We start from the raw sequence: 115,343 nt of genomic DNA, 5'->3' as shown, positions 1-115,343 counted from the left end.
CCGACGACTTGCGCGTCCAGTGCTCGTAGGGCTGCTCCGTGAAGTACGTGCACGGCAGGATCAGCCGCCGATCGTCCCAGATGTGCACCACCACGTAGGCGAGGGTGATGTCCTCGATGCGCCCCCACTCTTCCTCGACCACCACCACGTCGCCGACATGGATGCGGTTGGTGAAGGCGACCTGGATCCCGGCGAACACGTTCCCGAGCGCGCTCTGGGCGGCGAGCGCCGCCACGATCGACACCAGCCCGGCGGACGCCAGCAGGCTGGCGCCCACGGTCCGTGCGCCGTCGAACGTCATGAGGATGCCGGCGACGGCGAGAACGCTCAGGACCCCCACGGTGATCCGCCGCAGCATCATCACCTGGGTCCGGAGCTTGCGCACCTCCCGCCAGTCGTGGACGTCCCTGCGGATCCGCGCGTAGGCGCGCTGCTCGACGATGAAGGCGAAGTTGCCCACGAGCCACGCGCTCGTGGCGATGACGGCCGGCACCACGAGGTTCTGCACGACGGGGAACCACTCGGATCCCGCGTGCCCGGACATGTTCAGCGCGATCCAGGCGGCCACGACCAGAAGGGTGGCGCGCACGGGGTTGCGGAGCCGCTGGGCGATCATGCGCGCGATCGCGCGGCGCCTGCCGACACGGCGCACCAACCAGGCGACGAGTCCCGTCACGAGATAGGCGGCGACGGCTGCTCCCGCCATCCACGCGATGGTCTCGAGCAGGCCCGACGCGTCCTCCACGACCTCTTCCACTGCCATGGCCCTACTGTGACGCGCAGGGGGCATTCCACGCAAAGCTCGTGGCGCCTCGGCCGCCGGGAGAAGTCCGGGCGACCGGGGTGGCCGGGGTCTACCGAGCGTGCAGCCAGCCGTGCAGGCGCCCGGTCACCCACGGGAGCACCCAGTACGCCATGACGGGGGTGAGGACCAGGGTGGAGACGAGCACCCGGAGCACGAGCGGGAGGTCGCCCCAGCCCGGGACGAACTGCGTGGACAGCCAGGTGAAGAGCAGGTTCACCGGGAAGAACCCGAGCCAGATGCTCGTGGCCTGCTTCCAGCGGGGCGGCGCGGGGACGGCGTCGTCGGCCCGGACCGGGTCGTCGAACCAGCCCTCGATGCCGGTCCGGCGCTCGATCTGGCGCTCCTCCACGATCCCGGCGCCGCGCGCGAGCCACGCGCCGCGCTCCTCGGACTGCTCCCAGGCGTCGAGCCGCGTCGCGTCCGCGAACCGGTAGAGCATGAACCAGTCGCTCGCCCCCTCGGCAGCCCGCACCCACCCCGAGCCGAGGAACCCGTCCCACCGGTTGGCGAGGTTCACGCCGTCCTGCACCCAGCGCGTCACCTCGGGCACGTGCTCAGGGCTCACGACGCGGTGGATGGACACGGTCACCGGGACGGTCGGGGCGGAAGTCATGTCCAGCAGTCAACGACGACGCCGGCCCTCCCGTCCTGCGAAACCCGCCACCGGGAGGTCGCGTCTCACGATACGGACACCTGTGTCCGGCGTCACCGGGTCCGGACGCGCCGATCCGGAGCCGGAATCGCCGGCGCCGGAGCGATCGAGGCGTCACCTGTGTCCCGACCTTCACGCGACGGCCACCGGACGCCTACTGACTTTGTGACCAACATCGCGCCGAAACGTCGTTGCCGTACCGCGACGACCCCCCACCATGGAAAGGTCGCCGACGCCGGAGCGAGCCCCGAGCCCGCCGATGCGAGCCAGCGGCCGCAGGAGAATCCGGCGCGGGTCCGAGATCCGCTCGGCCCCCGCGAGCCCGCACGGCGGCATGCCATGGCCCCTCGTCCCCGGACGAGTGCGCTCACTGGCCCCACACAAAACACCAGCGCGCACGGATTCGCCCCCTGAGGGGTGCCCCCCTCACGAGTCCGTGGCTCCCCAGCGCCCGCGCCGGTGCACGAACGGAAAGCCGCGTGACGCACCCCCACATCGCTGTCGCACACCCTGTCGCCCGCTGCACCGCCTTCGCCGCGGTCGTCGCGATCGGCGCGCTGAGCATGAGTGCTCCCGCCGTCGCGTCCCCGGTGAGCACCACCCATGACGGCCTCACCGCGGCCGTCGCGACCCCGTCCACCGAGCTCCCCGGCACCGCGTCGGCCGTCCTCGACGCCGCCGACACGGACACCACCCTCGACGCCGGCACCAGGAAGGCTCTCGCCACCGCCACCCACACCCTCGTGGAGGCCCAGCACCTCGCGACGTCGAGCGACCTGAAGACCTGGAAGGCGAAGCGCATCGAAGCCGCCGCCGCCCAGGTCCGCGAGCTCGTCGTCGCGGCCACCACGGCCTCGTCCGAGGAGGATCCGGTCGCCGCCGCAGCAGCGGCGGCCCTCGCCGAGCGCACCACGCGTGCGTCCCGCTCCGAGGAGCGGTCGCCCCTGCCCGGCGAGGAGGGCGAGCAGTCCGGGAGAGCGACGACGCCGGACGGCGAGGTCTCGGAGGAACAGCTCGACGAGGCCACCGAGGCGCTCTCGGACCTGCTGGAGAAGCCGTCGGAGGACGCCGTCTCCGAGGTGGCCCCAGGGCCCACGAAGAAGGAGCTCGCCGCCAAGGCAGCGAAGGTGGCCGCGGCCCGGGCGGCGAAGGCCGCCGCGGCCGAGGCCGCGGAGCGGCGGGCGAACGCCCAGCTCGCCGCCCGAGCGAAGCGGCACGGGAACGGCATGATCCCGGCGAACCTGCTGTGCGACCTGTCCTTCGCGCCCGGCGATACGCTGCGGTGCGACGCCGCGGCCGCCGCCGAGAAGCTGAACTCCGCGTTCCGGTCGGCGTTCGGGCGCAACCTCACCGTGAACGACTCCTACCGGTCGTACGCGGACCAGGTGGCGGTCGCGGCAGCCAAGGGCGGCCTGGCGGCCCCTCCCGGGACGTCGAACCACGGGCTGGGCCAGGCACTCGACCTGGGCGGCGGCATCTCGACCTTCGGCACGGCCGAGTACCGGTGGATGGCCGCCACCGCGGGGAAGCACGGCTGGACGCACCCGGCCTGGGCGGAACCTGGCGGCTCCAAGCCCGAGGCCTGGCACTGGGAGTACGGCACGAGAGACTGACCGGCCTCGCCCGCTACGCCCAGCCGAGCTGGTGGAGGCGCTCGTCGTCGATGCCGAAGTGGTGGGCGATCTCGTGCACCACGGTGACGGCCACCTCGTCCACCACCTCGTCGCGGCTCTCGCAGAAAGCCAGCGTGGGGTTCCGGAAGATCGTGATGCGGTCCGGCAGCGCGCCGGCCGCCCAGTGGTGATCCCGTTCGGTGAGCGGCACCCCCTCGTACAGCCCGAGCAGGTGCGGGTCGTCGGCGGGCGCGTCGTCCTCCACGAGCACGACGACGTTGTCCATCTGCGCCGCGAGCTCCGCGGGCACCAGGTCCAGCCCTTCGCCGACCGCTTCCTCGAACTCGTCGCGCGTCATCTCCACCACGAACCCATCATGACGGACGCCGCGTCGGGGTAGCGGAACCGACCTGGACGCATGCCGTCTCGCCTGTAGACTTTCCGCGTCCGGCCCCCATCGTCTAGCGGCCCAGGACCCCGCCCTTTCACGGCGGTAGCACGGGTTCGAATCCCGTTGGGGGTACGCAGAGGGGCTAGATCCGCAGGTCAAGGCATGTCTCGCCGGGTGTGAGGCACGCCATCGCGACCGGCACCGGATTTGATTTCCGGTTCCGCCGCCAGGTGGGTTAGGCTTCTCTCGGTTCGCACGGCGGACCACCTTGGTCGCGGGAAGCGATCATGGCCCTGTAGCGCAGTTGGTTAGCGCGCCGCCCTGTCACGGCGGAGGTCGCGGGTTCAAGTCCCGTCAGGGTCGCGTTCGATGGCCCGGTATCGTCGGTATCGACGCACCGGGCTTTCGCGCACGGCGCACACGCGTCGCGGCTCTGTAGCTCAGTTGGTAGAGCGTTCGACTGAAAATCGAAAGGTCACCGGATCGACGCCGGTCGGAGCCACCGTAAAACAGCAGGCCAGAGCCCTTAGGCTCTGGCCTGCTGGCGTTCTACGGCCGACTTCCCATCGCTGGGGGTCTAACTGGGGTTCTATTGCTTCAAGATTCCTCCGCGACGCGCTTTTTCGACTCCCGCCTTTCGCGGTCGAGCATCCCGTCGATCGCCTGGGCGCCGGTCTGGACCACCGGGCGCAGCTCGTGCCGGTACACGAGCTCGGTCACCATCGTGTTGCTGTGGCCGACGAGGCGCGAGACCTCCTCGATCGGCACCGCGTTGGATGACATCAGCGAGACGAACGAGTGGCGCAGCTCGCGGGGCGTCCACTCGGCAGCGTCGATTCCAGGGACACCGCGGAGCGCCTTCCGGAAGTCGCGGCGCGCGTTGTCGGCACTGAGCCACGTTCCGACTCCGGTCGTGAACACCAGGCCGGTGTCCTGCCACTTGGCGCCCGCGGCGTCGCGCTTCTCGGTCTGCCACTGCCGCTGCCCCCGTAGCGCCTCGACGGCGATCTCCGGGAGCGCGAGCGTCCGGCGCGAGAGCTGAGTCTTCGTGTCGCCGCTCTCACGCACCGAGCGCCAGACCTCGACGGACGGCGGCCCGCCTTGTTCGTCCGCGGCGAGGCGAACCCGGTCCCACGTGAGCGCACGCGCCTCCTCCGTGCGGATACCCACCACGAGCGACAGCACGATGTACGGGTACATCCAGTGCTCACGTGCGCTCCGGTGCTCCAGCACGGCGCGCGCCTGCTCCATCGTGAGCGACTTCGACCGCCGCCCGGGGCGCCCCTTCGGCACCTTGCAGAACTCGACGACGTTCCGCTCGACGTACCCGCGCGCCGCCGCCCGCCGCACCGAGCGGTTGAGCACGGAGTGCATGTGCCTCAGCATCGATGTGCCGACCGACGCCGTGAACGACGCGAGCCACTTGTCCACCTCTTCGGCGCGGAGCTCCTTCAGCTTCCGGCCGCCCAGGTGGTCCTTGATGTAGTTGTTGTACATGTCGCGGTTGTCGCGGTGCGTGCGCGCGGCCTCGCCGGTCTGACCGAATTCGAGCCAGTCCTCGACGGCCTGACTCACCGTGAGCCGTTCGGCCCGGGGCACGAGGCCTGCCTCGTACTCGCGCACCCGCTTGCGCATCTCGCGGAGAGCGGTGGACTCGGTCTTGCCGCTCCCCTTGCGCTTGATCGGCCTCCCGCGCCCGTTGTATCCGACGATTTGCACGGCGATCCAGCGGTCTCGCTTGGCGTCGAAGTACAGGCTCCCTTCGCCTCTGGGACGGCGGTCCTGCTTGGTCTCGGTAGTCGCGGTCATGCTGCACTCCTCAGGGTCTCGATGTACTCGGTGACGGCGGCCACGGGGATGAGGCGGCGGGCGCCGATCTTGACTGAGCGGAGCTCTCCGGAGCGGATGAGCTCGTAGGCGGTGCACCGTGAGATGCGGAGCGCCTGGGCGGCTTCCTCGACGCGGTAGACGACAGGGACGATGGGCGCGGCGGGCGTGCTGTCGGTACTCATCGCTGGTTCCTTTCGTGCATGGCTTGGGCGGGGTCGGCGTACGTGCCGTACGTGCCGTACGGTCGGCGCGTTCGGGCAGGTGGGATGCGGTTTTTGGGGTGTACGGCAGGTGTACGGCGGGTACGGCAGGCGGGTTGGCGTACGGCACGTGTACGGATCGGGGGTTGGCGTGCCGTACGCGGTAGAACCGGGTTTTACCTGCGGGTTTGGTCGGGGCGTACGGCGCGTACGGCAGGTACGGTGCCTCCCCCTGTCCGGTGCTGGTTCAGTCGGTCGTGATGGGTGGGCAGTACCGGTTCCAGGCGTCGGTGAAGGCGCCACGGTGGTAGCCCTTGGCGCGGCCGGTGGGGAACGTGATGTTGGCCGAGGCGATGTTGAACTCGCGCAGCAGGTCGGCGAGCTGGCGCGGGGTCAGCCCGACCTTGCCGTAGGTCTGCCACGGCGCCTCGTCGTCGAGCTTGAGCCGCTCGACGAGTGCGGCGGTGGGCAGGGCGTCGGCGTCGGCGAACGCGGCCCGGCAGTCCGCGAGCAGGCGGGTCTGCATCGACTTGGTAGCCGACGCCTCCCGCGCCTCCGAGAGGGCAATGGCGGCGGCGCGTGCGGCGTCGGGCCAGTCACCCCCGGCCTCGTCCGCCACGGCGATCAGCGGTTCCCACAGGTCCGCGGCGCGGTCCTCGATCGGCATCGGCGGCGTGGCCAGTTCCAGGTCACGCATCTTGGAGCGCATCCAGCGCCCGAGGTCCGCGCGCAGCTTGTCCAGGCCGGGCCGGTCGCGCCGCACCCGGTAGGGGGCGACGGTCTCGCCCGGTGCGCGGCGTCGCATCACGACGACCACGGCGCGGTCCTCGATCGTGTCGGGCATCTCCCCGATACCGGCCAGCGCCGCCATCGCGAAGGTGGACAGCCGCTCGACCTTGCGGATACCGGCGTCGTACCGCAGCGTGTAGCCCTCGCGGTCGAACCCGCCGTTCAGCAGGCCGCGCAGGTCCTCGTTCTCGCCTGCCTTGGGGCCGAACACGGTGTCGGCCTCGTCCATCAGGACGGTGGGCGGGTCGTTCTCGTCCTCCGCGATCGACCGGTACATGGCCGACGACGAGACGTTGATCGACATCAGGGGCCGGTGGGACAGGGCCTGGACGATCTGGAGCAGGCGGGACTTGCCGCACCGCTTCTCAGGCGCCCGGATGACCAGGCGCGTGGCGTGCGCCCACGCCGGGGCGGCGTGCGTGGCGGCGGCCCACAGGACCACACCCGTGAGGGCGTGCTCGTCGGGCAGGATGACGTACTTGCGGAACGCGGCAGCGACCTGGTTCAGCAGGGCGGCGCCATCGGTCGGGGGTTCGGGCTGGACCAGGGGCGGGGTAGCGGGTGCGGTGGTGTTCATGGTGTCCTCCTGTTCAGGCCGCGAGGCCAGTGATCGCGGTGGTGAGGGCGGTGGCGGGCAGGCCGGCGGCCGTCGTGGTGGTGGTGTCGGGGGTGGGCTGGCCGGTGATGGTTTCGACGAGGGCGGACATGAGGACTTCGGCCACGGGCGGGGTGACGGCGTTGCCGAGCTGGCGGACCTTCTGTCGCTTGGAGCCCAGGACGATGTAGTCGCTGTTGAAGGCCATGCCGGTGTGGATCTCTGCGGGTTCGAGCATCCGGAAGAGGCAGTCGTCCACGACCGCGTCCCAGTCGGCTGCGGTCAGGAGCGCGTGGTCGGTCTCGGTGGTCGGGGTGGGTAGTGCGCGGGTCAGGTCCCGCATGCCGGGGTCGTGCGCGTTCGGGGCGCCCCAGGTCAGCAGGGACTGGTGTCCGGCGGTGGTGAGGGTGCGCAGCGGCTCGGTGGCGGGGGTGGACATCTCGGCGCCGCCGTTGTTGTTCCGCATCACCAGGGGCGGGATCACGAGGCCGTGGTGGTTGCCCGAGGCTGTGACGGTGGCGAGCGGGTCGGTGGCCGGGCGTGCGGTGGAGCCTCCGCCGCGCAGCTCGGCCACCATCGCGGGGATCGCGATCCCGGTCTCGTTGCGCGCGGTCTGGGTGCGCATCGGCGCGTCGGCGGGGGTGGCGTGCTTGCCGTCGCGGCCCTCGACCGGGACCAGGAGCGGCGGGACCGCGATGGCCTTGGTCAGGGCGGTGTGCAGGGTCTTGAACGGCTGGTCGTTGGCGGGCCAGGCGCGGTAGTAGGCGCCGGGCCGGGCGTGCTGGGGGTGCTTGGGGTCGGCGGCGTCGTACTGGTGCCCGCCGGCCTCCACGACGATCGGGCGGGCGTACCGGCGCAGGCCCGCGCCGATCCGCGCCCGGGTCTTGTCGGCCAGCGGTCGGGGCCGGTCCGCGATCCGGGTACCGGGCAGGGTCCAGTCGATCGCCGCGGCCGCGGGCAGGACGTCGGGCTCGAGGACCCGGCCCCGGCAGGTGATGTTCGGGCACCGGTAGTCGTACTGCTGGCGGTACTTGCCCATGTCCACGCCCGGGCGCTTCCACACCTGCACCGCGGCCACGGTCTGGTCGCAGTCGGGGCACCAGGCGGCCGGGCGCAGCCAGCGGTCCCAGTCAGGGTCTCGGCGCAGGGACTCGTGCCAGTAGGCCAGGTAGAGCCGGTCACGCGACTGCGGAGCCCTGGGAGTACGGGCGGCCTGGGCGTGCATGGAGTTCAGGGCGATGAGGCGGGTGCGGTAGCCCAGGTGCTCGATCCGGCGCCGCCACACGTGCCAGTGCTCCCACTTGCGCACGTCCACCACGTTCTCCACCACACCCGCCAGCACCGGCCGCTGCCGCAGGATCATGCCGTCCAGGTAGCGGATCACGTCCTGCATCAGGGCGCGAGAACGGGCCACGTCCTGGGCGATCTCCTCATCCCCGAACAGGCCCGGCTGCACGTCGAAGTCCACCGGCGCTCCCTTGGCCTGGGACCAGTTCGTGCACTCCGGGGACGCCCAGAACAACTCCGCATACGGGTGCCCGGCCACGTCCAGGTCCCGGATGTCCCCGCGGTGGTGCTCCACACCCGGGAAGTTCGCCGAGTGCGACGCGATCGCGAGCTCGTCATGGTTCGCCGCAAGCACCGGAGCGACACCGGGCACCGCGTGAGCGCCCTGGGTAGCGCCACCAGCGCCACAGAACCAGTCGGTCAGACGCAGCATCAGCGCACCTCCCCGTTGTCGCCGGTCATGCTGTCCCAGTCGGGGCCGGAGAACGGCCCGGGGTGGGGAGCGGCGGGGTGGGCGGCGAGCCACGCGGCCCAGGCGGCGTCGCGGGCGGCGCGCTCGGCCTTGTGGCGCTCGATCAGGCGCTGCCAGGAGTCGTTCAGGAGCCGGTAGGCGCGGGCGTAGACGGCGGCCTCGGCCGGAACGTCGGCCTCAAGGAAGGCGGCGGCGATCCGCGCGGCGGAGTTCATCGCTTCCCATAGCAGCTCCCGCCCGTTGGTCGAGCGGGGGTGCTCCCGGCGGATCTCGGCGAGCTGGCGGGCGGCGTAGTCGCGGGCGAGGTGTTCGGCGCTGGTGGTGATGATGGCCATGTCGTTCTCCTGTTCAGGCGGGGGTGCGGGGGTTGTTGGCGCCGCGGCGGAAGCCGGAGCGGATGGTCTGTGCGGCCTCGGCCTCGGTGAACGGCGGGGTGCCAATGCCGAAGTGGACTGAGGCGGCGTCGATGAGCGCGTTGAACGCGTCGGGGGCGGGCAGGGAGCCACCGGCCACGAGCTGACCGAGGGCGAGCGCGGAGCAGAACAGGCCGTGGTTGCGGCCGCCCTCGCCCAGCTCGCGGACCTTGCGCACCTCGCCGTTCACGGCGGCGGCCACGTACCGCGGCACGTTCGCGCCGAGGTGAGGCGTGATGCGCCGCACGGTGCCCGGCGGCGGGGTGGGTGGCGTGGTGGTGAGTCGTTCGGTGATCCAGGCGGGCAGCTCGGCCACGGGTTCGGGAACCGTGACCTGGTACAGCCCGCCGGGGGTGCGTGTGGGTGGGGCGGCGACGTACCCGCCGATGCCGCGGGTGTCGATGAGCCAGCCCAGCCCGCCGCGCTCGCCACGGGTGTTGCGCAGCTCCACTCCGGCGGGGCGCCGGTAGTAGCGGTGCACGCCACCGGATGGCGTGGTCACAGTCCATGTGGCGGGCAGCTCGGCGCCCGCCTCGTCGGCCAGGTGCGTGAGCACCTGTTCACCGGTGGTCACGCCGAGGCTGGACCAGTGTTCGGGCGTCGTCGTACCGGGCTTGGGCATGTCGGTGTCGATCGCCAGCAGCCCGGACGGCCCGGTCGCGATCCCGATCCCGTACGGCCGCGAGTTCCAGGCGCGGGTGATCCGGTCCAGGTCGCAGGTGGCGCGCGGCTCCCAGCCCCGATGCCCTCCGCGGCACCAGGGGTCGGTGTGGTCGCAGTCGCCCTCGACGTGCCGCGGGGCGGCGGGCCGCTTGGTGCCAGGGGTGAGGGGGAACACGTGCCAGCCGTTGGCCGCGTACTCCAGGGCGGCGGCCAGCAGGGCGCCGTGGTACTTGTCGGCGAGCGAGCTACCCGCATGCGTGGCGTTCATGGCGTACTCCTCTCGATCAATCTGGGGCGTTTCGGGCATGAGCGGGGTAGGGGCACGGCGGGTAGTGGTAGTGCCCGCCGTGCCCTGGCGGGGGTGGGGTTTCGGGGGTGGAGCGGGGGTCGCCGGGAGGGTGGCTACCTCGCTACTTCCGCGGAATCACGCGGTTCCCGGGGGTAGTGGCGGCACTACTGGTAGTGGGGGTTTCCACTACCGCGGCGAGGGTTGCCGGGTGTCTCGTCGGGGGCGTCGTCGCCGTCGTCGGGCCACCATGCGGCGACGCGGTCGTCGGTGTCGGGCGGGTCGCCGAGGGTGATGCGGAACAGGACTCCGAGCAGCGCGGCGGCGAACGCGATCAGGGCGATCAAGGCGGTGGCCTCCGCGATGACGTGCAGGTCGGCCTTCATGGCGGCGATCGTGGCCGCGGCGGCGAGGGCGAACAGGATGCCGACCCGGGTGATGCCCGTCTCGACGGCCGCGATGAGGGCGCGCGCGTCCCGGATCAGTTCTGCGGCCTCGGCCTGGTCCAGTCGGTTCGGCTTCGGGGTGTGGGTCATGGTCAGTTCACCTCGGCAAGCACGGGCACCACCGTGGGCGCCGCGGTGCGGGTCGTCTCGTCGTTGGCCGTCGTGTCCGGGGTCGTGGTGCGGTTGGCGTCCGGCGTGGTGTCCGGGGCGGTTTCGGTGGTGCGTGCTTCGGACAGCAGGCGGCGGGCGGTGCGGTCGGTCACGTGGTGTCCGGCCGAGGCGAGGGCGGACATGGCGGCTGACGCGGTGGCGTTGGGCCGGTCGGTCAGTAGGGCGGACACGACCGCGAGCCGGGCGGCCTTGTCCGCCCCGGCAGGACGGGCGGCGCGGCGGGTGCGGGTGGTGGCGCGTGAGGCGCCGCGTGCCTCGCCTGCCGCGGCGGTGCGCCGGGTCTGTCCGGCCCGGACACGGGCGGTGTCGGTCGTGATGTCGGTGACCTCGGCGGCCACGTGTCCGGCCGCGGCGACCACGTAGGCGTCCGGGGTGCTGTCCGGCCCGGACAGGCGGGCGGGAGCGGCGGTGTGTCCGGGGGTGAGGATGGCGGACAGGCGGGCGCGGTCCTCGGTGTGCAGCCGGGCCACGTCGGCGGTGCCCTCGCCCACGGCGCCCAGGGCCTCAACCCAGGTGGCGACCTGGCCACGCATGGCCTCCGGGGGCACGGTGCGCAGTGCGACGGCGCGCGCCCGGCGGCGGCGCGCCTCGGCCGCGGCGAGGCGGCGGCCGCCGTGGTGCTGGGCGCGGAACAGGTCTTCCGTGGCCAGGAACAGGGCGTGCATGCGGCGGGCCTGGCGGGCGCCGGTCCAGGACTGCCCGGTGGCCAGGTGCCGGTCCCCGATGAGGGCCAGGTGCCACATGAGTGCCGCGAGCAGGGGCACGAGGAACCGGAAGACCGCGGCGCCGGCGGGGTGGGCGATGTAGAGCTCGTGCCAGGCCGCGAACCCGCCCGACGCGGACGACAGCGCCCACGTGAGGGTCAGGAGCGTCCCGCCGGGGCGGTTGTCCTTGGCGGCCTCCCGGGCCAGCAGGGCGACGGTCACGAGGGAGAGCTCGAACACTCCGGCGGTGGCGTAGGCGGTGCCGGGGTCCATGGCGAGCACGTCGATGCCGAACGCGACCATGGCGAGGTAGGCGCCCACGGTGGAGATGAGGGCGACGGAGACGGCGGCGGCGAGCACGAGGCCGCGGGAGCTGGTGGGGCGGGTGAGCGGGTTCATGGTCAGTCCTCCTTGTCGTTCGTCGTAGCGGTGTCGGTGGTGTCGGTGGTGCCGAGCTCGTCGCTGATGTGGGTGCGGGTGAACCCGACCTGCACGCCGCCGCCGGGGCGCTTGACCGACTTGGTGACCGGGACGCCGTGGTTCTTGACCGCGGCGGTCACCTGCGGACCGGTCCACCCCTCATAGAGGGCGGGCTTGTGCTCGGCCAGGCGCTCGGCGAGTACGGAGGACCAGATCTTGCCGTTGGGCCACTCCGGGTCCTCGGCGGGCCAGACCGCGAGGATGTGATCGAGGATGGTCGAGTGGTCGGTGTCCGCGGCGATCTCGCCCGCGGCTTCCCCGGTGAGCAGGCCACGGGCCTCACGCACGGTGCGGGCGCGCTCGACGATCTTGTCGGCGAGTTCCCCGTCGATGTACGCGCCGCGGACCAACTGGGGGTCGGACTTCTCCCCCGCGAGCAGGGCCACGCCCTTGTCTTCCTGGGAGAAGATCGTGGCGCGGTGCCCGGCCTTGTACATGGAGGTGCCCAGCACCATGTCGTTGGTGGTCTGGTCGCCCACGCGCAGGGACATGCGCAGGGACAGCAGGGCGGAGATGCCGGTGGGGATGGCGGTCTTGTTCGGCCGCTGCGTGGCAAGCCACACCATGATTCCCAGCGCCCGGCCTCGGCGGGTGATGTCCTCGACCAGCAGCTCGGCCTCAGGCGAGGCCGAGAACCCGAGCTGTGACTCGTCGATCACCAGCAGCAGCGGCTTGAACCCGTGCGGGTTCCCCACCGCGGCGAGCTGGTCGGTGACCTTGGACTCCAGGGCCACGCTCCGCGGCAGGGACCGGATGACCGCGGCGCGGCGGCGCATCTCGGCCTGCACGGCCCGCAGGTCGGCGAGCAGGGCCTTGAGGTCCTCGGGGTCGTCTCCGGAGCGGCACACGTGTGCGATCGGGGCGAACGGGAGCAGGTCCCCGGTGCCCTTGAGCTCGTGAATGTGCAGCTCGGTGCGCGGGTCCAGCGCGGCGGCCATGATCAGCACGCGCAGCAGGAACGTCTTGCCCATGCCCGGCAGGCCGCCGATGATCCCGTTGTTGTACATCAGGCACGTGGTCACGGGTCGTCCGCGCTGGTCCTGCCCGATTTCCAGGTCCTCGAACACGTTGGTCTCACCCTTGAGGCGGTGCTTGAACGGCACCGCGCCCCGCTCGGACAGCGCCTTGTCGGCGATGTACAGGTTCAGACGGGAGGGGTGGGCCTTGGGGTTGCCCTCGGGCCACACGCAGTCGATCGGGCGCCGCAGGGCCGCCGCCAGGCGTTCCTTGCGCTCGATCACGTCGGCCGCGGTGGCGCCGGGCGGCAGATCGATGTGGATCTCGACCCCGCCCGTGGCCGGGAAGATGCGCAGCACCTTGATCTCCGCCAGGCCACGCTTGGCCTCCCCCAGCGAGCCCAGACCCAGGGTGAGCAGCGCCTCCTGCACGACGTCGACCGTGAGCTTGGGAACCTCGCTCGTGGCGGTGTCCGCGATCGGCTTGGCTACCCGCCGCGTACCGACCACACCGAACGCGGTGATCGCGGCGGCACCGGCCGACACCGCCGCGACGGTCAGGCCATCCGGCCCGACGTTCGCGTACGTCGTCACCCCAGCCACCCCGAACAGGGCACCCGCGGCGGCCAGCCCACCGAGACGGGCACGCACACCGTCAGCGTGTTCCTTGCGCAGCGTCTTGTACTCCGCCGTGCCACGGGCGCCCGCGATCAGCGCGTTCCGCTTGGCCTTGTTCTCCGAGTCCAGCACCCACCGGGCCACCGCCTTGGTACAGACACCGAGGCCGATCGCGGCCCGGCCCAGGAACCTGGGCAGGTACAGGAACGGTGCCCGCACACCGTGGTGCGCGGACCAGGTCGCCAGGAACTTCGCGTGCCGGCGGAACGCCGGAACGAACACGTCCCACGACGTCAACCACTCCGGCCACACGGGAACATCGCTGTCGGGACGGTGCTCAACCACCCGCGCCGGACGCGCCGCGACCTCGGCCGAGGGCGCAGGCGCGTCGATCACCTCAGCGGCGGCGGGTCCGGGGTTGTCCTCCGGCTGAACCATGCCCTGGTCCAGCCCGTCACCCACCACGGGGTTGTTGCCGTAGACCAGCTCCGCCAGCTCGGCATCACTGGGCGTACGGCCCTCGGACTCGTGCGTCATCAGGCACCCCCCGCGATCTCGTCGGGACCGACGCCGCGGGTGCTGCCGTCCTCGAACTGGACGACGTAGTGCACCGTGCGGCGGTTGCGCACCTCGCGGGCGACGATCTTTCCGACCTTGCCGTCGGTCAGGCGCACACGGTCGCGCACCTGCGGCCCCCGGGCGCCCATCAGGCACCCGCCACGCCGGAGAACGTGTTCACGACCGTGGTGATGGCGGTCATGAAGCCGTCCAGGAGCGCCGGGCCGAACGCCGTGGCGGCCATCGCGATGCCCCACAGGACACCGAACACGACCGGCCACACGGGCAGCTTCTTCGTCCAGAAGCCCACCAGCGCGGCAATCGTCAGAATCGCGAACGCAGAGAACGAAACCATGAGCCTTCCTCCTTCTCAGGCAGCAGCCGACGCGACCGCGACGGCCAGGGAACGGGAACGGATCGAACGACGGCCACCGGAGCGGCGGACCTTGACGACCGCCACACGGGCGGCCGGGGACTTGCGCGACACCGCAGCCAGAGCGGCCACGGCCTGACGGTGACGACGCACCGCGACCTCACTCGGACGCACGGCCAGGACGCACTCCGCGTCCACCACCGCGCACTCGGCCTCGATCACCGGCCACTCAGCCTCGATCGCGGCCAAAGCCGACAACGACGGCTCGCGGCCGTCCGATTCGGTAGCTCTCATGACACGAAACCTCTCGACTGATTGCCTGGTCCAACCAGATGGTCTGGACCATCTGTGCAATGAAGTGGACCACACCGAGAGCGGAGCGTCAACCCCAAGGTCTAGAATGACTGGACCATCCAACAATCGGAAGGAAGCCAATCCCGTGGAAGCCGCACCGATCCGAGGGCGCGTAGGCAAGGCGGAAATCTCGGCTGACCTGCGCAATCAGATCCTCACCGGCAAGCTCAAGCAGGATGACAAGCTCCCGCCCGAGCGGGAGCTCACCGATACCTACGGCGTGTCTCGCAATACGGTCCGCGAAGCTCTCGCGATCCTCGTCGGCGACGGCCTGATCCGCGCACAGCGGCCACACGGCTACTTCGTGCGCGGTCGTCGCCACATGCAGTACCGCCCGCAGTCAGACCTCACCGTCCGTCCCGAGGACGCACCCAAGGACACGTTCCTCACGGAGCTGGCCGAGGCCGGCCGGGAGCCGACGCAGACGATCGACGTCGCGATCGTGCAACCCTCCGACGAGGTCGCCAAGCGCCTCGAACTCACCGAGGGTGACCATGCCGTCGTCCGGCGTCGCGTGCGGTACCTGGAGGGCGAACCGTTCATGACGAACGACTCGTACTTCCCTCTGTCGATCGCGCAGGACACCGAGGTCATGTCGCCCGAGGACATCGCCCGCGGCGCCAACCGCGCTCTCGCCGACGCGGGCCACGTGCAGGTCCGCGCGACCGATGAGTTCACCATCCGCATGCCGCGCCCGGACGAGCAGCACCGGCTCGAGCTCGCACCGGGAACACCGATCGCGTGCCAGTTCACGACCGGGTACGACCGCGACGGCAAGCCGCTCCGCGTCGCGGTGACGGTCCTGCCGGGCGATCGCCACGTCATCGTCTTTGAGCGGCCCGGCCTGCCCGACCCTGACGAGGAAAAGTGACGCTGCCACTCGAACGGGCGACGCCCGACGACGCGCCAGCGATTGAGCAGCTTCGGCACGAAGCCCGCCAATGGCTGGCGTCACTCGGCAGCGACCAGTGGAACGCGGCGCCACACTACGACCCCGCGTCACCGCACGGCATCGCCGCCGGGATCAAGCGCGGTGAGGTCTACGTGCTCCGGGATGGCGACTCGATCACCGCCACCATGACTGTGGACCGCCACGCAGACCCGGAGTTCTGGGGTCCCGGTGACCGGCCCGACGACGCGCTCTACGTGCACCGCATGATCGTGCAGCGATCCGCAAGCGGCAGCGATATCGGCGGACGCATGCTTGACTTCGCTGCGGGCCTCGCCCGAGATGTCGGCAAGAACTGGCTCAGACTTGACGCTTGGCGCTCGAACCTCGCCCTACAGCGCTACTACCTGAACAAGGGGTTTACACACGTCCGCACGGTCAACCTCGCGCACCGGGGGTCGGGAGCCCTGTTCCAGCGCCGAGTGTCGACCAGAGAACCGTAACCGCCATATGGGCCTACTGACTGTCACTGACAAACCTGCGCACTTCGCGGATCAGGGACCATGCTCCAGACTCCTTGGCGAATAGCTGCCCCTCCAGCACGGCTCGCAACCAGGCTTGCTTGCTCCGGCCGGCTTCCGGATGAAAACTCTCAAGCTCGCCCACTGGCAGGATGAAGAACCCGATTCTCCGAGCGGCATCAAATACCTGATCGAAAGCACCCACCGGGCCACCTTCAAGAGCAAACCGACCCTTCCTCTTTATTGCCTTCCATCCGGAAGGCGCTCGCACAGTTCGAATAATCCCGTCGACTTCGCCATTCGACAAAGCCTCAGCGTTTGAACCATCGATGATTTCGGTGACATCTTTGCGCACCTCATCCCGTGTGACCAGGTCTCCACCATCACGCACGTGTGAGATGATCGCATTGTAGTGATCCTCGATATCTGCAAACCTGCCACCCATTGCCTCGAACAGAGGCTGAAACTCATTCCGGTTCTCCAGAATATCGATATCCGCAATGACCGCAGTGGGTACGGCGGCAGCCTTCAAGGCCCCGTATGCACGCACAAGTCGGCCCTTGCCACTGCAGTGCGTGAAAAGCATATCGGAGGACGCTAACTCGTCAGCAGACTCGATCGCATCCAGTGTTGCAGAATAGTAAGTACAGTCTGAATCACCTTCACAAAGCACGACGCCCTTGTAAAAGATTCCGTCGAGAACGCGAGAGTATCGCATCAAAGGATCCCTGTAGAGACTCCGGATGCTCTCGGGTGGGACTTGAGCCGCATGATTCAAAGCGTCCTCTGGCCGTGTGATACGGACCACTGAGACTTCGGCCATGTCTCTCGACGCGTCGATTACCCCCCGAACAAAGTCGTTGCTGTGAGTGACAACGATGACCTGCGGGCCCCCCGAGGAGCTGATTTCGGCGATTACCTGACCTAGAAGGCGAGCCTGAGGAGGGTGCAGAAACGTCTCCGGCTCGTCCATTAGTATGATGTCACCCGGGTCGGTGACCAAAGTGAGGATGGTTCCCATGAAGGCTCTGATCCCTTCGCCTTGGTGCTCCAACTTCGGGAGTTTCAGGACTTCGTCCAGATATTCGCCTGGTTCACCCATCCTCGGCTCGTCCATTGCGACATAGCCGACGTGAATCCCCATCCTCCTCCCAGCGTGGCGATTCACCAAGAGCGGCACGCCAAACGCGCGCTTCATGTAGCCACTGAGCGTTTCCTCCAGACCGCGGTCGCCGAAGAGCGCTTGGACGGCCGAAAGATTCTCCAAAGGCTCGGTAAGGTCTGGAGCGTCGCTGCTACTTAGGACCGATCCCCGACCCTCTGCGCTGAGGTGCTTCAGAAATAGCAAGGAGACGGTGCCGAATCGACTGTCCTGCCGAGAAGCATTCTGCAGTTGAGTTTCAGAAAATTCAGCACCCGAATATAGATACGTATTGGCGTGGTACACGTGGCCATTTTGGCGTGTTCCTGCCTCGTAATAACGGGACCGTTCACGCACGGTCTTCAAGAAGTCACCGGGAGAAGGCATCTCGACTGAAACACTTGCGACGGGACCGAATGCCGCGCCTGGCTGCTTCGAGGGCAGCGTGGAAATCTCGGCTTTGATTCCCTCAAGGATGACGGACTTACCGACGTTGTTCGGTCCAACGATCAACGTTACGTCCGCTCCCGGGGCGAAAGACTGCTCGGCCGAGTTCAGAGTAACTTTGGTCACGGTAGGTCGCATGGCCGCACGATATCGCTTGCTGCGCCGAGGGAGGCGTGGGCTCGTGGGTGAACGCACCTGCCCCCGGTCGCGCCGCGCGACACGGGTCACCACGTCGTCACGCCATCTCCTCGGCTACCGCGGCCAGGAAGTGGCGGGCGTCGTTGCCGGTGAGTGAGACCTTGCGCAGCGTGGTGAAGGTCCGGAGGTACACCTGAGCCTCGGCCCCGGTGTAGCGGTGCTCGCGCGAGGTGGTCTCGACGCAGACGAGGTCGTCGAACATTTCAAACATGTGGGTGGGCACGTCGTTTGTCGCGCCGTACGGCAGGATGCCGAGGTGGACGTTCGGCAGGCCGATCACGGACTGCAAGCGGTCGAGCTGGGGGCGCATGACGGCGGTCGGGACGAGGCCCCAGCGCAGCACCGGTTCCGCGATGACGTACTCGAACCGGCGCGGCGTATACAGGTACCGCTGACGCTCCATGCGCGTGGCGACGGCCTCCTCGACGTCGGCGACCGGGACCTCGTGCGCCTGTGCGGCAGCGGTCAGGATCTCGCGGGCGTAGTCGGGGGTCTGGAGCATCCCAGGGATGACAACGTTGTGGAACTCACGCATCCAGGTCGAGCGCTGGACCAGCGCGCTGTATCCGGCCTGCACGGGCGCCTGCCCGCGCCGGGCGCGCCGCCGGTGCGTGTGCTGGTCCTCGCGGGCTTGGTCGAGCAGGCCGAGCAGGTGAGTGCGCTCACGCTCGGGTCCACGGGTCGCGGCGATCCAGGCGTCAATGTCGGCAGGGGACGCGTTCTGCCGGGCGAGCTCGATACGGGAAACCTTCGACGCCGGCCATCCGAGCTCCGCGGCGAGCTCCTTGCCGGAGAGGTCGGCGCCCACGCGCAGAGCGCGCAGACGCCGACCCAGGTTCTCGAGGTGACTCGGTCCGGGCATGTCAGGAGCGTACGGCGCGCAGCGCGAGCTCCCAGAGTCCGCGTGCCCGACCGAGCGCGTCGTCGTCAGTCACGAGACGCCGAGCGATCATCTGGCCGTCGTCGTCGAACGTCATGACGAGCAACCGCGAATCATCCAGAAGCCACCAGTCGTCATCGCCAGCGGCGGGCAGGAGTCCGGACGCCTCGGCCTGCTCACGGGTGATGTAGTGGATGATCTCGCCCGCCTCGACGTTCCACCGCCCGACCCAGCGAGCGTAGCGGTGGTAGTCGCCGGGCGGGTCCTCCTGGACCCGGACACGCTCCATCCGCTTCCCCGCGGCGGTCAGTTCACGGACGTGATCCAGCCACGCGACATACCCCTCCAGCTCCGCCGGGTACTCGGCACGACCGACAAGGAACGCGTCGTAGTGGTCGTCGAGGTCGCTCGCGTAGACGGGCTGCTGTTCGAACCGGAGCGCGGTCGCGGCGAAGTTGTGCGTCAGCTCGTGGAACTCGTCCCCGTCGATCGCCCGGCCCTTCAGAGTGCACCTCGCAGGCGGTCGAGCACGTTCGCAGGGACGAACACGCCGTCCTCGTCGTCGGCGAGCTGCCGGAGCTGGGCGCGGGTCGCGTCGTCGAGCTTGACGCCCTGGACGATGTATCCGCCGCCGGCCCGGTACAGCGCAGGGCAGTTGTCGGTCTTCGACTCCTTGTCCTTCCACATGAACTCGACGTCCATCGTTCCTCCATGCGTTCGTGGTGCAGGGGTCAGAACCTTGCCCGGGAAGTCTGGCACGTCACCCCTGCCGGACGGAATGCACTCTAGCCCGCAATTGCTCTCACTGGCGCAATTGCATGTCGCCAAGTGCCACGCAGTGGAACGCTCGTGGACATGACGACCGCGCCCCCGCCTTCGATCCGTCACGTGACCGAGCCCCCGTGCTGCGAGCCGGGCTGCGACTGGGTCGCAGAGCTCGGCGAGGCATTCTGCGTGCGGCACATCGGCGAGGACGACTGGGTGGAGCGGTTGCGGCGGACGCGCGTGTGGATCGTGGCTGGCCGGTTCGCGGGGCGAGCTGGACGCCTGGTCGGGTCTGGTGCAGAATGGGCGACCGTGGACCTGGGCGTGCCCATCGACGGCGGGAGCGGCGTCGTAGTGGTGCCGTCCTCAGCGATCCAGGAGGACGAGCGATGACGGCCGGGGGTCCAACTGGGGGTCTACACTCACAGACTGCGACAGACGGCTACAGGCAGCAGCGGAATCCACGCCGCGCCAGTCGGCCTCACTGATCCTGATTGTCCAGACCATCTGGACCTCCAAGACTGACTGAAAATCGAAAGGTCACCGGATCGACGCCGGTCGGAGCCACCTCAGGATCACAGGCCAGAGCCATGACGGCTCTGGCCTGTGGCGTATCTGGAGCGCCTGCGGCAAGCACCGGAAAACGCCTGCGGCCCGTCCAGCGCTTCGCGCCTCGCGCGTTCACCCGGAAGGCGCTCGTCTCACTCCTGGCGTCTCAACAGTTGGTCGGTCGTCCAACTCTTCATGGCCATACCGCCACATTGCCTTCACATTGCGCGGCGTGGCGCGCTCCCTGCGGCCGGAATCCACGCCGCGCCGCCCTCTGGAATTGCCCTCCGCCTCCCCGGCGGGTTGAGTTGACCTCAACGAATGCGCGGCACACGACCGCAAAGCCCGGTTCCGGGGCCGCGCACGGGGAGGGCACATGACTCAGGACACGACGAACGGCACCCTGCCGCAGGGCCGCCCGACGTCGCTCGGCGGGCTCGTCGAGCACATCAGCGAGCAGGCATCGCGCCTGGTGCGGGCGGAGATCGCCCTCGCCAGGGCGGAGCTCACGAACAAGGCGATGAAGTCGGGGATCGGGGTCGGCCTGCTGGTCGGCGCCGTGGTGGTGCTGCTGTACGGGATCGGGGTACTGCTCCTCGCCGCCGTGTACGGCCTCGGCACGGTATGGCCCATGTGGCTGTCCGCGCTGGCCGTCGGCGGCTTCCTGGTCGTCGTGACGCTGGTCCTCGCGCTCGTGGGCCAGGCCCTGCTGAAGAAGGGCACCCGCAAGCCGGACAGCGTGCAGCGCATCAAGGACGACGTCACGACCATCCGCACGGGGATCCAGGAAGGGCTGCAGCGATGAGCACCGAGAAGAGCCAGACACCGCGCCCGCCCTCCAAGGTGGAGCTCGAGGCCGAGGTGCTGCGCACCCGCGCCGAGCTCGCCGCGACGATCGACGAGCTGACACTCAAGATCAACCCCGCGCACCAGGCGCACCGCATCGCCCAGAGCGCGAGACAGGCGGCCGCGGGCGCCGGCAGCCGGGCGGCCGGAAAGCTCCAGAAGGAAAAGAAGAGCCCGGTGCCTGAGGAGCACCGGGCTCGAAACACCAAGCTAATCGTGGGCACCACGCTGGGCCTGGTGGCCTTGAGCGCGGTCACGGTCGCTGTGGTGGTCCTGCGGCGCGCGCGGGGCTGAGCTGGGGCAGCACCCGGGCGCGCCGTCATCCACTGCCTGCCGACCTCGTCGGCTACGCGTCGGTGTCTTCGGGACTCTCGGCCGCTGCGCCAAGCAGCGCCCGAACCTCGGACTCCTTGTACCGGCGGTGTCCACCGAGCGTGCGGATCGAAGAAAGCTTTCCCGCTTTTGCCCAACGCGTAACTGTCTTGGGGTCTACACGGAACAAGCTCGCTACCTCGGCAGGCGTGAGCAGGACCTCGGATTCTCCGTGGATGGACATCCCTGCACCTCCTCCGGAACGGCGCCGGCCCTGGCGGCACCAGGTTCTTGACGGCTCCCGCTCTCTCACCATTGTTAGCAGCAAACACGATTTAGGCGACTTGGGAGCGGACTCATTTCGCTCACATTCTCCGACGCGTCTCACCGCAACGGAACGCCCAACCACGCAACCATAGCGCGAAACCCCGGCCTGGTAACGATTCGTCGCCATTTGTCGCTACCTTCTACCATCACCTTGCATCACCTGACTACCAACCCGCCGGCGAGGCCAGTTCGCGACACGCGAACGCTGTCATGTCACGTAGGTCACGACAGACCACGACACGACGTCAGGTCGGCCCGTCCGGCCCGTCCTGGCGGGAATGGTGCTCAAGATCACCAGCGCATCGGACGAATCCCACGTCCAGACTGGAGGAAACCGCGTACAACCATGTACCGTTGGAGCCTGGACAGAACAAGCACACACCGGGGCCGCACGTCCGATGTACGTGGCCGCCCCGCTCCTACGTTGAGGGGGTCGGAGCCATGGGCCGCGGCCGTCAGAAGGCAAAGCAGACCAAGGTTGCTCGAGCGCTGAAGTACTACAGCCCTGAGACCAACTACCACGCCCTTGAGGAGGAGCTCCAAAGCGGGAAGTCCCACACGGATGTGGCGACGGACGATTCTCGCTGGGATGCCTCCGGGGGTGAGGACTACGACAATCGCTACGCCGACTGGGCTGACTTCGACGATTCGAACGGGCACAAAGAGCATTGACACCAGAGCTCGCACCGTCGACGTCGGCACCCCGCAGTAGTCGTCAGTCCGCCCGCCGCATGTGAGGGCATTGTGAAGCATGCGAACGCCGGCCGGTCCTGCAGTGCGCGGATGCGCCGTTCCCCAGTAGAGGCCCCAGGGCCGGTGAACGCATCCGAGCACCACAGCCCTGGTCGGCGTTCTGCACGCCGTCACCGGTAGTCGTCCCGGCAGCCGTCACCGGTAGTCGTTCACGAGGCGGACCGAACCTCCCTGCACGCCCTTCGTGCCGACCACGAGGTCCTCCGTCGCCCCGGCAGCGGCGTCGAGCGCCTCCACGCGGCCCAGCACCCAGGCCGGCACGTCGAGCGCGGCCAGTCGCCGCAGGGTGGCGTCGGCCCCCTCCGCGTCCACCACGGCGACCATCCCGACCCCCAGGTTCAATGTGCTCTCGAGGTCGGCACGCGGGACGCCGCCCAGCTCCCGCACCATCCGGAACACCGCCGGCATCGTCCACGAGGCGCGGTCCACGACGGCCACCGTCCCGGCGGGCAGCACGCGCGCCAGGTTCGCGGCGAGGCCGCCCCCGGTCACGTGCGTGAAGGCGTGCACCCGTGCGGCGTCGTCGGCGGCCAGGGCGAGGACGTCGCTCGCGTACACGCGCGTCGGCTCCAGCAGCTCCTCGCCCAGCGTGCGCCCGAGCTCCTCGACCTGCCGGTCCAGCTCCCATCCGGCATGCCGCACCACGGCGCGCACCAGCGAGTACCCGTTCGAGTGGAGACCGGAGGAGGCCATCGCGATCAGGACGTCGCCCTCGCGCACCCGGTCCGGCCCCAGGACGTCGTCGGCCTCCACGATGCCCGTGGCGGCGCCTGCGACGTCGTACTCGTCGGGGTCCAGCAGGCCGGGGTGCTCGGCGGTCTCGCCGCCTACGAGGGCCGTCCCGGCCACCTCGCACGCCTGCGCGATCCCCCGCACGACGTCCGCGACCCGCTCCGGAACGACCTTGCCCGTGGCGATGTAGTCGGTCATGAACAACGGCTTCGCACCCACCACGACGATGTCGTCCACGACCATGCCGACGAGGTCGAACCCGATCGTGTCGTGCTTGTCGAGCGCCTGCGCGATCGCCACCTTCGTGCCGACACCGTCGGTGGAGGTGGCGAGCAGCGGCGCCCGGTAGTCCCGGAACGCCGACATGTCGTACAGCCCGGCGAACCCGCCGACGCCACCCAGCACGGCGGGGCCCTGCGTGCGCCGCACGGCGTCCTTCATCAGCTCGACGGCCTTGTCGCCGGCCTCGGTGTCGACGCCTGCGGCCGCGTAGGTGAGCCCTTCGGATGTCACTGGTACTCCATCACTGGTCGGGTCGGTCTTCGGGGTACGACGGTGGCCGTGGCGCGGCGGTGCGGCCAGGTGCCGTTCGCCTCAGGGATGCTCGAGCGCGCCGGCTCCGCCGGCGGACACCGCGAGGGTCGACAGGCCGTCCTCCGGCGCACCCAGCGGGAGCTCGGCCTGCTCGAGCAGATACTTGCCCAGCTGGTCGTCCGGCGGCAGCTCGATCGGGTACCTGCCCGTGAAGCAGGCCGCACAGAGCTGGGACGAGGGCTGCTCGGTCGCGGCGATCATGCCCTCGGTCGAGATGTAGCCGAGGCTGTCGGCGCCGAGCGACTGGCCGATCTCGTCGGGGCCGAGCCCGTTCGCGATCAGCTCGGCGCGCGACGCGAAGTCGATGCCGTAGAAGCATGGCCACTTCACCGGTGGTGACGAGATCCGCACGTGCACCTCGGCCGCGCCGGCCTCGCGCAGCATCCGGATCAGCGCCCGCTGCGTGTTCCCGCGCACGATCGAGTCGTCGACGACGACGAGCCGCTTGCCCCGCACGTTCTCGCGCAACGGGTTCAGCTTGAGCCGGATACCGAGCTGGCGGAGCGTGTCCGAGGGCTGGATGAACGTGCGCCCGACGTAGGCGTTCTTGGTGAGCCCCTGCCCGAACGGGATGCCGGACTCGGTGGCGTAGCCGATCGCGGCGGGCGTGCCCGACTCCGGCGTCGGGATGACGAGGTCCGCGTCGACCGGGTGCTCCCGGGCGAGCTCCCGCCCCATCTCGACGCGCGCCGCGTGCACGGAGCGGCCGTTCAGCGTGTGGTCCGGCCGGGCCAGGTAGACGTACTCGAAGACGCAGCTCGCCCGCTCGGCGGACGCGAAGCGCGTGGAGCGGAGCCCTTCGGCGTCGATGCGGATCAGCTCACCGGGCTCGACGTCGCGCACGTAGGAGGCGCCGACGATGTCCAGCGCGGGTGTCTCCGAGGCCACCACCCAGCCGCGCTCCAGGCGGCCCAGCACCAGCGGGCGCACACCCTGCGGGTCCCGGGCGGCGTAGAGGGTCTTCTCGTCCATGAACACCAGCGAGAACGCGCCACGGAGCCGTGGGAGCACCTCGAGGGCCGTCGCCTCGAGCGTGTGGTCGGCGTCGCCGGCCAGCAGGGCGGTGACGAGCGCGGTGTCGGTCGTGTTGCCGCGGGCCAGCTCACCACGGCGCTGGGCGCCGTACCGCTCGGCCACGAGGTCGACGAGCTCCGCGGTGTTGGTCAGGTTGCCGTTGTGGCCGAGGGCTACCGTCCCGGACGCCGTCGGGCCGAGCGTGGGCTGCGCGTTCTCCCACGTCACCCCGCCCGTCGTGGAGTACCGGCAGTGGCCCAGGGCGATGTGGCCGGTCAGCGCGTTGAGCGCGGTCTCGTCGAAGACCTGGGACACGAGGCCCATGTCCTTGTAGACGAGGATCTGGTCGCCGTTGCTGGTCGCGATGCCGGCGGACTCCTGCCCGCGGTGCTGGAGCGCGTACAGGCCGAAGTACGAGAGCTTGGCGACCTCCTCGCCGGGGGCCCACACCCCGAAGACGCCGCAGGCGTCCTGGGGGCCCTTCTCCCCGGGCATCAGGTCGTGGTTCAGATGGCCGTCCGGGCGCAGAGGCATGCCGTCAGTATCCCATGCACCCGCGCCGCTCCGGCGCGACGTCCGCGACCCGGGCTGTGACGTACCCGACCGCTTCGCCGCGCCGCGCCGCCGCTCAGCGAGACGTCCGCCGGACGTGGTCGTACTTGCGCAGGCTGCGGCGATCCGCCAGGACTGCCAGCAGGCCCGCGGCGATCGTCGTGAAGGTGACCATGAACGCGGTGATCACCACGACGTACACGCCGGGCTTGAGCATCGCTTCCGCCTCCGGCGTCTGCACGACGTAGTAGCCGACGGCGAGGCCGATCACGAGGCCGACGATGACGCCGGCGCCCAGGAACCGTCCGTAGCGGGGAGCGCGGCGCACCTGCGCAGGATCGACCACGTCGTGCAACTCGACCCCGTCACCCAGCAGCTCCCCGGCGAGGTCGTCCCGGGCGGGCGGGTCCTGGGGCGCGTTCGAGGCAGAGTTGCTCACGACCACAGCCTAAGAGATCGCGCGGGCCGGTGCCGCCATGACGCCGAAGGAAAGCCGGACGGCCGGCCGGTCACGTCCCCCGGAAGGTCGGGGACGTGACCGGCCGGCCGTTCGCCGGAGCTCGCTCAGCGAGCGGGACTCATCCGGTGACGAGCCTCCACGGAGAGCTCTTCTTTCCCGTGCCCGGGATCCTGAGGATGTTCGGGCGCTTCGCCTCGTAGAGCTCGCCGCCGTAGGTCACCTGGTCGCCCCACCAGTAGAGCTTCCAGGGCTTCCACGCGGGGGCCGACGGCGCGGCGTCCTCGATCGTGACCGGCAGCGCGACGCTGGTTCCGGACGGCGCCGCCACGACGCGGAGCGTGTACGCGCCCGCGACCGTGCCCGCCGGGACCGTCACCGTGGCCGAGGTGGCGCCGTCGGCCACCGGGAACGTGCCGAGCGAGGTGCCCTCGGCGGGGTCCTCGCCCGCGGCGACCAGGAAGGCCTCCGCCTCGGTGTTCTGCGGGGAGCCGAGCGACGTGAGGTCGAGGGCCGAAAGCTCCACGGCCACCTCGTCGCCCGCCGTCACCGTGCCCGGCAGGGCGTCGACGACGGCGTGCGTCCGCGCGAACGACGGCGCGAGCGGCGAGTTCTCCTCGATGTACTGGATCCAGGCGTCCCGGTCCACGAGGCCCGAGTCCTGGACGTCGGTCCCCTCGGTGAAGACCCGGAAGTTGTCACCGCCGGAGATCAGGAACGAGAACGTGGCGACCCGGTACTCGGCGGCCGGGTCGAGCGGCTCGCCGTCGATGGTGATCGACGAGACGTTGTCACCCGGCTCGGCGTTCGGGTCGCTCGTGGTCGCCGTGTACGACACGTTGTCCGACAGCCCGAGCGCCAGGTAAGGACGCGACGGACGGTCGCCGTTCGCGTCGGTCTGCCACTGCTGCTCCAGCAGCGTCTCGACCTGCTCGCCGGTCAGGGTGACCGTGAGGAGGTTGTTGACGAACGGCAGCACGGCGTTGGCCTCGGCATACGTGACCACGCCGTCGTCCTCGGCGCCCGACGCCGCGTACAGCAGGTCGCTGCGCAGACCGCCCGGGTTCACCACGCCGAGGTCGGCACCGCCCCGCTCCTCGCTCGCGAGCGAGTCACGGAGCGCGTCCGCCACGAGGTTGCCGAGCGCCGACTCCGACGCGCGGTCGTCGCGGTCGCCACCGGTCCAGACGCCGTCCGTGTACTGTCCGCCCGCGAACGCGGTCGTGATGTCCGCGGTGATCTCACCGACCGGCTGCGCGCCGATCTCCTCGGCCTCCGCGAGGGCGGCCTGGACGATCGCGTCCACCTCCGCGACGCGCGGGTAGGTCGCGATCAGGTCCGCGGCGGGCGTCCCCGTGCGGGCGACGTTCTCGACCGTGTAGTCCGTGACCTGGAAGGACTCGGTGTCCACGGTGAGCGACGCATGACCCACGTTGGCACCGTAGTCGCCGGTCTGGACGATCGGACGGGTCGCGCCGTCGGTGCCGGGCACCGGGGCGTCCCACGCGTACTCCTTGTGCGTGTGGCCCGTGAAGATCGCCGCGACCCGCGGGTCGGTGTTCTGCACGAGATCCGCGAACGGGCCGCCGGCGGCGACCTCCTCCTCGAGCGTGGCACCGTCCGGGGTCCCCATGCTCGCGCCGTCGTGGGTCATGGCCACCACGACGTCGGCCTCGCCGTTCGCCGCGTCGCCGTCGAGCAGCTCGTCCGTCACGCGGTTGATCGCCTCGACCGGGTCACCGAACTCGAGCCCTTCGATCCCGGCCGGGGTGACCAGGGTGGGCGTCTCCTCGGTCACGACGCCGACGAAGCCGACGTCGACGCCGCCGATCTCCTGCACCGAGAACTCCGGCAGCGCGGGCTCGCCCGAGGCCTCGTCGTAGACGTTGGCACCCAGGTAGTCCCAGTCCGCCGCATCCGCGACGCGACCGGTCAGGTCCTCGAACCCCTGGTCGAACTCGTGGTTGCCCACCGCCGACGCGCTCAGCCCGAGCGCGTTCAGCACGTCGATCGTCGGCACGTCCTGCGCGAGCGCCGAGGGGAACAGGGAGGCGCCGATGTTGTCACCGGCGGAGACGAACGCGGTCGCGTCCGGGTTCTCCGCGCGGAGCTCCTCGACGGTCCCGGCGAACGCGACGGTGTTCCCGTCGATCCGGCCGTGGAAGTCGTTGATGTCCACGAGGTCGATCGTCGTCGTGCCGGGCTCCGCGGTGTCGCTGCCCAGGTCGAGCCCGGCGAGGACCGGGTCGTGGTCCGAGGACCGGAACGGCGTCTCGTCGTAGAGGATCGTCGCGTTGTAGTTGTAGCGGCTGTACTCGTTCGCCACGGGCTCGTACGCGTTGATGTTCCAGATGTCGGTGCCGGTCACGACCTCGACGGCGCCCGGGGATGCCATCACGTGGTCGAGCGAGCCGACCTGGCCGCCGTAGCTGTACGAGTACTCGCCGGTGGCGGCCCCGAGGTCGGCGTAGCCGGCATCGGTCATCACCTGGATCGGGTCCTCCAGGTCGTAGGCGTTGAAGTCGCCCACCAGCAGGATCTTGTCGGTGCCCGCGGCGTCCGCCTGCGCCTCGGCGAACTCCACCAGCGAGGTCGCCTGGCGCACGCGGGACTCGTTGGAGCTGCCCTGGCCGTCGCCCTGGTCCTCGTCGCCCGGCCACGGGCCGGCGGACCCCTTGGACTTGAAGTGGTTGGAGACCACGAGAACGTCGTCGCTCGCGTCGGCCGCGCCGCCCACCGGCTGGAAGACCTGCGCCAGCGGCTCGCGCGCGTTACCGAAGGCCTCGTCCCCGGTCAGGATCACGGACTCGCCCACCGGCTCCGCCACCGCCGCGCGGTAGACGAACCCGTTGCGGATGACGTCCTCGTCCGCCGGCACGTCGGCGGGTGACTCGACGTACGCCCAGGTCCCCTCGCCGTCGGCGGCGTTGAGCGCGTCGGTGAGGTCGGAGAGCGCCTGGTCGCGCGGCTTGTCGAGGAAGTGCAGCGAGTTCTCGATCTCCTCGAGGGAGACGACGTCGGCCCCGAGCGCGGAGATCGCTTCGACGATCTTCGCCTGCTGGCGCTCCAGGTCCTCGTCCTCGGCGGCGCCGCGGGCGTCGCAGCCACCCGAGACGGAGACCGGGTCGCCCGCACGGTCGGTGTAGTAGGTGCAGCCCTCGAGCTCGTCACCCGTGGTGGTGAAGTAGTTCAGCACGTTGAACGTGCCGACCTGCAGTGTCCCGCCCACCTCGGCGGGAGCGGCCTCGCGGGTGTCCTCGAAGACGGCCGGCTGCACGGCATCGGCGGTGTCCGGGGTCAGCTGGCCCTGCGGCTGCAGGCCCCAGGCGTCGTAGCGGTAGTCGAGCACCACCGGCGCGGTGAACTCGACCGGGGCGCCCACGCGCACCGGGCCGCCGCCGGTCAGCCAGGGCAGCGGCGCGGACCTGTTCGACGCGGAGCTGTAGTTCCACGAGGCCCCGTCGTCGAGCAGGACCCCGCGGGCGGCGTTGTCGGCGATCTGCGCCTCGTACTCGGCCGAGAGCGGCCGGCCCACCGACGTGGGCTGGACCAGCGGCGAGTCCCCGGCGGCCAGGCCGACGGTGCCGTAGTAGTTCGTCTCGTAGTTGTCCGTGACCGTGAACTCGCCCTGCGGTGCCAGGAGCATGCCCTCGAGGGCCTCCCGTGCGGCGTCGTCGGTGGGCCAGGTGGTGGCGAGCGGTTCGACGGCAGCGCCGTCGTCGAGCACCGTCCACGAGCCCGGCGTGATCTCGGTCAGGCCGTTGTACTCGGAGACGGCGCCGGTGACCTCGACCGAGTCACCGACGGAGAGCTCGGACGCCGCGGCCGCGGAGTAGACGAAGACGCCGTCCGACGCGCCCGGCGTCGGGTCGCCGGCCGGGTCTCCACCGGTGCCGGCCGTCTGGAGATAGAGGCCGTTGAACCCACCGGTGGGGTAGGCCGCGGTCACGACGCCGCGGGTCGTGACGGTCTCGCCGGCCAGGGGCGAGGTGTCGCCGGTGCCCTGGATCTCGGCGATCGGCGTGACCTCCGCCTCGTCGGCGAAGGCGGGCGTCGCGAGCGCCGCGGTCATGGGCAGGGCGAGCGCGGCCGCCAGGCCGGCAGCGACGGCCTGCTTCGGTCGCGGGACCGGTCGGAACGACCGGAGCGTGCTGGGTATCACGCTGACTCCTTATGCAGTAGCCGGCCGCTACCGCGGCCAGGGGGACAGACCCAAACCAATCACCACCCCGTGAACCACCGGTTACGGCGGGGAGAAGAACCCCCGTCGCAGGCCGGGTGGGCAGGAGTGGCGGTGTCGCTTGACGCACCGGCGACAGTAGCGGGGGTCACCGACATCCACACGGCCCGAGGCGGTATCACGTCACCCCAGCCGGAGGAGCAGCGGGAGGAGGAGCGACAGGTCCGCGCGTTCCCCCGACGCGGTGACCCGCCCGTCGGAGAGGGCGTCTGACCAGTTCACACGGCCTGTCGCCAGCCCCAGCCACGTCTCCGGGTCGGTCTCGACGACGTTCGGCGGGGTGCCTCGGGTATGGCGGGGACCCGCCACCGCCTGAACGGCACCGGCGGGCGGGACGCGCACTTCGACGGAGTTACCAGGGGCGACGTCGGCCAGCTCCTCGAGCGTGAACCGGACGGCCGTCGTGACGTCCCGCCGTTCGGCCGAGCCCGCGGCCCACGCCTGGAGCGCCGTGCGGCCCGTCGCTGGGTCGGTGCGACGGCGGGGAGGCATGCGGACAGCATAGATTCCCCGGTCCAGGTTGTGGCACTCTTCGGCGAATGACCCAGAACACCGATGCTTACGGGCCTCCACCGGCGTTTCCGGGCCCGCGCGGTTATGGGCCTGGCACCTACGACGACGAGGACTACTACGGCGACGACGAGCCCGAGGGCCCGTCCACCTGGCAACGGATCGTCACCTGGTTCCTGTGGGGCTGCTCGGCCCCCGTCCTGGCGGTCCTCGGTGCGCGCGCGATGCCCGACGACGGCATCACCCCCGTCGCTCAGCTGGTCCCGTTCTTCCCGTACGCCGTGCTCGCCGCCGTCCCGCTGGTGGTGCTCTCGGTCATGGGCCGGCGGTACGTGCTGTCGCTGATCCTGATGGGGTGCGTGACCCTGGGCGGTTACGTCGCAGCCTCGGCCTTCGTCCCCACGGAGCACCAGGCGGTCACCGCGGACCCCGACGACGCGGGCACGCTCCGGGTCATGACTGTCAATGCGCTGTACGGCTCGGCGGACCCCGCATGGATCGTCGAGACCGTGCGGGCCGACGAGGTCGAGGTGCTCGCGGTCCAGGAGCTCACCCCCGAGCTCGAGGGAGCCCTGATGGACGAGGGTCTCGGCAAGCTGCTGCCGCACCAGGTCACCGGCAAGGTGGAGACCGGCGGCGCCGGCGGCAGCGGGCTGTTCTCCGCGCTGAAGCTCGGCGGAGAGCGGGCGGGCGAGTCGACGACGTTCGCGATGCCGTCCGCCGTGGTCGACGTCGGCGGCGTGGACGTCCGGATCCGCTCCATCCACCCCGTGCCGCCCATGCCCGGCCACACGGACACGTGGAAGCGCGAGCTGCGCGACGTGCGGGCCACCGCGCGCTCGGACACGACGGCGCAGATCATGCTCGGGGACTTCAACGCGACCTACGACCACGCGTCCTTCCGCGACATCCTCGGCGACCGGTTCCGCGACGCCTGGCGGGAGAAGGGAGCCGGGCTCGAACGCACCTGGCCGGAGGGCAGGACCCTCCCGCTGCTGGGCACGCGGATCCCGGCGCTCGTCGCCCTGGACCACGTCGTCGTGGACGACGCGATGCAGGTGGCCGAGGTCCACTCGCAGATCGTGCCCGGCACCGACCACCGCGCGGTGCTGTCCACGATCGTGGTGAGCTAGGTACGTCAGCGGACGGTTCCCTGGGCGTGCCGCCGCGCGCCGAGCACCGCCCCGGCGGCGCCCACGGCAGCCCCCGCGCCCGGCGCGGCCTCAGCACCCGGCGCGCGATGCCCGCCCGGCACGGGATCCTCTCCCGGCCCGAGACCGCCTGCGGCCTCCACCGGCTCACCGGTGCCCGCCGGCTCCTCGGCCTCCACGACAGAGGACTCCACGACCGGCGCCCGGCCGGCGCGCCCAGCACTCGGCTCGCCCCCGATCCCGCTCGCGAGCACGAACTCGACCCGGTGCTCGTCGATGTCGGCCACCGCCAGCCTCACCCGCACGCGCGAGCCGAGCGGCAGGCCGTGCCCGGTGATGGTGGCCTCCACCGCCGGGTCGGCCAGGACGACGGTGCCCCGCTCGCGGTCGGCGTCCACGTCCACGACCACGCCGTCGAACGTCTCGCCGACCCGGTCGGCGAGCAGCGTCGCCTCGAGGATCTCCACGACGGCCCGCTCGAAGCCCGCCGCACGGCGTCCGGCCGCGGCCATCTCATCCGGGAGCGCCCCGATCGCGGACCGGACCCAGCCCGGCACCGGTTCGCCGGCGGCGACGGCGAGGCAGATCTCCGTCGTGTAGCGGTCCACGAGGCGGCGCAGCGGGGCGGTCACGTGCGCGTAGTCGGCCGCGATCGCGTGGTGGCGGGTGTCGTCCGGGACGGGGACCGTACCGGAACCGTCCTGGCCGGCATGGCCGAACGCCACGTACCCGGCCCCGCGGAACAACGTCGTCGCCTCGTTGAGGAATGCCGCGTGCTGCGGCACGCGCGACTCGAGCGTGCGGAGCACGTCGCCGTACGGCATACCGTCCGGCCAGTCGATGCCCAGCGCCCGCGCCGTGCGCCGCAGCCGGGCCACGTCGCGCTCGTCGGCCTCGGGCAGCGTACGCAGCACACCGACACCTGCCCCGCGCATCATCGTCGCCGCAGCCATCCCGGTGAGCAGCGAGATCTGTGCGTTCCACCCCTCCACGGGCAGGTTGCGGCGGAAGCGCAGGGCGAACGAGCCGTCGTCGGCCCGCTGCACCTCCTGCTCGGGGACGTCCAGCGAGAGACCGCCACGGTCCCGCTCGCGCTCCTGCCGCAGGCGGCCGACGTCGGCGAGGAGCCGTAGCGACTCGCTCGCCGTCCCGTCGTCCAGGGCCGCCTGCACCTCCGCGTACGTGAGCCGGTCGCGGCTGGTGACCACCGCACGCACGACCGTGGCCGACGTGAGCTCGCCGTGCGCGTCCAGCCCGATCGTCCACAGGGCGGCCGGCCGGTCCTCGTCGGGCAGCAGGCTGGCCGCGCCCTCGGAGAGCTCCTTCGGGTGCAGGGGGGTGTTCGTGTCCGGGCCGTAGACCGTCAGGCCCCGGCGGTGCACCTCGGCGTCCAGGACGCCGGACGGCTCCACGAAGACGCCGAGGTCGGCGATGGCGTACCGGACGATGTAGCCGTCGCCCGACCGGGCCACGTGCACGGCCTGGTCGAGGTCCTTGGCACCGGAGGGGTCGATGGTGACCAGCTCGATGTCACGCCGGTCCTGGCGCGCCGGGCCGGCCTCTCCACCGTCCGGTTCCGGGACGACCGTCCGCTCGGCGGCGGCACGCGCCTCCTCGAGGACGTCCGCGGGAAACATCGGCGGGAGCCCGGTCTCGGTACGCAGCGCGGCGAGGGCTCCGACGAGGCTGTCGGGCGTGGCGGGCGCGATGCGCATCTGACGGTTCGGCATGCTGCCGAAACTACAGCGTGCGTCAGAACTCGCGACTCGACAGCGAAACCGGCCGCCGTCCCGGTGTCCGCCGTGCCGAGCGGTTCAGCCGAAGATGCCCGGGAGCGTCGCCTCGTGAGCCTCGCGAGCCTCCGCCAGCGAGATCTCGAACTGCCCCTCGATCTCCACCGTGTCGCCGCCAGTGACGCCCAGGCGGAGCGCCGGGATGCCGTACTCGTCCGCGAGGTGGATGAGGTCACCCTCGTGGTCCTGCGTGACGGCGACCAGCACGCGCGCCGTCGACTCGCTGAACAGCGCCACGAACGGGTCCACCTTGTCGCGCCCGGTCACGCCCTCGAGCGCGACCCGGGCGCCGACGCCGAACCGCAGCGACGCCTCCAGCACTGCCTGAGCCAGCCCACCCTCGGACAGGTCGTGCGCCGCGACCTCGAGCTCGTCCTTGCGGGCCGCGACGAGCAGCGCCGCGAGCGACCGCTCCGCCTCCAGATCCACCTGGGGCGGCATCCCGCCGAGGTGCCCGTGCACGACGTCGGCCCACGCCGAGCCGTCGAGCTCGTCCCGCGTGGTGCCGAGCAGCATCACCGACAGCCCTTCCGTGCGCCAGCCCGACGGCAGCGCGGTGCGCACGTCGTCGAGGACGCCGAGCACGCCCACCACAGGGGTGGGGTGGATCGCGGAGTCGATCCGCCCCGGCTCGCCGGTGCCGTTGTACAGGGAGACGTTGCCGCCCGTCACGGGGACGCCGAGCGTCTGGCACGCGTCCGCGAGGCCCTCGATCGCCTCGACGAGCTGCCACATCGAGTCCGGGTGCTCCGGCGACCCGAAGTTCAGGCAGTCGGTGACGGCGAGCGGCTCGGCACCGACCGTGGCGACGTTCCGGTACGCCTCCGCGAGCGCCAGCGCGGCTCCCGTGCGCGGGTCGAGCTTGCCGTAGCGGCCGTTCGCGTCGGTGGCGAGCGCGACGCCGAGACCGGTGGTCTCGTCGACGCGGACCACGCCGCCGTCGTCGGGCTGCGCGAGCGCCGTGTTGCCCTGGACGAACCGGTCGTACTGGTCCGTCACCCAGGTCTTGGAGGCCAGGTTCGGGGCGCCGAGCAGGCGCAGCGCGGTCTCCCGCAGCTCCTCGCCCGACGACGGCCTGCCGAGGCCCTCGGCGACGTTCCCGCGGGCGTTGAGGCCGTCCTGCCACTCGGGGCGGGCGTACGGCCGCTCGTAGACGGGACCTTCGTGGGCGACGGTCTTCGGGTCGACGTCGACGATCCGCTGGCCGTGGTGGTCGATGGTGAGACGGCCGCTGTCGTTGACCTCACCGATGACGGCGGTCTCGACGTCCCACCTGCGCGTGATGGCGAGGAACGCGTCGAGCTTGTCCGGGCGGACCACGGCCATCATGCGCTCCTGCGACTCCGACATGAGGATCTCGCCGGCGTTCAGGGTCGGGTCGCGCAGGAGGACGTCGTCGAGCTCGACGTGCATGCCGCCGTCGCCGTTCGAGGCGAGCTCGCTGGTGGCGCAGGAGATGCCGGCGGCACCGAGGTCCTGGATGCCCTCCACGACCTTCGCGCCGAACAGCTCAAGGCAGCACTCGATGAGCACCTTCTCCATGAAAGGGTCGCCCACCTGCACGGACGGGCGCTTTGCCGGAACGCCGTCCTCGAAGGTCTCGCTCGCCAGGATGGACGCCCCGCCGATCCCGTCGCCGCCCGTCCGGGCGCCGAAGAGCACCACCTTGTTGCCGAGGCCGGTGGCGTTGGCGAGGTGGATGTCCTCGTGCCGCAGCACGCCGAGGCAGAGCGCGTTCACGAGCGGGTTGCCCTGGTACGAGCCGTCGAAGACGAGCTCGCCGCCCACGTTGGGCAGGCCGAGCGAGTTGCCGTAGCCGCCGACGCCGCTGACCACGCCGTGCACCACGCGCGCCGTGTCGGGGTGCTCGACGTCGCCGAACCGCAGCTGGTCCATCACGGCGACCGGCCGGGCACCCATCGAGATGATGTCGCGGACGATGCCGCCGACGCCGGTCGCGGCGCCCTGGTACGGCTCGACGAACGACGGGTGGTTGTGGGACTCGACCTTGAAGGTCACCGCCCACCCGTCGCCGATGTCCACGACGCCGGCGTTCTCGCCGATACCGACGAGGAGGTTCTGCTTCATCTCCTCGGTGACGCGTTCACCGAACTTGCGCAGGTGCACCTTCGACGACTTGTAGGAGCAGTGCTCGCTCCACATCACCGAGTACATCGCGAGCTCGGCGGCCGTCGGGCGGCGCCCGAGGATGTCGCGGATGCGCTGGTACTCGTCCTGCTTCAGACCCAGCTCGCCGAACGGCTGGACCTCGTCGGGCGTGGCCTTCGCGTGCTCGACGGTGTCGAGCACGGGGCGTGCGGCCTGAGACGCGGGCGCGGTCATGTATCCCTCGCGTGCGGTGGGGGAGCGCAGAGCAACGGCTGCGCAGGAACATTGCGCGAAATACGCGCGCGCACAGTCTATCGGTCGCGTGCCTCGCGCACTCCGGAAGCTTCGGTGAGACACGCCACCGCAGGTCACGCCGACGCATCCCGAACGGGGCGGGCGGAGCCCCACGGAGAGCGCCATCCGGGCCGCCGATCGTGTGACGCATGCCATCGGTCAAGGTCACGTTGTCGAACGCGCCACACCGGCCGCCGTGAACCTGGATGGCGGCTGAACAAGTCGGACATAACAGGTTTGCGCATCTTGCCAAGGTCAAGAAGAACCCGTCCTGGCCAGGGGGTTTCGCGCTCATACCATATGGTGGTTTGATTCGCACATGCAGATGCTTCGCACCTTTGCCAAGGACGCCTTCCGATTCGGGCTGACCTCCTGGCGATGGCTCGGCATCAGTGGCAAGACCCCTCGCTTCACCACCTGCTTCGGGGACGTCTTTCTCGAGTCGCTCGAGGGCTGGTGGTTCCTGGACACGATGGAGGGGACGCTGGAGCTCCGCTGGTCCACCGCGGTGGACATGTACGCCGAGCTCGAGGCGCCGGACGGACGGGCCACCTACCTCATGGACGACCTCGTCCGCGACGCCGAGCAGCGTGGGCTCCGGCTGGGCGCGAAGGACATCTTCACCTTCAACCCCCACCCCGCGATCGGCGGTGACATGACCGCCGACACCCTCACGACGATGCGTTTCAGCCTCGCGCTCAACTGGGCCGGGACGATGCACGAGCAGCTCCGGCAGGCACCGGCGGACTCCGCGGCGCAGCCCCAGGCGCCGGCAGCCGCCCTGTGGGTCAGCCAGGCGGCCCCCGTGCGCGTCGACACAGCACACCCGGCCTACGCCGAGCCGCACCCGCCGACGGGATCGTTCGCCGTCACCGGACCCTACGGCCACGTCCCGACCGAGACCGGGACGTTTCCGCACTACGACCCGTCGTTCAGCACGTACGACACCCAGCAGGCCGCCGGGACCTACGAGGCCGAGCCGATGACCGGCCAGCACGCCGCGGCGGCGCCCGCCCCGCGTGAGGACCCGCGCCCCTACGTACAGGCCGGCGAAGCTCCGGCCTGGGACGACATCTGGGGCCGCTGACGCTCGGCACCCGCCCCGGCGCGGCGCCTCCTCGGCGTGCGCAGGCGGCGCTCCCGCTCCGCGCCGGCGATCAGACTCAGCTCGGCCACCGTGACCTTCCGGGCATGCCGCAGCAGCCGCGTCTCCAGCGCGGCACGGCCGCCCCGGTGCAGGCCGCAGGTGTACCCCAGGATCGTCTGTGCGTGGCCGTAGGTGATCTTGCCGCTGCGCAGCGCCGCCAGCGTCCGCGGGTGCTGGTGCACCAGCGCCCGTGACTCCTCGACGAGCCCTGCCGCCGAGTCCGGTGAGACCCGCAGCACCTCCGCGAGCCGGTCCGCGACGATCCCGGCGGCGGACTCCCTGACCCTCTGCCCGGCCGCGTCGCCCTCGGCCTCGCCGAGCGCCTCGGGGGCGATCTCCTCGACGTGCGTGCTCGCCCACGCTCCCAGCTCGCTCATCAGTACCGCGCGTGACGCGGCCAGCGACGCGAGGAGCGCGTCCACGGCAGCGACCGCGTCGATCGCCTCGGCGAGCGAACCGAAACCGCCCCCCTCCGGCTCCGTCGTGACCGCTCCGCGCGTCACGACGACCGACCTGCTGGTGGTTGTGCTGCCCATGGCTCATCCTCTCGAGACCCCAGATTCGAACATGTGTTCTAACCGTAGCGTCGACCGCCGTCGTCCGCCACCGGGACGCTCCGGGAGAATGGCGGGGTGCGCGCCTCACACGTCATCACCGCCGCGGCCGCGGCCCTCCTCCTGGCCGCGCTCGTCGCAGCGCGCGCGGACCTCGGCAGCGAGCCCGGGCCGTCCGCGTCGGCGCCGTCCGCATCGTCCACCGGGACACCGACACCGGCACCGGACGCCCCGGCGTCGCCGCGCGCGCCCGAGGAGCAGCGCACCGTCACCGCCGCGGGCGTCGAGGTGGAGATCACGGCCGCCGAGATCCGGGTCGGCGGCCCCGGGGACGACGGCACCCGCCGCATCACGGTGTCCGGCTCGCCCGCTTACTCCACCGCGACGGCCGGCGCCGACCTCGTCGAGCACGGCGACGGGAGCGTCACGGTGCTGCGCGACGACGCCCCTGTCGCCGCGCTCACACCCGCGCAGGACGGCCGGGACGGCGGAGGCGGCGCGGGCCCGGACGCCAGGAGCCTCGTGCTCGGCGAGAGGGCGCTCGGCTCGGCGACCTGGGCCCGGCGGGAGGGTGAGGGCGGGCTGTCGCTCGCCGTCGTCCCCGAGCCCTGGGTACGTGGGGGCGGGGAGTCGACGCTCGACCTGCTCGCCGCCCAGCTCGCCACCGCAGAGCCCGAGACGGACAGCGACACGATGCGCGACCAGCTCGCCTGCCACCACCTCGGCGCGCCCGACAAGGCCTCGTGGAACCTGGAACCGTGGCGGCCCGACGTCGGGGCGATCGGCACCATCGCCGCACGTTGCAACCCGACGGACTCCTGACCTGCGGAACGCCTTCCGGGGCGTGCGCTCGGGCCGCGAGGGGCCTCGGACGCGGTGACACGCGGCCGTGATGGGATCGTGACGCGGGACGGCTCGGTTCGGCGTGCAAGCCGTGTCGTCCTGGGGTTTCCTGGAACAAGTGGTGTCGGCGTCGGCAGAGGGCGTCAACACCCGAAGACCACCATCAGCAACCCCCAGCTGAACCTTGCGGGACCCCGGTTCGCGCAAACACCATCCCCCGCGTCCCCAGACCACGTGGGAGCCCCCGTGCAGGGCCACCAGCACCCGCACGGGAAGAACCTCGGCAGGGAGGCTCCCCCATGACCCGTGTACTCATCCTGGGCGCGCTCGTCGCCATCGTCTGCGGCGCGCTCCTCGGCTTCACACTCGCCTACGGCCAGTGGATGTTCTCGATCGGTGCCCTCATCCTCGGGATCGGCGGGGCGACCGTCGTCGCGCTCGCCGCTCCGGAACCCGAACCCGCGCTCGCCCCCGTGACCCTCGCCGGCCCCGTCGTCCGTCCGATCATCGAGCTCGACGACGAGCCCGAGATCCCGGAGCCGGCAGCAGCGGAGACCATCACCCCGGTACCGGCGATCGTCCCGCTGGAGCCGGACCGGATCCCGCACGCCGCCTGACCACCGGACCCGATCCGCGGGTCGACCGCCCCGAGGGCGGTCGACCCGCGGGTCGGAGCGCGTCAGAGAGGCCTGATCGTGCCCGTGAAGTGGCGGGTCGGCCGGCCCGGGCGCCAGCCGTCGTAGACGAAGCCTCCGGCGGGCCCCGCCGCAACGTCCGCACCGGCATCCGAGGCATAGCGGATCGCCACGTCGACCGCGCCGGGCAGCAGGACCGGCTTGAAGAACTCCACGGTCCACTCGTACGCCCCGCCGCGCCGGGCCGGGCCCACCTCGGCCAGCGCGCGCGCCGCCGTGTACATCCCGTGCGCGATCGCGCGCGGGAACCCGAACGCCTTCGCCCCGAGCGCGGACAGGTGGATCGGGTTGCGGTCCCCCGAGACCGCCCCGTACCCGGGGCCGATCTCCTTCCCGAGCCGCCAGCGCGCCGTCGGCAGCGGAGGCGCCCAGGCCGCACGGTCTCCGTGGTCGCCGGCACCGCGTGCGGCCACGTCCCCGGGCACCGTGAAGCCCTTCGCGAGGTACGTCGAGACCGCACGGTACGCGGCCTCGCCGTCGGCCAGCACCTCGGCGACCATGTCGACCTGGACACCGCGCCGGTGCGCCCGGGCGTTCTCGGCCCACGCCCGGAGCTCGAGGCGGTCACCCAGCCGCACCGGCCGCAGCACGCGGACGAAGTTGCGCAGGTGCACCATGCCGAGCAGCCCCAGCGGGAAGTCCTTGCGCACCATGACCGCCGTCGCCATCGGGAACGCGAGCACGTGCAGGAAGCCCGCGGGCAGCACGTCCGACGCCGGCTCCCCCACCACGGCCTGGTAGGCGGCGAGGTCAGCGGCCGCGGCCGCGCTGTCGACGCCCGCGGCCCGGTACACCACCCGCGGCAGCACGACGTCCCGCCCGGGACGCTTCGTCGCCGAGCCCGCCGCGCCGCGCGCGTACAGCCCGCCCAGCGCGGGCACGTCCCGCAGGTCCGTGACGGCGTACGACGGCGGGGGCCCCACCTCGGGCGCGTTCGTCACCTCGTCGGCGCTCGCCACGGCGGTCACCTGCCCACCAGGTGCTGACCGCAGACACGGAGCGTCTGACCGTTGATCCCCGCCGCCGGGTCCGACGCGAGGAAGCAGATCGCCTCGGCGATGTCGACCGGCTGGCCGCCCTGCGCCAGCGACGGCAGCATGCGGGCCACCGAGCGGGTCGCGAACGGGATCCGCGCCGTCATCTCGGTCTCGATGAAGCCGGGCGCGACGGCGTTCGCGGTGCCGCCCACGGCGGCGACGAGCGGTGCCGTGGCCGCGGTGTGGCCGATCACGCCGGCCTTCGAGTAGCCGTAGTTCGTCTGCCCCTTGTTGCCCGCGATGCCGGAGGTCGAGGCCAGCGACACGATCCGCAGCCTTTCCACGCCCAGCTCGAGGAGGCGCGCGTTGATGCGCAGCTGCGAGGCGAGGTTCACGGCGATGACCGGGTCCCAGCGGTCCGCCGTCATGTTGGCGAGCAGCTTGTCCCGGGTGATGCCCGCGTTGTGGACCAGGATGCCGAGACCGCCGAGCGGCTTCGCCGCCGCGAGGATCTTGTCGGCGGCGTCGGCGGCGGTGACGTCGAGCTGGAGCGCGACGCCGTTCACCGAGTTGGCGACGGCGGTCAGGGCCTCCCCCGCCGCCGGCACGTCGACGACGACGAGCTTCGCCCCGTCGCGCGCCATCGTCCGGGCGATGGCGGCACCGATGCCCCGCGCGGCGCCGGTGACGACCGCGACCTTGCCGGCGAGCGGCTGGTCCCGGTCGACGTCACCCGCGGCGTCGGACGGACCGACCGGGAGAACCTGGCCGTCGACGTACGCCGACTTCGCCGACAGGAAGAAGTGCAGGGCCGCGACCGCGGAGACCGAGTCCACCGCGGCGCCCCCGGCCAGCTGGACGCCGTTCGCGGTGGAGCCCCCGCGGAGCTCCTTGCCGACCGAGCGCACGAAGCCCTCGACGCCGGCGCGGGCCGCGGCCACCGCTGGGGCGTCACCGGTCTCCGAAGCGCGCGAGACGGTGAGGAAGCGCCCGTTCCCGGCAAGCCTGCGCAGCGTCCCGCCGGCGGTCAGGACCGCCTCGGAGACGTCCTGCGGGTGCCCGGCCCCGGTGAGCACGAGGACGACGGCGCCGAGCTTCTCCCCCTCGGACAGGTCCGCCGAGCGGCGTACGTCGACGTCCCAGCCGGTGAGAACCTTGGCGACGGCGTCGGCGTCGGACACCGAACCGTCGTCGGACACCACGAGCACCGGGCCGACGGTGAGCGGGCTGCCGGGCTTGTACCGGCGCAGGATCGCGGGCTGGGGCAGCCCGAGCTTCTTGACGAGCGGCTTGAAGCCGCCGTTGGCGAAACGGGTGTAGCTGTCGGTCACGGTGTCCTCTTGGCTCGTGGTGGCTTCGATGGTGGTGATCAGGCGGACTCGACGAGAGCGGTGACGCCCAGGCCGCCGGCCGCGCAGACCGAGATGAGCGCGCGCACCGGGTTTCCGGTCTCGGCCGCCTTCGCGTGCACGAGCTTGGCGGCCGTGGCGACGATGCGGCCACCGGTCGCGGCGAACGGGTGGCCCGCGGCGAGCGAGGAGCCGTTCACGTTCAGCCGGCTGCGGTCGACCTTGCCGAAGGCGCCGGGCAGCCCGAGCTCCTCGCGGCAGTAGGCCTCGTCCTCCCACGCGGCGAGCGTGGTCAGGACGGTGGAGGCGAACGCCTCGTGGATCTCGAAGAAGTCGATGTCCTCGAGGCTCAGGCCGTTGCGGCCCAGCAGGCGGGGGACGGCGGCGGCCGGGGCCATGAGCAGCCCCTCGTGGCCGTGCACGAAGTCGACCGCGGCGGTCTCGGCGTCGACGAGCTTCGCGAGCACCGGCAGGTCGCGCTCCTCGGCCCACTCCCGCGAGCCGAAGAGGACCGCGGACGCGCCGTCGGTCAGCGGCGTGGAGTTGCCGGCGGTCATCGTGGGGGTCGACGGCGAGCCGTCCTCGCCCGTGAGCTGCTTGCCGTAGACCGGCTTGAGCCGCGCCAGCTTCTCGGCCGAGGTGTCGGGCCGCATGTTGTCGTCACGGGTCAGGCCCTTGAACGGGGTGACGAGGTCGTCGAAGAAGCCTTCTTCCCACGCGCGGTGCAGGTTCTGGTGGGACCTCAGCGCGATCTCGTCCTGCTCCTCGCGGGTGATGCCCCACTTCGCGGTGGTGATGGCCTGGTGCTCGCCCATGGAGAGGCCGGTGCGCGGCTCACCCGTGTCGGGGGCCTCGGGAGAGAGCCACCGCGGGTGCCCGAGCACGGGCAGCAGAGCCTTGATCCGGTCGCCCGTGCCGCGTGCGTGGTTCGCCTGGAGCAGAGCCCGGCGCAGGTCGTCGCCGACGGCGATCGGCGCGTCGGAGATCGTGTCCGTCCCGCCCGCGACGGCGGAATCGATCTGGCCCAGCCGGATCTTGTTCGTCACCGCGATGGCGGCCTCCAGGCCGGTGCCGCACGCCTGCTGCAGGTCGTAGGCCGGCGTGGACGGTGCGAGCGAGGAGCCCAGCACGCTCTCGCGGATCAGGTTGAAGTCGCGGCTGTTCTTCAGGACCGCGCCGCCGGCCACCTCACCGAGGCGCTCGCCCTGCAGGCCGAAGCGGGCCACCAGGCCTTCGAGCGCCGCGGTGAACATGTCCTGGTTGCTGGTACGGACGTACTTCTTGCCCGCGCGCGAGAACGGGATGCGGTTGCCGCCGATGATGACGGCCTCTCGGGTGGTGGGGATGGAAGAGGCCATTTTCGTCAGGTCCTTCACGTCGTCGTTGGGAAGCACTGGGCGGACAGGAGCCCGAAAGGTGTCCGAGACTCACAGTACCTGATACTGTCAGTCTCGTGAGGCGGAGCACAAGAGCGAAAGCCCGAGAAGGAGAAACTCGATGAGCGTCACCGTGGACGGACGATCGACTCGCTGGGCAGACCACCGCACCGCGCGCCGGGCAGAGCTCGTGCGCGCGGCCCGGAAGGCCGTACACCGCCTCGGTCCCACGGTATCGATGGACGAGATCGCCGCAGCCGCAGGGACGTCGAAGTCGATCGTGTACCGGTACTTCGACGACAAGGCGGGACTGCGCCTCGCCGTCGCCGAGGCCGTCGTCGCCCAGATGCACGACACGCTCCAGGAGGCCGCGCACAGCGCGGCCAGCCCCGAGCGAGCACTGCGGGCCATGGTCCGCGTCTACCTCGAGATGATCGAGTCCTCGCCGAACGTCTACTGGTTCGTGACCAGGACGTCCATCGGCGGCAACGACCCGATCTCGCCTGCCGACGCCTCCGGCGGGCGCGGCGCCCAGGGCGCCGCCTCGCCCGTCGGGTCCTCCGACGCCCCCCTGGGCGCCTACCTGGACTCTGTGATCGAGCTCGTCGCGGAGCCGTTCGCGCAGGCCGCCGACGTCACTCCAGAGGACGCGGCCGCCTGGGCGGCCGGGGCCGTCGGCTTCGTCCGCGGCTCCGGCGAGTGGTGGCTCGGCCACCGCGTCGCCGGACAGTCCGTCACCCGGGAGCAGCTCACCGAGCGAGTGAGCCTCTGGCTCTGGACCGGCCCCGTCGGGGTCCTGCACCCCGAGGGGTCCACCACCGGCGCCTGACCACCCCGCACTCCTGCCTCAACCTCGCGGCATCCAGCCGCCGACCCCCGAGGAGCACCGATGACGACCACCTCCGAACCCATGAAGACGATGTCGGCCACCCCCGCCGCCACGCCGCCCGGGACAGTACCCGCCACGCCCGCAGACAGGGCCTCCGCACAGTCCGGGCCCGCCCGGCCCGCGCTGTCGGACGGCCCGCGCCTCGACGTCGCAGAGCTGGAGAACCTCCTGCTCGGCCGTTGGAAGGAGGTGCGCTCCCACGCCCGCCACCTGGTCGCCGAGCACGACGAGATCTGGAAGATCGACGGGATCCCCAAGGAGGAGCACCGCGCGCGCACCCTAGAGATCATGAAGTTCATGGCGCGGGACGAGCAGGCCCAGGTGTGGCGCGCGTTCCCCGAACGCCTCGGCGGCAACGACGACGCCGGCGGCAACCTCGTGGGCTGCGAGGAGCTCTTCGCCGCGGACCCGTCCCTGCAGATCAAGTCCGGGGTGCAGTGGGGCCTGTTCGCGGCCGCGATCCTGCACCTCGGCGACGAGGAGCAGCAGGATCGCCTGCTGCCGGGGGCCATGGACCTGTCGGTGCCGGGCGCCTTCGCGATGACGGAGACGGGCCACGGCTCGGACGTCGCGTCGGTGGGCACCACGGCGACCTACGACCCGGAGACCGAGGAGTTCGTCATCGACACCCCGTTCCGCGGGGCGTGGAAGCAGTACCTCGGCAACGCGGCGGAGCACGGCGTGGCCGCGACGGTGTTCGCCCAGCTGATCACCCACGGCGTGAACCACGGCGTGCACTGCTTCTACGTGCCGATCCGGGACCCGCGGACGATGGAGTTCCTGCCCGGCGTCGGCGGCGAGGACGACGGGCACAAGGGTGGCCTCAACGGCATCGACAACGGCAGGCTGCACTTCACGGACGTCCGGATCCCGCGCCGGGACCTGCTCGCCCGTTACGGCCAGGTGGCCGCGGACGGCACCTACACGTCGCCGATCGACAGCCCGGGACGCCGCTTCTTCACGATGCTCGGCGCGCTGGTGCAGGGGCGCGTGACCCTGGACGGCTCGGCCTCGGTGGCGTCGAAGGTCGGCCTCGCCATCGCCACGAAGTACGCCGACGAGCGCCGGCAGTTCGTACCGGGCGAAGGCCAGGACGAGATCACGCTGCTCGACTACGCGATGCACCGCAAGCGCCTCCTGCCCCGCATCGCGGAGACCTACGCGATCTCGTTCGCGCACGACGAGCTGCTCGACCTCTTCCACGCCGTGTTCTCAGGCAAGGAGGACACCCCCGAGAAGCGCGAGGACCTGGAGACGACGGCGGCCGCGCTCAAGGCGACGTCCACCTGGTTCGGCATGGAGACGCTGCAGACGTGCCGGCAGGCGTGCGGCGGCGCCGGCTTCCTGTCGGAGAACCGCTTCACGTCGATGCGCTCGGACCTCGACGTGTACACGACGTTCGAGGGCGACAACCACATCCTCCTGCAGCTCGCGGCGAAGCGGCTCGTGGGTGATCACGGCAAGCGGCTCGCCCGGGCCGCCAAGTCCCCGGCCGGCGTCGCCGGCATCGTGGCCGGCCAGGTGAAGGACACGCTGCTGCACAAGGCGCCGCTGCGAAAGCTCGGCCAGAGCGTGGCGGACGCGGGCGGCGGACGCGCCGCGAGCAACCTGCTCGACGCCGGCACCCAGCGCGCCCTGCTGCAGAGCCGCGTGGACGGCATCGTGCACTCGGTCGCGATGGGGATGCGTCCCGCCCTGGGCATGAAGGACCTGGTCAAGGCGCAGGAGGTCTTCGACGACAACCAGGTCGAGCTCATCGGCTCCTCGATCGCCTGGGCCGAGCTGTTCCGCTGGGACGCGTTCACCACGGCGCTCGGCAAGATCGAGGATCCGGCGACCCGCGCGATCATGACGACGGTCCGGGACGTCTACGGCCTGACCGTCATCGAGCGCAACCTCGACTGGTACCTCGCCAACGGGCGCCTGTCGGCGTCGCGCGCGAAGGCCGTGCCGACGACGATCCACCACCTGCTCAAGAGGCTTCGGCCGCACGCGGTGGACCTCGTGGACGCGTTCGGCTACGGCCAGAAGCACCTCCGTGCGCCGATCGCCGACGGCTCGGAGCGCGTCCGGCAGGACGAGGCGATGACGTACTACCGCGAGCTCGTGGCGTCGGGCAAGGCGCCGCGGTCCGAGAAGTCCCTCCGGAAGACGGCCGCGCGGGGCGCCTGATCCTCGTCCGGGCAGAGAGGCGCGCCGAGCACACCTCGCTCGGCGCGCCTCGTGCTGCCGCGGGACGTGCGGGACGTCAGAGCCAGCCCTTGCGGGCGGCGTGCCAGCCGAGCTGGATGCGTGTCGCCACGCCGGCCGTGTCCATCATGGACTTGACCCGCCGCTGGACCGTGCGGAGCCCCAGCTCCAGGTGCTTGGCCACGGCCTGGTCGGTCAGTCCGGAGAGCATCAGCCCGAGGATCTTCAGGTCCAGGTCGTCCAGCTCGCCGCCGATGCCGTCGGACTGCACCCGCAGCGGCACCGCGTCCCGCCAGAACGCCTCGAAGAGCGCGATGATCCCGTCCAGCAGCCCGCTCTCGTGGATGATCAGCGCGGAGACGGCGTCGACCTCGTCGTTCGACCGGAGCTGGCCCTGCACGGGGACGATGGCGAGCCGCCGGTCGATGACGAACGCCTTGATGGGCACGTCGTCGGCGATGCGGACCTCTTCGCCCGCCCGGACGGCGTCGGCCATCGCCTCGACCGTCAACAGGCCCTCGTCGAGCATCGAGCGGTCCGCGACGGCCCGGTAGCGCACACCCCGCTCGACGGCGTCGTCCTCGGCCGTGTTCTCGTCCGTGCCCATCACCAGGACGGGTGGGCGCAGGAAGGTCTCGACGGTCTCGTGGGCGCCGGCCTGGAGCTGCAGGATGCGCTGCAGCACGGCGTCGGAGCCGCGCACCAGGTCGACGATGTCGCTGGCGGGCCGCATGTCCGCCGCGCGGCGGTACTCCTCCTCGAGGTCCAGCATCTCGAGCTGCGCGGACCGCAGCTCCTCCGTGCGGCGCGAGAGGATCGCGCCCAGGGCGATCTCCGGCGGCGCCGCCTGGAACCGCGAGTTGTCCGTCCCCTGCCGCGCCGCGAGACCGTGCTCCTCGAGGACCTGCAGCACCGCGTAGGCCGTGCCGGGGTCGGTGCCCACCCGGCGGGCCAGCTCGCTCGCGTCGAGCGAGGGCGCGCCGACGAGCTCGCGGTATGCGAGCGCCTGCGTCTTCGACAGACCGAGCACGTTGCCGAACATTCTCACCCTCCAGCAGAAGTGGATGCACCGAGGATGCGGCGAGGATACGCCCCGGCGGGTTACCGCCACGATATTCGATCCGCGCGCGCGTGGGTTCCGCCGCGCCGTGCCCGTGGTGCGGTGCCGGCACAGGCCACGGGCCCCGTACTCCGTCCGCGGAGTACGGGGCCCGTCGTGCGCCAGGACCGACGAGTGCGTCAGCCGTTGGCGGGCGGCGGGGCGGTCGTGCCGCCCGCGGGCGGCGGCTGCACCTCGCCCTGGCCGCCGTGCGCACCGATCTGGCCGGTCGACTCGGAGAGCGCGGCGAGCCACTCCTCCCACCTGGCCCGCATCGGGCCGATGAGACCGCCGCCGACGCCGACGATCAGGATCCCCGCGATGGTCACCAGGACCGCCGTCAGCACCGCCGTCGTCACGGACACCGCGATGCCGACCTGGTTCAGGGCGGCGACGATCCCCAGGAACAGGATCCCGACCGAGGCGGCCTTCGCGACCAGCGGGCCGTACGAGACGCCGCCCATGGTCGACGTGAGCAGGTCCTTCACCGCGTTCGCGATCGCTCCGGCGACCACGACGATGACGATCGCGACCACGAGCTGCGGCAGCCAGCCGACGATCTCGTTGACGATCTGGCTCACCGGGTTGGTCGGCCCGAACGCGCTGAGCGCGAGCTGCAGGACGATGAGCAGGATGAAGTAGTAGATGATCTTCGTCAGCAGCGTGATGGGCTCGACCCCGGACCCGGCGAGCAACCGCCCGGCACCGGCCCGGTCGAGCAGCTTCGTGAAGCCGACGCGGTTCAGGATCATGCCGACGAACCTGGCGATCGCCTTGGCGATGAGCCAGCCGACGAAGAATATGACAAGGAACACGAGAAGCTTCGGGACGAAGCTTGCGACCGAGCTCCACGCACTGGTCAGACCTGATGTCCAGTCCATGATTTCCCCTCTCCCCCTGTGAGATGTCTCGTCGTGCCGGGGTATGTCATCCCCGGACACTTCCGGCACGCGACGAACGTAGCCCGCTGGTGGGCATCACGCGCGCGCAGAAAAGACGGTGAAGGGCAATCAAGTACGCATCACTGCAGGTCAGAAAGATTCTGAGGAGATTTCACCCGGCAGCGGGCGCATTTCCGTTCTTCTGGTTTCTTCTGGAACTACAAGACATTTCGCAGAGTGTAGATCCGCAGGTCAGGCGTCGTCCGGCAGGCATCCGACGGCGTCCGCCAGATAGCCCGCGGCGGCCGTGGCGAGGAGCCCGGCCAGCCCGGAGCCCTCCGGCACCGGCCGCGGGTCGTCGACCACGACCCAGAGCCCGTCGACGACGTCGTACCGCGCCTGCGGGCCGTCGGCGACGAGTGCCCCCACGGCGGCGACCAGCCGCTCCACCTCCTCGCCGGCGGTGCCGACCCCGATGGAGGCGCGCACGGCGCCGGCGTCGAACCCGAGCCGCCCGAGCAGCGGGTGCGCGCAGAACCGGCCGTCGCGCACGCCGATGCCGTGCTCGGCGGACAGGTACGCGGCGACCAGGCCCGGGTCGTAGCCGGTGACGGTGAAGGTCACCACGCCGACCGGGTCCTCGGCGTCGTCCCACACCCGGACCACGGACACCTTGTCGATCGCCTCCAGGCCCGCCACGAGCCGGCGGCGCAACGCACCCTCGTGCGCCCGGACCTCGGCCGGGTCGAGCGTGGCGAGCGCCTCGCAGGCCGCGGCCAGCGCGACGGCACCGATCACGTTCGGGGAGCCGGCCTCGTGCCGGGCGGGGCCCTCGTGCCAGTCGGTCCCCGCGGTGCGCACGCGCCGGACGGCGCCGCCGCCCGCGAGGTACGGCGAGCCGGAGTCGAGCCAGTCGCGGCGGCCGACGAGGACGCCGGAACCGTAGGGCGCGTACGTCTTGTGACCGGAGAAGGCGAGGTAGTCGACGCCGGTGTCGGCGAGGGAGATGCGGCGGTGCGGGACGAGCTGGGCGCCGTCGAGCACGATGCGCGCACCCTGCTCGTGGGCGGCGGAGACGAGCTCGGCGAGCGGGAGGGACTCCCCGGTCACGTTGGACGCACCGGTGACGGCGAGCAGGGCGTACGGCTCTCCGGCCGCGGCGCCGTCGGCCAGCTCCTCACGCAGCCGCGCGAGCGTGGCGGCGACCGTCGTGGCGCCCGTGAGCACGGTGGCGTCGGCGCCCCGCTGCCAGGGCAGGAGGTTCGCGTGGTGCTCGACGTCGAGCACGAGCACGCTGCCCGGGGCTCCGGTGGCCGGGTCGGCGGGGACACAGCCGGCCAGGAGGTTGAGCGAGTCGGTGGTGTTGCGCGTGACGAGCGTCAGGTCGTCCTCGCGCGCTCCGACGAAGTCACCGATCGACCGGCGGGACGCCTCGTACAGGGCGGTCGATACCTGGGACAGGTAGCCCGCTCCCCGGTGCACGCTGGCGTACAGCGGCAGGGTCTGCGCGACGCGCCGCGCGACGGAGTCGAGGGCGGGCGCGGAGGCCGCGACGTCGAGGTTCGCGTACGGGACCCGCCGCCCGTCGACGAGCGGGGCCAGCGTGTCGTGCCCGACGACGGGCAGGAGCGGGGCGACGCCGCCGACACCGGCTTCCCCGTGGGCCTGCCCGGACGCGCGAGCGGGCGTGGTCGTGGTGTCGGTCGTGGCCGTCATGGCGTCCTCCAGCGTTTCCTGGGGGAGTCGTTCCCCGCGCTTGCCGCGAACGGTGTCGAACGCGACCAGGTCGTCACCCGGGGCACCCCACCGCGGTAGGAGGGTTGCCGGCCAGCGAGCCGGGGCTTGTCGCTGGCGCTCATGACCTGGCGACATCCTGCGGTCCGCACGGGGACGCGTCAACGGGTGTCCATATTTTGGTCTCACTGTGTGATCGGCCGGTTCGAGTGACGTACGATCACGTCGACCATCCCGAGCGGGCGAGTGACGTGGCACGTCGACCCCGCAGCAACCCGCGGGCCCTCGCGCGTCAGCGCGAGTCCCGGACCAGGGTGCTCACGCCACGACCGATGGGAGGACTGCCATGAGCAACCCCGAACCTGGCGCCGCCGCGAGCTCCGGTCCGCAGCCGGACGCACGCCCCGCCGCCGGCTACGCCGGAGACATCGACCCGCAGCAGGCCTGGGAGCTCCTGGACAGCGAGCCGGACGCCGTCCTGGTGGACGTGCGCACCGAGGGCGAGTGGCGGACCATCGGCGTCCCCGACGCGGGCTCGCTCGGCAAGCAGGTCGTGTTCGCCGAGTGGGTGCACGCCGACGGCCGCCCCAACCCCGGGTTCCTGGAGGAGCTGAAGGCCGGCGTCGGCGGCGGTGCCCCCGTCGTGTTCCTCTGCCGGTCCGGACAGCGGTCGATCGGCGCCGCGCGGCTCGCCACCAGCGCGGGCATCGCGCCGTCGTACAACGTGCTCGAGGGCTTCGAGGGCCCGGCGGGACCTGACGGCGTCCGCGACCACAACGGCTGGAAGGTCCGTGACCTGCCATGGAAGGACGCCGACGCGTGACGAGGACCGGCGCCTTCCCGCCCGGCGCGGTCCCCGGCGGCTCCGGGCGCAGGCCGCTGCCCGCCACCGCGCGGCCCAGCACGCTCGCCGTGCGCGGCGGGCACGCGCGCACCGACTTCCAGGAGACCAGCGAGGCGGTCTTCCTCACGCAGGGCTACGTGTACGACAGCGCCGCGGACGCCGAGGCCGCGTTCGCCGGCGACCTCGACCGGTTCGTCTACTCCCGCTACGGCAACCCCACGGTGCACACCTTCGAGGAGCGCCTGCGCGTCCTGGAGGGCGCGGAGGCCTGCTACGCGACGGCGACCGGGATGTCTGCGGTGTTCACCGCGCTGGCGGCGCTGGTGGAGTCGGGGTCGCGGATCGTCACCGCACGGGCGCTGTTCGGGTCGAGCGTGGTGATCTTCGACGAGATCCTCGCCAAGTGGGGCGTGCGCACCGACTACGTGGACGGCCACGAGCTGTCCCAGTGGGAGGAGGCGCTGTCGACGCCGGCGGACGTCGTGTTCTTCGAGACGCCGTCGAACCCCATGCAGGACATCGTCGACGTGCGCGCCGTGGTCGGCCTCGCCCGCCGCGCCGGCGCGACCGTGGTGCTCGACAACGTGTTCGCGACGCCGCTGCTGCAGCGGCCGCTGGAGCTCGGGGCCGACGTCGTGGTCTACTCCGCGACCAAGCACATCGACGGGCAGGGGCGGGTGCTCGGCGGCGCGATCCTCGGGACCGAGGAGTTCATCACCGGCCCGGTGCAGACGCTGATCCGCAACACCGGGCCGTCGCTGTCGCCGTTCAACGCGTGGACGCTCCTCAAGGGGCTGGAGACGCTGCCGGTGCGCGTCGCGGCGCAGACCGCGGCGGCGCTGGAGGTCGCACAGGCGCTCGAGGGGTTCGACGACGTCACCGGGGTGCGGTACCCGTTCCTCGACTCGCACCCGCAGACCGAGCTGGCGAGGTCGCAGATGTCGGCCGGCGGGACCGTGGTGACGTTCGACCTGGCGGTCCCCCCGGGGACCGACGCCGACGGTGCGAAGAAGCGCACGTTCACCTTCCTCGACGCACTACGCATCATCGACATCTCGAACAACCTCGGCGACGCGAAGTCCATGGTCACGCACCCCGCGACGACGACCCACCGCAAGCTGGGCGCGGAAGGCCGCGCGGCGGTGGGCATCTCCGGGACGACCGTCCGCCTCTCGGTGGGCCTGGAGGACACCCGGGACCTCGTCGACGACGTCGCCCAGGCCCTCGCCGCAGGCTGACGCCGGCCGCGAGGCGGAGGCGGCGTACGGAGCCGGGGCGCGTAGCGTGGGGGTGTGAGGACCGTGACGCCGTTCGTGTCGATGCTGCGCGCCGACAACCCGGGACCGATGACGCTCGACGGGACCCGGTCCTACGTGCTGCGGGCGCCCGGGGCGGAGCGCTGCGTGGTGGTCGATCCGGGCCCGGACCTGGACGGCCACCTCGACGCGCTGGCCGCGGCCGGGCCGGTCGAGCTCGTGCTGGTCACGCACCGGCACCCGGACCACACCGCCGGGTCGGCCGCCCTGCGAGAGCGGACGGGGGCACCGGTGCGGGCCCGGGACCCCGAGTTCTGTCTCGGCGGGGAGCCGCTGCACGGGGGCGAGCTCCTGCGGGCGGCAGGGCTGCGGATCGAGGTGCTGGCGACGCCCGGGCACACGGGGGACTCGGTGTCGTTCGTGGTCGGCGGACCGGGTGCGGAGACCGTCGTGCTCACCGGGGACACCGTGCTCGGCCAGGGGACCTCGGTCATCGCCGGGCCGGACGGCTCGCTGCGGGACTATCTCGAGAGCCTCGACACGCTCGACTCCGTGGGGGCGGAGACGCTCGGGCTGCCCGCGCACGGCGAGCCGATCCCGGACCTCGCGGCGGCGGTGCGGATGTATCGCGCGCACCGGATCGAGCGCCTGGAACAGGTGCGAGGCGCGCTGGCCCAGCTCGGGGTGCCCGGCGACGGCCACGGCGCGGAGCTGTCCGAGCTGGCGGACGCCGTCGTGGGGATCGTCTACGCCGACGTCGACCCGAGCGTGCTCGGCGCGGCCCGGCAGAGCGTCACGGCACAGCTGCACTATCTGCGCGGGGACTAGCGGCGCGAGCGGGCCCTGATGCGGTGGGCTCAGAGGTCCTTGCCGTAGCAGCGCTGCTTCTCGTCGGCCGCGAACCTCCCGTAGTCCGGGATCCGCCCGTAGCCGAGCTTCTGGTAGAGCGCGATCGCCTCGGGCTGTGCCGTGCCCGTCTCCAGGACGAGCCGCGCCAGACCCGCGTCGCGGGCACCCCGTTCGAGCTCGTCCATGATGCGCACGGACAGGCCCTGGCGCCGGAAGCCGGGCGCGACGAAGACGCGCTTGACCTCTCCGGTCGCGGGCGGGTGCACGCCGCCGACGTAGTCGTCGGCCCCGGACGCGTCGCGGACGCTGCCGCCCGCGGCGACGGCACCGTCGACCCGCAGCACCACCGTCACGGCGATCGTGGCGGGGTCGATGTACTCCTTGGCGTCCTCGTCACCACCGTAGCGCTCGCCGAGCTCGGCGACCGCCGCGAGGCGCAGCGCGACCGCGTCCTCGTGCTCGAACGGCACCCGCTCGACCGCGACCTGCGCGACAGCGGCGTCGCGTGTCCCGGTCGTCACGCCCCGACCAGCGACGTCAGAACCGAACGGAAGAACTGCAGGCCGTCGGTCCCCCCGCGCGGACCGCTCTCGCCGGCCGGGCCGAAGCCGGGCTCGACGGCGTGCTCCGGGTGCGGCATCAGCCCCACCACGTTGCCCTCCTCGTTGGTGATCCCGGCGATGTCGCGGCGCGAGCCGTTCGGGTTCCAGCCGTCGTAGCGGAACACTACGCGACCCTCTCCTTCGAGGCGGTCGAGGGTGGTGTCGTCGGCGACGAACTGGCCGTCCTGGTTCTTCAGCGGGATCGTGATCTGCTGGCCCGTGGCGAACTCGTTGGTCCACGCCGTGTTGGCGTTGGTGACCACGAGGGTCTGCTCGCGGCAGACGAAGTGCAGGTGGTCGTTCTTGATCATCGAGCCGGGCAGCAGGTGCGCCTCGGTGAGGACCTGGAAACCGTTGCAGATGCCCAGCACCGGCATACCGCCGTGCGCGGCGTCGACCACGGACGACATGGCCGGGGCGAACCGGCTGATCGCGCCGGCCCGCAGGTAGTCGCCGTAGGAGAAGCCACCGGGGAGCACGACGGCGTCCACGCCCCGCAGGTCCGCGTCCGCGTGCCAGAGCGCGACGGGCTCGCCGCCGGCGAGGCGGATCGCGCGCGCGGCATCGCGGTCGTCGAGCGTGCCCGGGAAGGTGATGACGCCGATGCGTGCGCTGTTCAGCGTGCTCACGCCGGAGCTCCGGCGCCCTCGGTGACCGGCGCGGCCGGTGACTCCGAGGCATCGGTCACGGCCACGACGTCCTCGATGACCGGGTTGGACAGCACTTCCTCGGCCGCCTTGCGCGCCTGCGCGAGGATCTCGGGCGTGACCTCACCGTCGACCTCCAGCTCGAAACGCTTGCCCTGGCGGACCCCGCTGAACTGCGTGTAACCGAGGCGCGGCAGCGCTCCGACCACGGCCTTGCCCTGGGGGTCCAGGATCTCGGGCTTGGGCATGACCTCGACGACGACGCGTCCCACACGGGCTCCTTGAGATACGAGGGAATTCCGGGCCGAGTCTAACGGGGAGGCAGGCGGGGCGGAGGCCTCGTCCGTGGACCGCGGTATGAGGTGCGCCACCGGGCGTCAGTCGACGGCATCACCCAGCAGGGCCGCCTGCGGAGGGACCTCGGCCAGGGTGTCGTCCCCCTCACGGCCCAGGACCATCAGCACCCCGACCATACGGGCCCGCACCCCGGCGTCGTCCGTGACCGTGGTCGCCCGGGCGCGGACCCAGATCTGACGGCCGCCCGCCGTCATGAGCCGGTGCTCCAGGTCGAGGGGCACGCACTCCCCCGCGAGCTGCTTCGCGATCGCCGACCGGACCGAGCGCTGGTCGTCCGGGTGGACGCGGCTGGTCCACTCCTCGATGCCCGCGCCGATCTCGTCGTCGGCCAGGCCGAGCAGCGATTTCCACGTGTGCGAGTAGTACACGTGGCCGGTGGTGATGTCCCAGTCCCACGTCCCCTCCAGCGCGACCTCCTCGACGAGCCGGTAGCGCACCTGGCCGGCACGCAGGTCGAGGGCGAGCGCCCGCTCGCGCGCGGCCATGTCGGCCAGCGCGGCCCGCTGCGTGCGGAGCGACACGAGCCGGGCCTCCCGGTCGAGCGCGACCGCGAGCATGGCCGCCCAGTGGTCGAACTTGTCGCGGGCGCTGGTGGCGTGGGTGTCGATGGCGCCGCCGATGAGCAGCAGCCCCCAGTCGCTCGTGTCGAAGGTGACGGGGATGACGAACGCCATGCCGTCGGCGGAGTCCAGCAGAGCCCGCGTCGGGAACTGCGCGACCGGGAGCTTCGTGCCGACCAGCGCCCTGGCCTGCGGCGACGTCGCCGTCGTGCCCACCACGGTGAGCTCGCGCGCGGGGTCGGACGCCGTGCCGGCCGGCGGCCGCGGGGCCGGTCCGTCGATCTCCCCGGCGTACTCGGGCAGGCCCGGCCGGGGAACGTCGTCGGGCACGGGCGGGTGGGCGAGACGCTCGGCGGCGTCCGACCACAGCGCGAGCGTGGCCGGGCCGCGGTGCCCCTTGGGGAGCCAGCGCAGGGTGCGGATGGTGGGCGCGTCCGCGTGCAGGAGGCCGAGGTCGAGCTCGTACTGCTCGCCGATCGTGCGTTCGAGGCGACCCGCCCGCGCCAGCAGGGTCTGGGTGCAGCCCGTGCTGACCGCGACGATGACGTCGGTGATGGCACGTGCCACCGCCCGGCGCCGCGCCGTCGGCCCCGGTTCGCCGGGTGCGCGCGACCCGCCCTTGCGGGCCTTGGCCAGCTCCTCCTCGACCGAGCGGAGCGCCGGGACGAGCTGTTCGAGCGCTTCCGGGTGCGGCCGGAGCGCGCGGGTGATGTCCGCGAGCGAGGCGAGCGCGTCGGCGTCGGGCAGGAGCGCGAGCGCGTCGGCGCTGCGCACGATCCGCTGCACGCTGCGCATCCACGCCTCGGTGCCGGGAGTGGAACCCGCGCCGTCGAGCACGATCTCCGCGACGCCGGAGAGACGCGCCCACGAGGTCGCGGCCTTGTCGTCGTCCCCGCCCTGCACGGGTCCCACGCTCGCCTCCCGGCAGCCGCAGGACTCTCGGGTGATCAGGCTCGCCGCCGACAGGTGGCGGCCGCGCGGGCGCTCGCCGCGGATCTGGGCGACGAGCAGCGAGACGGAGAGCTCGCCGACACCGTCGTGGTGCGGGTCGACGGTCGCGAGGCGGGGCCGCATCCGCGCGCCGAGGTCGGAGTGGTCGAAGCCGACGACGGCCTGCCGCTTCGGCAGAGCGAGGCCGCTGACCTGCAGCATCCTGGTGAACCCGGCGGCGTTGCGGTCGGTGGCCGTGAACGTGGCGGTGGTGGGCATGCCCGCGGCCAGCGCCTCGCGCGCCGCCGCGGCCCCGGCCGCCTCCTGGTTGTCCGCGGCCTGGTAGACCCACTCGTCGCGCGGCTCGATGCCGTGGTCGCGCAGCGTGGCCCGGTACGCCTCGTACCGCTCGACGATGTCGGACTGCCGCAGACTCCCCACGAAACCGATTTCGGAGTGTCCGTGCGAGATGAGGTGCTCCACGGCCGCGCGGGTACCGCCGGCGTTGTCCGGCGCGACGGCGGGCGCCTGGGCGCCCGGCGAGTGCTCCCCGACGAGCACCATCGGCCGGTCCTCCGCGCCGAGCCGCTCGACGGTCTCCGCGTCGACAGCCGTCGCCACGACGATCAGCCCGTCCGCGGCGTCGAGCCCCACGGGCACGCCCACCGGCGGCTCCTCCGGGAACTGCGCGCGCTCCAGGTCGGCCGGGTACGTCTGCACGACGACGACGCGGTGGCCGCCGGCCCGTGCCGCACGCGAGATCCCGGCCAGGACCTTGCCGAAGTAGTGCCCTCCCACGACCGGCGACAGTACAGCCAGGGAGTACTTGCCCCTTACGGATGTCATGGTCACACCCCGTCCTCGTTGACGCTGTGCAAAGTAGGTACTGACAGGGCATGCTACGTGAATGGTCTCGACGGCGCGACCGAATCATCACGAAGATCCAGAAAACTCAGCGGGGAAGGGCGAAAATCCCGCCTCACCCCGTTCCCGGGGCAGCACACCGCGCCCGAGCGGCGGCCGACGACGGCCGACCATCGTCGACGTGGCCCGGGCGGCCGGCGTCTCCACGGCCGTGGTCTCGTACGCCCTCAACGGGCGGCGCGGGGTGGCCGAGATGACCCGGGAGCGAGTCCTGCGGGTGGCGGACGACCTCGGGTGGCGGCCCGCCACGGCCGCCCGCTCGCTGCGCGCTGGGCCGGGTGCCGCGGCGCTCGTCGTCGTGCACGACGGCGCCACCGGAACGCGCACGGGCTCGATGCTCGACCTGGTCACCGCCGCGTCCGAGGTGCTGGACACCGGCGACGTCACCATGGCGGTGCACGCGGCGAGCACCGTGGAGCAGGCCGCCCACCTGATGCGCCGCTGGTGGGCGGAGCGACGCTACGCCGGCTTCGTGGTCACAGGCCTACGGTCGGACGACGCCCGCCTCGCGGCCCTGCGCCACCTGCCCGCCCCCGTCGTCGTGGTGGACGACCTGACCGTCCCGACGCCGTCCGCCTGGCGCAGCGTCGTGCTCGACGACGCCACGGCGTTCGCGCAGGTGGGCGAGTTCCTGGCCGACCTGGGACACCGCCGGGTCGCCATGCTGACCGGGGCGGAGGGCCTGCTGGCGACGCGCCGCCGGGCCACCGCGCTCGGCGCCTCGCTCAGCGCGTCAGGAATCGATTTCGACGCGGTCTCCGGCGACGGCGTGGACCGCGCCGCGGCCGCCGTCGGCTCGCTGCTCTCGTCGGGCAGCCACCCGACCGCCGTCATCACCGACGACGACGTCACCGCGGGCATCGTGCTCGACGTGGCGCGACGACTCAACATCTCCGTGCCCTGGGACCTCTCCGTCGTCGCCGGGACCGACTCCGCGGCGTGCCGGCTCACGACGCCGTCGCTCACCGCGGTGCCGTACCCGGTCCACAGCCTCGGGACCGCCGTCGGCAAGGCGCTGCTCGGCGTGCTCCACGCCGACGAGACGAAACGGGAGAAGGCGCCCCCGTCCACGACCATCGACGCGGGCGCGCTCGTCGTCCGCGGCTCGACGGCACCCCCACCGGAGTGAATTCCTAAACGTTTCGTTAGGTGTCGGGCAAGTTGTCCCCCGGGCAACGATTCACCAGCCGCCGCAGAAAGGCCTGCGGGGGTGCGGGTGCCGCCGGCCCCACCGACCAGGAGGGCCGGCAGGCGCACGCCAAGAGAACGACCCTGGAGGGCATCGTGCAACGAGAGAAGAAGGCGCGCGCCGGCATCGCGGTCGGGGCGACAGGGGCACTGGTTGCCGCGTCGGCTCTGGTCGCCCTGGCAGCCGCGCCATCGGCGACCGCGGCCGTGGGCAATCCGTACGAGGGGGCGGCGCAGTACGTCAACCCCGACTGGAACGAGGACGTGCTGGAGGCCGCCGACATCGCCGGCGGCGCACTCGGCGACGACATGCGTGCCATCGCGAACGAGCCGACGCACGTGTGGATGGACCGCATCCAGGCGATCGAGGGCATCGACCGGCAGCACGGTCTGGAGTGGCACCTCGACCAGGCCGTCGAGCAGGCCGGCGGCAGCCCGCTGGTGTTCAACATGGTCGTCTACGACCTGCCCGGACGTGACTGCTTCGCCCTGGCGTCGAACGGCGAGCTGCCCGCCACGGACGCGGGCATGGAGCGCTACAAGACCGAGTACATCGACGCGATCGTCGAGATCCTGGACCGTCCCGAGTACGAGAACCTGCGGATCTCGGCCGTGATCGAGCCGGACTCGCTGCCGAACCTGGTGACGAACATGTCCCACCAGCCGTGCCAGGAGGCGGCGCCGTACTACCGGGAGGGCGTGCAGTACGCGCTCGACAGCCTGCACGAGGTGGGCAACGTCTACTCCTACATCGACGCGGCCCACTCGGGCTGGCTGGGCTGGCCGGACAACGCGAGCGGCAGCGCGCAGGAGTTCGCGAGCGTGGTCCAGGGCTCGACCTACGGCTGGGACGGGGTGGCGGGCTTCGTCACCAACACGGCGAACTCGACGCCGCTGGAGGAGCCCTTCCTGACTAACCCGGACCTGCAGGTCGGCAGCGGCCAGGTGCGCTCGGCGGACTACTACGAGTGGAACCCGGACTTCGACGAGATCGACTGGACCGCTGACCTGTACGACCGGATGGTCGCCCAGGGTGCGCCGTCGCGCATCGGCATGCTGATCGACACGTCCCGCAACGGCTGGGGCGGCTCCGAGCGCCCGACGTCCGCGTCGTCGTCGAGCAACCTCAACACCTATGTGGACGAGTCCCGGGTGGACCGCCGCACCCACCGCGGCGCCTGGTGCAACCCCGACGGTGCCGGCATCGGCGAGCGTCCCACCGTGTCGCCGTCCGGCTACGCGGACTCGCACCTGCACGCCTTCGTGTGGGTGAAGCCCCCGGGCGAGTCCGACGGCTCGTCGGAGGAGATCCCGAACGACGAGGGCAAGAGCCTCGACCGCATGTGCGACCCGACCTACCAGGCGGACAAGCTCGGCGGCGCCTACACCGGCGCACTGCCGAACGCCCCGCTGTCGGGCTGGTGGTTCCAGGACCAGTTCGAGATGCTCGTCGCCAACGCCTACCCGGCGATCGGCTCGGGCAACAACCCCGACCCGGACCCGACGGACGACCCGACCGACGAGCCCACCGAAGACCCGACGGACGAGCCCACGGACGACCCGACCGACGAGCCCGTCGAGGGCGCCTGCGAGGCGTCCCTCACGGTGGTCAACTCGTGGGGCGGCGGTTTCCAGGGTGAGGTGACCGTGACCGGCGGCGCCGACGGCACGACGGGCTGGACGACGACGTTCGACCTGCCGTCCGGCACCACGATCGGCAGCCTGTGGAACGCCGAGTACTCGGTCAGCGGCTCCACCGTGACGGCGTCGGACACCGGCTGGAACGGCACGCTGAGCGCGGGCCAGTCCACGACGTTCGGCTTCACCGCCAACGGGACCGCACCGACGTCGGTCCCGGTGTCCTGCTCCTGATCGGCACCTGAGAACGACGGCCGCCGGGCCGTCGGCCGGTTCATCTCCGTCCGGGGAGGTGAACCGGCCGGCGGCCCGGCGGCCGTTCCCGCTCTCCGCGGCCGGCCCGCGCGTCAGGCCGGGGCCGTCAGGGCGCCCGCCGCCGCCTCGGCAGCGATGTCCGTCCGGTGCTGCGAGCCGTCCAGGGCGATCTTCGCGACCGCTTCGTAGGCCCGGTCACGGGCAGCCCCGAGGTCCGCGCCCAGCCCGACGACCGACAGCACGCGGCCGCCCGCGGCCACCAGGGCGCCGTCGTCGGACAGGGCCGTGCCCGCGTGCAGGACGTGCACGCCGTTCAGCGCGGCGGCGGCCTCGATCCCCGTGACCGGGTCGCCCGTGCGGGTCGACGCCGGGTACCCGGCGGACGCCACCACGACCGTGACGGCGGCCTCGTCCCGCCAGCCCAGCGGCTCCAGGCCGGCGAGCCCGCCGTTCGCCGCGGCCAGCATGATCCGGCTGAGCGGCGTCACCAGCCGCGCCAGCACCGACTGTGCCTCCGGGTCACCGAAGCGGGCGTTGAACTCGACCACGCGCAGACCGCGCGACGTGAGGGCGAGCCCGCAGTAGAGGATCCCGCTGAAGGGCGTGCCGCGGCGCGCCATCTCGTCCACGGTGGGCTGCGCGACCCGCGACACCACCTCCTCCACGAGGCCCTGCGGCGCCCACGGCAGCGGGCTGTAGGCCCCCATGCCGCCGGTGTTGGGGCCCTCGTCCCCGTCGAGGGCGCGCTTGAAGTCCTGGGCGGGGGCCAGCGGGACGACGGTCGCACCGTCGCACACGCAGAAGAGCGAGACCTCGGGGCCGTCCAGGTACTCCTCGATGACCACCCGACCGGCGGCGCCCCGCGCGTCGAGCGCCGCACGCGCGTGCTCCAGCGCCGCGCCGCGGTCCTCCGTGACGACGACGCCCTTGCCCGCGGCCAGGCCGTCGTCCTTCACCACGTAGGGGGCCCCGAAGGCGTCCAGCGCGGCGGCCACCTCGCCGAGGTCGGTGCACACGTGCGCCATCGCGGTCGGCACGCCCGCGGCGGCCATGACCTCCTTGGCGAACGCCTTGCTGCCCTCCAGGCGGGCGGCCTCGCCGCCGGGCCCGAACACCGGGAAGCCCGCCTCGCGCAGCGCGTCCCCGACCCCCGCCACCAGCGGCGCCTCCGGGCCGACGACGACCAGCTCGGCGCCGATCTCCCGGGCGAGCGCGGTCACCGCGGCGGCATCCTCCGCGTCGACCGGGTGCAGCGCGGCCTCGGCCGCGATCCCCGGGTTGCCGGGCGCGGCGTGGATCTCGTGGGCCTCGCCGGACACCGCCTCCGCGGTGAGGGCGTGGACGATGGCGTGCTCACGGGCGCCGGGCCCGACGACGAGGATCTTCACGGGACTCCAGTGTAGGGACGGACCTCAGCGGCCGCGCGCGTGGATCAGGTCGTGGATCGGGATGATCGCGTCGCGGCCGGGGCCCACGCCGATCGCGGAGATCCGCGCGCCCGAGAGCTGCTCCAGCGCGTCCACGTAGGCGCGCGCGGCCGCCGGGAGGTCCTGGAGCGTGCGGGCGCCGGAGATGTCCTCCCACCAGCCGTCGAGCTCCTCGTAGACGGGCTTGGCGTGGTGGAACGCCGTCTGGTCGGTCGGCATCTCGTCGTACCGGACGCCGTCGACGTCGTACGCGACGCAGACCGGGACCTTCTCGAGGCCGGTCAGCACGTCGAGCTTGGTCACCACGAGGTCGGTGAGGCCGTTCACGCGGGAGGCGTAGCGGGCGATGACGGCGTCGTACCAGCCGCAGCGGCGCGCACGGCCGGTGGTGGTGCCGTACTCGTGGCCGGCCTTGGCGAGGAACGCGCCGTTGTCGTCGAAGAGCTCCGTGGGGAACGGGCCCTCGCCGACGCGCGTCGTGTACGCCTTGATGACGCCGATCACCGAGTCGATCCGCGTGGGCCCGACGCCGGCCCCGGTGACCGCCCCGCCTGCCGTCGCGTTGCTGCTGGTGACGAACGGGTAGGTGCCGTGATCGATGTCGAGCATGGTGGCCTGCCCTGCCTCGAACAGGACGTTCTTGCCCTCGTCGAGGGCGTCGTTCAGCACCACCGCCGTGTCCGTGACCATGGGGCGGAGCCGGTCGGCGTGCTTGAGCAGCTCCGCCACCGTCTCGTCCACGTCCACGGCACGGCGGTTGTAGACCTTCACGAGCAGGTGGTTCTTCTGGTCCAGGGCGCCCTCGATCTTGGCGCGCAGGATCTTCTCGTCGAACAGGTCCCACATCCGCAGGCCCACGCGGCTGATCTTGTCCGAGTAGGCGGGGCCGATGCCGCGGCCGGTGGTCCCGATCCGGCGCTTGCCGAGGAACCGCTCGGTCACCTTGTCGATCGTGCGGTGGTACGGCGCGATGACGTGGGCGCTGCCGGAGACGAGCAGGCGCGAGACGTCCACGCCACGCTCCGCCAGCGCGTCGAGCTCGGAGAAGAGCACCTCGATGTCCACCACGACGCCGTTCGCGATCACCGGCGTGACGCCCGGCGACAGGATGCCGGACGGCAGCAGGTGCAGCGCGTACTTCTCGTCGCCGACGACGACGGTGTGGCCGGCGTTGTTCCCGCCGTTGAACTTCACGACATGGTCGACACGCGAACCCAGGAGATCCGTCGCCTTTCCCTTGCCCTCATCGCCCCACTGGGCACCGACGAGCACCACGCCTGGCATGGATTCCCACCTTCTCGGGAGTTTGTTGAGCGACCGCAGTTTACCCGTGGCCGCCGACGAGGGTCCGCACCTCGTCGGGCGAGGTGCCGGAGTCCACCAGGAACTGGCCGCAGCGGTCCCGCTCCTCGGTCTCGCCGATGCGGTCCGCCGCGTCGGACAGGGCCAGCAGCGCCCGGAGGAAGCCCTGGTTGGGGGCGTGCGCCGCGGGAACGGGACCCTGGCCGCGCCAGCCGGCACGGCGCAGCGCGTCCAGGCCGCGGTGGTACCCGGTGCGGGCGAAGGCGTAGGCCTCGACGCCGTTGCCCGCCGCGAGGGCGCGCTCGGCCAGCACGGCCCAGGCCAGGGACGACGCAGGGTGGTCCGCCGCGACACCGGCGGGGTCGTCGCCGGCCGCGAGGCGGGTCAGGACGTCGGGGAAGTCATCGGGCAGCTCGGTCGCGGCAGGACCCGCGAGCAGGTTGTCATGGCTCATGAGGACATTCTCCTCCCCCGCCCGGACCACTGTTCCAAATTTCCCGAAAGGATCCGATCCGGGTGAATCCTTCCACTCAGCCGGTGGGATTCGCGATCTGTGGTTACTCTCGTGAGCATGATCGAGATCGCGACGTCACCGACGACGACGACTCTCGTGATCGCCGGAGAACTCGACCTTCAGGAACGGGACCAGTTCCCTGGCATCGCGGCGCGTGTCGTCGGCCTGCGCCGTCAACTGCTTGTCATCGACATGTGCCGGGTGACCTTCATGGACTCCACCGGCGCGGCCTTCCTCATCTCGCTCGCGGACTCGGGCGCGAAGCGCGGTGGCGCGACCGTGATCCGGGGTGCCGACGAGCGGGACCTCTTCGTCCTGGAGGTGTGCGGCGCGATGGACCTCTTCCGCATCGACAACGAGCACCGCTGCGAACCCGCCACGCCGGCGACGGGGTTCCATGTCGTCACGCCCCGGATGATTGCCACGGACAGGACCGACCGCCGCGCGATGTGACGCGCGGCCGCCGGCCCCTCAGCTCGCTGCCAGGTCCTCGTCGACGATCTCCAGCAGGTCGCCGATCCGCGTCACCTCGAGCAGGAACCGCACCGTGGGCGGCGCGCGGAGCACCCGGACCTTGTGCGGGCTCCGACTGGCCAGGCGTGCCAGGAATGCCACACCGGACGAGTCCATGAAGGTCACATGATGTGCATCGATCTCCACCGGGAGCCGCGACCCCTCGGCCTCGCTGATCGCGTTCTGCAGCTCGCCGGCGATCTTCGCGTCGATCTCTCCGGCGAGGACGAGCCGGGAACGCTGGTCCACGGTCAGCACGTGGACGCTCGCCGGCTCACCCAGATCGGGGTGAGCAAGGTCACCATGCTGCGGCCGGGACTGCGGGGGGGCCGTCTGGCCGCTCGGGTCCGCGCCGTCGGGCACGCTGGTCGAGTCGTTTCGGTCGTCCTGCACGGTTCTCCTTCCGAGGCGATCGGCCGCGGTACACGCGTTCGGCTGGGGCTGCCATCGGCTCTGGTGCGTCGTAGAGATAATAGAGGTTGGGCGTTCGCCTCTCGGACTGTCCCAATCTACGGTTGAATGTCCTGTCGGAACAGAGGCAACGCAAAGATTGTCGAAAGGGGGGTGTGATGATAGGCAACTTGTCCTGGTCGGTCCCCCCTGACGGCCCCGGTCGACGTCGCACACCCCACTCTCCCTCGCAGTCGGCGCAGCAGCCCCCGGAGCAGCCGGACCGGCCCGCGCAGCAGCCCGCCCCCGACGACGACGCCGAGCTTCTCGCCGCACCCCCTCGGACGGACCCGCCGCAAGCACGTCGTCCGCTGCCCCCGTCCGTCGGCGACCTCGTCCTGCGGGGCGCCACGAGCGTCGGCATCCCCGTCTTCCTCACCGGTGCGTTCGAGGACGACCTCCCGCTGCTGTGGGCGAACGAGGCGTTCGAGAAGTACGCGGACGTGCGGTTCGCCGAGATCGCCGGGCACGCGCTGACCGTGCTGGGCGAGCGGCTCGGCGCACCGGAGGACTCCGCGAAGATCCGGACGCACCTGGCCGCGGGCGAAGAGGTGCAGACCATGGTCCGCTCCACGCTGCGCGGCGGCGTCGCGGGCTGGGCACAGCTCACGCTGACCCCGGCCCGCGCGGCGCACGACGACCGCGTGACGCACTGGATCGGGGTGAGCGTCGACGTCTCCGAGCACATGGAGCGCCAGGCGGTGCAGCTCGCCAACCTCACCATGGAGAACCGGCAGCGCGAGGACGGCGACCTCGTCGCGCAGACCACGGAGCTGCTCGCCGACCTCGAGTACCCGTACGTGCTGCGCGACATCGCCGAGCTCCTCGGCCACGTCGTGAAGTGGGCCGGCTTCTACGTGAACGACGACGGCCTGAAGCCCGCCGAGGGCATCGACGTCGGCAACCCGCCGTCGGGCCGGGGGCGCCGGCACGCCAGGTACGTCGCCGGGGACGACCAGCCGCGCAAGGGGCCGCACCGTGGCGTCCAGGACCAGCTCGGCGACACGACGTCCACGGGCGACACGACGACGGTCGTGCCGGGCCGTCTCCTGGAGGTGGTCGACAACGTCCAGAACCTCCTCGACGGGCAGGGCGACGAGCCCGTCACCCTGCACCTCGACATCCCGCACGCGCAGTACTCGGCGTCCGGCTGGCTGCAGCGGGAGCTCAGCCGCCGCCTGGCGGACGAGATGGGCGGCGTGCCCCGGAGCGTCGTCGTCCATCCCGTGGCGGGCCGGAAGAGCACCCTCGGCCTGCTGGTGGTCTGGCTCGACGACGACGCCACGAACGACGTCCTGCTCTACGAGGGCACCGACGAGTCCGAGGAGGTGCGCGGCGTCCTCGAGGTCGTCGCGCGCCGGGCCGGGAACGCCATCGACAACGCTCGCCTGTACGCGCGCGAGCACCGGCTCGCCGAGACCCTGCAGCGCGCCATGCTGCCGGAGCAGGCGGACGTGCCGGGCATCGACGTGTGGACCTACTACGCCCCCAACGCGGAGCATGCCCAGGTGGGCGGCGACTGGTACGACATCCTGCCGATCTCCACGGACATGGTCGGTCTCGTCATCGGCGACGTCGTCGGGCACGACGTCGAGGCGGCCGCCACGATGGGGCAGCTGCGGTCGGTCGTGCGGTCCTACGCGTTCGAGCTGTCCGCGCCGGGACACGTGCTGGAGAAGGTCGACCAGCTCGTGGCGGGCATGGGCATCCCCCGCTCGGCGAGCATGGTGTACGCCGCGCTGCGCAAGAACGAGGACGGCCCGCAGTCGATCGAGTACTCCCGGGCCGGACACCTCCCGCCGCTGCTGCTGCGCGCCGGCAAGGTGTTCACGCTGGACCAGGGCGGCGGCGCGCTGATCGGCTTCGGGTCACGGGAACGCACCACCGGGAAGCGCGAGCTGAAGCCCGGCGACACCTTGCTCTTCTACACGGACGGCCTGATCGAACGGCGGGACCGGCCGCTGCGCCAAGGCCTCGACGAACTGCTGAAGACCGCCGCGGCGATCCAGGCGAAGGATGCGGCGGGTGTCGGCGAGGAGCTGCTGGCGCGGCTGGCCGACAAGCCGGAGGACGACGTCGCGATCGTCGTGGTCCGCGTGCCCGATCCTGAGGGGGACCGCGCCCAGCCGACCCTGTCGCCGCGGTGGCGGCGCTGGATGCTGCCGAGCGAGCCGTCGTCCATCGGGCGGGCGCGGCACGCGGTGCTGCGGACGTGCCAGGCGTGGGGGATCGAGGAGTCGGCACAGGCCGAGCTCGTCGTGTCGGAGCTCGTCGCGAACGGCGTGCTGCACGGCTGGGGGCACATCGCGCTGCGGCTCTACGACACCGGAGAGGGGCTGCGGATCGAGGTCGAGGACTCCAACCCCGCGCCGCCGGTCGCGACGGACGGCCACCCGAACCGCCTGGGCGGCTTCGGCATGCAGATCGTGGACCGCCTGGCCGAGTGGGGCTGGCGTCCGTCCGGGACGGGAAAGCTGGTCTGGGCAAAGCTCCGCGACCAGGCGAAGTAGCCTCACCCGGCCGCGGAGCCCGAGGATCACTACATCTTGGTGCCGGCGCTGCGGAGCCGCTGGCAGGCCTCGACGATGCGGGTGGCCATGCCGGCCTCGGCGGCCTTGCCCCAGGCGCGCGGGTCGTAGGCCTTCTTGTTGCCGACCTCGCCGTCCACCTTCAGGACGCCGTCGTAGTTCTTGAAGAAGTGGTCGGCCACCGGACGGCTGAACGCGTACTGCGTGTCCGTGTCGATGTTCATCTTGATGACGCCGTTGTCGACCGCCTCGGCGATCTCCGCCTCGGTCGAGCCCGAGCCACCGTGGAACACGAGGTCGAACGGGTTCTCCTGGCCGATCTCGTCGCCGACGGCCTTCTGGATGTCGGCGAGGATCGACGGGCGCAGCTTGACCGCGCCCGGCTTGTAGACACCGTGCACGTTGCCGAAGGTGAGCGCCGTCAGGTAGCGGCCCTTCTCACCGGCACCGAGCGCCTTGACCGTGGCCAGGCCGTCGGCGGGCGTCGTGTACAGCTTCTCGTTGATCTCGGCCTCGTGGCCGTCCTCCTCGCCGCCCACGACGCCGACCTCGATCTCGAGGATCGTCCTCGCGGCCACCGACAGCTCGAGGAGCTCGGCGGAGATGACGAGGTTCTCGTCCAGCGGGACCGTCGAGCCGTCGTACATGTGCGACTGGAAGGTCGGGTTCTGGCCGTTCTTGACCTGCTCCGCCTCGATGGCGAGCAGCGGCTTCACCCAGGACTCGAGGTTCTCCTTGACGCAGTGGTCGGTGTGGATCGCGATGTTCACCGAGTAGTTCTTCGCGACCTCGGTGGCGTAGGCCGCGAGGGCGAGCGAGCCGGCGATCCTGTCCTTGATCGTGGCGCCCGAGGCGTACTCGCCGCCACCGACCGACACCTGGATGATCCCGTCCGACTCGGCCTCGGCGAAGCCACGGAGGGCAGCGGTGATGGTCTGCGACGACGTGATGTTGACCGCTGGGTAGGCGAACTTGCCGGCCTTGGCCCGGTCGATCATCTCGCCGTAGACCTCAGGGGTTGCGATGGGCATCTGCTCCAGCTCCAAGTAACTCGTGGTGTGGGCGGCCGTCGCTTCCAAGTCAGGATCCGCCCGGGTATGCACCCACGATCCTATGCGCGCGGGCACGGTGCGGTCCTGACGTTCCACGACAAGAACCCGCGGCACGGTTTGCGCTCACGGCGCAGTCACCGGGTCACAGCCACCGGGTCACAGCCACCGCGCGGCCCAGGCGTGCACGGCGATCGCCGCCGCGGCCCCGGCGTTGATCGACCGCGTGGAGCCGTGCTGGGTGATGTGCAGGACGACGTCGCTCGCCGCCTGCGCCTCGGGGGTCAGGCCGGTGGACTCCTGGCCGAACAGCAGCACGCAGCGCTGCGGCAGGACGTGCCCCTCGAGAGGGACGGAGCCGGGGACGTTGTCGATCCCGACGATCGGGACCCCGGCGGCCCAGGCGGCCAGCGCCGCCGCGTCCGGGTGGTGGTGGACGTGCAGGTAGCGGTCGGTGACCATGGCCCCGCGGCGGTTCCAGCGGCGGCGTCCCACCACGTGCACGCCCGCGGCGTTGAAGGCGTTGGCCGTGCGCACCACGGACCCGATGTTCAGGTCGTGCGCCCAGTTCTCGATGGCGACGTGCAGCCGCCGGTCGGCCGGGCGGCGGGCGTCCATGTCCGCGACGATCGCCTCGACGGTCCAGTACCGGTAGTGGTCCGCGACGTTCCGCCGGTCCCCCTCGGCGAGCAGCTCGGGGTCGTAGCGAGGGTCGGGGCGCACCCCGCCGGCGTCGTCGTCCGCCGTGGGCCACGCCGCCGGACCGCCGGGCCACGGCCCGACGCCGACGGCGGGCGTGCCACCGGGCTCAGCTGTCACGGCTCACCCGGGACTCCCAGAGGATCGCGAGGAGCACGACGCCCGCCCCGGCCACGGCGAGCAGCACCGGCCCGGCCACGGAGCCCGTCGGGGCGAGCAGCGCGCTGGACTCCGACTGCCACGGCCAGAGCGAGCGCAGCGAACCCAGCATGAGGCCGGCGAGCACCGCCATCGTGCCCTGGCGGCGGTGGTGCAGCAGCCACTGCAGCACCTTGACGAAGCTGCCCAGGCCCACCACGGCGCCCAGGGCGAAGGCGCCGACGAACGCGAGGTCCCGGTCCTCGATCGCGTGCTGCACCGGGACGTACAGCCCCATCACGAGCAGCAGGAAGGAACCGGAGACCCCCGGGAGCACGAGCGCGTTGATCGCGATGGCCGCGCCGAGGACGACGTACCAGAGCTGCGGCTCGCCGACCTCGGCCTCGGGCAGCCCGGTCAGCACGAACGCCACGACGGCGGCGACGGCGAACAGCACGCCGTCGAGCGCGCCGAACCGGCGCGGCATCATGCGCAGCGGCACCGCGATGCTGACGGCGATCATGCCGAAGAACACCGCGTGCGTCGGCACCGGGTTCGACTCCAGGAGCGGGGCGATGAGCCGGAGCGACAGCAGCAGCACCACGACCATGCCGATCAGCACCGGCACCAGGAGCGGCCAGTTGATCTCCTTCAGCGCACGCAGCCCCGGGCCGGCGCCACGTCCCCGGGCGATGCCGGTGACCAGCTCCCGGCCCGCGTGCACGAGCGCGCTCGCGGCGTCGATCAGGTGGTCGTACAGGCCGATGACGAGCGCGACGGTACCGCCCGAGATGCCTGGCACGGACTCGGCGGCGCCGACGAGACCGCCGCGCACGGCGTTCAGGGGGGCGGACGACCACGACGCGCGCCCGCTGGGCGAGGAGGCGTGGCGGGGCGACGTGGCGTCGTGCTGGGTAGTCACGACAGGCAGCGTACTGGCAGGTGCGACACTCAGATCTTCTCGAAGCCCATCCCGGGGAGGTCGATGTCGCCGCCCTGCTCGAACGTGGGCTGGCCCTTCTCGAGCGGGATCGTCAGGCGGGAGACCTCGACGAGGCGGTTCGACAGCTGCGAGAGGTTCTCCGCGCTCGTCCGCCCCGAGGTCCAGAGCAGCACCGACGGGCCGTCCACGCGGATCCGGGTGGTCTGGTAGTCGGGCAGCATCAGCATCGACATGAAGCGGGGGTCAAGCACCCGGCGGGCGAAGCCGTCGTCGGACGCGCGGACCCGCCAGGCGTCGTCGAACGCCGGGTTGCCCAGCTGCACGTCCTGACCGCCGAAAGCCTTCTGGAGCTTGTCCTTCCAGCCCTCGGGCGTGAGCTCCAGGCGTGGCTCGGACGGTTCCTCGTCCAGCGCGACCACATGGGCGAAACGCTTGCGGGAGATCTTGGACTCGGCGGTGCCCGTCCGCCAGCTGTGGGTGAACGAGATCATCCGGTAGCCCGACACCTCGCCGTACAGCAGGTCGGTGGCGGGCTGCGGCACGCCCTGCAGGAACGGCCCGCCCTTCCAGCGCCCGGACAGCGCCAGGTCGGAGGCGTTCTCCACGCGCTCCCAGCCGTTCATGTCCGCCCACTCGGCGATGTCCTTCACGCGTCGGCGATCGCGCAACGGCCGGGTGACCAGGATGCCTCCGACAAGGACCACGGCGACGGCCAGAAATAGGACAAAAGGCTCCATGCCAGTAAATGTACAGTCAAGCAGAGCCCATGTCCTCGCCTGCGGCGAGATCCGTGCAGGTTCTTCACGTACAGCGCTTTCTCCTGTGGGACCTCGACAAACGCGTCCCGCCCGGCTCAGGCCAGGCCGAGGTCCTTCAGGCCGATCGGGAAGTGGTACTCCAGGCCCAGCGCCTCGATCTTCTCCCGGGCGCCCGTGTCGCGGTCGACCAGCGTGGCGACGCCGGCCACCTCCGCGCCGTCGGCCCGCACGGCCTCGACGGCCTGGAGCAGGGAGCCGCCCGTGGTGGTCGTGTCGTCGACGACGACGACGCGGCGCCCCTCGATCCCCGGCCCCTCGACGCGCCGGCCCGTGCCGTGCGACTTGGCCTCCTTGCGGATCACGAAGGCGTCCAGGTCCTGCCCGCGGGACGCCGCGGCGTGCAGCAGCGCCGCCGCGACCGGGTCCGCCCCCATCGTGAGGCCGCCCACGGCGTCCACGTCGGCCGTGCCGAGCCCGGCCTCCTCCAGATGGTCCAGCAGCACGTGCCCGATCAGCGGTGCGGCACGGTGGTGCAGCGAGACGCGGCGCAGGTCGACGTAGTAGTCCGCCTCGCGTCCGGAGCTCAGGGTCACCCTCCCGTGCACGACGGCGAGCTCCTTGATGAGCTCGATCAGCTGTTCGCGGGGAGTGGGGGAGAAGTCAGCGCTCACGGGAGCAAGGGTACGGGGCGGTCAGCGGACCTTGCCCGCCGCCCGCACCGCCCAGCGCGGGGCCGTCCGCAGGAGGGCCGACGCCACCTTGTAGCGCAGGGTCGGCGTGGAGATCACCACGCCACGGCGCACGTCCGCGAGCGCCTGCTTGACGACGGGCGGGGCGTCGAGCCAGCCCCAGCTCGGGATCGCCGTCTCCCTCAGGCCGGCCCGCGCGTGGAACTCGGTGTGCGTGAAGCCGGGGCACAGGACCGTGGCGGTGACGCGGGTGCCCCTCAGGTCGACGGCGAGGCCCTCGGTGAAGGTGCGCACGTAGGCCTTCGCGGCGGCGTAGGTGCCGCCGGCGGTGAGGGCGGCGACGGAGGCGACGTTGAGGATGGCACCGCGGTCGCGGGCGACCATCTGCCGCGCGGCGGCGTGGCTGAGCCGCACCACGGCGCGGACCATGACGTCGATGCCGCGCATCTCGGTGGTGGCGCGACCGCGCGTGAAGTCGCCCGAGGTCGCGAAGCCCGCGTTGTTCACCAGGAGCCCGACGGCGGGCGGCCCGTCCTCCTCGCCCGTGGCCGACAGGCGTTCGGCGACCCGTTCGACGTCGTCGGCGACCGACAGGTCCGCGGGGAGCACCTCCACGCCGACGCCCGTCACGGCGCGGATGTTCTCCGCCACCTGGTCCAGCCGCTCCCTGTTGCGCGCCACCAGCACCAGGTCGTGCTGCGCCGCGGCGAGCTGCCAGGCGAACTCCAGTCCGAGGCCGGCGGAGGCGCCGGTGATCAGTGCGGTACCCATGAGACGCAGCCTAGGGGCAGCGGACGCGGAGCGGTGCCACGGAGGCGATCTACGACGGGGTGGTCAGGGGGTCGGGTACGGGGTGGACCGGGCCCGACGCGGCGTCGTACGCGAAGCCCTCGCGGGCCCAGTACTCGAAGCCGCCGAGCATCTCCTTGACCCGGTAGCCCTGCGTCGCGAGCTCGTGCGCCGCCTTGGTCGCGCCGTTGCAGCCGGGGCCCCAGCAGTACACGACGACGGGCTTGTCGCGGGGGATGATCCGGCCGGCACGCCGCCGGATCTTGCCGCCCGGCAGGTGGACGGCGCCGGGGAGGTGCCCGGCGTCCCACGCCTCGGGGGTGCGGACGTCGACGAGCGTGAAGTCTGCCCGGCCGTTCGCGAGCGCGGCGTGGACGTCGGCGACGTCGGTCTCGACGGCGAGGCGGGCAGCGAGGTGCGCGACGGCCGCCGTGGTGTCCGGGGTGTTCTCGGGGGCGGGGTCCCGGGTGATCGTCATGGGTCGATCCTCACCGGACGACGACGGCCGCGGAAGGGGCAGGAACGACCGGTACCGCTAAGATCCTGCCATGGACGCCGTCGCCGCTCCGTCCCGCCCGCACCGGGTGGCCGCACTGGTCACCGAGGGCATGGCCCCGTTCGAGCTGGGCTCCGTGATCGAGGTGTTCGGGCTGCCGCGACCGGAGATCGACGGCCCCTGGTACGCGCTCGACGTGTGCAGCGACCAGCCGGCGACGCCGCTGCGCATGACCGGCGGGTTCACGCTGTCGGCCGAGCACGGCCTGGACGTGCTCGCCGCTGCCGACACGGTGATCGTCCCCGCCGTCGTCGACCCGCGTTCCGGGCCCGGGGACGACGTCGTGCAAGCGCTCCGGACCGCCCACGCCCGCGGGGCGCGGGTCGTGTCCATCTGCTCCGGAGCGTTCGCGCTCGCGGCGGCCGGGCTGCTGGACAGTCGCGAGGCGACGACGCACTGGCAGTACGCGAGCCTCCTCGCGGAGCGCTTCCCTGCCGTGTCGCTGCGCCCCGACGTGTTGTACGTCGACCACGGCGACGTCCTGACCAGCGCGGGCAGCGCTGCCGGGCTCGACCTGTGCCTGCACCTGGTACGCAGCGACCACGGGGCCGCCACGGCCAACACGGTGGCGCGCCGCCTGGTCGTCCCACCGCACCGGGAGGGCGGCCAGGCGCAGTTCATCGAGGCGCCGGTGCTTCCGGCCGGGAAGCGGGACGCGGTGGGCGAGGTGCTCGCCTGGGCCCTCGACCATCTGACGGAGCCCCTGACGGTGGACGCGCTCGCACGCCGCGCGCACCTCGCGCCGCGCACGTTCGCGCGGCACTTCGTGCGACGCACCGGGACGTCGCCGATCCGCTGGCTCGTCACCCAGCGCGTGCGGGCGAGCCTCCCGCTGCTGGAGGCCGGAGAGTCGGTGACGCGGACGGCCTCGCTCGTCGGGTTCGACAGCCCGGTGACGTTCCGCCATCACTTCACCCGCGCGATGGGGACCAGTCCGGCCGGTTATCGGAGGACGTTTCACGGGTAGGCACGGAGGCGGGTCTGGCTCGTCTCTCCGTGGCCGCGTCCTCTTCACCAGTTGCGCTCGGGAGCGCCTTTGGGGTGCTTATCTGCGCAGATAGCGCTGATGCGATCGGTTATCCACAGATTCGATTTCCCCATAGTGGTAGGCGCGGCTCTTGCATATCATCGAACACATCAGCCGAACGGGCCGGCATGAGGCCAGGTCATCGACGAGGGGGTGGTCCCGATGCGTGCTGAGAGAGCAGTCATGGGTGGGTCCCGCCTGGCGGAGGAGCTGGACGGCCTCGCCTCGGGCGTCGAGCTGGCCGCCGCGCTGCAGGAGCTGACCGGCCGGGAGCCGGCGGGCGCCCCTGACGTGGACGATGCCAGGACCGATGGCGTTGCTGCAGGCGGCACGCCGCTGCTCGATGCCCTGGCCGACGACGGGCTGCGGACCGTCGTCGCCGCGTGGGAACGCGTCGCCTCGTGGGTCCGGGCCGCGCAGGCGCGGGTCGCCGCGGAGCTGATGGCGCGCACGGACGGTCCGCTGTCGCGGGACTCGGTGGCGGGCGAGATCGCCGGCGAGCTGCACGTCACCACCGGGGAGGCGTGGCAGATCGCGGCGCGCGGCGAAGGCACCGGCCGCTACCCGGACCTGAGCCGGGCCCTGGCCGCCGGGCGCATCGACGCCAAGAAGGCCGACACGTTCCTGCGTGCGGGAGCAGACCTGACCGTTCCCGAGCGCGGTGCGGCGATCGCCGAGCTCCTTCCGGCGGCGCCCCGGCGCACGTGGCGGTGGATCAGCGAGCAGATGAACGCGCGTGCTGCCACGCTGCACGGCAGGAAGGCCCGGCGACGCGACGTGATCGACCGCTGCAACGTCTGGGCCGAGCAGGCCGGGCCCGGCCGCGGGCGCATCGTCGCGGACCTTCCGGTCACCGATGCCGCCATGACGTTCAACGCCGTCCAGGCTGCCGCCAAGGCGCTGAAAGACATCCCGGGCGAGACCAGGCCCCTGGGCGCGCTGCGCGCCGCCGCGTTCACCGCCCTGGTCACCGGACGCATCGTGCTGCCCTGCCCCGTCGACCAGCTCACCGACCTCCACGATCCAGCCGTCGACGAGCTGCCGGGGCTCGTCGAGCCGGTGCTCGACACGGACCTGGTGCCGGTCCCCGACGGCCCGCACGACCTCCGGCTGACCACGCCCGCACCAGCACCTGAGCTCGCCCGCGCCCCCGAGACGGAGGCCGGGCCCGGAACGCGTCTGCGCGTCATCGACGTGCCCGCGACCGTGCACGTGACCCTTCCGGCCACCATGCTGCTGGATCCGGACGACGTGACCCCGGGGATCCTGGAAGGCATCGGCCCCATCCCTGCCGACGACGCCGCACGCATCGCCGCCGACAGCACCTGGCGCCGTCTGCTGACCGACCCCGAGACCGGCATCCTGACCGACTACTCCACCCGCACCTACGCCCCCGGAGCCACGCTGCGCACGGCCGTGACCACACGCGACCAGACGTGCAGGTTCCCCGGCTGCCACCGCCCGGCCACCACGGGCGCCAGAGCATCCGCCGACCTGGACCACATCGAGCCGTACCGCAGGAACCGCCCGCACCGCTCGAGCGAACCCGGGCAGACCCGCGCAGCCAACCTCCACCCGCTGTGCAGGAAGCACCACAACCTCAAGACCCACGCCAGCTGGCAGGTGGCTCGTGACCCCGAGACCGGGGTCACGCGCTGGACCGCACCCACCCGCACCACCGACATCGTCGAACCCACCATCGTCGACCCCGTCCTGCGCTACGGTCTGGCCCACGGTATGACGCTGGCCGCGCCTCCCGACCGATCGACGACGACGCCGCCGCCTCCGACAGGAGGAGGACCCCCGGCAGTCGGCCCACCACCGTTCTGAGATCCCGTGAGCCACGTAACCTGACCCGGTGCGGATCGCCACCTGGAACGTCAACAGCCTTCGCGCGCGGCTCGACCGCACGCTCGCCGTCCTCGAGCGCTGGGACCTCGACGTGTGCGCGATCCAGGAGACCAAGTGCCGTGACGACCAGCTCCCGCTCCAGGCGTTCACCGATGCCGGGTACGAGGTGGCGCACACGGGGCTGAACCAGTGGAACGGGGTGGCGATCGTGTCCCGGGTCGGGCTGGCCGACGTCGCGACGTCATTCCCCGGCCAGCCCGGGTTCCGCAAGCCCGACGTGGACGGCGGCCGAACCGATCAGGTGTCCGCCGGCGCGGCGTCGCCGGACACCCTGCTCGACGTGGAACCCCCCGTCGAGGCTCGCGCCATCGGCGCGACCTGCGGCGGCGTCCGTGTCTGGAGCCTGTACGTGCCCCACGGCCGCGCGCTCGACGACCCCCACTACGCGTACAAGCTCACCTGGCTGGAGCGCTTGCGCGACGCCGCACACCGCTGGGGCGCCGAGCCCGGGGCCCAGGTCGCGCTGATGGGCGACTGGAACGTGATCCCGCTGGACACGGACGTGTACGACGTCGCCGACTTCGCCGGCGGGACCCACGTCTCCGCACCCGAGCGCGCGGCCTTCGACGCCTTCGCCGACGCCGGGTACAGGGAGGTCACGCGCGAGCACCTGCCCGCCGAGCACACCTACACGTACTGGGACTACCAGCAGCTCGCGTTCCCGCGGAACAAGGGCCTCCGGATCGACTTCGCGTGGACGACGGCGGCCGTGGCGCAGCGGGTCCGGGGCGTGACCGTCGACCGGGAGGAGCGCAAGGGCAAGGGTGCGAGCGACCACGTGCCCGTCGTCCTGGAGCTCGCGGACTGAACGGCCCCACGGCCCGCGAGACCGCCCTCCAGCCGGTGGCCCCGTGACGACGTGGCGCAAGTCACCAGCCGATTCAACCGATCGGAGGCGATATCGATAGGTTGGCCTCCATGACGGCGCCCGACAGCCCTGAGGTCAACGAACCGGACGAGCCGACACCGGCCACCGACCCTGCCCAGCCGGCCGGACCTGCAGCGAAGGATCCGGCGGACGAGGTGGACACCGGGGTGGCACAGGCGAGCACCGAGGCCGACGACGCCACGGTCGCCACGGTCGGCACGCCGGAGGCGAACAGCGGCGGCGACGCGACCGACACCCCCACGCGGGACGGTGCCGCCGAGGGTGAGGGGAACGCCACAGCCGATCGGGACGCTACCGGCGAAGCCGCTGCCGAAACCGACGAAGCCGACGCCGCTGCGGGCGAGACCGCCCCCGAACCAGCAGGGAAGAGCGAGGCTGCCGGGAACGAGCCCGTCGGCGCGCAGGTGTCGGCAGTCCAGGGGACGAGCGTCGAAGGCAGCGCAGCACGCGAAGGCAGCGCAGACTTCGAAGGCACCGCGGCCGGCGAAGGCACGAGCGTTGCCGATGAGATCGACGCCGACACCGCGGCTGCCGCGCACGAGACCGGGACTGGGCCCGCATCCGGGAGCAGGACCACGGCGGACGCAGTGACCGAGGCCGCGGCCACCGAGCCCCGGCAGGGGGGCGACGCGTCCGACACCGCCGCTGATCCCGGACACGCCACGGCCGGCGCATCCCCGAGCAACGACAGCGCCACAGCCGGCGAGCTCTCGGCCGCCGGCGACGCCACGACCGGTGCGCCCGAGGCCGACGGCAATGCCACAGCCAGCGCACCCCCAGGCCCCCGCGAAGCCACGGCCGACCGCGACCCCGCGGCCGACGACGGCCCGCCGACCGAGCACGATCCTGCGCCCACCGCGGGCGGTGACGACGCCGGCCCTGTCTCCTTCGAGGATCTCGCCCTGCTGGCGATCTCCTCGGCGCACGGGGAGCAGGTCGGACCGCGGACGATCGCGCAGCCGGCCGAGGACTCGGGCGAGCCGTCGGAGCCCGCGGCCGCGACCAGCACCGGTACCAGCACCGACGCCGTACCGGACGCCTCGCCCGCAAGTGGGGCCGGAGCCGCGGACGCGACCGGCGCGTCGGACGACACCGACGCCCCGGACACGTCCGACGACGACGGCGCCCCCGAACCGGAGGCCTTCCCGGAGCCCGCCCCCGAGCCCGCCTTCGCACCGCCGAGCGGTCCCACTCCCGGCATCGGGCAGCTGCCACCCGTCCCTGCGCCGCCGACCCAGCAGGCCCCGGGGGCGCCGCCCGCGCCGCCCGCTCCCCCGGCACCGCCGCACCCCGCACCGCCCACCCAGCCGCCGTTCGTGCCGACCGGCACCGGCGCCCCGCCCACGGCCGGCTCCCTCACGCAGCCGGCGCAGTTCCCTCCGACGTGGGACACGTCCCAGGACTACGCCCCCGGGACGTCCTACGCAGGGTGGGACCCGGCGGCCGCGGACGCGGCCAAGAAGCGCCGGACGAGGAACTACGGACTGGCCGGGATGGCGGTCGCCGGTATCGCCGTCATCGTCATCGTCGTCTCGGTGGTCGGCAACATCTCGAACAAGCGGGGCTGGGAGCCGGTCGCCGCCGACATCACCCAGGCCAGGGACGTGAACTCCGTGCAGCTGGTGCTCGGGTCGTGCATGGACAAGATCCCGCTCGACGGCGCCGTGAACACCATCCGCGCCGTGCCGTGCGACGCCCCCCACGAGGCGCAGGTGGTGGGCCGCACCGACTTCGGCGAGGACGTGATCTGGCCGGGTGACGACGCCGTCGGGCAGAAGGTCGCGCAGGTCTGCGGTGCCAAGCAGCTGAGCACCGAGGTCCGCGGGAGCGACAAGGCCAAGCGGCTCCGCTACGTCGTCTGGGCGCCGAGCGAGTCGTCCTGGGACGACGGGGACCGCATCGGCCTGTGCGTCGCCGCCAGCGACACGGCTCTCACGGAGTCCCTCCTCAGCTGACCGTGAGGCCGTCCACGCCCTCGCCGCGATCGATGACGACCGTGTCGCCGTCCGAGATCTCGCCGGCCAGGAGGCGCCGGGCCAGCTGGTCGCCGATCTCCCGCTGGACCAGCCGGCGCAACGGTCGCGCCCCGTAGGCAGGGTCGTACCCTTCCAACGCCAGCCACTCGCGGGCGGCGGGCGTGACCTGGAGCGCGATCCGCCGGTCGGCGAGCCGCTGCGCCAGGGCGCCGACCTGCAGGTCCACGATGTGGCCGAGCTCGGCGAGGGTGAGCGCGTCGAAGACGACGACGTCGTCCAGCCGGTTGAGGAACTCCGGCTTGAAGGCCGCGCGGACCGCCGTCATCACGGACTCCCGCTTCTCGGGCTCGTCGAGCGTCGGGTCCACGAGGAACTGCGACCCGAGGTTCGACGTCAGCACCAGGATCGTGGACCGGAAGTCGACGGTGCGGCCCTGCCCGTCGGTGAGGCGACCGTCGTCGAGCACCTGGAGCAGGATGTCGAAGACCTCGGGATGCGCCTTCTCCACCTCGTCGAGGAGCACGACGGAGTAGGGCCGACGCCGCACCGCCTCGGTGAGCTGACCGCCCTCCTCGTACCCGACGTAGCCGGGGGGCGCCCCGACGAGCCGGGCGACCGAGTGCTTCTCGGCGTACTCGGACATGTCGATGCGCACCATGGCGCGCTCGTCGTCGAACAGGAAGTCCGCGAGCGACTTCGCCAGCTCGGTCTTGCCCACGCCCGTCGGGCCGAGGAACAGGAAGGAGCCGGTGGGCCGGTCAGGGTCGGAGACGCCCGCCCGGGAGCGCCGGACGGCGTCGGACACGGTCCGCACCGCTGACGTCTGGCCGATCAGCCGCTCGCCGAGCACGTCCTCCATGTGCAGGAGCTTCTCCTGCTCGCCCTGGAGCAGCCGGCCGGCGGGGATGCCGGTCCACGCGGACACGACCTCGGCGACCTCGTCCGCGGAGACCTTGTCCGCGACCAGCGGCGTCTCGTCCCGGACGAGCTCGTCCCGGCCCTCGGACTCCTCGGCCTCCTCGGCGTCGGCGATCTGCTTCTCCACGAGCGGCATCTCGCCGAACCGCAGGCGCCCCGCGTCCTCGTAGCGGCCCTCGCGCTCGGCACGGTCGGCGTCGGTGCGCAGCTGGTCCAGGCGCGCGCGCAGGTCGCCGACGAGGTTCCGGCCGGACTTCTCCGACTCCCAGCGCGCGGTGAGGGACGCGAGAGCCTCGCGCTTGTCCGCGAGGTCCGCCCGGAGCCTGTCGAGGCGGTCGCGCGACGCGGCGTCCTCGGACTCGCTGAGCACCACCTCCTCCATCTCCAGCCGGGTGACGGCCCGCTGCAGCTCGTCGATCTCCACGGGGGAGGAGTCGAGCTCCATGCGCAGGCGGGAGGCGGCCTCGTCGACCAGGTCGATCGCCTTGTCGGGGAGCTGGCGTCCCGTGATGTAGCGGTCGGAGAGCGCTGCCGCGGCGACGAGCGCGTTGTCCGCGATGGTCACCTTGTGGTGGGCCTCGTAGCGTTCCTTGAGCCCGCGCAGGATCGCCACGGCGTCCTCCACCGACGGCTCGCCGACGAACACCTGCTGGAACCGGCGTTCGAGGGCCGGGTCCTTCTCGACGTTCTCGCGGTACTCGTCGAGCGTGGTCGCGCCGACCATGCGCAGCTCGCCCCGGGCCAGCATCGGCTTGAGCATGTTGCCCGCGTCCATGGCCCCCTCGCCGCCCGCTCCGGCGCCGACCACGGTGTGCAGCTCGTCGATGAACGTGACGACCTCGCCGTCCGACGCGGTGATCTCGTCGAGGACGGCCTTGAGCCGCTCCTCGAACTCGCCCCGGTACTTGGCGCCGGCGACCATGCCGGCGAGGTCGAGCGCGACGAGGCGCTTTCCCTTGAGGGACTCGGGGACGTCGCCGTCGACGATGCGCTGTGCGAGCCCTTCGACGACGGCGGTCTTGCCGACGCCGGGCTCACCGATCAGCACGGGGTTGTTCTTCGTGCGCCGGGAGAGCACCTGGATGACACGCCGGATCTCGGAGTCACGCCCGATCACCGGGTCGAGGGCACCGTCCCGGGCGCGCTCGGTGAGGTCGGTGCCGTACTTCTCCAGGGCCTGGTAGGTGCCTTCGGGATGCGGGCTGGTGACACGGCCGGAGCCGCGGACGGCGGGCAGCGCGGCACGCAGCGAGTCCGCGCCCGCTCCGGCGTCGGACAGGATCTGCGCGGCGGGCGACTGCCCGGCGGAGAGACCGATGAGAAGGTGCTCGGTGGAGACGTACTCGTCGCCGAGCGCCTGGGCCTCCTTGCCGGCCAGGTCGAGCACGGTGGCCATGGCGCGGCTCGCGCCCGGCTGGGCCGTGCTGTCGCCGCTGACCTGCGGCAGCGCGACGAGTGCGGCGCGTGTGCGCCGTCCGACCGCGGCCGTGTCGGCGCCGACGGCCTCGAGCAGGCCCGCGGCGACGCCGCCCTGCTGTGCCAGGAGCGCGCCGAGGAGATGGACCGGTTCGAGCTGTGGGTTGCCCCCCGCCGACGCGGTCTGCAACGCGTCTCCGATCGCCTCCTGCGACCTGGTCGTGAACTTGGTGTCCATGGGTCCTCCGTCCGCTGTCGTCTCTCCCCGGCCAACTATCTCAAAGTTGAGCCTATTCCGCTCAACTTTAGCCCCACGTCGTCCTGCGGCACACTGGCCCGCGTGACCCGTCGCCCGAGAACCGCTCGCCGTCTCGCCGCCGTGGCCGCCGTCGCCCTCACGCTCGCGCTGTCCGGGTGCGTCCGGATGGGCCTGGAGCTGGACCTCGAGCCCGACGACGTCGCGCGCCCCAGCCTGACCCTCGGCGTCGAGGACGAGGTCCTGGAGAACACCGGCCGGTCTGCCGACGACTTCATCGACGCCCTGGTCCGGGGCAACGACCCCGCCGACACCGCGACCCGTGTCGAGGACTGGGCCGCGGAAGGGTACACCGGCGAGCGCTACGTCTACGGCGAGCTCGGCATCGACCAGGTGAGCACGGCGACGAGCCTCCCGGTGAACGTCGTCCGCGAGGGGGACGAGTACGTGGTGTCGGGCTCGCTCGACCTCACCGCCGACGGGCTGGGGCTGAGCAGGGGCGCGTCGCTCGACGACGTCGACGTCGTCATCGACGTCTCGTTCCCCGGCCCGGTCACCGAGTCGAACGGCACGATCGCCGGGAACACCGTGCACTGGGACCCGCCGCTGGGCAGCCGGTACGAGATCCGGGCGCGCGGCTCCGCCGTCGACCCGGCGGCGCCGTCGCCGGACGCTGCCGCGACGGACCAGGACGGCACGACGTCAGGCGTCCCGGACTGGCTCGTCGTCGTCATCGGCCTCGGTGGCCTCGTGATCCTGCTGCTCCTCGCGATCGTCGTGTGGCAGGCGCTCCGCGTCCGCACGAGGGACGACGACGGCCCACCCGCCGGCCCGGCGCCGTGGCCGCAGCCCTACCCACCGCACCCACCGCACCCACCGCACCCACCGCACCCACCGAGCATCCCGCCGCGGGGCAGGGACACCCGGCACGACTAGAATCACCGCAGTCATCGTCCCTGCCGCAACGGAGCCGCCCGATGAGCACCTGGTCCCCCGACGTCCTCGGCGCCGGCTTCGAGTCGCGGCCGCTGACCGTGCCCGGCGACGCCCGCCCGGCGACGCTCGTCCGGCACGTGACCCCCGCGAGCGCGACGAGCGGCAAGCCCGCGATCCTCTACGTGCACGGCTTCGTCGACTACTTCTTCCAGGCGCACGTGGCCGAGCACCTGGCCGCGGCCGGCTACCCGTTCTACGCGATCGACCTGCGGGGATACGGGCGATCGCTGCGCGACGGCGACGACGCGACCACCGTCCCGGCGATCCACGAGCACGCCGCCGACCTCGACGCCGCGGCGCAGGCGGTGCACACGGAGGGACATGACCGGATCGTGCTGCTGGGCCACTCCACCGGCGGCCTCGTCGGCTCGCTGTGGGCGGACGCGCGGCCGGGCGCCGTCGTCGGCATCGTGCTGAACTCGCCGTGGTTCGCGCTGAACAGCGGGTGGTTCAACCGTGTCGTGACGTCGCGCCTCCTGCGCGGGATCGGCGCCGCCGCGCCCCGCGCCCGGGTCAGCGCGCTGGGCGAGGACTACGCCGCGGCCATGCACCAGGACCACGGCGGCGAGTGGAACTTCGACCTGCGGTGGAAGCCGGACCTCCCGGTCCCTGTCCGCGCCGGCTGGCTGGACTCGGTGTGCCGCGCCCACAGGAGGGTCGCCCGCGGGCTGTCGCTGACCGTGCCGGTGCTGGTGACGACGTCCGACGCGACGTCCGCCGGCCGCACGCGCGAGGAGAGCACCACCACGGACGCCGTGCTGAACGTGCAGGACATGTGGGACCGCGCGCCCGGGCTCGGCGACGACGTCCTGGTCGAGACCGTCCCGGGCGGCGCCCACGACCTCGCCCTGTCCCCCGCCCCGGCCCGGGAGCAGTACCTCAAGACCGTCACGGACTGGCTGGACGCACGCTACTGACGGCCGTCAGCGGAGGTCTCGCAGGTAGGCCGCCGTGCCGCCGGAGGCCGCCGTACGGCGCTCGTCCAGGGTCGCGATGATCAGCAGCACCAGCGCCGCCGGGACCAGCGTGAGGATCCACGGCAGGGGCGAGACGCCCACGCCGAGCTTGGCGAACACCACCAGGATCTCCACGCCCAGGGTGACGACGCCGAGCCAGAACGGGGCCGAGAGGCGCAGCCGCGACCCCGCGAGCACCGCCATGAGTGCGACGAACACCACGCCGCAGGCGCGGACCGTGAGCGGGTCGGTGGCCGTGGACAGCACGGACGGGCCGACCAACGCGAGCACGCCCGGCGCGAGCGTCCGCCAGGAGCCCTCGAAGCCGACCGGCCAGGACCCGAGGCGCCGAGGCCTTGCCGAGCCCGAGCCCCGCAGCGCCAGCCAGCCCGCGAGGATCAGCGCCGCGCCGAGCGGCGCCGAGAACGTCTCGACGCGCAGCTCGCGCGGAGTCCAGGCGGCGATCGCGATCAGCGCCGCGCACACCCAGACGAGCCACGGCGGCGCACCCGACGCGCGGCCCGCGACCAGCCGGCGCACGCCCAGCACGAGCAGCGTCAGCAGCAGGAGCTCCAGCCCGAGCAGCGTGACCACGGCGCCCCACGCCGGCTCCATGTGGGCCAGCACGGACACTGTGCCCAGGCCGAGCGCGGGCACGAACCCGTAGCCCCGCAGCAGCAGGGTGAGCCGCGGACCCGCCGCCGGCCGGACCACCAGCACGCTCAGCACGAGCAGCACGACGGCGGCCGCCGCCCAGGAGAGGCCGGCCACGAACTCCGGTCCGGTCGCGGCCGGGATGCCCGCGAACGGTGCCTGGATCCGCTCGACGGTGGACGACGACAGGATGTCGGCGCGCACGCCGCGATCACCGGGCCAGGCCCCGGGCATCGGTGCCACCCGCCACGACTCGATCACGCCGACGAGCGACGTGAGCGCGGCGAGGCCGACCAGTCCCTGCCGCGCCGGGCGCGCCCACGCGAGCCGGCCCGCGAGAAGGGTGGCGGCCAGCGCCGCGAAGCCGGCCCCCACGAGCGCGTAAGCGCGCCAGTCCCCGGCGTCGGACCTGGTCAGGTAGACGATAAAGCTCGGCACGACGGCGAGCGCCGCCCCGGCGGCGGCGAGCGCCCAGGCGTTGCTCGTGGCCCGGCGGCGCGCGACCAGGGCGCCGACCAGCACCGCCCCGGCGGCGGGCGGGAACGTGTACGCCTCGACGAACCGCACACCGTTCGAGGCCAGCGCCGTCCACAGGGCCGCGAGCAGCAGCGCCCCGGCCAGCAGCCAGGCCCGCCGTCGTCCGGGCTCGCGGGCGACGAGCGCCGCGCCGGTGGCCAGGACGAGCAGGACGGCGACGGCGATGTCGGGCCCGGCGGCCGGGCGGGCGTACGCGAGGAAGATCGTGATCGACCCCGTGAGCAGCGCGGAGCGCTCCAGCATCCCGCGCACGGTGCGGGCGAGCGCGGGACCGCCGTCGGGCACCCGGGCGCCGATCCGCTCGGCGACGCGTGCCGCGCCGGCCGCGACCACGGCGACGAACGTCGCGGCGGTCGGCAGCACGTACGGCGACCCGGAGACGTCGAGCAGCATCGCGCCGGCGCTGGTGATCATCACGGAAGCGGTCGGGAGCAGCAGGAACGCCGACCCTGTACGGACGAGCGCCGGCAGGCCCGCCCGGGCGGTGAGCAACAGCACCAGCTCGAGGGCGAGCATCGCGGCGGCCGCGGCCGCCGACCACCAGGTGCGCTCGAACACGACGGTGACCACGCCCGCCAGGAACGGCGTCGCGGTCACGCCGAGCACGACATACCACTCCTGCCGGGAGGTCCGGCTGCCGAGCGTCACGGCGAGCGTCACGAGCGACGCGACCGCCGAGACGGTGCAGACCGCGGCGACGAGCGACAGGTCGAGCCAGGCGAGCACCACGCCGAGCACCACGAGCGGGTACACGTACGCGACGCCGGCCAGCCACGGGTGGGCCGCCCGGGGCAGGGTGCCGCGCAGTGCCAGGACGAGGCCGCAGACGACGAGCGCGCCGGCGGCGGCCGTCGGGCGGGAGAGCCACGAGGACACGCCCAGCAGGACGATCACGGCGAGACCACCCGTGAGCGCGGCGTGCCGCGCGACGCGGCGCTCGACGGCGGTGACCGGGCGGGCGCCGAGCACCCGCGGGCGCTCCGCCGCGCGGGCGAGCGCACGGCCGGTCACCTGCACCACGTCCACGACAGGGCGGAGGCGCGGCCACGCCGTCTGCCGGTCGGCGGTGGCGGCGACGAGCACGAGACCCAGCAGCGCCAGCAGGACCAGCGTCGTCACCGCGAGCAACGACGGGTGCAGCGCGAGGCCGACCGCCGCGAACACGGTCAGGAAGGGCGCGGCCGACCGCTCGAGCCGGGTGTCGCCGCCCGGCGCGAGCCGCGCCGCGAGCAGCGTGACCAGCGCGAGGGCGGTCGCGCCCAGGCCGGCGTAGGCGGCGAGCTGCGCGTCGGAGCCGGTGCCTTCCGGCCCGACGGCGCCGCCCGGCAGGGACCAGTCGGCCTGCGGGGCGGAAAGCGCTGCCGCCCCCACGTCGAGCATCCGGGCCAGCACGAAGAGCAGGGCGGGCAGCGCGGTGACCGCCACGACCACCCAGCCGCTCAGGAGCAGGTCGTCACGGGTGCGCGGGGCGAGCGCGCCGTGGACTGACCCGAGGCGCGCCCACCGGAGAAGGCTCGGGGCGGTCAGGAGGGCGATCGCCGTCCAGGCACCGGCCGCGCCGAGCGGGAGCGATCCGGCGGCGGTCAGCTCGCTCGCCGGGACGAGCAGTGCGCCGGAGCCGGCCGCGAGCACGCCGCCGGCGAACAGCCAGTAGCGGTGGTGGGAGACGCGCCGGAGCACGGCCGTGACGGCGGCGGCGAGGGCGACGAGCACGGCTGTCCCGCCCAGGTCGGAGAGCCGCTCCGGCTGATCGACGTCCACCGACAGGGCGACCGCGACGGGCACGGCGAGCGTGGCCGCCACGTCCAGCGCCCGCCGTTCGGGTGCCAGGCGGGACCCGATGCGAGGACCGGAGACGACGACGGCCAGGCGCACCAGCAGCGTGGCCAGCGCGGCGACCAGGAACCCGACGGCGGGCAGCCACGAGCCGGCCGGCGTCGGGACGGCGGCGAGGATCAGCAGCGCGATCACCGGCACCCCGAGCACCGCGGCCGAGGTCCAGGCGCGGACGCGCACCAGGTGCCCGAGCACGACGGCGACGAGCACGGCGGCGGACCAGAGGATGGCGGCCGTACCGAGATGGTTCGTACCGGGGATCGGCGCGGGCCGCCCGTCCATCCACAGGAGGCTCGACCCGATCAGGGACGTCCACAGGGCGACGGGGAAGCCCGCTGCCCGCACGACCCGGAGGAACGCGGCCTCGGGCGTGAACGGACGGCCGAGGTGCGCGCCGAGCCGGGCGGCGAGCACTGGCGCGCCGCGCCTCGTAGCCCAGGCGACGACGGCGACGAGGACGAACGCGACGGTCCACCACACCGCGGACCACGCGGAGACGGCGACGGCCGCGGCGGCGAGCGGCGGGACGGCCGGCGCGGCGACCAGTCCCGCGGAGACCCAGGACCGCACCCGCAGCCCGGCCCCGGCCAGGAGCCCGACGGCGACGACGACGGTCCAGAGCACCGCGGCCGCGCCCATCCTGGACAGCGGCGGGACCTCGGCGGCCAGGAGCGAGACGATCAGCGCGGCCGGCAGCGCTGCGGCCCGGACCGTCCGCAGAAGGCCCAGCTCCGGCGTGAACGGGGATCCCAGGTGGTCGCCGAGGCGCCGGGCGACGGCTGGGAGGCCGCGGACGGCGGCGAGGGCCACGGCGGCGGCGAGCAGGATCGCCGACACCCACCACCAGGCGGACCACTCGGTCAGGGCCAGGCCGGCCACCGCGAGCAACGGCACGGCCGGGGCGGCCAGCACGGCGGCCGAGATCCATGCACGGACGCGGAACAGGTAGCCGCCCGCCAGCGCGGAGACGACCACGGCGGACCAGAGGACCGTCGTCGTCCCCCAGCCGTTCAGCGGCGGGGTCCCGGGGGCGAAGCAGGCGGCCAGCAGCGCCAGCGGGAAGCCCAGGCCGCGGAACACCCGCAGGAGGGATTCCTCGGTGTCGAACGGCGGCTCGAGAAGGTCGCCAAGCCGCACCGCCAGCGGCGGCAGGGCGCGCATCGCCCCGAAGGAGACGACCGCCACCAGCATGAACGCGCCGGTCCACCACCACGCGGTCCACAGCGGCCCGGCCAGCGCGGCAGCGGCCGTCGCCGGGACCGCGGGCGACGCGAGCAGCGCGGCGGTCACCCAGGAGCGCACCCGCAGCAGGAACCCGCCGAGTAGCGCCAGGACCACGACCGCGGACCAGAGGACCGCCGTCCCGCCCCACTCGGGCAGCAGCGGGCTCTCGAGCGCGGCGACGGACGTGACGAGCGCCGCCGGGACGCCGGCCGCGCGCACCACCCGCAGGATCCGCGTCTCGGTGGTGAACGGGACCGCGGGGTCGCCGCCGAGCCGCCTGCGCAGGGCGGGCAGCACCCGCATCGCCGCGGCCGCGACAGCCGCCACCAGCAGGAACGTCAGCGTCCACCACCAGGCGGACCAGGGGGCGGAGATCGCCCACGTGGCGCCGGGAAGGCCCGCGGCGCCAAGGACGGGCAGGACGGGGGCGGCGAGCACGGCGACGGTGGTCCACGACCGGACACGCAGGACGTAGCCTCCCGCGAGCGCCACGGCCACGACGGCGGACCACAGCACCGCCGTCGCGCCCGTCCCGGTGAGCGGGGGCACCGCACCTGCCGTGAGCGCGGCCACGAGCGCCGCGGGTGGCGCGGCGGCGCGGACGATCTCGAGCCCTCTGCGCTCGACGCCGAGCCGGGTGCCGAGGCGTCTCCCGATGGCCGGCACGAGCCGTACCGCCGCGCGGGCCGCGAACGCCACCAGGACGAACGCCGTCGTCCACCACCAGGGCGACCAGGCGGTGCCCGGCATCCCCGCAGCGGCCGACAACGGCACCGCCAGGACGGCGACGAGGCCTGCCGACACCCAGGAGCGCACCCTCAGCCGGGTACCGACCGAGACGAACACCGGAGCCAGCACAGCCAGTACGGCGGCGCGCGCGAGCGCCGGGTCGAGGCCGCGCAGCAGCCCGGCCTGCAGGGCGAGCTCGACGTCGACCCAGCACAGGACGGCGGCGAGCGCGGCGACGGCCTCGCTCGTGGTCCGCAGGCCGCCGCGGCGCAGCAGCCCGGCGACGGTCGCGGCCGCGACGGTCACGATCCCGGTGACGACGGCGCGCAGGGCGAGGTTGTCGCCGAAGGTGAAGAAGACGAAGACGACGGCCGCGACGGCGAGCAGGGTCGCGCCGGCACCGGCCAGGATCGGCTGCATCGAGACGTTCTCGAACCGGGCGGGGCGGGGTGGGCGGGCGGGCGGCGGGGTCGCGGTCGTCGTGCCCGGAGGCTGGCGGGCGGGGGCCTCCGGCAGGGTCACGGTGCCGGGCGCGGCCTTCGCGGGGGGCGAGGTCGTGGAGCCGGCAGGGGACGCCGTCGAGGGCCGGGGCCGGGGTGTGGCGGGGGCCGAGAGGGTCGGTCGTGGCCGGGCGGCCGGGGCCGGACGAGCGGGCCCGGGGCGGCGCCCGCCCTGCTGCCCGGCCTGCTGCTCGCCCTGCACGGCGCGCATCTGCGCGACCACCTCGTCGCGCCGGCGCAGTGCGGCCGCGGCGTCGAGCGACAGCCGTCGCACCTCGTGCGCGCGCTCGGCCCGCAGGTCGAGGCCGCACCTGTCGCAGACGGACCGGCGCAGGTCCGCCTCACAGGCCGGGCACCTCCGCGTGTCCTCGAGCCGGCGCGCGATGTCCCGCCAGGCCCCCCAGGTCTCGGTCATGCGGCCAGACTGGCGGAACCTGGCTGACGCCAAGGAAAAATATGCCGTTCGGCCAGGAATCTTCCCAGGTTCTCCTCAGGAATCTGGCAGCGTCGTCTCGCGGCCGTCATGTCCGAATCCCGCTAGCCCGGACGGTGGGCCGCGGCGCACGATGGGTGTCATGAGCGACGTCGTCCAGGATTCACGGTTCACCGAGCGGTACCGCGCCATCGCCGCGCGCGACGCCCGGTTCGACGGGCAGTTCTTCACGGCGGTCCGGACCACGGGGATCTACTGCCGGCCGTCGTGCCCCGCGCGCACGCCGAGGGCCGAGAACGTCGTGTTCTACCTGACAAGCGCGGCCGCGCACGACGCCGGGTTCCGCGCGTGCAAGCGCTGCCTCCCCGAGGCGACACCCGGCACGCCCGAGTGGAATCTGCGGCGCGACCTCGCCGGGCGGGCGATGCGGCTGATCGCCGACGGGGTGGTGGACCGCGAGGGGGTCGCCGGGCTCGCCGCGCGGCTCGGCTACTCGGCGCGGCAGGTCAACCGGCTGCTCTTCACCGAGCTCGGCGCGGGGCCGCTCGCGCTGGCCCGCGCGCAGCGGGCGCAGACCGCACGGGCGCTCCTGACCGGCACGAGCCTCAAGCTGGCCGACGTCGCGTTCGCGGCGGGCTTCGGCTCGATCCGCCAGTTCAACGACACGATCACGGAGATCTTCGCCGCCACCCCGTCGGAGATCCGGGCGCGGGCGCGCGGGCGCGGCAACGACGTGTCCGGGCACGCGGCGGGTCACCAGGGGCAGGCACAGCTGCTACGGCTCAGCCTGCCCGTGCGGCTGCCGTTCGACGCACGAGGGGTGCTCGGGTTCCTCGCCGCCCGGGCGATCGACGGCGTGGAGTCGGCCGACCTCGCCGGCCCGGAGCTCCGCTACGCCCGCACCATCCCCCTCCCGCACGGCCCGGGCGCCTTCGAGGTCCGTTACCGCGAGCCGCCGGACGCCGGCCCGGCGTCCGGCCGTCCCGGGAGCGTGGAGGTCGCCGTCGAGGTGACACATCTCGCCGACGTCCCCGTCGCGGTGTCCCGGATCCGGCGGCTGCTGGACCTGGACGCCGACCCGGCCGCCGTCGACCATGCCCTGGCCGCCGGGCCCGGCCTCGCCGCGAGCGTCGCCGCGACCCCCGGCATCCGCGTGCCCGGCGCCGTGGACGCCGCCGAGCTGCTGGTCCGGGCGATCGTCGGCCAGCAGATCAGCGTCGCCGCCGCTCGCACGCACCTGTCCAGGCTCACCACCGCCACCGGGCAGCCGTACTCGTCCGGCATCGCCGGCCTCTCGCGTGTGTTCCCCACGCCGGAGCAGGTGGCCGACGGCGCGCACGACCATCTCCGGCTCCCCGCACGCAACGTCGCCGCCATCGCCGCCGCCGCCAGGGCGATCGCCACCGGCGATCTCGCCGTGACCGTCGGCGACGACGCTGCCGACCTACGCGACCGTCTCGTCGCGCGCCCCGGGATCGGCCCCTGGACGGCGGGCTACGTCGCCCTGCGCGTGCTCGGCGACCCGGACGTGCTCATGGACGGCGACGTGGCGTTGCTGGCGGGCGCCCGCGCGCTGCACCTGCTCGATGCCGCGGCACCACGCTCCAGGCAGTTCCGCGAGCTGGCCGAACGCGGCAGGTCCTGGGCTCCGTGGCGGTCCTACGCCGCGATGCACCTCTGGCGTGCCGCCTGACCCCGACGCACCACGCCCCGCATCCACATCCACATCCACATCCACATCATCGCCCGACACACAAGGACTCCCGCCGTGCACACCACCAGGCTCACCACACCAGACGGCCCGTTCACCCTCGTCACGTCCGATGACGCCGTGCTCGCCTCGGGCTGGACCGAGGACCTGGACAGCCTCGTCGCCCTGATCCACCGCTCCCTGCTGCCGGCCGGCGCGCCGGGGCCGTCATCGTCGCCGGGCGTTCTCGACGACGCCGCCGCGGCCGTCGTCGCCTACTACCAGGGCGACCACGGCGCTCCCGCGCGCGTTCCCGTGCGGCAGGCGAGCGGCGAGTACCGGACGCACGCGTGGGACGTGCTGCGCGACGTAGCCCCGGGCGCGCGGCTCACCTACACGCAGTACGCGGCCCGGACCGGACGTCCGGCGGCCGTGCGGGCCGCGGCGGGGGCCTGCGCGATGAACGCGGCCGCGCTGTTCGTGCCGTGCCACCGCGTGCTGCGCACGGACGGCACCCTGGGCGGCTTCCGCTACGGGCTCGCCATCAAGGAGAGCCTGCTGGGCCGGGAACGGACGCAGTAGCACGGCCGCCCGCCACGGGGGCGGCCGGGGCAGCGGTGCCCGCCCCGGCCGCTCCGGAGGGCACCGTCAGCCCTTGACCGCACCCGCGAGCATGCCGCGCACGAAGTAGCGCTGCAGCGCCAGGAACACGATCACCGGCACGATCATCGAGATGAAGGCGCCGGCAGACAGCACGTGCCAGTCGCCGCCGCGGGAACCCGCCAGCTCCGCGATCCGCACCGTGAGCGGGAAGGTCCGCAGGTCACCCATGACCAGCGCGACCAGCAGGTCGTTCCACACCCACAGGAACTGGAAGATGCCGAACGCCGCGATCGCCGGCGTGAGCAGCGGCATCATCACCGTGAAGAAGATCTTCACGTGCCCGGCGCCGTCGACCCGCGCCGCCTCGACGAGCGACCTCGGTACTTCCTTCATGAAGTTGTGCAGCAGGAAGATCGCCAGCGGCAGCGCGAAGATCGAGTGCGACAGCCAGATGGTCCAGAACGTGCCGTCGATGCCGAGGTCCACGTAGGCCGACAGCAGCGGAACGAGCGTGATCTGGATCGGCACGATCTGCAGCGCGAACACCGCGATGAACAGGAAGTCGCGCCCCTTGAAGTCGATCCACGCGAACCCGTAGGCGGCCAGCAGCGCGATCGAGATCGGGATGAACACGGCCGGCAGCGTGACCACGAACGAGTTCACGAAGAACTCGACCATGTTGGTCGAGCTGCCGTACAGGGCCGTCTCGTAGTTCCGCAGCGAGAACACACCCTCGCCTGCGAGCGCGTCGCCGAAGACCGTCCACCAGCCGCTCGTGCGGATGTCCAGCTCCGGCCGGAACGAGGTGACGAGCAGTCCCACGGTCGGCACGGTCCAGATGATCGCGATCACGATCGCGAGCGTGCTCGCCCACGGGTTGCTCAGCGCCTTGCGTGCCTTGCGCGCGCGCTCGCTCATGCCCGACGACGCCGGCCGGACGGGCTCGGGTGTCGGCGTCGTCGTCTCCGCCGTGGTCATCGGATCTCCTCCACCTTGCGCTGCTGGCGGACGTTGTACACGACCACCGGGACGACGATGACGAACAGCAGGACGGCCAGCGCGGCGGCCATGCCGGCGTCGTTCTGCCGGAAGCCCTGGTCGTAGAACTCGAGAGCCACGATCGACGTGTCGAAGCGCCCGGCCGTCATGGTCCGCACGATGTCGAAGGTCTTCAGCGTGGTCATGGCGATCGTCGTGAGGACGACGATGAGCGCCGGGCGGATGCTCGGGATCGTGATGCGCCAGAACATGCCGAAGCCGTTGACGCCGTCGAGCCGCGCGGCCTCCACGATATCGGTCGGGATCGCCTTGATCGACGCCGACAGCAGGGTCATCGCGAAGCCCGTCTGGATCCAGACGAAGACGACCATGATCAGGAACGTGTTCAGCGGCCGGCTCAGCAGGAGCTGCTGCGGCTCACCACCGAGCCACACCAGGAACTGGTTGAGCAGGCCCGTCTGCTCGACCCCCTCGGGCTTGAACTCGTAGACGAACTTCCAGATGATCGACGCGCCCACCATGGAGATGGCCATCGGGAGGAAGACCAGGCCCTTGGCGAACTTCTCGAACGCGCTCCGGTCCACGAGGTAGGCGTAGACGAGGCCGAGGAACGTGGCCACGAACGGCGCCACGAGGACCCACAGGGCCGTGTTGCCGAGCACGATGAGGAACTGGGGCTCCGTGAAGGCCCGCACGTAGTTGTCGAGGCCGACGAACTCACCGGAGTTGCGGCGCAGGAACGACGTCCACATGGTGCGCACCGCCGGGTACACCAGCCCCAGCAGGAGCAGCAGCAGGGCGACACCGGTGAAACCGAAGCCGACGAACCAGCGCGCCGGGTTCCGCGGACGGTCGACGACGAAGAGAATGATCGCCATCAGCGCCACGAACAGCCCGATCGCGATCAGCATGAGAAGCAGCTTGTGCACCGGGTCGTCGCCGGCGTGCAGTAGCCAGTCCAAGGGAGTTCTCCTGACTTGTGGGGGTGCGGTCCGCGCCGTCGGGGACCATGATCACCGGGCAGGGTCGTGCGGGTGGGCGGCTCGGCGGCCCACCCGCACGTCCTCAGGCGCGATCGGTCCTAGGGCCAGGACTTCTCGATGTCGCCGACGACCTGGTCGGTCGACCTGTCGCTCGCGAACCACTCGGTCATGCCGGACCAGAAGGAGTCCGTACCGACGGCGGCGGGCATCAGGTCGGACGCGTCGAAGCGAGCGACCGTGGCCTCGTCGGCGAGGATCTCGGCCGACAGCTTGTCGAAGTCGGTCGCGAGGTTCTCCGGGTCCATGCCGTTGTTCGCGCTGACCCAGCCACCAGCAGGCGTGGCCGTGGCCTTGGCGTTCGCCCAGTCGGAGCTGGACAGGTACGTCTGGAACGCCTGCACCTCCGGCCGCTCCTCGAACGCGGCGATGAACTCGCCGGCCACGAGGGTCGGCTTCTCGTCGGTGGTCAGGGCCGGCAGGTAGAACGCGTACACGTCACCGTCAGGACCGACCTCCGTGCCCTCCGGCCACTGCGTGGCGTAGAAGTTCGCGGCGCGGTGCATCCAGCAGTTGCCGTCGAGGATCGGGTAGCCGGCGTCGGTCCACGACGCGGTGGCGATCGAGTCGACGTCGCCGAGACCGCCGTTCACGTAGTCCGGGTTCTTGAGGATCTCGCCCGCCATGTCGAAGGCCTCGACGATCTGCGGGTCGTCGAACGGGATCTCGTGGGTGTACCACTGGTCGTAGACGTCCGGGCCCGCGGAACGGAGCACCGCGTCCTCGATCCAGTCCGTCGCCGGCCAGCCGGTCGCGTCACCGGACTCCACGCCCGCGCACCACGGCCTGGCCGCACCCTCGTTGTCCTCGGCGATGGTCTCGGTGAGGGTGATCATGTCGTCCCAGGTCTCCGGGACCTCGTAGCCCGCGTCGGCGAACATGCCGGGGGAGTACCAGACGAACGACTTGACGTTGGAGCCGAGCGGCGCGGCGTAGAAGGTGCCGTCGACCGTCCCGTACTCCTTCCAGTCCGGCGCCCAGAACTCGTCGACGTTCGCCTCGACCGACTCGGGAGCCGGCAGCACCGCGTCGTACTCGGTGACGAGCGTGTTCAGCAGGCCCGGCTGCGGCAGGATCGCGAGGTCCGGCGGGTTGCCGGCCTGGACGCGGACGGGCAGCTGTGCCTCCATCTCGCGCGATGCCTCATATTCGACCTCGACGCCGGTGCACTCCTCGAACGGCTCGTACGACGCCTGCTGCGTCTCGGCCTCCGGCTCGACGATCGTGGTGTAGACGGTGACGGTCGTGCCTTCGAGGTCGCCGAACTCCTCGTACGCGGCGCAGTCGATCCCGAACGCCTCGACGTCTCCGTCGTCGCCCCCGGATCCTTCGTCTGTGTCGGCGCACGCGCCAAGCAGGAGCGCGGTACTCGCTACGCCGGCTGCCAGGGCGAGGCCCCGACGGCGGCCGCCGAACTTGTGGATCCTCATCGGTTCCTCCACTGCAATGTGGTCAACTATTCTGACGTGCAGGTACATCCTCGCCCCAAGGCCAGGTGTCCTACGACCAACGGAACCCTGGTTCGACGTCGAACGCAACTACTTCCACCGTGTTGCAAGATTACGAAACCATTGCAATCGGCACCTCGCCGCGACCGTGCCGCGCGCGGCACGGCGTCGCACATCACACGTCGATCCGGGGGAGGCGACGTAGGCTTGTCCTCGCGCTCCCGCCCCTGGGCGGAGGCGCCCCAGGACTTTCCAGCAGCCACAGAAGGACGGACATGATCGAGCTGAGGACTCCCCGCGAGGTCGAGGAGATGCGGCCCGCCGGTCGCTTCGTGGGCGAGGTGCTCACCACGGTCAAGGAGGCCACCAAGCCGGGGGTGAACCTGCTCGAGCTCGACGAGATCGCGCACAAGATGATCCGGGACCGCGGCGCCGAGTCGTGCTACATCGACTACCACCCGTCGTTCGGCGCGATGCCGTTCGGCAAGGTGATCTGCACGTCCGTGAACGACGCCGTGCTGCACGGCCTCCCGCACGACTACGCGCTGCGCGACGGCGACCTGCTGTCGATCGACTTCGCCGTGTCGGTGGACGGCTGGGTGTCGGACTCCGCGCTGTCCTTCGTCGTGGGGAACCCGCTGCCGGGCCGCGCCGAGACCGACGCGAAGCTCATCCGCACCTCGGAGGCGGCCCTGGAGGCCGGCATCGCGGCCGCGACCGCGGGCAACAAGGTCGGCGACATCTCCGCGGCCATCGCCCGGGTGGGCCACGGGGCGGGCTACTCGATCAACACCGACTTCGGCGGCCACGGCGTCGGCCGCACCATGCACGGTGACCCGCACATCCCGAACGACGGCCGGGCCCGCCGCGGCTTCCCGCTCAAGCCGGGCCTGGTCATCGCGGTGGAGCCGTGGTTCCTGGAGACGACGGACGAGATCTGGACGGACCCCGACGGCTGGACGCTCCGCTCGAAGGACGGCTCGCGCGGCGCCCACAGCGAGCACACGATCGTCATCACCGAGGACGAGCCGATCATCCTCACCGCCCGGGACTGACCCGGCTTCAGACGGAGAGCAGGACCGGGACGAGCCCGTCGTCGTCCAGCGTGCCCGTCACCTCGTTCGCGCCGGCCTTGACCGTCTCGGAGGAGTGGCCCATCGCCACGCCCCGGGAGGCCCAGGCCATCATCTCGAGGTCGTTCACGCCGTCGCCTACGGCGATCGTCCGGTGCAGCGCGACGCGCAACGTGCGGCGGATGATCTCCAGCGACGTCGCCTTGCTCAGGCTGGTGGGGGTGACGTCGATCCAGTCGTCGGCGGTGGGGACGGCCGTGGCCTCCAGCGAGCGCAGCGGCCCGAGCAGCTTCTCCGCCACGTCAGGGCCCTTCACGATCGCCCGCGTGACGGGGACCGACCACAGGTCGGCGAGCGGGACGATCTCCTGCTGCCCGTTCACGCTCCCCTCGGCGAAGCGGTCGAGCACGCGGTAGCCCCAGCCGATCTCCTCGACCGCCAGGTTCACCTCCGGCACGAGGGCCAGCGCACGTTGCAGCACGGGCTCGGGGTCGAAGGTCCGCACGTCCGAGAGCGTGTAGCCGCCGGCCACCCCCATGCTGAGCCGCGCGGTGACGGCGCCGTTGGACGCCACGACCCACCCGGTCTGGATCCCGAGCTGCTCCGCGATCGGCAGGATCCCGACCAGCGAGCGCCCGGAGGCGAGCACGACGTGGTGTCCGGCCGCTCGCACCCGCGCCACTGCCTCGCGCACGGCGTCGGTGATCTCGAGCGTCCCGGACGTGGCGATGGTCCCGTCGATGTCGAGGGCGACGAGCGCCGGTTCCCCGACCGATCTGCCGACGGTATGCGTGTGCACGGACTGAGGCGCCCTCGTGGGCGACAGGGGTTCCAACTGCATGCCGCTTACCTCCGGCCTTGCCGCTTTGAATCTCACCCACCGGTGAGACAGGTCACAAGGTATCGGATTCATGCGACTGCACATAGCGGTGTCCGTGATTCAGGCGAAAACGGGAATACGGTTCACCTCGCCGTCAGCCGGCCAGGAGCGACCTGAGGACCGGCACCACGCCGTCCTCCTCGATGCCGCCGGTGACCTCGTCCGCCGCGTCCTGGACCGCGTCCGAGGCGTGCCCCATCGCGACACCGCGCGCCGCCCAGCGCAGCATGTCGATGTCGTTCGCGCCGTCACCGACCGCCATCGTGCGCTCCGCGGGCACACCGAGCTCCTGACGCACCCGCTCCAGGCCGGACGCCTTCGTGACGCCCATCGGCGCGATGTCCATCCACGCCGACCAGCCCACCGCGTACGTCACGTCCTCGAGGCCGACCGCCTCGGCGAGCCGGTGGAACTCGCTGCTGGTGCTTCCCGGCGCGCGCACGACGACGCGGGTCACGTCCGCCGACCACAGCTCCTCGAAGTCCACGATCTCGTGCTGCCCCTTCAGCTCCCCGTCCGGGAAGTGCTCGGTCAGCCGGAAGCCGATGCCGACGTCCTCCACCGCGTACCGGGCCTCCGGGAGGTGCTCGCGCAGGAGCCGGAGCGCCGGGCCGGGGTCGAAGGTCTCGACGAAGTCGAGCACGTACCCCTCCGGCGCGCCCGGGTCCAGCCGCGCCACCACGGCGCCGTTGGACGCGACGATCCAGCCCTCCTCGATCTTCAGCTCCGCGGCCAGGGACGTCATCGCGATCAGCGACCGGCCCGAGGACAGCACCACATGGTGTCCCGCGGAGCGCGCCGCGACGACCGCCTCCCGCGCCGCCTCCGAGAGCTCCTCGTCGTAGGTGACGAGCGTCCCGTCGATGTCCAGCGCGACGAGCCAGGGCGCCGTGCCCGACGACGACGCTTCGGCGGCTTCGAGATCCGGAGTAGTCACGCCCTGCACTGTACGACCCCGGGCGGAACAGAACATGACGCCCCCCGAAAATCCTGTCCCTTCCGGTCACGTCGTCGAGCGCTCACCGCTCGACGGGGCGGGCAGGGGACGCCGGGGAGCCCGGAGCCCGGGGACCGGGAGGAGCCGGGGAGCGAAGGGCGGCCAGCGTGATCAGCGGGACGGCGACGAGCAGGCAGAGCATCGCGATGCGCAGGCCGAAGTCGTTGATGAGCGAGCCGACCACGGCAAGCAGCCAGATCGCGGCCACGGCCGGCCGCAGCAGCGGCCACGCCGCGCAGGCCGCCACCGACCACGGCGGCTCCAGCCGCCGTCCGAGCACCGGTGTCAGCACGACGACGGCGACCGCGACCAGCACGAGCACCGTCACCCACACGGAGGGGCCCGCGAGCACCGACCGGGCCGCGTAGACGGCCTTGCGCACCAGGATCTCCCACGCCCCGCCCTCCACGACGTCGGCCACGAACCGGCCCAGGTGCGAACGCTGCGCCGCCGGCCGGAGCCGGTCCAGCACGCCGATCGCGGCGACCAGCACCGCGCCTGCCCCGGTGACGGCGACGATCCGGCCCACCCGGAGCCGCCCGCCGTACGCGGCGATGCCGAGCACCGCGAACGCGGGCACCAGTGCGGGGCCTCCGCCGAGGTCCGCACCGAACTGCGGCAGCACGTCCACGACCAGCGCCACCAGCCCGATCCCGGTCACGGCCGCTGCGGCGGTCCGACGCCGCCCCCGGGACACCAGCCACTGCCCCAGCGCCGCGGCGAGCACGACCGCGGCGACCGCGTACACGCAGAACGTCGGGTTCCCGAACCCGTAGAAGCGCGCGCCGTAGCTGGGCGCCGCGCCCAGCGGCGCCGCCCGGTTGAGCACCGTGGACGCCAGGCCGTCGACGGTGAGGACCGCGAACGTCACGCCGGCGAGCAGTCCCGGCCGCACCCACGTCGGCCGCGCCGGCACGAGCGCCACCACCCCGGCCAGCAGCCCGGCGATCGCGACGACCGCCGCCGCCAGCGCGAGGCCCGGCAGCGGGAACCGCCACCACCCGGTCAGGGAGGCGAGGAAGCCCGCCACCGGGAGGGCGCTCAGGAACAGGGCGGCGCCGACGGCGGCGCCCCGCCACCGCCCGGACACCGGCGCCCCGTTCGTGCGCGCCCGCGCGCCCGCCCACCAGCACGCGCCGGCGAGCGCGAGCGCCGCCCAGAACCCCGCCACCACCAGCAGCGTGTACGCGGCGCGGCGGCCGTGGTCGCGCTCGGTGAGGTCGGCCAGCGCGTCGATGGTCTCGGCCCCGGTCTCCGACCGGGCCGCGTCCCCGTGGAGCGGCGTGTCCTCGATCCCGCCGGCCCGGGGCAGGCCCGCCGCCGCGAGCAAGGTGGCGGGCAGGTCGGCGGCGCGCGCCACCCCGGTGGTCCGGGTGGCCGACGACGTGAGATACCGGGCGGCCTCGCCCGCGCCGTCGTCGCCGGTCCCGCCCGGCCGCAGGACCAGCCCGACCCCCAGGTCCGGCTGCTGCTCCCGCTGGTTCGCCAGGTCCGCGACCACGACGGTCGCGTCGTCGGGGGCGGCCTCCAGCACCCGCCGCACCTCGGCGTCGACACCGGCCACCCGGTCGGCCCGCAGCTCCTCGGCGTCGGGCCGTTCGGCCTCGGCGCTGGTGAGAAGTGCGTCGCCGGCGTCGACCACGGTGACCGGACACTCGAACGTCTCGGGGCCGACGTCGTCCGCGTAGCGGTCGACCGAGCCGTCCGCCCGGGCGAGGGCGACGGCCGCCCCCGGGCCGACCGCCGTCGCGCACACGCCGTCCAGGGCGTCCCCGAGCCTCCCGAGCCTGGCTCCGTACGCGGAGCCGCGCTGCAGCGCCTCCCAGTCCGCCCAGCGGGCCACGACGGCCCCGGCGAACCCGTCCTCGGCCATCTCGCGGCTCCTGGCCTCGACGACGGGTTCCTCGCACGCCGCGTGCGCCGACGTGGCGGACTCCGCCAGGCCTGCCGCCGACAGCGCGAGCCATCCCCCGACCGGGCAGCGCGCCGCGGCGCCGGTGGTGAGCGCGAGCGCGGCCGCGTCCGCGGCGGGCCGGGCGGCGGGCTCTCCCTCGTCGAGCAGGCCCGCCAGGGAGGGGGCCGCCGGTGGCCCGGCGGGCTTCGCCTCGACGAGCTCGTCGCTCACGCCGTCCGGCGGGGCCTTCAGGTCGCGCCAGCGCACGCCCGTCGTCCCCACCAGGACCACCCGCCCCTCCGGCACGGCCCGGACCGCCCCGGCGCTGTCCGCGCTGCCGCCCGCGGCGCCGAAGCCGGAGGCCCCGGGCACCACGAGGACGGCAGCGAGCACCGCGAGCAGCGCAGCGGCGGCGGCCGGTCGTCGAATCACCGCGTCAGCCTACGGCCGGTCACCGTCGCCGACGTCCTCAGGGCGCCCGCACGCGCAGCGCCGCCGGCTCGACGCGCGCCGAGACCTCCACCGCCCGGCCGAGCGGGTCGCCGTCGACCTGCACCTGCTCGGCGCCGCTCACCCGCACGCGCGCCCGGCGGCACGTGACGTGGTCGATCCGGCCCAGCTTCTCCGGCAGGTCGGACCGGACGCCCAGGCCCTGCATCGCGACCTCCACCGTGAGCTGGGCCCAACCGAGCACGCCGCCGCGCGCGTCGACGGCGGCGACGTCGAGCACGCCGTCGTCCAGGACCGCGTCGGGCAGCAGCGTGATGCCGCCCGGCAGCATCCCGCAGTTGCCGAACATGAGGCTGCGGAGCCGGGCGTCGGTGGGGGGTTCGTCGTCGAGCCAGATCCGGGCCTTGAGCCGGCGGCCACCCAGGTGCGAGAGGCCCGCCACGAAGTACGCCACCCAGCCCATCCGCTTCTTGAGCGTCGGGTCGGCGTCGGCCACCATCGCGGCGTCGAAGCCGAGGCCGGCGATGATGAGGAAGATGTGCTCGGTCTCGGTGTCGTGCGGGGGCTCGCCGGGGTCGGCAGGGTCGTCGTCGTGCGCGAACTCCTCCACGCGCATCCAGCCGACGTCGATCGCCCGCGTACGGCCCTCGAACAGGACGGCGATCGCGCCGTCCATGTCCGTGACCGGCACTTCGAGGTTGCGGGCGAGCAGGTTGCCCGTGCCGACCGGGATCACGCCCATGGGGGTGTCCTGACCGACCAGCACCTCCGCGACGGCCCGCACCGTGCCGTCGCCGCCGGCGGCGACCACGACGTCGGCGCCCTCCTCGACGGCCTGCCGGGCCGGGCCCTGGCCGGGGTCCTCGACGGTGGTCTCGTAGAAGACGGGCGGGGGCAGCCCGCGCTCGAGGCAGGCGGCCCGCACCCTGTCCCGCAGGCCGACCGTGCCGTCCTTGGCCGGGTTGAGGACGACGGCCACGCGTCGCGGGCCGTCGTCCTCGCGCGGGCTGTCGCCGGACGCCCCGAGGCGGCGACGCATCAGCGCCACCCGTACGTAGATCCGAAGGGCGACGCCTAGCGCCGTCACGGCGATGACGATCGCCACGATCCCGAGCCACACCTGCCAGTCCATGGGGTGATTATCCCCGGGTGTTCCAGCGGTCGGCGCCAGTAGGCTGGGACGCGTGATCGATCTGAAGCAGCTGCGCGAGAACCCCGACGTCGTCCGCGCGAGCCAGACGGCCCGTCGCGACGACCCCGCCCTGGTGGACGCGGCCCTGGAGGCCGACGCCACGCGACGGTCGTCCCTGGCGGAGTTCGAGGCCCTGCGCGCCGAGCAGAAGGCGCTGGGCAAGCAGGTCGCGAAGGCTTCGGGCGACGAGAAGGCGGAGCTGCTCACCCGCACCAAGCAGCTCGCGCAGCAGGTCAAGGATCACCAGGCCACGGCGAACACCGCGCAGGAACGCCTCGACGAGATCCTCTGGGAGATCGCGAACATCGCCGAGGGTGCGCCGGCCGGCGGCGAGGAGGACTTCGTCGTGCTCCGCACCGAGGGCACGCCGCGCGACTTCGCCGCGGAGGGCTTCGTGGCCCGCGACCACCTCGACCTGGGCGAAGGGCTCGGCGCGATCGACACCCAGCGCGGGGCGAAGGTGTCGGGCTCGCGGTTCTACTACCTGACCGGGGTCGGCGCACGGCTCGAGCTGGCGCTGCTCAACCTGGCGATGGACCAGGCCGTGGCGGAGGGCTTCACGCCCGTCATCACACCGACGCTGGTCAAGCCCGAGACCATGCGCGGCACGGGCTTCCTCGGCAAGCACGCGGACGAGATCTACCGCCTCGAGAAGGACGACCTGTACCTCGTCGGCACCTCGGAGGTGGCCCTCGCGGGCTACCACTCCGACGAGATCGTCGACCTGACGGCCGGGCCGCTGCGATACGCCGGCTGGAGCGCGTGCTACCGGCGCGAGGCAGGGTCGCACGGCAAGGACGTGCGCGGCATCATCCGCGTGCACCAGTTCCACAAGGTGGAGATGTTCAGCTACTGCCGGCCCGAGGACGCGGCGACCGAGCACGAACGGCTGCTGGCCTGGGAGGAGAACATGCTGGCCAAGGTCGAGCTGCCGTACCGCGTGATCGACACCGCGGCGGGTGACCTGGGCTCCAGCGCGGCCCGCAAGTTCGACTGCGAGGCGTGGCTCCCCACCCAGGAGCGCTACCTGGAGCTGACGTCGACGTCGAACTGCACCACGTTCCAGGCGCGCCGCCTGGGCGTGCGCGAGCGGACCGAGGAGGGCGCGACCCGCACGGTGGCGACCCTGAACGGCACGCTGGGCACCACGCGCTGGATCGTGGCGATCCTGGAGAACCACCAGCGGGAGGACGGTTCGGTGCACGTCCCCGAGGCGCTGCGTCCCTACCTCGGCGGCCTGGAGGTCCTGGCCCCGGTCAAGTGACCGGGGCGGCGGCCCGGGTCAGTTGCGGACCTGGTTCGAGTGCCGGACCGAGTCCATCGCACCCCGCATCTTGCGGAAGTTGATGGCGACCAGGACGTCGCGGTACTGGGCGGCGCGGTGCATCTGGCCCTTGAGGTCGTTGGCCGACGCGCGGTGCTTGAGGTCGCACGGCACCTCGACGGCGACGTAGCCCCTGCGGAGCAGGTCTATGGTCATCCCGGTCTCCACGCCCCAGCCCTTGGCCAGCGGTGTCGCCGACTCGAACGCCTCCCGGGTGATGCAGCGCATGCCGGACAGCGGCTGTTTCGGGCTCCAGCCGGTCATCGCCTGGATCGCCTTGCGCGCCGTCCCGACGACGATCCCCCGCCCGCCGGCCCCGGCCTGCTTGGGCAGGAGGGCGATCGCGACGTCGGCGACGCCCTCCAGCACGGGCCGCACGAGCGGGGCGGTGTTGACCGCCGTGTCGCCCAGGTCTCCGTCGATGAACAGCAGCAGGCGCGGTGGGCGGCCGTCGGCGTCACGCATCGCGACGACGGCCGCTCCGGTCTCCATCGCCGCCGCCTTGCCCCGGTTGTGCGAATGGCGCACGACGACGGCACCCGCGCTGCGGGCCACGTTCGAGGTGTCGTCATCGGACCCGTCGTCGACGACGAGCACCAGATCGACATGCGGGATGGCGCGCGCTGATCGCACCGACGATGCGATGCGGTCTGCCTCGTCCTTGGCGGGGATGATCACGGCGACCCGCTGGACGTTCTTCCCTTGTCGTGTGCTGCCTGGACGCCGGGTCTTCGCGACCGGAAGAGCGTTCACACCTGTCCTGCCTAGAGCGTTGGTCTACGTGATGTCAGGGCAAGCCCCGCACAACGGAGTGCAAAGGTTTACCCCTGGGATCCTACTCCAAGAGTTGCGGAATTACGGTGAACACCCGGTGATATGAGCGGGGCTCATCTCACCGCAGTGTGACCTGCCGCGAGACGATACCCGCTCTCGCGCGTCGCTCGTTCGCATCGAGCGGCCCATCTGTGGCAAGGGCTTTCGTCAGCCGCTCCGAGAGCTCCGCGACCGGCTCGGCGAGCGCGTCCGCCTCGGTGCCGCGCGGCAGCTCCCAGACAGGCACGAGCAGGCCTGACGCGCGAAACGCGCCGACAAAACGCCCACCGGCGAGTCCTGACTCGCGCTTGGCGTGCAGCCGGGAAATCGCGTTGATGACCTCGTCCTCGGGCTCGGGCCGCGCCCAGCGCACGAACTCACGGCTCATGCGGCACCAGTAGGCGGCCTCGACCCCGTCCAGCTTCACCGTGGGGATGGCACTGGCGGAGGCCTCCTCCAGGGACGCCTCGACGTCGGGGGTGACCTCGGCGTCCGGGGCCATCCAGTAGTCGAAGCCCTCGTGCACCGTCACCTCGAAGGGGACGGACGCGTCCAGCACGTCCTGCAGGCGCGGCGCGTCCGGCGCAGGCACACCCACCGGCTCGACCGGGGTCCCCGGCTCGGCGTCGAGCGCGGCCAGGAGCGCGGCAGCAAGGTCGCGGCTGACGTCACCGGAGCCGACGATGCCCTGCACAGCGAGCAGGATCACGCCGTCGGCCCGGTGCAGTGCGACCCAGCCTGCCGGGAGGTTGGTGACGACCGTGACGTCGCGTGAGCCGTGTTCGGCGGTGGTGCGGGCCGTCGCCGTTGCCGACGGCACCACCTCGCGGAACGCGACCCAGTCAGGTTCGCCGGGGAGCCCCTCGAAGGGGCGGAGCACGAAGTCGTTCTGAGCCATGCGGGCGAGTCTATCCGTGCGGAGCGACTGTCACATCTGGTACGGATACGCAACAGTCGCTACGCACTGATAGCACTTCACCCTGGTGATGCCGTTCGATATCAGGAGGAAGCGTTCGGGACCCGCGCGGCGCCGAGCTCACCGTTGCGGCCGGCCCGATTCGCCAGCAGCAGCGCGCCCGCACCGCCGACGACCAGCGCGCCCGCCAGCCCGGTCAGTGCCGCGGCCTCGGTGCCGGTGGTCGCCACCCGCAGCGGAGCGTCGACCGTGGCGTCCTGGGTGACCGCCTCGGCGTCGTCCACCGCGCGCCTCTCGGCCGCAGGCAGCGCCTCGGCCTGCTCGGCGGCCGAGAGAGCGTCCCGGGCGTGCTTGCCGAGGTACGCCTGGGCTCCGCTGTCGGCCACCATGGTCTCCTGCGGGGTGGTCGCCCGCGGCACCGTGCGGCCCAGCGGCCCGCTTCCGTCGGCCTTCGTCGAGGGGGCCACGGTGTCGACGTCGGCGGACACGCCGTTCTGGGCGTTCACCTGCGCGTCGACCCGCGCCGTGTCGGCGGCGCCCGCGGACGCCCCGACGCCGGCCACGGTGGCCTCGACGTCCGCACCGGCGGCTCCCGGCACCTCTGCCTCGACCGAGACGCCGGTCGTGTCGGCCTCGACGTCGGCCTGCACGTTCGCGGCGCCGACGTTCAGCCGGAGCCCTTCCTCGGACGCGGACACCCCGAGCCCGACGCCCCGCAGCAGCTCGCCGCCGGCGGACAGGGCCGCGCCCACACCCTCCGCGACCTTCCGCTCGCCGAGGGCGACCCGCTCACCGCTGCGCGACGCCGTCTTCAGGTGCCGGGGCTCGTAGCCCTCGAGGGCCGACTCCCGGTCGAACCCGAGCGCCTTGGCGGTCGACTCGAACGCGAGCAGCTCGCCGTTCACGGGCGTGCCGTCCTCCGAGGCCGGCGTGGTCGCCTGCTCCGCGGGACGGGTGCCGTAGTCGATGTCGAGCGACGCGAAGTAGCCGGTGCCCTTCGTCGACTCGCCGGCACCGGCCTCCTCGCCGGCGCCGGGCTCCTGCTCGTCGCCCTTGTCGGCACCCTGGCCGCGGCTGTCGCCCTTCTCCTTGCCGGAGCCCTGGCCCTCGGAGCGCTCCGGGGTATCGCCCTTCCCGGAGCTGCCGGGGAGGTCCGTGCCGGTGGCGTCCTCGACGTCGTCCACGACGTCCTCGGCCGTCTCGTCCACGACGTCCTCGACGGGCCCGGTCGCCTCGTCCACGACGTCGGTGGTGTCGTCCACCACCTCGGTGGCGCCCTCGACCACGCCGGTCGGCTCCTCGACCGCGTCGTCCACGACGTCGGTGACGCCGTCGACCACGTCCGTCGCCTCACCGACGACACCGGAGACCGTCTCGCCCGCACCGCCGAGAACGCCGTCGGTGAGCACCTTGACGGTGCCGTCCTTCGTCACCTCGACGCCGCGCTCCGCGCCGCCGAACTCCGCGCCGGGGCCGCCGTCGGACCCGAACGCCCGGCCGAAGCCGTCGCTGTTCCGCTCGGGTTCGCAGTCCGAGGCAAATGCCGGGGCTGCGGCGGTACCTGCGGCCGTCGCCAGCGCGATCGTGGCGACAACGCGCTTGACCTGGTTTCTGGCCGTGCTCTTGAGAGTCATCTTCTCCGTTGCCTGCTTCATGAGCTCATCCCCCTGGGGAGGCGGTCCGTGGGGTCCGTCAGCACCTTGTCATCCGGACAGTACCGCTCCAGGTCAGGTAATACCCGGAACGGGCGATCTATGCGGCGCACCATAACGATGGCGTAACAGTGGGTCAAATCAGACACTCAACCACCAGGACCGCAGCATGGCACGGAATTTTCCGCCCTCGACACGACGGCCCGGCCCCGCGGAGGCGGGACCGGGCCGTGACGGTCTCAGCGCGTCGTCCAGCGAGCGCGGTACGTCATCCGGCCAGGCCGGTGACCGAACCCAGCGCGCCGTCCAGCCCGGCCTGCCCGGTCACGCCGTCGACGGCACCTTCGACCTTGCCGGTGGTGTCCTCGACCAGGTCACCCGCACCGGGCAGGCCGCCGACACCGCTCCCGGCCGTGTCCACAGCGCCCTGCACCGTGCCGGTCACGCCGGCGGCCTTGCCGGTCACGCCGTCCACGACGCCGGCGGTACCGGTCGCGTCCTTGACGGTGCCGGTCACGCCGTCGACGAGACCCAGCCCGTCGACCTCGCCGACGGTGCCGCCGAGCGCGGGGTCGACGGCGCCGGTCACGGTCTCCGGAGCACCCTTCACGGTGCCCTCCGCACCGCTCTTCACGGTGTCGACCGCGCCGAGCGCACCCGGCGCGATGCCGCCCTTCACCTGGCCGACGGCGTTCGGCACCACCTGGTCGACCGCGGGGCCGGCCACGCCGGGCACCACGTCGTCGGTCACGCCGCCGGCCGTGCCCGGCACGACCTGGTCCGTGACCGGGCCGGACGCGCCCGGGACGACGCCGTTCAGCGTCGTCGACAGCGCACCCGCGAGAGCACCGGTCACCGGCGCGACGGTCTCCGGCAGGTTGCCGACCGCACCCGCGACGAGGGACGAGACGCCCGACGTGAGGCCCGGGAGGTTCGCCACGATGTTCGCGGCCGGCCCCGACGCCTCGCCGAGCACTGAGGGCGCCGCGGCGACCGTGCCCGGCACGGTCTCGCCCGCGGTGCTGACGGCGGTGTCCGCAGCCGATCCGGCCATGCCCGCCGCGTCAGCACCCGTGAACCCGGGCAGGGAGTAGTTCGGCGCGAGGTAGTTCTCCGGGGCGATGGTCGCGGGCAGGTCGCTCACGTCGGCGGCGCCGGCCTTGCCGGTGACCGCGCCCGCCTGTTCCGTGACGCTGCCGACGGCACCCGCGACGGCGTCCTGGCCGACCGGGAGCTCCGGGACGGCGGGGAGGTCCTGACCCACGGGGAGCTCCGGGGTGACGGGCGGCCCGGGAGCCTCCGGGAGCTCCGGCACGGCCGGGAGCTGGGAGACCAGGGCGTCGTGGTCCGGGGTCTCGACGAGGTCGGTGGTGGGCAGGTCGCCCAGGTCGAGGTCGGGCTGCGGGAGCTCGGCGGCCATCGCCGGAGCGGCCGTGCCGGCTGCGGCCGTCGCGATGGCGACGGTCGCGACGGTGCGCGAGACCGGGTTCGAGGCGGTCTTCTTCTTCGGTGCTGCGTGCTTCAAGGAGCTACCCCCATGCTCAGGCGCATTGCGCGAATCCGATTCTTCCCCTTGCGTGGCGCCGAAGTTAGTGGTGGAAGCGAGGGTGAAAAAGTCCCGCTGACGAGGGCCTCCTCACCAAACGGCACCAACGCGACCGTTCCAGGAGTGGCACGAAATCGACCGTTTCGACGTTCCGTGACGAAGATCACATTCGATATGACGCCCGGGGTGCTCACCTGCGGTTTCACGGGGCAACTATCACGGCGAGGTGCCCGGCCCCGCGAATGCGGAGCCGGGCACCCAGGACGCCGTGGTGAAGCAGTGACTCAGCAGGTCACCGGACGAGGCCGGTGGCGGTGCCGAGCGCACCGTCGAGCGCGCCGGCCGCGCCGTCCACGGCGTCGGCCGAGCCGGTCGCGCCCTCGACGACACCGGTGGCGTCGCCCGCGACACCCTGGACCGCCGGGTCCACCGCGTCGGTCGCGACCTGCGGGGCGCCCCGCGTGACACCCTCGGCGGCGTCCGTGACCGCCTCGGCCGTGCCGACCACGCCCGGGACGACGTCGCCCTGGCCGCCGAAGCCGGGCAGGGAGTAGTCCGGGAGGGTCTGCTCGACCGGCGGGACCGACGCGGGCATGGCGTCCTTGGCGATCGCCTCGGCCTCGCGCGCGGTCGCCTGCGCCTTGCCGACGGCGGCAGCGGCCTCGTCGAGGTCCGCCAGGCCGGCGGGCATCGCCAGACCGTCGGGGAGCGTCGGGCCGTCGGGGCCGGGGAGCGCCATGGCACCGGGGCCGGCAGGGAGGAGACCAGGAGCACCCGGCAGCTCCGGGACGCCCGGGACCTCGGGAGCACCGGGCAGGTCCGGAGCGGCCGGAAGCTCGACGGCGGGAGCCTCGACACCCGGGACGTCGACGCCGCGCGCCCCGTCCGCGGCGTGCTGGATCTCGGCGATCAGGGCGTCGTGGTCGGGAAGGTCGACGATGTCGGTGGTGGGCAGGTCACCGAGGCCGAGGTCCGAGTGGGGGAGCTCGGTCGCCATGGCCGGTGTGGCCGCGCCGGCCGCGGCGGTCGCGATGGCGACGGTCGCGATGGTGCGCGAGACCGGAACGGCCCCGGCCTTCTTCTTCGGTGCTGCGTGCTTCAAGGAACTACCCCCATGCTCAGGCGCGTTGCGCGAACTGTCGAGGCGCGTTGCGCGATTCGAATCCCCTTGCGTGCCGCCGAAGTTAGGCCTCGGGAGGAGAAGTGCGACATCGCACTTGTGGTTCGCCAGGCACCGGGCCGCACCCGGGATGACGTTTGCGGAGGGGGACGGAACCGACCCCCTCGAGGTTCCGTGACGAGGGTCACATTTCTGCGGCTGCTGCCCGTGCGTGGGCGACGATCGCCGCCAGCCCCGTACCCGCGACCCAGCCTCCCGTGACGGCGAGCCCGGGAACGCCGTCGGCCGCGTCGAGGAAGTCGCGGACGCGCGCCCGGTACGCCGGCGCGGGCGGGGGGAGCGCGCCGTCCCAGTGCTGGGTCATGATCTCCCGCACGCACCCGGTCAGATCGACGCCGAGCAGCGCGGACGCATCACGCGCGGCGGCCTCGGACGTGGGTTCGGGGGTCGGTGCGCCGATCCGGCCGTAGCTCAGCCGGACCACGTGCGTACCGGGCCCCGCCGCCTCGCGCACCCGCCGGGCGAGCCACGGCCACTTGGCAGTGGCGTGGGTGAGCGCCTTCGCCCGCACCGCCGGACGACGACGCCCACCGGGCAGGACGATGTCGTCCGGCGCGACGAGCATCCCGGTGCCCCGCGGCGCGGAGTCGAGTCCGGGGGCCGTGAGCAGGAGCGTCGCGAGCCAGATGTCGGCGCCGCGCTCCGGGACGGGAGGCTCGCCGGCCTTCCCCGCCCACCGGCGGGTGAGCGCGGACGCCGCCCCCGCGGTCGCCACCACGAGCCGGCCCGCCCGGAAGGTCTCCGGCCCGTCGGCGGTCTCCGCGGTGATCAGCCAGTCGCCGTTCGTGGCCTCGTGCGCCGGCCCCGGGCGGACGTCGGCCCGGGCGACGTCGGTGACCCGGTGCCCGGTGCGCACCTCCAGGCGGTCGGTCAGCTCGTCCACCAGGGCGTGGATGCCGCCGTCGATCCCCCGGACGGCAGCCCCCGGAGGCGCCGCCGCACGGAACCGCGCGACGGCGCGGGACAGCGACCCCGTCTCCTCGACGGCGCGCCGCAGCCCGGGCGCCACCGCGTCGATGTCGAGGCGGTCCAGTGGCGCCGAGTGCACTCCCGCGGCCACGGCCGTGACCAGGCGGTCCGCGACCCGGCGGCCCATCCGCGAGCGCACCAGCGCCCCGAGGTCGTCGAACCGGGCGAACCTGCGGGGCAGCACGCGGTCGAGCGACCCGCGGACCACGCCCGGCCAGCCGACGGCGCGGCGCACGTCCCCCGCCCACGGCCGCGACGGGATCCCGAGCACACCCGCGGCCGGCAGCGGGAACGCCTTCCCGGCGGCGAAACCCCAGGCCCCGTACGCGGCGGGCGCCTCCGTCCGCAGCCCGAGCTCCGCCACGAGCCGCTCCACGGCGCCGCCCCGCACGGCGAACGACTCGGCACCGACATCGAGCGGCACGCCGGGCATCGCCTCGAACGCGCCACCGCGGATCGGCCCCCCGGTGCGCTCCGACGCCTCGAGCACGACGACCCGCAGCCCGCGCCGCTCCAGCTCCCAGGCGGCGGCGAGCCCGCCGATCCCGCCGCCGACGACGACGGCGTCCGCCTCGTTCACAGCGAGTGCGCCAGCTCCACCACGCGGGTCAGCACCGCCGGATCGGTCTCCGGCGGAACCCCGTGCCCGAGGTTGAGCACGTGGGCGGGCGCCTCGGCCCCCCGCGCGGCGACGTCGCGCACGTGCGCCTCCAGGACCGGCCAGGGCGCGCCCAGCAGCGCCGGGTCGACGTTCCCCTGCAGGGGCACCCCGGGCAGCACCGCGGCGGCCTCGTCCAGCGGCGTGCGGTAGTCCACGCCCACGGCGTGCTGCGCCACCCCCGCGGTCTCCAGCACGTCGCGCATCGCACCCAGCAGGTGCCCGGTCCCGGTCCCGAAATGGATCCCGGGCACGCCCAGTCCCGCGACGTGTGCCAGCGCCCGCGCCGACGCCCCGGCGACCCGCCCGGTGTAGTCGTCGAGCGACAGCGACCCGGCCCACGAGTCGAACAGCTGCACCGCCGACGCCCCCGCCTCGACCTGCGCCCGCAGGAACGTGCCGGTCAGGTCAGCCGTCCAGGTCACCAGCCGGTTCCACGTCTCGGGAGCGGCATGCATCATGGTCCGCGCCGCGAGGTGGTCCCGGGACGGGCGTCCCTCCACCAGGTAGGCGGCCAGCGTGAACGGCGCGCCGCCGAACCCGATCAGCGGAGTCTCCCCCAGCTCGGCCACGCAGCGCTCCACCGCCTCGCGGATCGGCGCCAGGGCGTCGTCGTCCACGGACAGGGCCACCAGGCGAGCGACGTCGTCGGCGGTGCGGTAGGGCTGGTCCATCACGGGACCGACGCCGGGCTTGATGTCCACGCCCACGCCCGCCAGCCGGAGCGGCACCACGATGTCGCTGAAGAAGATCCCGGCGTCCACCCCGTGCCGCCGCACGGGCTGCAGCGTGATCTCCGACGCGAGCTCGGGCCGCAGGCAGGCGTCGAGCATCACGGTCCCCTCCCGCAGCTCGCGGTACTCCGGCAGCGAGCGCCCCGCCTGCCGCATGAACCAGACGGGCAGCCGCTCGGGCCGCTCGCCTCGCAGGGCCCGGATCAGGGGGGCGGAGGAGGTCCGCCCGTCGTGGAGCGGGTGCCCGGCCGGCAGGGCGGCGGTGCCGCCGTCGGCCGCGACCGGGGTGCCGTCCGAGGCGGGGCCGGGCGGGGAGGCGAAGGTGGCGAGGTTCACGCTGACCAATTGTGCCTTGCGGCGTGCCACCCCATAAAGTTTGAGGACTGTGGTCCTCCTCTCTCTCACCGCCTCCCACCGCGAGCTCGACCTGGACGCGCTGGAACGTCTGTCCATGGGATCCGCGTCCGTGGGACGCACCGTCGTGGGCACGTGCCGGCCGGTCGAGGGGTCCGTGGTGATCTCCACCTGCAACCGGTTCGAGCTGTACCTGGACGTGGACGCGCCGCTCGACGGCGACACCGTCCGGCACGCCACCCGGCACGTCGCCGAGCTGGTCGCGGGCGAGTCGGGTGTGACGACGCAGGCCGCCGTCGACGCCTTCACCGTCCGCACCGGGCCCGAGGTCACCGAGCACCTGTTCGAGGTCGCCGCCGGCCTCGACTCGATGGTGGTGGGTGAGCGCGAGATCGCGGGCCAGGTGAAGCGGTCGCTCGCCGTCGCGCGCGAGCAGGAGACCACGTCGAAGACGCTCGAGCTCCTCTTCCAGACGGCGTCGCGCACGTCGAAGCGGGTCGGCACCGACACGGCGCTCGGCGGCGCGGGCCGGTCCGTGGTGTCGCTGGCGCTGGACCTGGCCGAGGGAGAGCTGCCGCGCTGGGACTCCGCGCGCGCCGTGCTGATCGGGACGGGGTCGTACGCCGGCGCGTCGGTGGCGGCCCTGCGCGCCCGCGGCTGCGCCGACATCCGCGTCTACTCGCAGTCGGGACGCTCGGAGGCGTTCGCGGGGTCGCACGGTGTCGACGCCGTCGACGACCTGGTCGAGGCCCTGGCGGACGCGGACGTCGTGGTCTCGTGCAGCGGGGCGCGGGGGCGCGGCCGGTATCCGGGGACGACGGCGGCCGTGGCTGAGCCAGCACGCGACGGTGCCGCCGCACCGGAGTCCCGGGCCGACGACCGGCCCGCCGCCGAGGCCAGCCTGGGCCACGTGCTCGACGCCGCCGCCGTGGTGCGGGCCCGGGAGCGCGCGGCCGACCGGGCGGGCGACGAGCCGGAGCCGAGCCCGCTGGTCATCCTGGACCTGGCGCTGCACCGGGACGTCGACCCGCAGGTGGCGGACGTCGAGGGCGTGCTGCTCTACGACCTCGCCAGCCTGAAGGCGCACGCGCCGGCGGTGGCGCGGGACGTGGTCGGGCAGGCGCAGAGGATCGTCGACGTCGCGGTGCGCGCGTTCGAGGACACGCGGCTCGGCCGCGAGGCGGACGCCGCGGTGATCGCGCTGCTGGACGAGGCGGAGAAGCAGGTGCGCGCCCAGGTGGACGGCGTCGTCGCCCGGCTGGCGACGGAACGCTCGCTCGCCGGAGAGCCCGGACCGACGCCCGACGACGTCGACGACATCGCGCGCGGCATCCGCCGCCACGTGCACGCCGAACTGCACCCGAAGATCGTCGAGGTCCGCGCCGCCGCTCGCATCCGGGCAGAGGCCCAGGAGGCCGCGGTCATCGACGGCGCGGAGTCGATCGCCCGCGCCGCCGGCCGGAGGTCCTGCCCGGCGCGCTGACTGGCGTGTCAGGAGATGCTTGCTTCATGCCCGTGACTGGAGCCTTGAGGACTGCAAGGACGGCCGCGTCGTAGGCAGTAACGGCGGCGCGAGCCGCGGACTCGGCCTCGCGAGCACCGAGCGTCGCACGCCAGGTCTTCTGGATACGCTCGAAGAGCGGGCCTGTGACTTTGCGTTCCAGTGCGGTGATGTGGCCAGAGATGGCGCTACTGCTGATGCCGAGATACTCGGCAGCCGCCCGCTGAGTCTGGTGGTCGATGAGCGCCACGAAGGAGCGCAGCTCCGTGATAGGGCAAGAGTGCCTCCTGGGTGAGGCGAGCGCCTCGCAGCTGGTGCGTGTGCAGCGGCGATTGGCCTAGCAGCGCCGGGAACGGCAATAGCTTAGACAGCAGTCAGATTCCTCGCAGGACGCGGGGCCGTCCAGTTTGATACAACATGCACGGATGTTCCGGGAATCCCGGAACATCGTTGACTTTCCTTGACCATGCTTCCAGCTGCCCCATAACGTCTGGCATCAGCTCAAATGAAGGGAAGCACGGTGTATTCAGTATCTGTCGGTCGCCCGACAAGCAACGTCAGACGATCATCGCTCATGGCCCTCGCGGCGTTGCTCGGTCTCGCGGTCGGGGTGGGGGCGCTGGCTGGGGCCCCGCCCGCGAGCGCCGCCGGGACGAACTTCGAACGCGACGATGCGGGGGCGCAGACCGTCACCCTGGATGAGCAGCTCGCTGGGCTGCGAGACTCGAGGTGGCTGAAGGGCGAACCGCTGATCACCGGAAGAGTGACGGCCCCTTCGGGATTCGCCGTCGCATCCGGGACGCCCGTGTATGTCGAGGTGTGGCCGACCGAGGAGGACCTGGCGGCGCAGGAGGTCGGCGACACCTTTGACCTCGTGCCGATCGGCAAGGCGAAGACGGGCGCTGACGGCCGGTTCGAAGTGCGGGTCGATCCCGATGTCAACCTGCCTGCCCTGATGAAGGGCGGTTCGTACATCGACGCGACGCTGGTCGCCGGCACGGGAGGCGACGCGGTCCACTATGCGTTCAGCATTGAGGAGCAGGCGGCGACGGTCGACATCGCGGGTGCGGACGCCGCTCTGCCGGAGGCGGCGACGGTCGACAGGAACTCTGGACTCACCTCGCGTGGTGTCGGAGCAGACCTCGTGCTCGGCGGAGTGGGGCGGCTGGCCGGCGAGGGGGTGAGTAACAACATCGACGAGGAGTCGTCGACGGTCGTCGAGGAACACCCGGGAGACGGTGAAGGTGTCAATGGCGATGAGGATGCGGCCGAGGGGACCGCCGACGTGGCGCCGACGGACTTCTCAAACGGGTGCCCGACAACGGGTACCAAGAAGGTGGCGCATCTGGGCGACCGCTGGGTGAACGTCGGCAACTTGTTCGCCCAGAAGGGCCTTGGGAAGGTGCGCTGGGAGTACTCGACGGGTGCCGAGAGCTCGCTCGGGGTGGGCGTCTCGGCGACAGGAAAGTTCGGGACGTTCTCGAGGAGCGGAACGATCACTCGCGAGCGGAGGGTGAACATGGGATGGGGTTGGTACAAGGCTCCAAGGTGGCGGTACCTTGATACCCAGTACTCCTATGGCAAGTACTGCACGACTACGCGGAGTCCTGGACCGAGCTTCAAGTTCACTGTCAAGGCGATCAAGCATCGCGGTGGGGACCGGCAGCGGAAGCTGAACGGCTTTCCGTCGTATCTGACGGAGTGCAAGCCACGGTCCGCCGGGGCCAACGGCTCGGTGTACGAGAGCAACGCGGTGACGTGGAACACCGGCGCCAAGCTTGATGCGAAGATCGGGCTTGACCTGACGTCGAGCACAGGGTTTCGCAGAAGCGCCGAGTTCCACTACGACTTCGCCAAGAAAGGGCGACTCTGTGGCAAGGACGATGTACCCGCAGGTCGCCCGAGGGTCGTCGGCATGAGGACCACCTGACTTGATGTGGATCAACAGGAGTATCACTCAGGGTGTGACCGCCGTCTTGGGCTGCATCATGCTTGCGGGATGCGTCGCAGCCGATGGTGATGCGCTCTACTTCGGTGAGTCGACAGGCGTCGACTGTGCGTCACGACTTCCGCACGGTGTGGCTACCTTCGGACCGTTCGTCAAGAACGATGGCGATGATCCCGTCGAACTCAGAAGCGTCGGTCTGGCCAACCCCGACGGCGCGACGATCGTCGGGAGCGCGGTCGTCAAGCTCAAGTCCGGTGAGGAAGGTATCGGGTCGGCCTACGACTGGCCCCCCGATCCGGGATCGTTGCCTGATAACTGGTCCGCCCCGGACGACTGGAAGAACCGGAATCCGGTCTCAGGCTATCGGCTCGACCCTGGAGAGCAGGTCGACCTCTGGGTCGGCATCAAGGCCGAGGTGGATCACGGCTCGTCGGACGGACTGAGGGTCGAGTACGCCACGGAGAATGGCGACACTCACTGGCAGCAAGCTCGCTTCAAGCTGGGTGTGTCCACCGGCGACGGTGCCTTCTGCGATCGTCTGATCGATTCCGGCGCGCCGTCTCCGCCTTCCTGATCGAAGCGGGTGCCCTCGCCGACCAGTTTGTCCGGTCGCTGCCCGACAGAGAACCGTTCGGCGGCGACCGGACCTGACGAAGTTCCCGGAAGGCTCGCTCTGCCGCCAGGCACCCGTGGTGACGCCGAGGTGTGAGATTCATCGGCAGGATGGGGTCCGTTTCGTCACCGCGCCCTGCAGGGTGGACACTGGGACGGTGACCTCGACCGCCTCGTCCGTCAGCACAGCGTCCGTCGCCACCCCTGGCGATCCGATCCGCCTCGGCACGCGGGGCAGCGCCCTCGCGATGACGCAGAGCGGCACGGTGGCCCGCCGGATCGAGGAGCTGACCGGACGCCCGGTGGAGCTCGTCCGGATCAGGACCGAGGGAGACGTGAAGACCGGGTCGCTCGCGAGCCTCGGCGGTACGGGCGTCTTCGTCACGGCGCTGCGCGAAGCGCTGCTGGACGGCCGCTGCGACGTCGCCGTCCACTCCCTGAAGGACCTGCCGACGACGCCGCACCCCGACCTCACCGCTGTCACGCCCGAGCGTGAGGACGCACGCGACGCCCTCTGCGCCCGTGACGGGCTGACGCTGGCCACCCTGCCGACCGGCGCCCGCGTCGGCACGGGATCGCCGCGCCGCGCCGCGCAGGTCCGCGCCGCGCGCCCGGACCTGGAGGTCGTCGACATCCGCGGCAACGTGGGTACCCGGCTGGACCGGGCGCTCGGCCCGGAGGCGGACCTGGACGCCGTCGTGCTGGCCACGGCCGGTCTGAAGCGGGTCGACCGGACGGACGTG

At 72.2% G+C, this 115,343-nt stretch carries 100 protein-coding genes, 3 tRNA genes and 1 riboswitch (2 of these 104 cut by a window edge); of the genes, 37 read left to right on the top strand and 66 right to left on the bottom strand.

From position 1 onward, the window contains the following. Positions 1-763 carry the 5' portion of a mechanosensitive ion channel family protein gene (locus ACYU96_RS18465; RefSeq protein WP_460756854.1) on the bottom strand. The gene continues 359 nt to the left of window position 1, outside the view, so only the first 763 of its 1,122 coding nucleotides appear in the window; it begins with the start codon at positions 761-763; its stop codon lies off the left edge, out of view. 91 nt (positions 764-854) lie between these two features. Next, positions 855-1,418 carry an antibiotic biosynthesis monooxygenase gene (locus ACYU96_RS18460; protein ID WP_460756851.1) on the bottom strand — a complete coding sequence of 188 codons (564 nt, stop codon included), beginning with the start codon at positions 1,416-1,418 and terminating at the stop codon, positions 855-857. Positions 1,419-1,936: 518 nt separating this feature from the next. On the opposite strand from ACYU96_RS18460, the gene ACYU96_RS18455 reads away from it, so the two are divergent. Beyond that, a complete protein-coding gene (locus tag ACYU96_RS18455; protein WP_460756848.1) occupies positions 1,937-3,070 on the top strand; it encodes a M15 family metallopeptidase in 1,134 nt (377 codons plus the stop codon). Positions 3,071-3,083: 13 nt separating this feature from the next. Here ACYU96_RS18455 and ACYU96_RS18450 read toward each other — a convergent pair whose 3' ends face one another. Next, a complete protein-coding gene (locus tag ACYU96_RS18450) occupies positions 3,084-3,428 on the bottom strand; it encodes a metallopeptidase family protein (RefSeq protein ID WP_460757071.1) in 345 nt (114 codons plus the stop codon). Between the two features lie 92 nt (positions 3,429-3,520). Here ACYU96_RS18450 and ACYU96_RS18445 point away from each other — a divergent pair. From ACYU96_RS18445 to ACYU96_RS18435, 3 genes are all read left to right on the top strand, one after another. After that, a tRNA-Glu gene (locus ACYU96_RS18445) sits at positions 3,521-3,593 on the top strand. Positions 3,594-3,750: 157 nt separating this feature from the next. Further along, positions 3,751-3,824: transfer RNA gene (locus tag ACYU96_RS18440), tRNA-Asp, on the top strand. A 66-nt stretch (positions 3,825-3,890) separates the two neighbouring features. Continuing rightward, positions 3,891-3,963 (top strand) — tRNA-Phe (locus ACYU96_RS18435). Between the two features lie 95 nt (positions 3,964-4,058). Here ACYU96_RS18435 and ACYU96_RS18430 read toward each other — a convergent pair. From ACYU96_RS18430 to ACYU96_RS18375, 12 genes are all read right to left on the bottom strand, one after another. Further along, entirely contained in the window at positions 4,059-5,270 is a 1,212-nt protein-coding gene (locus ACYU96_RS18430; protein WP_460756846.1) for a site-specific integrase, read from the bottom strand. Beyond that, a complete protein-coding gene (locus tag ACYU96_RS18425; RefSeq protein ID WP_460756843.1) occupies positions 5,267-5,473 on the bottom strand; it encodes a helix-turn-helix domain-containing protein in 207 nt (68 codons plus the stop codon). Before ACYU96_RS18425 ends, ACYU96_RS18430 begins: the two co-directional genes overlap by 4 nt. A 265-nt stretch (positions 5,474-5,738) precedes the next feature. Further along, a complete protein-coding gene (locus ACYU96_RS18420; protein ID WP_460756840.1) occupies positions 5,739-6,857 on the bottom strand; it encodes a DUF3631 domain-containing protein in 1,119 nt (372 codons plus the stop codon). Positions 6,858-6,870: 13 nt separating this feature from the next. Next, positions 6,871-8,595 carry a DNA cytosine methyltransferase gene (locus ACYU96_RS18415; RefSeq protein ID WP_460756838.1) on the bottom strand — a complete coding sequence of 575 codons (1,725 nt, stop codon included), beginning with the start codon at positions 8,593-8,595 and terminating at the stop codon, positions 6,871-6,873. Next, positions 8,595-8,969 carry a hypothetical protein gene (locus ACYU96_RS18410; RefSeq protein ID WP_460756836.1) on the bottom strand — a complete coding sequence of 125 codons (375 nt, stop codon included), beginning with the start codon at positions 8,967-8,969 and terminating at the stop codon, positions 8,595-8,597. The genes ACYU96_RS18415 and ACYU96_RS18410 overlap by 1 nt, the downstream gene beginning before the upstream one ends. A gap of 13 nt (positions 8,970-8,982) precedes the next feature. Next, a complete protein-coding gene (locus ACYU96_RS18405) occupies positions 8,983-9,978 on the bottom strand; it encodes a bifunctional DNA primase/polymerase (RefSeq protein ID WP_460756833.1) in 996 nt (331 codons plus the stop codon). Between the two features lie 185 nt (positions 9,979-10,163). Then, on the bottom strand, positions 10,164-10,532 hold the full coding sequence (locus ACYU96_RS18400; protein WP_460756831.1) for a hypothetical protein: 369 nt from the start codon (positions 10,530-10,532) through the stop codon (positions 10,164-10,166). A 2-nt stretch (positions 10,533-10,534) separates the two neighbouring features. Further along, on the bottom strand, positions 10,535-11,716 hold the full coding sequence (locus tag ACYU96_RS18395; RefSeq protein WP_460756828.1) for a hypothetical protein: 1,182 nt from the start codon (positions 11,714-11,716) through the stop codon (positions 10,535-10,537). A 2-nt stretch (positions 11,717-11,718) separates the two neighbouring features. Then, a complete protein-coding gene (locus tag ACYU96_RS18390; RefSeq protein WP_460756826.1) occupies positions 11,719-13,908 on the bottom strand; it encodes an FtsK/SpoIIIE domain-containing protein in 2,190 nt (729 codons plus the stop codon). Continuing rightward, positions 13,908-14,078: a hypothetical protein gene (locus ACYU96_RS18385; protein ID WP_460756824.1), complete on the bottom strand. Its 171-nt coding sequence runs from the start codon at positions 14,076-14,078 to the stop codon at positions 13,908-13,910. Before ACYU96_RS18385 ends, ACYU96_RS18390 begins: the two co-directional genes overlap by 1 nt. Then, complete coding sequence (locus tag ACYU96_RS18380; protein ID WP_460756821.1) at positions 14,078-14,284, bottom strand: hypothetical protein; 207 nt, start codon at positions 14,282-14,284, stop codon at positions 14,078-14,080. Before ACYU96_RS18380 ends, ACYU96_RS18385 begins: the two co-directional genes overlap by 1 nt. A 15-nt stretch (positions 14,285-14,299) precedes the next feature. Beyond that, a complete protein-coding gene (locus tag ACYU96_RS18375; RefSeq protein ID WP_460756819.1) occupies positions 14,300-14,596 on the bottom strand; it encodes a DUF6284 family protein in 297 nt (98 codons plus the stop codon). Here ACYU96_RS18375 and ACYU96_RS18370 point away from each other — a divergent pair. Next, a complete protein-coding gene (locus ACYU96_RS18370; protein WP_460756816.1) occupies positions 14,595-15,527 on the top strand; it encodes a GntR family transcriptional regulator in 933 nt (310 codons plus the stop codon). The two genes, ACYU96_RS18375 and ACYU96_RS18370, sit on opposite strands and share 2 nt — an antisense overlap. Continuing rightward, positions 15,524-16,048, top strand: coding sequence for a GNAT family N-acetyltransferase (locus tag ACYU96_RS18365; protein WP_460756814.1), 525 nt, complete (start codon positions 15,524-15,526; stop codon positions 16,046-16,048). Before ACYU96_RS18370 ends, ACYU96_RS18365 begins: the two co-directional genes overlap by 4 nt. A 13-nt stretch (positions 16,049-16,061) precedes the next feature. Here ACYU96_RS18365 and ACYU96_RS18360 read toward each other — a convergent pair whose 3' ends face one another. The 4 genes from ACYU96_RS18360 to ACYU96_RS18345 all read right to left on the bottom strand — a co-directional run bounded on the left by ACYU96_RS18360 (position 16,062) and on the right by ACYU96_RS18345 (position 19,434). Beyond that, positions 16,062-17,792, bottom strand: a complete 1,731-nt coding sequence (locus ACYU96_RS18360; protein ID WP_460756811.1) for an ATP-dependent nuclease — start codon at positions 17,790-17,792, stop codon at positions 16,062-16,064. Between the two features lie 97 nt (positions 17,793-17,889). Further along, positions 17,890-18,714 carry a helix-turn-helix domain-containing protein gene (locus ACYU96_RS18355; protein WP_460756808.1) on the bottom strand — a complete coding sequence of 275 codons (825 nt, stop codon included), beginning with the start codon at positions 18,712-18,714 and terminating at the stop codon, positions 17,890-17,892. 1 nt (position 18,715) lies between these two features. Further along, entirely contained in the window at positions 18,716-19,222 is a 507-nt protein-coding gene (locus ACYU96_RS18350) for a DUF6879 family protein (protein ID WP_460757068.1), read from the bottom strand. An 11-nt stretch (positions 19,223-19,233) separates the two neighbouring features. Next, complete coding sequence (locus ACYU96_RS18345; protein WP_460757074.1) at positions 19,234-19,434, bottom strand: hypothetical protein; 201 nt, start codon at positions 19,432-19,434, stop codon at positions 19,234-19,236. Positions 19,435-19,620: 186 nt separating this feature from the next. On the opposite strand from ACYU96_RS18345, the gene ACYU96_RS18340 reads away from it, so the two are divergent. The 3 genes from ACYU96_RS18340 to ACYU96_RS18330 all read left to right on the top strand — a co-directional run bounded on the left by ACYU96_RS18340 (position 19,621) and on the right by ACYU96_RS18330 (position 21,186). Continuing rightward, the gene (locus tag ACYU96_RS18340; protein ID WP_460756805.1) at positions 19,621-19,890 is read left to right on the top strand and encodes a hypothetical protein; all 270 of its coding nucleotides are present in this window, start codon (positions 19,621-19,623) and stop codon (positions 19,888-19,890) included. Positions 19,891-20,422: 532 nt separating this feature from the next. After that, a complete protein-coding gene (locus ACYU96_RS18335) occupies positions 20,423-20,851 on the top strand; it encodes a phage holin family protein (RefSeq protein ID WP_460756803.1) in 429 nt (142 codons plus the stop codon). Beyond that, on the top strand, positions 20,848-21,186 hold the full coding sequence (locus ACYU96_RS18330; RefSeq protein ID WP_460756801.1) for a DUF3618 domain-containing protein: 339 nt from the start codon (positions 20,848-20,850) through the stop codon (positions 21,184-21,186). Before ACYU96_RS18335 ends, ACYU96_RS18330 begins: the two co-directional genes overlap by 4 nt. 52 nt (positions 21,187-21,238) lie before the next feature. Here ACYU96_RS18330 and ACYU96_RS18325 read toward each other — a convergent pair whose 3' ends face one another. Next, entirely contained in the window at positions 21,239-21,448 is a 210-nt protein-coding gene (locus tag ACYU96_RS18325; RefSeq protein ID WP_460756798.1) for a BldC family transcriptional regulator, read from the bottom strand. A gap of 437 nt (positions 21,449-21,885) precedes the next feature. On the opposite strand from ACYU96_RS18325, the gene ACYU96_RS18320 reads away from it, so the two are divergent. Continuing rightward, complete coding sequence (locus ACYU96_RS18320; RefSeq protein WP_460756796.1) at positions 21,886-22,203, top strand: DUF3073 domain-containing protein; 318 nt, start codon at positions 21,886-21,888, stop codon at positions 22,201-22,203. Between the two features lie 216 nt (positions 22,204-22,419). Here the strand turns inward: ACYU96_RS18320 and purM are convergent, their stop codons facing one another. From purM to ACYU96_RS18295, 5 genes are all read right to left on the bottom strand, one after another. After that, positions 22,420-23,529 carry a phosphoribosylformylglycinamidine cyclo-ligase gene (gene purM, locus ACYU96_RS18315; protein ID WP_460756793.1) on the bottom strand — a complete coding sequence of 370 codons (1,110 nt, stop codon included), beginning with the start codon at positions 23,527-23,529 and terminating at the stop codon, positions 22,420-22,422. A gap of 81 nt (positions 23,530-23,610) precedes the next feature. Next, positions 23,611-25,158, bottom strand: coding sequence for an amidophosphoribosyltransferase (gene purF / locus ACYU96_RS18310; protein WP_460756790.1), 1,548 nt, complete (start codon positions 25,156-25,158; stop codon positions 23,611-23,613). 94 nt (positions 25,159-25,252) lie between these two features. Then, positions 25,253-25,615: a hypothetical protein gene (locus tag ACYU96_RS18305; protein WP_460756787.1), complete on the bottom strand. Its 363-nt coding sequence runs from the start codon at positions 25,613-25,615 to the stop codon at positions 25,253-25,255. A 139-nt stretch (positions 25,616-25,754) separates the two neighbouring features. Next, the gene (locus ACYU96_RS18300) at positions 25,755-29,795 is read right to left on the bottom strand and encodes an ExeM/NucH family extracellular endonuclease (RefSeq protein WP_460756785.1); all 4,041 of its coding nucleotides are present in this window, start codon (positions 29,793-29,795) and stop codon (positions 25,755-25,757) included. 201 nt (positions 29,796-29,996) lie between these two features. After that, entirely contained in the window at positions 29,997-30,365 is a 369-nt protein-coding gene (locus tag ACYU96_RS18295; protein WP_460756782.1) for a sterol carrier family protein, read from the bottom strand. 47 nt (positions 30,366-30,412) lie between these two features. Between ACYU96_RS18295 and ACYU96_RS18290 the strand changes: the two genes are divergently transcribed. After that, positions 30,413-31,516 (top strand): endonuclease/exonuclease/phosphatase family protein, encoded by a 1,104-nt coding sequence (locus ACYU96_RS18290; RefSeq protein ID WP_460756780.1) that lies wholly within the window; start codon positions 30,413-30,415, stop codon positions 31,514-31,516. 5 nt (positions 31,517-31,521) lie between these two features. On the opposite strand, the gene ACYU96_RS18285 is transcribed toward ACYU96_RS18290, so the two are convergent. Beyond that, positions 31,522-33,264, bottom strand: coding sequence for an RNB domain-containing ribonuclease (locus tag ACYU96_RS18285; RefSeq protein WP_460756777.1), 1,743 nt, complete (start codon positions 33,262-33,264; stop codon positions 31,522-31,524). Between the two features lie 84 nt (positions 33,265-33,348). After that, positions 33,349-35,670 (bottom strand): phosphoribosylformylglycinamidine synthase subunit PurL, encoded by a 2,322-nt coding sequence (purL, locus tag ACYU96_RS18280; RefSeq protein WP_460756775.1) that lies wholly within the window; start codon positions 35,668-35,670, stop codon positions 33,349-33,351. A 379-nt stretch (positions 35,671-36,049) separates the two neighbouring features. Here purL and ACYU96_RS18275 point away from each other — a divergent pair, with 379 nt between their 5' ends. Then, positions 36,050-36,817 (top strand): hypothetical protein, encoded by a 768-nt coding sequence (locus ACYU96_RS18275; protein WP_460756772.1) that lies wholly within the window; start codon positions 36,050-36,052, stop codon positions 36,815-36,817. Here the strand turns inward: ACYU96_RS18275 and ACYU96_RS18270 are convergent. Further along, complete coding sequence (locus tag ACYU96_RS18270) at positions 36,766-37,413, bottom strand: hypothetical protein (protein ID WP_460756769.1); 648 nt, start codon at positions 37,411-37,413, stop codon at positions 36,766-36,768. The genes ACYU96_RS18275 and ACYU96_RS18270 overlap by 52 nt on opposite strands. A gap of 96 nt (positions 37,414-37,509) precedes the next feature. On the opposite strand from ACYU96_RS18270, the gene ACYU96_RS18265 reads away from it, so the two are divergent. Continuing rightward, a complete protein-coding gene (locus ACYU96_RS18265; protein ID WP_460756766.1) occupies positions 37,510-38,253 on the top strand; it encodes a DUF2599 domain-containing protein in 744 nt (247 codons plus the stop codon). 320 nt (positions 38,254-38,573) lie between these two features. Beyond that, positions 38,574-38,891, top strand: coding sequence for a hypothetical protein (locus ACYU96_RS18260; RefSeq protein ID WP_460756764.1), 318 nt, complete (start codon positions 38,574-38,576; stop codon positions 38,889-38,891). Between the two features lie 62 nt (positions 38,892-38,953). Here ACYU96_RS18260 and ACYU96_RS18255 read toward each other — a convergent pair whose 3' ends face one another. The 3 genes from ACYU96_RS18255 to ACYU96_RS18245 are packed head-to-tail and all read right to left on the bottom strand — an operon-like array spanning position 38,954 to position 42,653. Continuing rightward, the gene (locus tag ACYU96_RS18255) at positions 38,954-39,928 is read right to left on the bottom strand and encodes a MaoC/PaaZ C-terminal domain-containing protein (protein ID WP_460756761.1); all 975 of its coding nucleotides are present in this window, start codon (positions 39,926-39,928) and stop codon (positions 38,954-38,956) included. A 5-nt stretch (positions 39,929-39,933) separates the two neighbouring features. Beyond that, a complete protein-coding gene (locus ACYU96_RS18250) occupies positions 39,934-41,277 on the bottom strand; it encodes a 3-oxoacyl-ACP reductase (protein WP_460756759.1) in 1,344 nt (447 codons plus the stop codon). Between the two features lie 38 nt (positions 41,278-41,315). After that, complete coding sequence (locus ACYU96_RS18245) at positions 41,316-42,653, bottom strand: acetyl-CoA C-acetyltransferase (protein ID WP_460756756.1); 1,338 nt, start codon at positions 42,651-42,653, stop codon at positions 41,316-41,318. Positions 42,654-42,792: 139 nt separating this feature from the next. Between ACYU96_RS18245 and ACYU96_RS18240 the strand changes: the two genes are divergently transcribed. Next, a complete protein-coding gene (locus ACYU96_RS18240; protein WP_460756753.1) occupies positions 42,793-43,500 on the top strand; it encodes a TetR family transcriptional regulator in 708 nt (235 codons plus the stop codon). A gap of 60 nt (positions 43,501-43,560) precedes the next feature. Then, positions 43,561-45,732 (top strand): acyl-CoA dehydrogenase family protein, encoded by a 2,172-nt coding sequence (locus ACYU96_RS18235; RefSeq protein ID WP_460756751.1) that lies wholly within the window; start codon positions 43,561-43,563, stop codon positions 45,730-45,732. 76 nt (positions 45,733-45,808) lie between these two features. Here ACYU96_RS18235 and ACYU96_RS18230 read toward each other — a convergent pair whose 3' ends face one another. The 3 genes from ACYU96_RS18230 to ACYU96_RS18220 form a co-directional block, all read right to left on the bottom strand. Next, positions 45,809-46,792 carry a helix-turn-helix domain-containing protein gene (locus ACYU96_RS18230; protein ID WP_460756748.1) on the bottom strand — a complete coding sequence of 328 codons (984 nt, stop codon included), beginning with the start codon at positions 46,790-46,792 and terminating at the stop codon, positions 45,809-45,811. A 197-nt stretch (positions 46,793-46,989) separates the two neighbouring features. Then, positions 46,990-47,730, bottom strand: coding sequence for a membrane protein (locus tag ACYU96_RS18225; RefSeq protein ID WP_460756746.1), 741 nt, complete (start codon positions 47,728-47,730; stop codon positions 46,990-46,992). 252 nt (positions 47,731-47,982) lie between these two features. After that, positions 47,983-49,446: an aminotransferase class V-fold PLP-dependent enzyme gene (locus ACYU96_RS18220; protein ID WP_460756743.1), complete on the bottom strand. Its 1,464-nt coding sequence runs from the start codon at positions 49,444-49,446 to the stop codon at positions 47,983-47,985. Between the two features lie 31 nt (positions 49,447-49,477). After that, a riboswitch (SAM riboswitch) is annotated at positions 49,478-49,593 on the bottom strand. A 217-nt stretch (positions 49,594-49,810) separates the two neighbouring features. Here ACYU96_RS18220 and ACYU96_RS18215 point away from each other — a divergent pair. From ACYU96_RS18215 to ACYU96_RS18205, 3 genes are all read left to right on the top strand, one after another. Beyond that, positions 49,811-50,287 (top strand): rhodanese-like domain-containing protein, encoded by a 477-nt coding sequence (locus ACYU96_RS18215; protein ID WP_460756740.1) that lies wholly within the window; start codon positions 49,811-49,813, stop codon positions 50,285-50,287. Then, positions 50,284-51,546, top strand: coding sequence for an O-succinylhomoserine sulfhydrylase (locus ACYU96_RS18210; RefSeq protein ID WP_460756737.1), 1,263 nt, complete (start codon positions 50,284-50,286; stop codon positions 51,544-51,546). The genes ACYU96_RS18215 and ACYU96_RS18210 overlap by 4 nt, the downstream gene beginning before the upstream one ends. A gap of 81 nt (positions 51,547-51,627) precedes the next feature. Next, a complete protein-coding gene (locus ACYU96_RS18205; protein ID WP_460757065.1) occupies positions 51,628-52,392 on the top strand; it encodes an MBL fold metallo-hydrolase in 765 nt (254 codons plus the stop codon). A gap of 29 nt (positions 52,393-52,421) precedes the next feature. Here ACYU96_RS18205 and ACYU96_RS18200 read toward each other — a convergent pair whose 3' ends face one another. The 4 genes from ACYU96_RS18200 to ACYU96_RS18185 all read right to left on the bottom strand — a co-directional run bounded on the left by ACYU96_RS18200 (position 52,422) and on the right by ACYU96_RS18185 (position 56,355). Continuing rightward, positions 52,422-52,934: a GNAT family N-acetyltransferase gene (locus tag ACYU96_RS18200; protein ID WP_460756735.1), complete on the bottom strand. Its 513-nt coding sequence runs from the start codon at positions 52,932-52,934 to the stop codon at positions 52,422-52,424. Next, positions 52,931-53,644, bottom strand: a complete 714-nt coding sequence (gene purQ, locus ACYU96_RS18195; RefSeq protein WP_460756733.1) for a phosphoribosylformylglycinamidine synthase subunit PurQ — start codon at positions 53,642-53,644, stop codon at positions 52,931-52,933. The genes ACYU96_RS18200 and purQ overlap by 4 nt, the downstream gene beginning before the upstream one ends. Then, positions 53,641-53,934: a phosphoribosylformylglycinamidine synthase subunit PurS gene (purS, locus tag ACYU96_RS18190; protein ID WP_460756730.1), complete on the bottom strand. Its 294-nt coding sequence runs from the start codon at positions 53,932-53,934 to the stop codon at positions 53,641-53,643. The genes purQ and purS overlap by 4 nt, the downstream gene beginning before the upstream one ends. Before the next feature lie 105 nt (positions 53,935-54,039). After that, positions 54,040-56,355: a substrate-binding domain-containing protein gene (locus ACYU96_RS18185; RefSeq protein ID WP_460756728.1), complete on the bottom strand. Its 2,316-nt coding sequence runs from the start codon at positions 56,353-56,355 to the stop codon at positions 54,040-54,042. Between the two features lie 199 nt (positions 56,356-56,554). Between ACYU96_RS18185 and ACYU96_RS18180 the strand changes: the two genes are divergently transcribed. Then, a complete protein-coding gene (locus ACYU96_RS18180; RefSeq protein WP_460756725.1) occupies positions 56,555-57,562 on the top strand; it encodes a LacI family DNA-binding transcriptional regulator in 1,008 nt (335 codons plus the stop codon). Between the two features lie 155 nt (positions 57,563-57,717). Beyond that, a complete protein-coding gene (locus tag ACYU96_RS18175; RefSeq protein ID WP_460756723.1) occupies positions 57,718-59,493 on the top strand; it encodes a glycoside hydrolase family 6 protein in 1,776 nt (591 codons plus the stop codon). Between the two features lie 113 nt (positions 59,494-59,606). Here the strand turns inward: ACYU96_RS18175 and purD are convergent, their stop codons facing one another. The 3 genes from purD to ACYU96_RS18160 are packed head-to-tail and all read right to left on the bottom strand — an operon-like array spanning position 59,607 to position 62,697. Beyond that, positions 59,607-60,902 carry a phosphoribosylamine--glycine ligase gene (gene purD, locus ACYU96_RS18170; RefSeq protein ID WP_460756720.1) on the bottom strand — a complete coding sequence of 432 codons (1,296 nt, stop codon included), beginning with the start codon at positions 60,900-60,902 and terminating at the stop codon, positions 59,607-59,609. A 24-nt stretch (positions 60,903-60,926) separates the two neighbouring features. Next, a complete protein-coding gene (locus ACYU96_RS18165) occupies positions 60,927-62,225 on the bottom strand; it encodes an adenylosuccinate synthase (protein WP_460756718.1) in 1,299 nt (432 codons plus the stop codon). 40 nt (positions 62,226-62,265) lie between these two features. Further along, the gene (locus ACYU96_RS18160) at positions 62,266-62,697 is read right to left on the bottom strand and encodes a DUF3151 domain-containing protein (RefSeq protein WP_460756716.1); all 432 of its coding nucleotides are present in this window, start codon (positions 62,695-62,697) and stop codon (positions 62,266-62,268) included. A gap of 117 nt (positions 62,698-62,814) precedes the next feature. On the opposite strand from ACYU96_RS18160, the gene ACYU96_RS18155 reads away from it, so the two are divergent. Next, positions 62,815-63,210, top strand: a complete 396-nt coding sequence (locus tag ACYU96_RS18155; RefSeq protein ID WP_460756713.1) for an STAS domain-containing protein — start codon at positions 62,815-62,817, stop codon at positions 63,208-63,210. 18 nt (positions 63,211-63,228) lie between these two features. Here ACYU96_RS18155 and ACYU96_RS18150 read toward each other — a convergent pair whose 3' ends face one another. Beyond that, positions 63,229-63,663, bottom strand: a complete 435-nt coding sequence (locus ACYU96_RS18150) for an STAS domain-containing protein (RefSeq protein ID WP_460756710.1) — start codon at positions 63,661-63,663, stop codon at positions 63,229-63,231. 176 nt (positions 63,664-63,839) lie between these two features. On the opposite strand from ACYU96_RS18150, the gene ACYU96_RS18145 reads away from it, so the two are divergent. Beyond that, positions 63,840-66,230, top strand: a complete 2,391-nt coding sequence (locus ACYU96_RS18145; RefSeq protein WP_460756708.1) for an ATP-binding SpoIIE family protein phosphatase — start codon at positions 63,840-63,842, stop codon at positions 66,228-66,230. A 29-nt stretch (positions 66,231-66,259) separates the two neighbouring features. Here the strand turns inward: ACYU96_RS18145 and fbaA are convergent, their stop codons facing one another. The 7 genes from fbaA to ACYU96_RS18110 form a co-directional block, all read right to left on the bottom strand. Beyond that, positions 66,260-67,279, bottom strand: a complete 1,020-nt coding sequence (gene fbaA / locus ACYU96_RS18140; RefSeq protein ID WP_460756705.1) for a class II fructose-bisphosphate aldolase — start codon at positions 67,277-67,279, stop codon at positions 66,260-66,262. A 177-nt stretch (positions 67,280-67,456) separates the two neighbouring features. Then, a complete protein-coding gene (locus ACYU96_RS18135) occupies positions 67,457-68,116 on the bottom strand; it encodes a TrmH family RNA methyltransferase (RefSeq protein WP_460756703.1) in 660 nt (219 codons plus the stop codon). Next, positions 68,106-69,056, bottom strand: coding sequence for a DUF368 domain-containing protein (locus tag ACYU96_RS18130; RefSeq protein ID WP_460756700.1), 951 nt, complete (start codon positions 69,054-69,056; stop codon positions 68,106-68,108). The genes ACYU96_RS18135 and ACYU96_RS18130 overlap by 11 nt, the downstream gene beginning before the upstream one ends. Before the next feature lie 29 nt (positions 69,057-69,085). Next, positions 69,086-69,814, bottom strand: coding sequence for a hypothetical protein (locus ACYU96_RS18125; RefSeq protein ID WP_460756697.1), 729 nt, complete (start codon positions 69,812-69,814; stop codon positions 69,086-69,088). Positions 69,815-69,930: 116 nt separating this feature from the next. Then, complete coding sequence (gene pyrE, locus ACYU96_RS18120) at positions 69,931-70,506, bottom strand: orotate phosphoribosyltransferase (RefSeq protein ID WP_460756695.1); 576 nt, start codon at positions 70,504-70,506, stop codon at positions 69,931-69,933. A gap of 21 nt (positions 70,507-70,527) precedes the next feature. Beyond that, positions 70,528-71,295 (bottom strand): SDR family NAD(P)-dependent oxidoreductase, encoded by a 768-nt coding sequence (locus ACYU96_RS18115; protein WP_460756692.1) that lies wholly within the window; start codon positions 71,293-71,295, stop codon positions 70,528-70,530. A gap of 49 nt (positions 71,296-71,344) precedes the next feature. Then, complete coding sequence (locus ACYU96_RS18110) at positions 71,345-71,791, bottom strand: rhodanese-like domain-containing protein (RefSeq protein WP_460756690.1); 447 nt, start codon at positions 71,789-71,791, stop codon at positions 71,345-71,347. 70 nt (positions 71,792-71,861) lie between these two features. Between ACYU96_RS18110 and ACYU96_RS18105 the strand changes: the two genes are divergently transcribed. The 4 genes from ACYU96_RS18105 (at position 71,862) to ACYU96_RS18090 (ending at position 77,651) form a co-directional block, all read left to right on the top strand. Further along, the gene (locus ACYU96_RS18105; protein WP_460756687.1) at positions 71,862-72,836 is read left to right on the top strand and encodes a helix-turn-helix domain-containing protein; all 975 of its coding nucleotides are present in this window, start codon (positions 71,862-71,864) and stop codon (positions 72,834-72,836) included. Positions 72,837-73,079: 243 nt separating this feature from the next. After that, a complete protein-coding gene (locus ACYU96_RS18100; RefSeq protein WP_460756685.1) occupies positions 73,080-74,726 on the top strand; it encodes an HNH endonuclease signature motif containing protein in 1,647 nt (548 codons plus the stop codon). A 28-nt stretch (positions 74,727-74,754) separates the two neighbouring features. After that, positions 74,755-75,615, top strand: coding sequence for an exodeoxyribonuclease III (locus ACYU96_RS18095; protein WP_460756682.1), 861 nt, complete (start codon positions 74,755-74,757; stop codon positions 75,613-75,615). A gap of 110 nt (positions 75,616-75,725) precedes the next feature. Beyond that, positions 75,726-77,651, top strand: coding sequence for a septum formation family protein (locus tag ACYU96_RS18090; protein ID WP_460756680.1), 1,926 nt, complete (start codon positions 75,726-75,728; stop codon positions 77,649-77,651). On the opposite strand, the gene clpB is transcribed toward ACYU96_RS18090, so the two are convergent. Next, on the bottom strand, positions 77,644-80,244 hold the full coding sequence (clpB, locus tag ACYU96_RS18085; protein WP_460756677.1) for an ATP-dependent chaperone ClpB: 2,601 nt from the start codon (positions 80,242-80,244) through the stop codon (positions 77,644-77,646). The genes ACYU96_RS18090 and clpB overlap by 8 nt on opposite strands. Positions 80,245-80,346: 102 nt before the next feature. Between clpB and ACYU96_RS18080 the strand changes: the two genes are divergently transcribed. Both ACYU96_RS18080 and ACYU96_RS18075 read left to right on the top strand, forming a co-directional pair. After that, positions 80,347-81,198, top strand: a complete 852-nt coding sequence (locus tag ACYU96_RS18080) for an LppM family (lipo)protein (protein WP_460756674.1) — start codon at positions 80,347-80,349, stop codon at positions 81,196-81,198. A 41-nt stretch (positions 81,199-81,239) separates the two neighbouring features. Beyond that, positions 81,240-82,175, top strand: a complete 936-nt coding sequence (locus ACYU96_RS18075) for an alpha/beta hydrolase (protein WP_460756672.1) — start codon at positions 81,240-81,242, stop codon at positions 82,173-82,175. A 6-nt stretch (positions 82,176-82,181) separates the two neighbouring features. Here the strand turns inward: ACYU96_RS18075 and ACYU96_RS18070 are convergent, their stop codons facing one another. Further along, positions 82,182-88,109: an SCO7613 C-terminal domain-containing membrane protein gene (locus ACYU96_RS18070; RefSeq protein ID WP_460756669.1), complete on the bottom strand. Its 5,928-nt coding sequence runs from the start codon at positions 88,107-88,109 to the stop codon at positions 82,182-82,184. 160 nt (positions 88,110-88,269) lie between these two features. Between ACYU96_RS18070 and ACYU96_RS18065 the strand changes: the two genes are divergently transcribed. Both ACYU96_RS18065 and ACYU96_RS18060 read left to right on the top strand, forming a co-directional pair. Further along, entirely contained in the window at positions 88,270-89,820 is a 1,551-nt protein-coding gene (locus tag ACYU96_RS18065; RefSeq protein ID WP_460756666.1) for an Ada metal-binding domain-containing protein, read from the top strand. 75 nt (positions 89,821-89,895) lie between these two features. Then, a complete protein-coding gene (locus ACYU96_RS18060; protein WP_460756663.1) occupies positions 89,896-90,399 on the top strand; it encodes a methylated-DNA--[protein]-cysteine S-methyltransferase in 504 nt (167 codons plus the stop codon). Positions 90,400-90,465: 66 nt separating this feature from the next. Here ACYU96_RS18060 and ACYU96_RS18055 read toward each other — a convergent pair whose 3' ends face one another. The 3 genes from ACYU96_RS18055 to ACYU96_RS18045 form a co-directional block, all read right to left on the bottom strand. Further along, positions 90,466-91,398 (bottom strand): carbohydrate ABC transporter permease, encoded by a 933-nt coding sequence (locus tag ACYU96_RS18055; RefSeq protein ID WP_460756661.1) that lies wholly within the window; start codon positions 91,396-91,398, stop codon positions 90,466-90,468. Then, positions 91,395-92,381, bottom strand: coding sequence for a carbohydrate ABC transporter permease (locus ACYU96_RS18050; protein ID WP_460756658.1), 987 nt, complete (start codon positions 92,379-92,381; stop codon positions 91,395-91,397). Before ACYU96_RS18050 ends, ACYU96_RS18055 begins: the two co-directional genes overlap by 4 nt. A 119-nt stretch (positions 92,382-92,500) precedes the next feature. Further along, positions 92,501-93,889: an ABC transporter substrate-binding protein gene (locus ACYU96_RS18045; protein ID WP_460756655.1), complete on the bottom strand. Its 1,389-nt coding sequence runs from the start codon at positions 93,887-93,889 to the stop codon at positions 92,501-92,503. 293 nt (positions 93,890-94,182) lie between these two features. On the opposite strand from ACYU96_RS18045, the gene map reads away from it, so the two are divergent. Beyond that, positions 94,183-94,962 (top strand): type I methionyl aminopeptidase, encoded by a 780-nt coding sequence (map, locus tag ACYU96_RS18040; protein ID WP_460756652.1) that lies wholly within the window; start codon positions 94,183-94,185, stop codon positions 94,960-94,962. Positions 94,963-94,969: 7 nt separating this feature from the next. Here map and ACYU96_RS18035 read toward each other — a convergent pair whose 3' ends face one another. The 4 genes from ACYU96_RS18035 to ACYU96_RS18020 form a co-directional block, all read right to left on the bottom strand. Next, complete coding sequence (locus ACYU96_RS18035; RefSeq protein ID WP_460756649.1) at positions 94,970-95,779, bottom strand: HAD family hydrolase; 810 nt, start codon at positions 95,777-95,779, stop codon at positions 94,970-94,972. 175 nt (positions 95,780-95,954) lie between these two features. Further along, the gene (locus tag ACYU96_RS18030; RefSeq protein ID WP_460756645.1) at positions 95,955-96,797 is read right to left on the bottom strand and encodes an HAD family hydrolase; all 843 of its coding nucleotides are present in this window, start codon (positions 96,795-96,797) and stop codon (positions 95,955-95,957) included. Positions 96,798-96,879: 82 nt separating this feature from the next. Next, positions 96,880-99,183, bottom strand: coding sequence for a hypothetical protein (locus tag ACYU96_RS18025; protein ID WP_460756642.1), 2,304 nt, complete (start codon positions 99,181-99,183; stop codon positions 96,880-96,882). Positions 99,184-99,220: 37 nt separating this feature from the next. Next, on the bottom strand, positions 99,221-100,333 hold the full coding sequence (locus ACYU96_RS18020) for a diacylglycerol/lipid kinase family protein (protein WP_460756639.1): 1,113 nt from the start codon (positions 100,331-100,333) through the stop codon (positions 99,221-99,223). 52 nt (positions 100,334-100,385) lie between these two features. Between ACYU96_RS18020 and serS the strand changes: the two genes are divergently transcribed. Then, complete coding sequence (gene serS, locus ACYU96_RS18015; protein ID WP_460756637.1) at positions 100,386-101,657, top strand: serine--tRNA ligase; 1,272 nt, start codon at positions 100,386-100,388, stop codon at positions 101,655-101,657. Between the two features lie 18 nt (positions 101,658-101,675). On the opposite strand, the gene ACYU96_RS18010 is transcribed toward serS, so the two are convergent. The 7 genes from ACYU96_RS18010 to hemE form a co-directional block, all read right to left on the bottom strand. Then, on the bottom strand, positions 101,676-102,470 hold the full coding sequence (locus tag ACYU96_RS18010) for a glycosyltransferase family 2 protein (RefSeq protein WP_460756634.1): 795 nt from the start codon (positions 102,468-102,470) through the stop codon (positions 101,676-101,678). A gap of 139 nt (positions 102,471-102,609) precedes the next feature. After that, the gene (locus ACYU96_RS18005; protein ID WP_460756631.1) at positions 102,610-103,428 is read right to left on the bottom strand and encodes a DUF5926 family protein; all 819 of its coding nucleotides are present in this window, start codon (positions 103,426-103,428) and stop codon (positions 102,610-102,612) included. A 101-nt stretch (positions 103,429-103,529) separates the two neighbouring features. Then, positions 103,530-105,101 (bottom strand): hypothetical protein, encoded by a 1,572-nt coding sequence (locus ACYU96_RS18000; protein WP_460756629.1) that lies wholly within the window; start codon positions 105,099-105,101, stop codon positions 103,530-103,532. A gap of 265 nt (positions 105,102-105,366) precedes the next feature. Continuing rightward, complete coding sequence (locus ACYU96_RS17995; protein ID WP_460756626.1) at positions 105,367-106,623, bottom strand: hypothetical protein; 1,257 nt, start codon at positions 106,621-106,623, stop codon at positions 105,367-105,369. A gap of 313 nt (positions 106,624-106,936) precedes the next feature. Beyond that, on the bottom strand, positions 106,937-107,746 hold the full coding sequence (locus ACYU96_RS17990; protein WP_460756625.1) for a hypothetical protein: 810 nt from the start codon (positions 107,744-107,746) through the stop codon (positions 106,937-106,939). A gap of 202 nt (positions 107,747-107,948) precedes the next feature. Continuing rightward, on the bottom strand, positions 107,949-109,373 hold the full coding sequence (locus ACYU96_RS17985) for a protoporphyrinogen/coproporphyrinogen oxidase (protein ID WP_460756622.1): 1,425 nt from the start codon (positions 109,371-109,373) through the stop codon (positions 107,949-107,951). Beyond that, positions 109,370-110,440 carry a uroporphyrinogen decarboxylase gene (gene hemE, locus ACYU96_RS17980; protein ID WP_460757062.1) on the bottom strand — a complete coding sequence of 357 codons (1,071 nt, stop codon included), beginning with the start codon at positions 110,438-110,440 and terminating at the stop codon, positions 109,370-109,372. The genes ACYU96_RS17985 and hemE overlap by 4 nt, the downstream gene beginning before the upstream one ends. A 130-nt stretch (positions 110,441-110,570) precedes the next feature. Here hemE and ACYU96_RS17975 point away from each other — a divergent pair, with 130 nt between their 5' ends. Further along, a complete protein-coding gene (locus tag ACYU96_RS17975; protein WP_460756620.1) occupies positions 110,571-112,022 on the top strand; it encodes a glutamyl-tRNA reductase in 1,452 nt (483 codons plus the stop codon). Here ACYU96_RS17975 and ACYU96_RS17970 read toward each other — a convergent pair. After that, the gene (locus tag ACYU96_RS17970) at positions 111,961-112,302 is read right to left on the bottom strand and encodes a helix-turn-helix domain-containing protein (protein ID WP_460757060.1); all 342 of its coding nucleotides are present in this window, start codon (positions 112,300-112,302) and stop codon (positions 111,961-111,963) included. The genes ACYU96_RS17975 and ACYU96_RS17970 overlap by 62 nt on opposite strands. A 312-nt stretch (positions 112,303-112,614) precedes the next feature. Here ACYU96_RS17970 and ACYU96_RS17965 point away from each other — a divergent pair, with 312 nt between their 5' ends. The 3 genes from ACYU96_RS17965 to hemC all read left to right on the top strand — a co-directional run. Next, on the top strand, positions 112,615-113,970 hold the full coding sequence (locus ACYU96_RS17965) for a hypothetical protein (RefSeq protein WP_460756617.1): 1,356 nt from the start codon (positions 112,615-112,617) through the stop codon (positions 113,968-113,970). A 34-nt stretch (positions 113,971-114,004) separates the two neighbouring features. Then, on the top strand, positions 114,005-114,562 hold the full coding sequence (locus ACYU96_RS17960; protein WP_460756615.1) for a hypothetical protein: 558 nt from the start codon (positions 114,005-114,007) through the stop codon (positions 114,560-114,562). Between the two features lie 196 nt (positions 114,563-114,758). Further along, positions 114,759-115,343: the 5' portion of a hydroxymethylbilane synthase gene (hemC, locus tag ACYU96_RS17955; RefSeq protein ID WP_460756612.1), read on the top strand. Its footprint extends 507 nt past the window's final position; the window shows 585 of its 1,092 coding nt (coding positions 1-585); its start codon is at positions 114,759-114,761; its stop codon lies beyond the right edge, outside the window.

It is taken from the genome of Myceligenerans cantabricum (genome assembly GCF_054777735.1).
Note: the sequence above shows the minus strand (reverse complement) of the source record. Positions and strands in the feature narration are given on the sequence as shown.

What these genes read in the sequence shown, in the direction of transcription:
- ACYU96_RS18460 (WP_460756851.1), bottom strand. Translation starts at nt 1,418, where the DNA reads ATGACTTCCGCCCCGACCGTCCCGGTGACCGTGTCCATCCACCGCGTC.
- ACYU96_RS18450 (WP_460757071.1), bottom strand. Translation starts at nt 3,428, where the DNA reads ATGACGCGCGACGAGTTCGAGGAAGCGGTCGGCGAAGGGCTGGACCTG.
- ACYU96_RS18430 (WP_460756846.1), bottom strand. Translation starts at nt 5,270, where the DNA reads ATGACCGCGACTACCGAGACCAAGCAGGACCGCCGTCCCAGAGGCGAA.
- ACYU96_RS18425 (WP_460756843.1), bottom strand. Translation starts at nt 5,473, where the DNA reads ATGAGTACCGACAGCACGCCCGCCGCGCCCATCGTCCCTGTCGTCTAC.
- ACYU96_RS18420 (WP_460756840.1), bottom strand. Translation starts at nt 6,857, where the DNA reads ATGAACACCACCGCACCCGCTACCCCGCCCCTGGTCCAGCCCGAACCC.
- ACYU96_RS18415 (WP_460756838.1), bottom strand. Translation starts at nt 8,595, where the DNA reads ATGCTGCGTCTGACCGACTGGTTCTGTGGCGCTGGTGGCGCTACCCAG.
- ACYU96_RS18410 (WP_460756836.1), bottom strand. Translation starts at nt 8,969, where the DNA reads ATGGCCATCATCACCACCAGCGCCGAACACCTCGCCCGCGACTACGCC.
- ACYU96_RS18405 (WP_460756833.1), bottom strand. Translation starts at nt 9,978, where the DNA reads ATGAACGCCACGCATGCGGGTAGCTCGCTCGCCGACAAGTACCACGGC.
- ACYU96_RS18400 (WP_460756831.1), bottom strand. Translation starts at nt 10,532, where the DNA reads ATGACCCACACCCCGAAGCCGAACCGACTGGACCAGGCCGAGGCCGCA.
- ACYU96_RS18395 (WP_460756828.1), bottom strand. Translation starts at nt 11,716, where the DNA reads ATGAACCCGCTCACCCGCCCCACCAGCTCCCGCGGCCTCGTGCTCGCC.
- ACYU96_RS18390 (WP_460756826.1), bottom strand. Translation starts at nt 13,908, where the DNA reads ATGACGCACGAGTCCGAGGGCCGTACGCCCAGTGATGCCGAGCTGGCG.
- ACYU96_RS18385 (WP_460756824.1), bottom strand. Translation starts at nt 14,078, where the DNA reads ATGGGCGCCCGGGGGCCGCAGGTGCGCGACCGTGTGCGCCTGACCGAC.
- ACYU96_RS18380 (WP_460756821.1), bottom strand. Translation starts at nt 14,284, where the DNA reads ATGGTTTCGTTCTCTGCGTTCGCGATTCTGACGATTGCCGCGCTGGTG.
- ACYU96_RS18370 (WP_460756816.1), top strand. Translation starts at nt 14,595, where the DNA reads ATGACACGAAACCTCTCGACTGATTGCCTGGTCCAACCAGATGGTCTG.
- ACYU96_RS18375 (WP_460756819.1), bottom strand. Translation starts at nt 14,596, where the DNA reads ATGAGAGCTACCGAATCGGACGGCCGCGAGCCGTCGTTGTCGGCTTTG.
- ACYU96_RS18360 (WP_460756811.1), bottom strand. Translation starts at nt 17,792, where the DNA reads ATGCGACCTACCGTGACCAAAGTTACTCTGAACTCGGCCGAGCAGTCT.
- ACYU96_RS18355 (WP_460756808.1), bottom strand. Translation starts at nt 18,714, where the DNA reads ATGCCCGGACCGAGTCACCTCGAGAACCTGGGTCGGCGTCTGCGCGCT.
- ACYU96_RS18345 (WP_460757074.1), bottom strand. Translation starts at nt 19,434, where the DNA reads ATGGACGTCGAGTTCATGTGGAAGGACAAGGAGTCGAAGACCGACAAC.
- ACYU96_RS18335 (WP_460756803.1), top strand. Translation starts at nt 20,423, where the DNA reads ATGACTCAGGACACGACGAACGGCACCCTGCCGCAGGGCCGCCCGACG.
- ACYU96_RS18330 (WP_460756801.1), top strand. Translation starts at nt 20,848, where the DNA reads ATGAGCACCGAGAAGAGCCAGACACCGCGCCCGCCCTCCAAGGTGGAG.
- ACYU96_RS18325 (WP_460756798.1), bottom strand. Translation starts at nt 21,448, where the DNA reads ATGTCCATCCACGGAGAATCCGAGGTCCTGCTCACGCCTGCCGAGGTA.
- purF (WP_460756790.1), bottom strand. Translation starts at nt 25,158, where the DNA reads ATGCCTCTGCGCCCGGACGGCCATCTGAACCACGACCTGATGCCCGGG.
- ACYU96_RS18295 (WP_460756782.1), bottom strand. Translation starts at nt 30,365, where the DNA reads ATGCCTCCCCGCCGTCGCACCGACCCAGCGACGGGCCGCACGGCGCTC.
- ACYU96_RS18290 (WP_460756780.1), top strand. Translation starts at nt 30,413, where the DNA reads ATGACCCAGAACACCGATGCTTACGGGCCTCCACCGGCGTTTCCGGGC.
- ACYU96_RS18285 (WP_460756777.1), bottom strand. Translation starts at nt 33,264, where the DNA reads ATGCCGAACCGTCAGATGCGCATCGCGCCCGCCACGCCCGACAGCCTC.
- purL (WP_460756775.1), bottom strand. Translation starts at nt 35,670, where the DNA reads ATGACCGCGCCCGCGTCTCAGGCCGCACGCCCCGTGCTCGACACCGTC.
- ACYU96_RS18275 (WP_460756772.1), top strand. Translation starts at nt 36,050, where the DNA reads ATGCAGATGCTTCGCACCTTTGCCAAGGACGCCTTCCGATTCGGGCTG.
- ACYU96_RS18270 (WP_460756769.1), bottom strand. Translation starts at nt 37,413, where the DNA reads ATGGGCAGCACAACCACCAGCAGGTCGGTCGTCGTGACGCGCGGAGCG.
- ACYU96_RS18260 (WP_460756764.1), top strand. Translation starts at nt 38,574, where the DNA reads ATGACCCGTGTACTCATCCTGGGCGCGCTCGTCGCCATCGTCTGCGGC.
- ACYU96_RS18245 (WP_460756756.1), bottom strand. Translation starts at nt 42,653, where the DNA reads ATGGCCTCTTCCATCCCCACCACCCGAGAGGCCGTCATCATCGGCGGC.
- ACYU96_RS18240 (WP_460756753.1), top strand. Translation starts at nt 42,793, where the DNA reads ATGAGCGTCACCGTGGACGGACGATCGACTCGCTGGGCAGACCACCGC.
- ACYU96_RS18235 (WP_460756751.1), top strand. Translation starts at nt 43,561, where the DNA reads ATGACGACCACCTCCGAACCCATGAAGACGATGTCGGCCACCCCCGCC.
- ACYU96_RS18230 (WP_460756748.1), bottom strand. Translation starts at nt 46,792, where the DNA reads ATGTTCGGCAACGTGCTCGGTCTGTCGAAGACGCAGGCGCTCGCATAC.
- ACYU96_RS18225 (WP_460756746.1), bottom strand. Translation starts at nt 47,730, where the DNA reads ATGGACTGGACATCAGGTCTGACCAGTGCGTGGAGCTCGGTCGCAAGC.
- ACYU96_RS18220 (WP_460756743.1), bottom strand. Translation starts at nt 49,446, where the DNA reads ATGACGGCCACGACCGACACCACGACCACGCCCGCTCGCGCGTCCGGG.
- ACYU96_RS18215 (WP_460756740.1), top strand. Translation starts at nt 49,811, where the DNA reads ATGAGCAACCCCGAACCTGGCGCCGCCGCGAGCTCCGGTCCGCAGCCG.
- ACYU96_RS18205 (WP_460757065.1), top strand. Translation starts at nt 51,628, where the DNA reads ATGCTGCGCGCCGACAACCCGGGACCGATGACGCTCGACGGGACCCGG.
- ACYU96_RS18185 (WP_460756728.1), bottom strand. Translation starts at nt 56,355, where the DNA reads ATGACATCCGTAAGGGGCAAGTACTCCCTGGCTGTACTGTCGCCGGTC.
- ACYU96_RS18165 (WP_460756718.1), bottom strand. Translation starts at nt 62,225, where the DNA reads ATGCCAGGCGTGGTGCTCGTCGGTGCCCAGTGGGGCGATGAGGGCAAG.
- ACYU96_RS18160 (WP_460756716.1), bottom strand. Translation starts at nt 62,697, where the DNA reads ATGAGCCATGACAACCTGCTCGCGGGTCCTGCCGCGACCGAGCTGCCC.
- ACYU96_RS18155 (WP_460756713.1), top strand. Translation starts at nt 62,815, where the DNA reads ATGATCGAGATCGCGACGTCACCGACGACGACGACTCTCGTGATCGCC.
- ACYU96_RS18145 (WP_460756708.1), top strand. Translation starts at nt 63,840, where the DNA reads ATGATAGGCAACTTGTCCTGGTCGGTCCCCCCTGACGGCCCCGGTCGA.
- fbaA (WP_460756705.1), bottom strand. Translation starts at nt 67,279, where the DNA reads ATGCCCATCGCAACCCCTGAGGTCTACGGCGAGATGATCGACCGGGCC.
- ACYU96_RS18125 (WP_460756697.1), bottom strand. Translation starts at nt 69,814, where the DNA reads ATGGAGCCTTTTGTCCTATTTCTGGCCGTCGCCGTGGTCCTTGTCGGA.
- ACYU96_RS18115 (WP_460756692.1), bottom strand. Translation starts at nt 71,295, where the DNA reads ATGGGTACCGCACTGATCACCGGCGCCTCCGCCGGCCTCGGACTGGAG.
- ACYU96_RS18110 (WP_460756690.1), bottom strand. Translation starts at nt 71,791, where the DNA reads ATGACGATCACCCGGGACCCCGCCCCCGAGAACACCCCGGACACCACG.
- ACYU96_RS18105 (WP_460756687.1), top strand. Translation starts at nt 71,862, where the DNA reads ATGGACGCCGTCGCCGCTCCGTCCCGCCCGCACCGGGTGGCCGCACTG.
- ACYU96_RS18100 (WP_460756685.1), top strand. Translation starts at nt 73,080, where the DNA reads ATGGGTGGGTCCCGCCTGGCGGAGGAGCTGGACGGCCTCGCCTCGGGC.
- ACYU96_RS18090 (WP_460756680.1), top strand. Translation starts at nt 75,726, where the DNA reads ATGACGGCGCCCGACAGCCCTGAGGTCAACGAACCGGACGAGCCGACA.
- clpB (WP_460756677.1), bottom strand. Translation starts at nt 80,244, where the DNA reads ATGGACACCAAGTTCACGACCAGGTCGCAGGAGGCGATCGGAGACGCG.
- ACYU96_RS18075 (WP_460756672.1), top strand. Translation starts at nt 81,240, where the DNA reads ATGAGCACCTGGTCCCCCGACGTCCTCGGCGCCGGCTTCGAGTCGCGG.
- ACYU96_RS18070 (WP_460756669.1), bottom strand. Translation starts at nt 88,109, where the DNA reads ATGACCGAGACCTGGGGGGCCTGGCGGGACATCGCGCGCCGGCTCGAG.
- ACYU96_RS18065 (WP_460756666.1), top strand. Translation starts at nt 88,270, where the DNA reads ATGAGCGACGTCGTCCAGGATTCACGGTTCACCGAGCGGTACCGCGCC.
- ACYU96_RS18055 (WP_460756661.1), bottom strand. Translation starts at nt 91,398, where the DNA reads ATGACCACGGCGGAGACGACGACGCCGACACCCGAGCCCGTCCGGCCG.
- ACYU96_RS18045 (WP_460756655.1), bottom strand. Translation starts at nt 93,889, where the DNA reads ATGAGGATCCACAAGTTCGGCGGCCGCCGTCGGGGCCTCGCCCTGGCA.
- map (WP_460756652.1), top strand. Translation starts at nt 94,183, where the DNA reads ATGATCGAGCTGAGGACTCCCCGCGAGGTCGAGGAGATGCGGCCCGCC.
- ACYU96_RS18020 (WP_460756639.1), bottom strand. Translation starts at nt 100,333, where the DNA reads ATGGACTGGCAGGTGTGGCTCGGGATCGTGGCGATCGTCATCGCCGTG.
- ACYU96_RS18005 (WP_460756631.1), bottom strand. Translation starts at nt 103,428, where the DNA reads ATGGCTCAGAACGACTTCGTGCTCCGCCCCTTCGAGGGGCTCCCCGGC.
- ACYU96_RS18000 (WP_460756629.1), bottom strand. Translation starts at nt 105,101, where the DNA reads ATGAAGCAGGCAACGGAGAAGATGACTCTCAAGAGCACGGCCAGAAAC.
- ACYU96_RS17965 (WP_460756617.1), top strand. Translation starts at nt 112,615, where the DNA reads ATGGCCCTCGCGGCGTTGCTCGGTCTCGCGGTCGGGGTGGGGGCGCTG.